Genomic DNA, 113,633 nt, shown 5'->3' on the forward strand with positions numbered 1-113,633 from the left:
CACACAGACCAAGGCTCGCAGTATACAAGCCGGGATTGGGCGGCGTTTCTGCGAGCCCACAACATCAAGCATTCGATGAGCAGGCGTGGAAATTGCCATGACAATGCGGTCGCGGAAAGCTTCTTCAATCTGATCAAACGTGAACGCATTCGCCGCCGCACCTACAAGACACGCGAACAAGCAAGACAAGACATCTTCGACTACATCGAAATGTTCTATAACCCGAAACGCAAACATGCCAGAAACGGGATGCTGTCGCCCGTCGACTTTGAAGACAGACAGCGAAATAACAACCAAGAAGGTGTCTAGGAAACTAGGGGCTATTCAGTTTGCCTGCAGGCGTTCGAGAACTCGCCGAAGTATACCTCGTCCAGATCGAAGATCTCAGTGCTCAGATTGCAGCGCTGGATCGAAAGATGAAAGGTGCCGCCAAAGAAGCTGAAGCGGCACGTCGCGCTCAAACTATGCCGGGCGTGGCCAATCACGGCTTTGGCCATAGAATCCTTTGCGCCTGACCTGAACTGCTTTCGCAGAGGTCGGGATTTTGCCGCATGGCTGGGTTTGGTTCCCAAGCAGACCTCGACGGGCGGCAGGCCTCGCCTTGGCAAGACATCAAAGATGGGCCAACGTGAAATTCGGCGGCTGCTAATATCGGGTGCAATGGCTGTTCTGCAGGCCGTTGAGCGCTTTGGAAAACCACATAACGGTTGGATAATCTCCTTGTTGGAACGCAAACCCCGTATGCTGGTCGCCGTTGCATTAGCAAATAAAATGGCGCGCGGCCTGTGGGCTATGGTGACGAAGCAAGAGGACTACCAAAACCCGGCAATGATGGCGTGAACGCAACGCGGCAGACATCAAAACCCGGGACTTGAGCGTGTGAGGAGAACGATGAACAGTAAGGGAAATTGATCGGAAAGATCCGGACCAGACAAAACAGTTTTACTGCAGGAGCCAATGAGCTCGATTTGTTGATCTGTCTTTGGTTCGCGCATCGCCATACCGGCCCGCGGCTGTATCAATCGCCGCAACGAGAGGCCTGATACATTACCGCATCCGATCACACACTCAGACCATTCAGAAATCTCTTGCACCAATGGGGGCATCCATACATGCAGTAAATGCTATCAAAAGAGCGGCATCTAACCGCGACAGGTCCAGCTTGATTAGCTGTTCAGTGTTTTCTGGTTTCCCGCCCGAAACGCAAACGTTTGCGGGGCTTCTGATTAACCAACTATTTCTTGTTCAGAAAGTCATGAAGATTAATGTACCCATCGCCACAAGGTTTTGCAGGGGATGAAGTCGCACATCCGATACCGCGGGCTTCTGTTGGAATATTTTTGTGCCTGCTAGGGGTAGTTTTTGGAGGCGTTGATACCGATTGCACCACATTTTTCTTGGGCTTCGTGACCGTGACAACCTGACCCATACCCAAACGTCTTTTAAGCAAAACGATCAGATCAAAATCAACAATGCCGTTAGGTAATATTTTCTCATGTGCTTGAAACGCACTTATTGCAGCCCGCATTTTCGGGCCGTTACCAGACTCATTGCTATTAGACAAATATCCTAACTGGACCAACATTTCTTGTGCTTGTTTGACTTGCCCACCAACCTGCTTTCGGGTGAACTTACGTTCTTTTCGGCCATTGGATTTGGCCGATGTTACAGGCTGGGCAAGGCAGGTCCAATATGGGACTCCGGAATGGCGCCCCAACAATTCAATCAGCCCCACCTCAATAAGGTTTCGAACGGCTTGACTTTGGCTTTCCACACGATTGATCTGAACCGAGAAACCCAGTGTCGCCAGATCAATTAGCCCGGTTGCAGAAGCCCCAAAACCTTGCCCCACCACGACCATTGAATTTGCAACTGACGCGCCTGCAATGACGCGACGTGAAGGAAATGCAACGAGATGCATGTCCACAGAAACCACCGACAATTTTCGATATGGTCCGAACTTTGACCCCGTCAGATTGCCGCTTGGAAAGCTACCGTCTACGGAGGCAGAATCGTTTGTAACATCCCGATCCAGCTGGCTGATCGAGCCCCTGATATAGTATTGCGGCGTAACTTCATCACCGTTCTGGACCTCAACATCAAGAAGGCCCCCAAACTTTATGAGTGCCTGATCGACGAAAATATAGGCTTGTGACCTGCGGTTCATTTGCGAAATCGCATTAATCAACATATCGTCCGCACCAACGTTAATAAGCTTGGTTTCGTCTGGAATGTCAGAGGATGAAATTAACGTTTGCCGCCGCCCGGCGCCGGCCAAGAGCCGATCCATACAGTCAAGTGCCGCGCTAAACGACGTGAAATTTCGAGCCGGTCGGGTGTCCGGCTCTGCAATAGAAGGCGCCAACAGCGGGTTGACTCCGACACAGCCCGAAAAAGCAGAGAAAACAGTCACGAGAATTGCATGCTTCAACATAAGATTTGGCAAGGACATAGGTCACCAATTAGTGAAATGAGGTCTCAAGCTATAGAAAGCAGCAATTAAAATGCCGTGAAGCAAACATGATTAACGATAGTAATTTAGCTCAAATTTTGCGGATTTTGGGTGATCTACGTAAGCAATAATTTACCGGATTATACAATAATGAAGCCACTGGCCCTTACACAGCTCAGGAGGTTCTTCGATGCTAAGCCCCATTAAATTTGTCATTCAAAGTTTTTTCTTGGCCGGTTTATTGGTAGCAAACCAAATCGGTCTTCCCGCGCATGCGCAGGGAAAAAATGCAGTTCATGAGCTGCCCGTTGGCGCGGATTATTGTGCAATTTTGCGAGCTTTTACGAACAATGTAGATCCAGCATGCCCAAAGTTAACAAACAGCTTTCTAACACGTAGCACCGGTTCGGCAGCCACAGATCAATTCCCCAAAACCGCAGCTCCACTTGCATCAGCAGAGGGTGATAAAGGGTATTACATTCGCTTCGCTTTTAACTCGGTAGAATTAACAGCGGAATACAAAGATCACTTAGATCGACTTTCGTCGGTGTTCAGATCGGCGGCTATGGAGGGTGTTTGCATAAAATTGATGGGGCATACAGATGTCCTTGGCACGCCAGAATATAACCGCAGATTGTCACTGGCACGTGCTCGTATCGTACAAGCTTATCTGGTTGGGCAATCAGCCATAGAATCCAGTCGCGTGGTCTCTGATGGCGCCGGAGAAACAAATCCTTTGTTAAATTTGCCAGGCGGACACCCCTTAAACCGTCGCGTCGAAATTCTAGCGCGTGCGCAAACAAATACGGGGTGTTCGTGAAATCCACCATTTCAGTTTTATTATTGCTACTTCACGTAGTTTCACTAATGGCTATTTCCACGGCTGGTATTGCGGAAACTCGATTAAACCGTGTGGCACTGATTATCGGAAACAGTAACTATTTATACTTTTCAAATCTACGGACACCAAACGCTGACAGCTCTGCGATTGCAGGCCATTTTCGAAAGCTGGGTTATCAAACGTTCCTTCTTCAGAATTTAACGAAGCAGCAACTTCTCATCGCATTGGCAGAACTCCAAATAAGGGCAGTGAGCTCTGATCAGGTGGTGGTGTATTATGCTGGCCATGGAATGCAGCAAAATGGGGAAAGTTATTTGATACCTACGGATGCACAAATTTCAGGCGGAAAAATCGCAGCCCAGCTGGTTCCGATGCGGGTTGTGATCCGTGCTATTTCAGACAAACCGCGCCAGAAAATTGTGTTCTTTGACGCCTGTCGGGACAGGGCAATTTCAAGTGAATTCCCGCCAAACAATAAGAATTCCAACAATTGGGCGCATGCAGGCCTGTTTATTTTCTACTCAACACAACCAGGGACAACAGCAAGTGACGGCGTGAATTTTCTAAGCCCTTTTGCTAACGCCATGACCCTAGCTTTGCAAAGAAATCCAGTACCCATCGAGGAATTCGCAAAACGTGTACGTTTAGATGTTATTCGAGAAACAAATGGCGCTCAGATTCCATGGTCCCAATCGTCGTTACTTCGTCCCGCATTTTTGTCAGCGGAGTAAACGATATTTGGTTAAAATATGCCTCACCAGATGATTTTGGGTTTGCAAGTCCCGCCCATTTTTGAATGGATGGATCTGCGGCCCAAATATTTGCAAACAACAGCCCAGGCGGGGCCGGCAAAGGGCCATCTGCCTTTGAGGTCTCAAACACTGACCGCCCATCTACATACCACCGAATCTTTTCAGGCAACCAGTCAAATGCATAATGATGCGGCTTCTCTGACGTGTTGAAACCAAGGTCGATGAACTTGTTTGTCAAAGCGCCGTTCACAAACCAGGCAATGTGAAGCTGGTTCATGTTTTTACCAAGGAATTCAATATCTATTTCATCATGTTGTGTACCATAAGCTGGCCCTGAATACGTAAAAAATCCAGCGATAGTTCCAGGATTTAAACTTGGCTGGATCCAACTTTCGTACCGCCCAAAGCCGGTTGGGATCAGTCGGCGGATGGACCCACCAATAAATCTGTTGTGAGTGGCAGACAACTCTACGGCCGGTGACAACTTAAGTAACAACCCATTTTGGGTCGACGAGGCTAACGTATCTCCAAAAACTGCCTGAGCTTTCCGCCAATCCGTGTCAAAATGCGGGTGTCCGAAATCATATTCAGCAACATGCCAGTCGGTTAACGAAACCGAACTAAAGCTTTCTACGAAACCTTTAGTAAGTTCTTCTGCATGCGTTGCCATTGCCCACCCGCTGAAAACAAAGATGCAAAAAACCACGCCTTTTGGGACGTTCGCCATCTGTAGCACCCCACTATCACAAGGAGTGCCCTGTGCATTTCCCCGAATTAAATATTGATTAATATTTAGTTAATGGGGCAACTGCACAAGTAATTTGGTTAAAAATGGTTAACGGCGTTCAGAACGCATGAAAATTGGGAAATTAACGTTCTCCCATGCGTCCTAGTTCATGAAATAAGTTACGTTTTATCATCAGCGAAAATAGCACACGAGTCAGACGCTATTTTATTTGCCAAAGTGGTCCCAGTGCCATGTAGTGGACCGACTCTAATACAACTGCATTTGTGTTGAGTGTGACAACGTCATTGACTGCTTTATCGGATTCGTAAATTCCAGCAGCCCAGCCGTTGTGTCGTTCCAGCCCGGTAAGGGATTCTCGCAAACTCTGTGTATACGCACGCCCATATAGGGCATCCCAAGCGAAAACAGCTTTGGTGCTTAGGCTACGCAGATTATTATAGAACGACCCATCTTCCGAAACCACGGCCCAGGGCTTGCCATTGCTATGCACCGAGGAATAAAGAAAATAAGGAGCTTGGTTAATGTGATCTTCTGATACCATCGTCGGAACATTCTGACGTTCAAACCGTGCCTCTTGGGCTAAATAAATTTGCGCTGCCATGTACGTTGCCTCACTATCTAACCCCAATTCCAAACCCTGCAAAAAATAAGGCTCACTTAACGTTGGAGTAATCGCGCGGAACGTACCATGGTTTCGTAAATCGACGGGCACTTGTACTCTTGATACAGTTTCCCAGCGAATTATCCGGTCTGCTGAAATCGCACGTATCACATCCAATCCCCAAAGTGCGGCAGCACGCGCGGCGTATTGTTCATATCCTATCCGCCCTTCTTGCGAATAGACTGTTGCACCACCCTCACGAGAGGCGCCGATCAGCTCTCCCTTCTGAACCATCGCGCCTAGTTGCCATTGTGATAGGATACCACGAATGTTTGGGCCAAATTCCGGATGTAACCGTTCCAAAACCCGAAACCCTGCCAGTAAACGTGCGACATCCAGTGCAGACCAGCCGACACCATCCTGAGAGGTAGCGTTTTTATAGTCCACCATTTGTAGTGTCCGAGTATTATAGGCCTTATTGGGTAAAATTCCTTCGTATAAAGGCAATTTTGCAAGGCTAGAAAGAAACCTTTCAACGCGAGACGTGAAATCCGCGTCATCAATCAAATCGAGCCGATGAGCTGCGGATAACGCAAATACGTAAGACCCCTGATCCCAAAGTGTCGCAGAAGGAAACCCGGCGACGGAATCCACCAAACCGGTCTCTGGCTGGGTATTGTATTCGAAGTATCGCCAAGCAACAGCTGCTGCAGACCTATCTGTTTCTCTTAATTCACGTGGCCCGACAGGAGACACTGTGGCCTCTGTCAGGTTCTGATGTTGTGATCTGTTTGCGCCTAAAATCAATCTGGTCCAGCCATCCGCTGAAATTGCAAAAATTGAGGCGGCAAGCAAACCTGCAATGAAAATCAGGCTCGACCGGTTTTTGCTGCTTTCAGTTGTTTCATATGGCTGCATTGGAAAGGCCTTTTCTGTGTTGGGAAATCAAACCTGACGACATCTGCGACTCTGACAGCCCGCTAGGCGGCGGCCGCCAACGTGTCAGGCGGACAACACGCATCAGCGACACAGCATTCCAAATTAACCAGAAAAGGTTAACGGTCAGAAAAGTTGCTGAAAACCCAGGAACATGAAGCAATGCGGCAATACATCCGTAGATCCCTGCGGCCCCCATTCCGCCTAACAAAATTAAATTTGGCAGCGCATATTTAAAGCTGGATTCACCAAAAATCGGAGTTTTAGGCGTGGCCGGAAATTTAGGCTTTTGCCCCCGTAACACATACCAAAAAGCCCGCAAGGTGATTGGTAAGCCGCCGATAGCCATGACGCGCCCAATGTTAACATTATAACCTTTGCACCCGACGATCATGGCCAATTCGCCAACGATCAAAACGGGCAGAATGCGCGCAAAAAATTCGACGGTGTAAGCCTCTACCGGCTTCCACCCTGTAAATAGGGACAAAGCTGGCGCTAACATCATAATTGGCGTCCATAGCACAGACAAATAAGACCAGAAAGTTGCCGCATAATGAAGCTTGATCCGCCACCACATGCCGCGCTGAAAGATCGGATTATCATGCAACATGATATCAAAGGTGCCGCCGGCATATTTAAGCTTTTGTGTTGCCCAAGCGTCCACACTCCACGGTGATAACATCCTGCTTTCGACCTGCGGGTGATAGACCGATCGCCAATTTTCAGTTCTGTCGCTGTGAAGTGCGATCGAGGTGTAAATATCTTCAGAGACGTGGAATTTAAAAGGCTGCAGCCGCGTTTGTGACAGCATTTTGTGCAAATTAAACCTTCTGGTCGTGGCATTTATTTGGCGGTTCATCTGACGCATAGCCCCTTGAAATAAGGCTTCACGACGGTGAATTGAACCTGCCCCGCAGCAAAAGGAGGCCCCATGTCGATTACGTCTTCTTTGAATCACGTCAAAAAATAGCACTGGTTCAGACATAAACGGATCCTGCCCGCTGTTTTCGCGACCGGAAAAACCCCGCAATATAGGCCCTAGCGTTTTTGACAAAAAAATCGCCAGCGCAGTAGGCAAGATACGATTGGAACGACTTTGTACCTTTTGCGCCCATGGTTCACCGAAAGGAACGTCGTAAAACCAATGGGGGGTCTGGACCCAAGCTACGTGCCTGTCCCTGAAGTACCCCAGTGTGTTTTCTAAAAAACTTGGAAAAACGCGCGTATCCGCATCGCATATAAGGATGAAATCACCTTGTGTTTGCAAAAGCGCATTTTTCAGGTTTCCGGCTTTAAACCCCAAATTATCTTCGCGGCTCAAATATCCAACATTTTGCAAACGCGCCATCGCAGAAAACTCGGGCCTGTTTCCATCATCCAAAAGCCATATATTTACTGTGATACCCCGGGGGGCACGCATTGATTTCGCAGCTAAAATTGAAGGAACCAACACGTTTAAATCTTCATCATAAGTGGTGATGTAGACATCAACACTTATGGTCGCATCAGAGCCATCACATCCTACATCTGACCTTTTCGTTGGGGGCGGCTTCGGTTTGGTGTCGCCCTCACTCCAGATATCGTAAAAGAACAAAATCGTGCCCAGAAAGAATAACGTTTCGGCCATAGCGACAACGCAAGAAAACACCAAGGCATCGAGGTTCAATGACGACGTCCACCGCCAAAACAGGTACCATGCCGAGAAGCCAATCGTTGCGCCGGCTAAAAACTGCCAGATAACAGTGCGCTTCCTCCCCAAAGGGCCGCGGACTGAGGGGTGACGGTGTTCAAAGTTCGTAAAATACGGTTTTGCGGTCACTTAACCCCCAATTCGTTAATCGCCCGAAGGCAGGATTAGCAAGGTATCTGATTACCTAAAACCATACCGATTAACGGTTAACGGGCCGTTAGGTTACCAAAGGTTTCACGCGATTTTCGCCGTATTTTCATGCATTTCGACCATTTCCAATTTGTGGGTTTGCGCGAAACCAAGCCCTTTGAGCGGGCTTTTATTCTGCAGCCGCCCATCGGCAAAGCTATGATTGATTGCCCAATTCGGACCCGCGATCATGTGATCAACAATTGCTCTTTTTTCCACCTGCGTATCTGGAAAAATCAGGCTGTTACTCACCAACGTTTTGGGCAGAATCCGGCAATTTGCGCCGATGAAACAATTTCCTTTAAGCATCACATCCCTGGCAACCCGCGCACCTGCGCCAATATAACTGCAGCCATCAACAGAAATCCCACGCCCGATTTGCGCTGTTGGTTCAACCCAAAAATCCTTCTCTTTTTGAACACTAGATATAACAAAGTTCTCAGGCATATTTTTCAGGACGGATTTATGTGCACTAAAATATTCAGCGCCGCTCCGGATCGGGAACCAGCGGTGTTTGGACACAAACATATGGACCCTCGCCCCGTGCTTCTGAAAAACTTCCAGAATGTCACCAGAACAATTGGGTGCATTAAGAATGTCTTTTGCCGCCCCCCCAAGAATCATCACCCCTGTTTTGGCATTGGTGTCCCCACACACCGCTATCGTCGCATCAGCTTGAACAGATTTATGAAAAGCCATCATTTCGCTTAAGTCGACGTCCGTTATGGCGTTACCTGAAAAGACGAATCTATCCTCTTCGAAAACGCAATGGTGCCGAGAGAGATGGGAGAGGCGTTTAATCGAGTCGATTGAACCTCGGGGGTTTAATTCCATATTGAAATCATCAACGTAGAATTTGGATAATCCCTCTTGCAGCCTTAGATGTGACCGGATTTGGTGGCCCAAATACCCGGTATTCACGATAAATTCAGTCACACCAAAGCCGCTTAAATGATCCACAATTCGTGTGACAATGGGTTTCCCTAGGAAATCCAGCATTGGCACTGGTGTCTCGTAAATCAGAGGCGCCATCCGAGTTGCTTTTGGCGCGCACAATAAAATGGCGCCAGATCCAGCTATTTTGAGCGGGCGAAACATTTTATCTTGCAGCGCAGCGGCGCGCGTCGGAAAAACAGGCAGTAACTCTAGCAACCCATGTCGGGCAAGGCGCATTTCAGACTGTGCAGACAATCCACAAAGCGCTGCAATCATGCCTTTTGAACCCGCGCTCCGCGCCCGCTCTAACATGGTGAACAGCTCGATCAACTTTCCAAGGTCGCTATAACTGGCTGTCCCCATATGGGAAAAATCAACAATAATCCCGGGCACTGCTTGATTTCGCAATCTTTCGATCACGGTGTCCAGCTTGGGTTTTCCCATTTGAACAAGGCCCGTTTTGCGCACATCCAAAAGCGCAATGTTCCCACAATGAGTGATTTCGACAACGTTCATTTCAAACCCTTCAAGCTGCAGCGCGTAGAATTGGTAAACGCGGTAGTGGCCCTAAGCCAATCGTCCATGCCAAGGGACGAAAACGCGCTAAGCACATCACCAGAACAGATGTAGCCGCCACGGCAAATACAATCTTGGTGATGACTTGTTCAATTGGTGAGAATGACCTGCCATTCAGCCAAATTTCGACGAGATCTAGGAAAATCGGGTGGCACAGGTAAATCCCGAAAGAATACGGCGCCAGCCAGCTGAATACTTGGGGCCATCGCTTGTGCCCTAGACACAAAGCCACCGCGAAAAGGACAACCGGCATTAAAAAATCAGCCCAATATCCCGCCGTGTAATTAAACGGCCACGCACCGGATTCAATGGTTTTCCATGTGGCCGCGAGCTTAACCAAGAACAGCAAACTTCCAAAAAACAGAAGTAAGGGCAGAAACTTCTCTCGCAATCCGGCACTGACCTGTTGCCACACCCCAAGAAAGGCACCGGCCATTAACCCATACCCGGCGTAGGTCGAAATTTTCACCAAGCGCACCACGTATGGCAGGCTTTCGGCGCCCCAAAACTCTGCAAAAACAAACTGGTCCAACTCTCTTTTAATAAGGAGACACACCAAGACCAAAGCCCCTAAAATTGGGAACCGCTGTGCCAATCGAAAGAGCGGATAGAGCAGCAACAAGCCAAACAATGTCGGGATGAAATGCATATGATATTTCACACTCCCGAGGGAAAAATATTCAATCCATTTCAATGGATTAAGCAAATCACTTGCAATTGTATCCGCGTAACCGAAAGCATTGCCTTTTATCAGGTTATAAAAGGCGTAAAATAATGTCCAAAAGGCAAACGGGACCAGCAAACGGCGGGCCTGTATACCCATGGTTTCTTTGTAAGTTTTTGGGCGTTTTTCCAAAGCCAGCAACAGCAGAAAGACTGAAATCATCAAAAACAACTCCGTTCGAGCCGTATAAATGACAGCCCTCAGAAGCATTGGCGCAATGCGTTGCCCCACATCAAACTGGGTGAAAGGTTGCCCAAGCGAATCCGCGGTTGCATGCAGCCCCACCATCGAAACACCCGCAGCGAGACGCAGGCTATCCAACCATATAAAGCGATCTTGGGTTTCTATTTTACTAGACAATTCGGTCACGTAATCCTCTTTTCGACTCAGAGGATCATGCGGTTAGAATCAGAATTATTCGTAAACAAAGCCGGAAATTAACCACAGAAATTGCCCTATTTTCTTCACCGTTTCTTAGGTTTTTAGCCCTAGAGAAGACGTAGGAGGTTCGCGCTCATGCGATTTTTTTCCCTTTTTTGTGCGGCCATCATTATTGCTGCTGTTCTACACTGCCCCCTGCCAGTCTTGGCACGGGGTGACGCCGCAATGCAGGTGTGCGCCGACATATTGGCCCAGTATGGAATCGCCCCCGAAGGCTGCGATCCAGAAGTGGATTCAAGGCGCGAAGCCGTTGAAGAACCGGTGCAAGAAACAAGCACTTCGCCTTCAAGGCTACCGCCCCTAGATCAGCAAGTTCTGGACGAAAACAATATCTTCTTTCAAAAGGGTGGCGATTCTCTTGATACCGAGGCGCTTAGAAAGCTGGATCTATTGGGTCGTGTCTTGAATACCCACTTATTAAGCACAGCCTGTATACGCCTTGTGGGGCATTCAGACGCCTCTGGCCCCGCTGCTCTTAATCGTGAAATGGGATACAAGCGGGCACAAGCCGTCGCGCAATACTTACGGCCCCGCCTTACAGAATCAGCCCGCATTTCAGAGGTTATGTCGGATGGGGAAGACAGTTTACTGCCATCCGTTCAGCCGGAAAATGCAATCAACCGTCGCGTAACAATTTACGCAAGGCGCTGCCAACAGCCTTAGCTTTGGTCAGGCGCGACAACGCCCATGCCATTCGGCAATTGACGCAAGGTGCCACCTAATTTCCGCCAACCGTCAGCCCGTAGCAAAAGCGTTAGATTTCATTCCTGCATGGCTTTCCCGCAGTCTTGATCATTCTGATCCGTGAATGGCAAAGCAGATTGCATAACCTGATGGAATGCAGCTATTGCTTTTGCTATCGGAACACCCGCAAAGAAAATTTCCGGGCTAAAACGGGGCACGCGAAATGAAACTTTCGGATAACATGCAGGGCGCGCTTTTAATGTCGGCTTCCATGGCTGGGTTCGCTCTGAATGATGCATCCTTAAAATTCGTCGGTGCGGACTTGGGCATATTCCAATCCATTTTTCTAAGGGGTATTTTCGCGGTCTTTCTGATCGGAAGTTTTACTTACTTCAGCGGCGCTTTTAAAACCCTACCCCCACGCCCCGATCTAGGACGCATTGGCCTGCGATCCCTCGCTGAAATCGGTGCCACTTTGGCCTTTTTAACTGCGCTCTACCATATGCCGCTGGCCAATATTACCGCAATCCTCCAGACCCTACCCCTGACCATTGCCCTCGCCGCAGCTGTTTTTTTCGGCGAACCTATGGGACGAAGACGTATCATAGCAATTACAGCAGGCTTTGTTGGTGTACTTATTATCATTCGCCCCGGCGCGGAAAGTTTCAATGTCTTCGCGCTCCTCGGCCTTGTGGCCGTTGCCTTTGTAACTGTACGAGATTTATCCGCACGCCGCCTCAGCCCAAATGTATCGTCACTTTTCGTGGCCTTCGTCGCAGCTTTTGCGATCATGATCACAGGGGGCATTGGCCTGCTACTGACACAAAACTGGACAACCCCAAGCCTTTTTGAACTTGGCATCCTCGCCATGGCAGGCTGCTTTCTGTTCGTCGGGTACTACTGCTCTGTCGCAACAATGCGCATCGGAGAGGTCGCAGTTGTCACCCCTTTCAGATATTCCATTATGCTTTGGGCGATGATGCTCGGCTGGTTGATTTTCGGCGACATTCCAGACAGTTGGACAATTATCGGCATGATGATTATTGTTGGATCCGGCATTTTTACCATGTGGCGGGAGCGGCAGCTTCGTCGCGCGGCCAAGCGCGCTAAATCATCCGCAGCGCCTTCCGAAACGCCTTTTGTCAATCACGACAAACCGCTCAACCGGCTCGGAATCCATTAGACAAAATTCCAAAGTGCTGTCTTTTAAAACCAGACAGTTTAACGGGACCATATTGTCAGGTCATATTTTCGCGAAACGATGATGTCCTGTCTCTGGCCTTTTAGGTGAAAACCGCGCAGATTAACCACAACACTTCCCCCAAAGACGGAGTTTCCCATGGCACAGAACATCACAAAACATGTCAAAGACATGATCGCCGACGCGAACGCCATCGTCACGACAATCCCCACGACCGAGGCCTTTGATTTGGTGAACAGTCCCGATCACGTCTTGGTCGACCTGCGCGATTTTCGCGAATTGAAACGGGCTGGCAAGATACCAGGCGCGTTTTCCTGCCCGCGCGGCATGTTGGAATTCTGGATCGACCCGGACAGCCCCTACCACAAAGAGGTTTTCAATCAGGACAAAACCTATGTGTTCTATTGCGCCAGCGCGTGGCGGTCCGCTTTAAGCGCCCGTGTTGCCCAAGAAATGGGGCTGAATCCCGTCGCCCATATCGAGGGCGGCTTTGGCGCTTGGGTCAAAGCGGGCGGACCGGTTGAAGAGGTCGAATAAACCTTAGCCCCGAAAATCAGGGCGGCTTTCCAGCTTGGCAAATTCGGACCCGCGGATATCCTCATAGGCCAGCGCAGCGCGGCACACATCTGCGTCGCGGTAGGTGTGGCCGACAATCTGGATACCCGTTGGAACCCCGCTTTTCGCCCGACCTGACGGAGCAGATACCACGGGACAGTGGTTCAACATGTTAAACGGCGGCGTCATGATCCATCCGGTAAGGGGATGCACTTTCTTACCGTTAATCCGCACCTCATCGCTGACCCCGTCACAATCCGCGGGAACGGATTCCAGTGCGGTTGTCGGGCAGATCAGCAGGCGGTATCTGGCGAAAATCTTGCTGATCTCGCCATACATTTTATTGGCAATTTCACCCGCCTGTAAGAACCGCGCCGCATTGGACGCGCGCCCGCCATCGACCAGCGCACGGGTGTAGGGCATGAAAATATCCGGATCACTGTCCACCAGTTCACGCAACGATCCGCCAAACAGATGCTCCAGATGGGCCAGTGCGCCGTCCAGAATATCGGCGCTCCATCCGATGTCCACTTCCTCGACAATCGCACCCGCAGAACGGAACACATCAAGCGCGGCTTCTGTATTGCGACGAACGTCTTCGCTGACCTCATAAAAACCGAGGTTCGGGGAATAGGCTATTTTCCAGCCTTTGATGGGTTGCACGTCAGTTGGAATACGCAGTTTCGGGCGCAGCGACACCATATCGTTTTTATGGGGTCCGCACATGACATTTTGCAACAATATCATATCTTTCGCGGTGCGTGCCAAAGCCCCATCCACCGCATATTGGTCCAGATTGAACGGTGAATCCGCAGGGTTGCGCCCGAAGGTTGGCTTTAACCCGTAAAGCCCGCAGGTCGAGGCGGGAATACGAATGGACCCCGCAATATCAGACCCCGTACACAGCGCCGAAGTCCCCGAAGCGAGCGAAGCCGCAGAACCGCCCGACGACCCGCCGGGGCTTAGGGACAGGTTCCACGGATTGCGCGTCACGCCCCAAAGTTTGCTATGGGTTGTGACCGTGCAGGAAAACTCCGGTGTGGCGGTGCGGCAGTGCATAATGCCCCCCGCCGCCAGTATTTGCGCATTCACGGGGGATGTTGTGTCCGCAACAAAATCCTTCATCGCAAGGGAACCGTTGGTTGTTGGCAATCCCTTGATAAAACTTTCGTCCTTGATCCCGATGGCCAGCCCTTCCAGCGCTCGGGTGCGTTTTGCGCTGGCGTATTTCGCCTCGGCTTTGGCGGCCTGCGCCAGCGCCTGATCAAAATAGGTGTTGGTCAGGGCGTTGACCTTTGGCTCCACCTCGGCGGCGCGGGCGACCATCGCCTGCATATGTTCCACAGGCGATAGTTTTTTGCGGCGAAACAAGTCCAGCGCTTCATGGGCGGACATATAGGCAAGCTCGGTATCAGCCATCAAAAACATCCTTATCCTGTTAACGCGCTGCGCGTGGGGTCAGGCCGTATAGGTGATCCGTCCTGCGCAAATTGTAACGGCGGCGCGGGCTTTGCCCAGTTGATCGGGCTCGATCGCTTCAAGGTCGGTATCCATAACCACCACATCCGCCATCATGCCTGCGCGCAGACGGCCTTTGCGGGATTCGTTGAATTCCACCCAAGCGTTATCCCGCGTGTAAGACGCCAGTGTTTCGCGCAGACCTTGGCGCTGATCGGGCCAGTGATCGGGCAAATCCACCCCCGCCACAGCGCCCTGAATTGTGGGCATCACGTCCACAGGCACAACCGGCCAGTCAGTGGAAAAGATCATCTTTGCCCCTGAATCGCGGATTTTTTTCCATGCGAAAGCGTTTTCGTACTGGGCGTCGTGCAGCAGAAACCCCTTTTCATAGGGTGGGAAAAATCCCCCACGGGGCGAATGCAGCGGCTGGATTGATGCAACTGCCCCAAGCGCTGCGATGCGCGGAATATCGTCCGGATGGATGGTTTCGATATGTTCGATCCGGTGACGGCTGTCGCGCACACCGTTGGCTTTTTGCGCGGCTTCATAGCCGTCCAACGTCTGGCGCACCGCTGCATCACCGATAGCATGGACTGCGATTTGCAGGCCCATTTTATCAGCACGGATACAAGCCTGTTTGAAATGTTCGTCTGAAAACAGGGGGGCGCTGGCACTGTCCGTGTTTGGATAGGGCTGCAACATGAATGCGGTGCGGCTGTCGATCACCCCGTCCATGAACATTTTGACCCGTGCAGACCAGACCATATCACTGTTATAAGCCGCGCGCATTTCAGCGGCCTCGGCCAGTCGTTCCAGTGAATCTGTGTGTTTCAGGTGCATCGGTACTTCGGTACGGCATTGCAGATCGCCATCGGCTTCCAATGCGGCCAGCAGTTCCAGTTGATAGACGTTGCCGTCCATATTGTGCAGGCCCGTGATCCCGTGGGATGCGCAATGGGCCAGCCCTTTGGCCATGATCGCCTTATCCGTCGCCCGCTCTTTCGCGGTTACCGCAGGCACAGGGTCAGCGCCCGTCATCAGGCCCAGCATTTCGCGCCCGCCCAGCGCTGTGCAATCCAGAACCGCCTTATAAGCGCCCGGTTCGCGCAGCTCGCCAGCCGCGGTGCCGTCAGCGGCCATCACCACTTCGGATCCTTCGTCCACCACAGCTCCGTGCAGCAGGCCTGCCATTTCCAGCGCCTTGGTATTGGCCCAGACCGTGTGATGATCGGATGCCATTGCCGCAAAGGCGCGGTCGGGCATGGCGGCATCCAGATCCTGACGGGTGATCGGACGGTCGCCCATGGCGTGATAGTCGATGGCGCTGGCAAACAGCAGCGGATCATTGGGGCGCGACGCCGCATAAGGGCGCACAGCGGCGGCGATACCATCGACGCCTTCAGCCCCGTAAAGGTTCAGGTAATCCAGTTCCGCCGCACCTTGAAACAGATGCACATGGCTGTCGATAAAGCCGGGCAGAACGGTTTTGCCCTGCGCGTCGATCACTTTGGCGGTGCCTGCGATCTCTTTGATCTCGGCAGTGGTGCCCACAGCGGTGATGATGCCGTCCTTGATCGCAAGCGCTTGGGCGTCCGGCCCGTCAAAGGTGATGACGCGGCCATTCAGAATTACCAGATCCATAATTTGGTCCTTTAATAGAAAAACGGCGCACCCCTAATGGATGCGCCGCAGGTCGGTTTTACTTTTGCAGTTCGGTCCAGATTTGGGTGTAAATCTTGGTGGATTCCGGTGGGCAAACTTTAGCGATATAAGCCGCGCCTTTCAGGTCGGCGGGGATGTTCACCTCTGGTGCGGCGGCCATGTCTTCGGGCATAAATGCCTCTGATCCGGTGATGCCGTTTGCATAGCGGGCGAATTCGGAAATCATCGCAGCATTTTCAGGTGCCATGATAAAGTTCATGAAGGTTTTCGCGTTATCAGGATTTTTGGCATCTGCCAGAATGGCAACGTTGTCCATCCAGACAGGGAAGCCTTCCTGTGGATATCCAAACACGATGTCTTCGTTTTGCAGACGCGCACGGAAGGACGCACCGTTCCAGTTCACACCCGCAGACAGGTCACCCTTGGCGTATTTTTCAATGGCACCATAGTCGATCGACAGCCATTTCGGCTTTGCTGCAACCAGCACATCGCGTACTTTTTTCAGCACCTCTTTGTCTGCGGTACATTGCTCGCCGCCGACGTATTTGATCGCCATGCCCATCACGTCGTTCATTTCAGGAACCACGTTGATCTTGCCGATCAGCTCCTCTGGCGGATCAAGAATAATCCCCGAGGTGTTCGGGTTGCCGCCATAAACGGCCGTGTTCACGGTCACACCAACGGTGCCCCATTGCCATGGCACAGTGTAGCTGCGGCCTGGATCAAATTCGACATCAACCCATTGCGGGTCCATGTTTTTGAAGTTTTCCATTTCATTCGGTTTGGATTCCAGCAGCAAGCCTTCGTTGATCCAGATCGGCACATAGGTGCCCGAAGGTACAACAATATCAAACCCGTGGCCGCCCGCCTTGACCTTTGCCAGCGCCGTGTCGTTGCTGTCATAATCGGTGATGGTCACCTTGATGCCGGTTTCTTCTTCGAATTTTTTGATCAGTTCAGGGCTGGTGTAGTTGCCCCAGTTATAGATGTTCAAATCGCCATCTGCAAAAGCGGGTGCGCTCAGTGCTGCGGCGATACCGATCGCTGTTACTATTGTTTTCATTTTCAACGTCTCCCTGTTGATTGATTGCCGCCCTTGGAAAGTAGATAGAACGCGATCACCAGAGCGACTGAGATCGCGAGCAAAGCTGTCGAAATTGCGTTTACCTCGGGTGTAATCACGCGGCGCATCTGTCCCAACATATAGGTGGGAAGGGTGTCTTGACCCGCGGATTTCACAAATTCGGTAATCACAACATCGTCCAGCGATATAACAAAAGCCAGCATACCGCCCGCCAGAACACCGGGCCACAATTGGGGCAGGGTCACGCGGCGAAACACCCGCCACGGGGTGCCGTATAGATCAGCCCCTGCCTGTTCCAGATTAAGATCCATCCCCTGCAAACGGGCGCGGATCGGCATATAGGCAAACGGAATACAAAAGGCCGAGTGGGCGATGATCAGATACATCAGCCCCGTATACCCCGTGGCCACTTTGATCATTGCGAAAAAGATCAGCAAGGCCACAGCGGTGACTATTTCAGGGATCATCAGCGGCTGGTTTATCATCGCAAACACAAGGGTATAGCCCTTGAAACCACGGGTTCGCGTGGTGGCCAGTGCCGCCATCACCGCCGCCGAGGTCGCGATAACCGATGCGCTTGCCGCGATGATCAGAGACAGGATCGTGGCGTCCTGTACTTTGTCGTTTTGCCACGCGCTGACGTACCATTGCAGGGAAAAGCCCTCCCAGATGGCAATGCTTTCGCCTGCGTTAAATGAATAAATCACCAGCAGGATGATCGGCAGGTACAGCAGCACAAAACAAGCCAACGCAATGGGTACAAACCCTGTTTGGCGGCGAATATCAAAGGCGCGGGATTTAGCCATGGGACATCTCCTCGCGTCCGGCAGAGCGCACGTAGAAGATCAGCGCGATCATCACAATCGCCAGCAAAGTGATCGACAGCGCCGCCCCCAAAGGCCAGTTGCGCCCTTGGCCGAACTGCAACTCAATCAGGTTGCCCAGCATCAGGTGTTTACCGCCCCCCAGAACCCGCGGCGTCACATAGGCGCCAAGCGAAGGCACAAACACCAGAATGGACCCTGCAATCACGCCGGGTTTCACAATCGGGAAAATCACCCGCCGCAACACCCGCCAGCGGGACGCGTAGAGGTCATAGGCCGCTTCGACCAAGGAAAAATCGAACCGCTCCATCGAGGCATAGATCGGCAGCACCATCAGCGGCAGATAGACATAGAACATGCCCAGCGTGATGGCGAATTCGGTGAACAGCATTTGGATCGGCTGGTCAATAATCCCCAGCCCGACCAGAACCGAGTTGACGACACCTTCGTTGCGGATAATTTCCATCACCGCAAAGGTGCGGATCAGCAGGTTGGTCCAGAACGGGATCATGATCAGCAACATCCAGATGTCGCGGCTGTTTTTGGGGCGGGTGGCGATGAAATAGGCCGTGGGGAAGCCAACAATAAACGCCACAAAGGTCGTCATCAAAGACAGTTTGACCGACCGCCAAAAGATCGACAGATGGGCATCGGAAAAGGACAAAGTGTCGTCAAAGAAATCTCGCTCGACCACCACATTGAACCAAGCATCGGTCGAAAAACTCCAGACAACCCCGCCGTAATCCCCCGCTGTCAGGAACGAGTAAATCACCACAATCAGCAACGGGCCAGAGGCCGCGAACAGCAGAATGAACATGGCTGGCGACAGCAGCAACCAGCGGCGACGGGTGGCTTGGGTTTCGGATTTATGTGCCATCAGTCCCTCAAGACCTGACCAACGCCCGCGTTGAACTGGACGCCAACCGTTTCACCAATGCTGAATGCTTCGGGGATGTTGGGCTGGTTTTGCTTGCGCACAACAAAGGCAGAGCCCCCGTGCAGCGTCACGTGGTAATGGGTGTCGGTGCCGAAATAGACGATGTTTTCCAGCACGCCGTCGATCAGCGCGCTGTCTTTGGTCAGGGTGGTATGTTCCGGCCGCACTGCCAGCGTCACTGCGCCGCTGGTTGCCCCGCCTTGCACGGCGCGTGCGGCAATCGTGTTGCCCGATCCCAGCTTTAGCAAAGCCGTGTCGCCCTCAACGGATTCAATGCGGGCATCCAGAAAGTTGGTGTCGCCGATAAAATCTGCCACAAACCGTTCGGCAGGGTGATCGTAAATGTCTTTCGGCCCGCCGATCTGCAAAATCCGCCCCGCGCTCATCACCGCGATGCGGTCTGACATGGTCAGGGCTTCTTCTTGGTCGTGGGTCACAAAAACAAAGGTAATGCCAGTTTCCGATTGCAGACGCTTCAGTTCGATCTGCATTTCCTTACGCAGTTTGAAATCAAGCGCGGACAGCGGTTCATCCAGCAACAGCACCTTGGGTTTGGGGGCCAGCGCACGGGCCAGCGCCACACGCTGTTGCTGCCCGCCGGAAATCTGGCTGGTCATCCGATCGGCCATGGCCGTCATCTGAACCAGCTCTAGCATATCATCGACTACGCTTTTGATTTCAGCCTTGGGACGATCCTGCATTTCCAGACCGAAGCCGATGTTTTCAGCCACAGTCATATGGGGAAACAGCGCGTAATTCTGAAACACCGTGTTTACAGGCCGCGCATAGGGCGGCAGGGCCAGAACGTCCTGACCCTCGATGGTCAGCGACCCGCTGGTGGGGTCAACGAACCCCGCAATAGAGCGCAGCAAAGTGGTTTTGCCACAGCCTGACGGACCCAATAAAGTGAAAAATTCGTTCTGCCGTATTTCAACATTGATGTCATCAAGCGCCAGAAATGCGGATGCGCCAGCGCCAAAGGTTTTCGTCAATCCCGAGATTTCGATCATACTGTGTCTGCTACCTAACTGTTGCGGTGTAGGGACGGCCTGTCACAGTTTTTGGCCCTCCAACGCCTTAACTAAGCGCTAACTGGCGGGAGAGAGTCAACGTAATATTTCGCCTTACATGCGCTAATAACAGGCAACCTCTGTCTGCTGCTTCAATAGGCGGCTAACAGAAAATTTTGTTTTATCTTGGCTACTTACAGGCCGTTTACCGGAACTTTTAGCATGGGATTACCATCATCATCGGTCGGCATTGTGCCTGCGCGCATATTCACCTGTAAGGACGGAATGATCAGTTTTGGCATGGCCAGTTGCGCATCCCGCTCGGTGCGGAATTTGATGAAATCCTCGCGGGTTTTCCCGCCGCCCACATGGATATTATGCGCCTTTTCGTCACCCACTGTAGTTTCCCACAGGATATCACGCCCATTGGGGCCATAGTCGTGGCAGATGAACAATCGCATGGCATCGGGCAGGGCCAGAACTTTCTGGATACTGTCATAAAGCGTACCCGCATCCCCGCCTGGAAAATCCGCACGGGCAGAGCCGCCGTCCGGCATAAACAGTGTATCGCCAGTAAAGGTCGCATCGCCCACCACATGCACCATACAGGCAGGCGTGTGGCCCGGCGTGTAGATGGCAAAGGCCTGCATCGAGCCGATCTGATAGGTGTCGCCGTCCTTGAACAGCGCATCGAACTGCGACCCGTCCCGCTGAAACGCGGTGCCTTCATTGAAAATCTTGCCAAAGACCTCTTGGACCTCGACTATTTTTTCACCGACCCCGATTTTCCCCCCCAGTTTTTGCTGGATATAGGGTGCCGCACTTAGGTGGTCAGCGTGCACGTGGGTTTCGATAATCCAGTCCAGCGTCAGCCCTTTCGCGGTAATTTCCGCGATCAGTAAATCTGCGTGGTCATAGGTGATACGCCCCGCCGCGTAATCAATATCCATCACGCTGTCGATAATCGCGCAGTGATTGCTGGACGGGTCGCGCACGATGTAACTGACCGTATTGGTCGCCTCGTCAAAATGGGCGGACACATCGGGCTTTACGTCCATATTCACAGGGTAGGTCATCAAATTTCCTCCGGTGTTAGCTGGGACAGGCGCGAGACAATCTTGCACAGGTCAGGCCTTCCTTGCAAAGAGAATTCGCGCCTAATCCAGCGCGCTTACTGCCACCGCTACACAGATACCGCCAAGGATAAACAGGGCCAGCCCCCGCCATTTAGACACGGATTGGCGGGGCTCCGGCGGCGCAGCCGTGCGCAGCAGCGCGTTTTCCACCAGTTGCGGCAGTTGCGGCCCGAACCGGGACAGGGTGCGCACTGTGCGGGTCAGATCGCGGATGATCGCCTTTGGCCCCAGATTATCGGTGATGTAGGTTTCCACCACGGGTTTGGCCACTTCCCAGATGTTCAGGGACGGGTCGAGCGAGCGGCCCACGCCCTCGACCACAACCATCGTGCGTTGCAGCAAAATCAGCTCGGTGCGGGTTTCCATGCCAAAGCGTTCGGTGACGTCAAACAGATGGGCCAACAGCCGCGCCATGGAAATTTTGGTGGCGTCCTGCCCGAAAATCGGCTCGCCCACAGACCGCAGCGCAAGGGCAAACGCCTCAACGTCCTGATGGGCGGGAACATAGCCCGCTTCGAAATGCACCTCGGCCACACGGCGGTAATCCTTGCGGATAAAGCCGATCAGAATTTCGGCGTAAACCCGACGTGTGTATTCGTCGATCTGCCCCATGATCCCGAAATCAAGCGCAATCAGATCACCGTTCGCCCCCGCTTTCAGATTGCCCTGATGCATATCCGCATGAAAAAAACCGTCCCGCAGCGCATGACCCAGAAACACCTGAACAATCCGCGCCCCAAGGGCTGGCAGATTATGCCCCGCCGCGCGCAGTGCATCCACATTGCTAAGGCCGATGCCTTCGACCCATTCCAGCGTCATCACGGATCGCGCCGAATGCTGCCAGATCACACGGGGTACGCTGAACCCCTCGTCCCCTTGGATATTGGCGTGAAACTGGTCCGCAGCGCTTGCCTCCATCCGCAGATCCAACTCACCTTTGACCACAGTTTCAAAATGGGTAATCACCTCGGTCGGATGCAATCGGCGGGCCGAGGGCGACAGCAGTTCAATCATCTGCGCAGAGAAATGAAACGCATCAATGTCACGGCGAAAGGCGCGATCAATGCCGGGGCGCAGAATTTTCACCGCAACCTCTTGGCCGCTGTCGCGCAGCCGTGCGTGATGCACCTGTGCAATAGAGGCCGCTGCCACGGGTTCGGAAAACTCGGAATAGATATCCTCAACAGGGGCGCCCAGCGCGTGTTCGATCTCGGCGCGGGCCTCTGCCATAGAAAACGGCGCGATCTTGTCCTGCAGAACCTGCAATTCCCTGGCCATTTCGGCCCCTACCACATCAGGGCGGGTGGACATCAACTGCCCGAATTTAATATAGGCAGGCCCCAGCGCGGTAATCGCGCGTAGCATGGGGGGCTGTGTCGGATCGCCTTTCAATCCCAGCCATTTGAACGGCCAGCCCAACACCCGCGCAGCAAAACGCACCGATGGGGGGGCGTCCAAAGCCTCGAGCGCGATTTTCATCGCACCTGTGCGTTCAAACGTGGCGCCTGTGCGGATCAACCGCCAGATATTATGGGGTCCGCGCATAGGTTAAACGTCCGCTACAGGGGTCAATTCAGGGTGGGGTAGAACAGGGCGCATCAGATTTTCCAGCCACTGTGCAGGGCGGCGATCCCCATAGTCATGTTGCGGTATTTGGCGTTTTCAAAGCCTGCGTCCTTGATCATCTGCAAAAACGTATCCTGATCTGGGAACTTGCGGATGGATTCCACCAGATATTGATAGCTTTCCGCGTCATTGGCGATGATTTTGCCCAACGGCGGGATCACATTGAACGAATACCGATCATAGGCCCATTGCAGCGCGGGGTTCGGAATTTGTGAAAACTCCAGCACCATCAAGCGCCCGCCCGGTTTCAACACACGGTAGGCCTCGGCCAGTGCATCTTGGGGGCGGGTGACGTTCCGGATGCCAAAAGAAATCGTGTAGACGTCGAAACTATTGTCTGCAAACGGCAGTGCCATCGCATCACCGCAGACCCAATCCAGATGGTCGGCCATATCCTCGGCCTCTGCCCGAAGGCGCCCCGCATCCAACATACCTTGCGTCATATCAAACACTGTGGCGTGGGCCTCGGGGGCGCGTTTCAGAAAGCGGAACGAGATATCCCCCGTACCACCCGCCACATCCAACAGCTTTTGTGGGCCGCGCGGAGCCAGCCAATCCATCATCGCATCCTTCCAGATCCGGTGGATGCCCATAGACATGGCGTCATTCATAATGTCGTATTTCGACGCTACATTCGAAAACACCCCATGCACCATGCCAGCTTTGGCGTCTTCGTCTACGGTTTGAAACCCGAAATGGGTGGTCTTTTGCGATTCGGTCATGGTTTGGCCCTCGGGTCTTGTCTTGGGGCTATATATAGGGTGTTTGTCACAGAGGAAATGCGGCATGGTTGTTTGTCGCAGATCGCCCCTATATCGGGGCCAAAAGCGGTAAACTAAAAGCGGAGTCCCTATGCCTGAACTTCCAGAGGTAGAAACAGTACGGCGCGGGTTGGAACCTGCCATGGTGGGCAAGCGGATCGCGGTGGCCGATGTGCGCCGCCCGAACCTGCGCTGGCCGTTTCCTGAAGGCATGGCCGATCGTCTGACAGGCGCGCGCATTGAACGGTTGCGCCGCCGCAGCAAGTATATACTGGCGGATCTGGACACAGGCGAAACCCTGTTGATCCATCTGGGCATGTCGGGCCGTATGCTGATTGCCCCGCCAAGGAACAATGGGGCGAAAGAGGCCGCCCGCGATATGCTGGGGGATTTCCACCACCTGCACCCCGCCCCCGAAAAACACGATCATGTGGTGCTGGATATGGCCGACGGCACGCGGATCACCTTTAATGATGCGCGCCGCTTTGGCGCGATGGATCTTTATGCCACTGAAATCGGGGAAACCCACAAGCTGCTGGCCCTGCTTGGACCTGAACCTTTGGGCAACAGCTTTGATGAAAGCTATTTCAAAGCGGCCCTGAAGGGTAAAAACACCCCGATCAAATCCGCCCTTCTGGACCAGCGGATCGTATCGGGCCTTGGCAATATCTATGTCTGCGAGGCTTTGTGGCGCACAGGCATTTCCCCCCTGCGCAAAGCGGGTGATCTAAGCGGCAAAAGAATCGCCAGTTTGGTGCCCGCGATTCGTCAGGTTTTGTCTGAAGCTATCGAATCAGGCGGGTCATCTTTGAAGGATTACCGCCAAACCGACGGCGAGCTGGGATATTTCCAACACAGTTTTGCGGTCTACGGGCGCGAAGGGGCCCCCTGCAAGACCCCGAATTGCGCGGGCGATATCAAACGGGTGGTCCAATCGGGCCGTTCGAGCTTCTATTGTAACACTTGTCAGCGCTAATCGGGTCAAACCTTGAAACCGGTGCTGGGCATGGTAAGGCTGGGCGCTTGAGAAACAGCAAATGAGTGCTTCTATGGGCTATGAAACCCTGATCGTGGACATCAACGACCATGTAGGTGTGATCACCTTGAACCGGCCAGAGGCATTGAATGCCCTGAACCAGCAATTGTTAAAAGAGCTGGCCGCCGCCCTCGGGGCGATGGGAGAGAACGATAAAGTGCGCTGCATCGTTCTGGCTGGCAGTGAAAAAGCATTCGCTGCAGGGGCCGACATCAAGGAAATGTCGGAACAGTCTTTCGTTGATATGTTCGCGTCCGATTTCTTTACCGCCGAAACCGAAGCAATCCTGCGCTGCCGCAAACCGATCATCGCTGCCGTTTCCGGTTATGCGCTGGGCGGTGGGTGTGAACTGGCGATGATGTGCGACTTTATCATCTGCTCGGACACAGCCAAATTCGGTCAGCCAGAAATCAACCTTGGCGTGATCGCCGGGATTGGTGGCTCCCAACGCCTGACGCGGTTTGTCGGGAAATCCAAATCCATGGAAATGCACCTTACCGGGCGCTTCATGGATGCAGAAGAGGCCGAACGTTCCGGTCTTGTCAGCCGAATCGTCCCCGTCAAAAAACTGATGGAAGACGCATTGGCCACCGCCGCCAAAGTTGCCGAGAAATCGACACTGGCGACTATGGCCGTTAAAGAGGCCGTAGACCGGTCTTACGAAACAACCCTGCGCGAAGGCATTTTGTTCGAACGTCGCTTGTTTCATTCACTTTTTGCCACTGAAGACCAATCCGAAGGCATGTCCGCCTTTATGGAAAAACGGTCACCAAAATTCAGGGGCAAATAACCCGCAAACTTTCGTGCCTCAGACCGTTGACTTATTGGCAAACTGGTCCTAGAAGCGCGTTTCATCTTTCGACTCCGTAAGATCAGGATATTTATTATGGCCAACTCGCCACAAGCGAAAAAACGCGCGCGTCAAATCGAACGCCGCACTGAAGTAAACAAAGCCCGCCGCTCGCGGATTCGTACGTTTCTGCGTAAAGTAGAAGAAGCGATCACTGGTGGCGATCAGGCTGTTGCCGTTGCTGCATTGAAGGCTGTACAGCCTGAAATGATGCGCGGTGTGACCAAAGGTGTTCTGCACAAGAACACTGCAAGCCGTAAAATTTCGCGCCTGTCCGCACGCGTGAAAGCAATGGCTGCTTAAGCCTCTTATCGGCTTTCTACAAAAAGACGCAGGGCCCTTTCGGCCCTGTTTTTTTGTGTCTAATCCCCCGCCAGACTGCGGGTATTTTAGTCACACCTCGGATCAATGCTATCCAGTTTTCCCGATGTTCTACTTTTAGTCCCGTTGCTGTAACGGGGCTGTTTAAATAGATTGGGTGAACTGCTTAGGCTTCTGCACCCAAAGCACTTCTTAGATTTGACAATCTGAAAAACACCCCAGAAATGCGGTGGAATTCCCCCTGTCTTGTCGAAATTAACCAATAAAATCAAAATGTTACATATGTGCAGATTCGCAAATCTAATTACGAGTCAACAGAGAAGAGTCATTGTTTGATCCGCTCTGCTGTTGCTATCAACACTGAGTGATTCACCGCCGAGCGGAGAATCGGAAAACAGAAAAGTCTTTGAATCGGGGCACGGACATCATGACAAATCAGGTTTCAGAAGTAGGACCTATGCTGGCTTGGGAACACCTGCGCGATAACAAAGATGCAGTGTTGGTGGATGTTCGCACACAGGCCGAATGGTCTTTTGTGGGGGTTCCCGACCTGACTGATATGGGCAAACAACCGCTGCTAATTCAATGGATGACCTTGCCTGCGATGCAACCGAACCCGGACTTTCTGGACGGGCTCGAAAACCAGCTGGACGGTGCTGCGCCGTCCAAGATTTACTTTTTGTGCCGTTCCGGTGCCCGCTCTATGGCTGCCGCACAACTCACTGCTCAGGCTTTTGCTGCGCAAGGCAAGACAGTGGAATGTGTGAATATTGCCGAAGGTTTTGAGGGTGATTTGAACGAAGACCGGCACAGAGGGCATCTCAACGGCTGGAAGGCAAGAGGATTAGCCTGGCGGCAATCTTGAAATATTTGGGGACAGAATGACAACTGATGTTTGGGGCTCAGTACAAGACCGTTTGCGTAATGATCTAGGGGCAGATGCATTTAAAAACTGGATAGAACCGTTGGTTTTTGAAGGTCTGGATGCAAAAGTCGCCCGTTTCAAAGCGCCGACCGGTTTTTTGGGAAATTGGGTATCGCGGAACTATTCCGACAAGATCCAAGGTCTCTTTGCAGAGCATGGTGCCGACGTGGCCCGTGTGGAATTTGCAACGAGTGTGGCAAAGAAAGCCGCACCGACCAAGACGCCGAAAATGGCGGAACCCGTTGCGCAATCCCGTGCAACCGGATCACCGGACCTGCCCGGCGCTCCGCTGGATGCACGGTTTACCTTTGACGCCTTCGTTGTGGGCAAACCCAACGAACTGGCCCATGCTGCTGCGCGCCGCGTGGCCGAGGGTGGCCCCGTGACGTTCAACCCGCTGTTCCTGTATGGCGGCGTAGGCTTGGGCAAAACCCACCTGATGCACGCCATCGCCTGGGAAGCCAGACGCCGCAATCCCGATGCACGGGTGCTGTATCTGTCGGCCGAACAGTTCATGTACCGTTTCGTTCAGGCGCTGCGGTTCAAGGACACCATGAGCTTTAAGGAATTGTTCCGCTCGGTTGATATTTTGATGGTGGATGACGTTCAGTTCATCGCCGGAAAAGACAGCACACAGGATGAATTCTTCCACACATTCAACGCTTTGGTGGATCAGAACAAACAGATTATCATTTCTGCTGATCGGGCGCCGGGTGAAATCGACGGTCTGGAAGAGCGCATCAAATCCCGTCTACAATGGGGGTTGGTCGTTGACCTGCACCCGACAGATTACGAATTGCGTCTGGGAATCCTGCAAACAAAATCCGAAGCGCAGGCCAAACACTACCCCGAAGTCAGCATCGCATCAGGCGTGTTGGAATTTCTGGCCCATCGTATTTCCACTAATGTTCGGGTGCTTGAAGGCGCTTTGACACGGCTTTACGCCTTTGCATCCCTTGTAGGGCGCGAAGTGACCTTGGATGTGGCGCAGGAATGTCTGGCCGATGTGCTGCGCGCCACCGATCGCAAGGTCACCATAGACGAGATCATTCGCAAGGTCGCGGATCACTATAATATCCGCATGACCGATATCCTAAGCCCGCGACGCGCCCGTGCCGTGGCCCGTCCCCGTCAGGTTGGCATGTTCCTTGCCAAAACCCTGACGTCAAAATCTTTGCCCGAAATCGGGCGGCGGTTTGGCGGGCGGGATCACACCACAGTGATTCACGCGGTCAAAAAGATCGAGGAATTACGCTCGGTCGATAGCCAGATCGCCGAAGACGTGGAACTGCTGCGGCGGATGTTAGAAGCTTAACGGTCTGACATTTTAAACTTAGCGAGCGGGCGGCATCAGTGCTGCCCGTTTTGCATTTCGATAGGGTTGGATTTGGATATTTGAACCAAAAAGAGTCGTTGGGCCCCTGCCCTATTCAGCGGGAGGGGCGTTTTTGATAACCGCTGCGATCCGTTGGCCGATGGCAGCGCTTCCTTTGCGGGACGGATGGATCATATCGACAGCATGAAAGCTGCGATCCCCGTTTGGAATCATATCTTTAAGCGACACAATAAAAACCCCGTCATCATGTTGGGCGTATTCGGTGACACGACGTTCCAGTTCATCCCCTTCATCCCGGCAATATTCAATCGGAGAGCCGCGCCCCGGACTGCGCAGATAGCCCACATAAGCAACACGGGCACCGGTTTTGCGAATCGAATGGATCAGCGCGGGTATTTTGCCTGAAGTGCCGTCTTTGGCTGCCAGTTTATCCAGCTTTCTTTTGCACGCGAGACAGCCACACCCCATCCACAAATCATTGCCGCCGCCATTCAACACCACCCAATCCCAGTCCCCTGCGCGGAATTGTTTACCGATGTTCATCCCCGCACTGCCCGAAATCGGCAGATGATAGATAATGCGCGCGCCGATTACCGAGCGATCAATTACTGCACGCCCCAATTCCCGTTCCAGAACATCCGCCACCCCGTTGTTGCTGGTGCCATGCACGGCCAGCATAGAATCACCCATCGCCAGAATATGCGCCGAAGAATCACGGGACACAGATTCGGTGCAGGCCGACAGGAACAGGCAGAATACAGAGAGAGAAAAGACAGAAAATTTTATACAGCAGGGCAATCCGTTAGATTTGGGAGGCAGAAAGACCACAGTGGTCGGGGCAATTTTTGTCGCAAATATGTGAAGAATTTGTGGCATCCCCCGATAATTTTCCAAGCCCGTTGCGTATAAAAACAGCACCCCCGGACGTGGCTTGTGGTTTCCCTGCTTACCCCAATGGTTTTTTGCCCCTGCGAATCGCCTTCCGCTTGACCCTTTGCGCCATCCCGTGCTTTGTGAAACAGAGCTTGAAATCCAAGCCATTTGACGTAAAGTTTGCGGCCCACGCAATCTGAGGAGCGGGACATGAAGGTCAGTATTGAACGCAGCGCTTTGTTAAAAGCGATGTCACAGGCGCAATCCGTTGTGGAGCGTCGCAATACGATCCCAATTCTGGCAAACGTGCTGATCGAGGCTGAGGGAAACACCGTCAGTTTCCGCGCCACCGATCTGGACATCGAGGTTGTAGACAAGGCGCCAGCCATGGTTGAACGCGCGGGGGCCACCACGGTCGGGGCACATACCTTGCATGAAATCGTGCGCAAATTGCCCGATGGTGCGATGGTTGATCTGCTGGATGATGGTGCATCCGGTCGACTAGAGGTTAGCGCAGGACGCTCCAACTTCTCGCTTGCGACATTGCCCAAGGAAGACTTTCCTGTGATGGCAACCTCTGACTATGATTGCAATTTTTCGGCCAATGCGGCCGTGTTGCGCCGCCTGTTCGACAAATCCAAATTCGCCATTTCGACTGAGGAAACCCGCTATTATCTGAACGGTGTCTATATGCATGCATCAGATCGGGACGGGGAAAAAGTATTGCGCTGTGTGGCCACTGACGGACACCGTTTGGCCCGTATCGACGCGCCGCTGCCTGAAAATGCAGAAACCTTGCCCGGTGTAATTGTGCCGCGCAAAACCGTTGGGGAATTGCGCAAACTGCTGGATGACGACGAAGCTGATATTGCTGTGTCTGTGTCCGAAACCAAAATCCGTTTTGCCACACCGCAAATCACCCTGACCTCCAAAGTCATCGACGGGTCTTTCCCCGATTACACACGGGTTATCCCCCAAGGCAACACCCGCCGCCTGGAAGTGGATGCGGCTGAATTTGCCAAGGCTGTGGACAGGGTGTCTACGGTATCATCCGAACGGTCCCGCGCTGTGAAACTGGCGTTGGATGAAGACCGTTTGATCCTGTCGGTCAACGCACCAGACAGCGGTGCCGCCGAGGAAGAACTGGCTGTTGCTTATGGCGACGAACGTCTGGAAATCGGTTTTAACGCGAAATATCTGTTGGAAATTGCCGGACAAGTAGACCGTGAAAATGCAGTCTTTATGTTCAATTCCAGCGGTGATCCGACCTTGATGCGCGAAGGCAACGATGAATCCGCGGTTTACGTGGTGATGCCGATGCGGGTGTAAGTTGCCCGCAGCCCCTACCCTCGCGCTGCAAAGCCTGACGCTATCCCATTTCCGATCCCATAAGATGACCCGTCTGGAAACAGACGGGCGTCCGATTGCGATTTATGGGGCCAACGGTGCGGGGAAAACCAACATCCTTGAAGCAATCTCCCTACTGTCCCCCGGTCGTGGTTTGCGCGGCGCAAAGGTCGATGAACTGGCCCGTGCGCCCGAAGCCGTGGGGTGGAAAATCTCGGGGGTGCTGCAAAGCCTGAACCAGATGCATGAAATCGAAACCGCGTTTGAAGGCAGCGGCTCTCGGACTGTGCGGATTGACGAAAAAACCACCTCTCAGGCGGCCCTTGGGCGGGTTGGGCGAGTGGTCTGGCTGGTGCCGGTGATGGATCGGCTTTGGGTAGAAGGGGCCGAAGGGCGGCGACGGTTCCTTGATCGCCTTGCGCTAAGCTTTCACCCGGGCCACGCAGAGGCCAGCCTGACTTATGAAAAAGCCATGCGCGAACGCAATCGGATGCTAAAAGATCAGGTGCGTGATCCCGCGTGGTACAGCGCGGTGGAATCCCAGATGGCCCGTGCAGGGGTGCGCATTCACGCCAATCGGCTAGAGGCTTTGTCCTTGCTGAAAGCGGCCCAAGACAAGGCAGATACCGCCTTTCCTGCGGCTGAGTGCACGCTGATCCATGCGGACGGATTTGACATGCCCATGGATGAACCTGATTTGGCCGCCGCATTTGCCCAAAACCGCAACCGGGATCTTATGGCAGGGCGCACGCTGATCGGCCCTCATCGTGCTGATCTTGAAGCGATTTATACCGCCAAGGGGATTGCAGCCCATAAGTGTTCTACGGGCGAACAGAAAGCTCTACTGGTGTCGCTTATTCTGGCCAACAGCCGTGCTTTGGCGCAAGAATTCGGCGCGCCCCCTATCCTGTTGCTGGACGAGGTCGCGGCCCATCTTGATGCCAGCCGCCGCGCAGCCCTTTATGACGAAATCTGCGCGCTTGGCGCACAGGCATGGATGACGGGAACCGGCCCCGAGTTATTCACCGATTTCGGCCCCCGCGCTATGCGCCTTGCAGTGCGCGAAGAAAACGGGCTTTCTGTGATCGAATCCCATTAGAAAGGCCCCAGTATGACCCCGCAACGTGTAACGATGATAACCCTTTCTGTTAGCGATCTTACCTTATCGCGGGCTTTTTACAGCGCTCTGGGGTGGGTTGAATCCGAAGGGGGCAACGAAAAAATCGCCTTTTTCAAGCTGCGCGGGCTGTTCCTGTCCCTGTACAGCCGTGAAGCCTTGGTTGATGACATCGGCATGCCAATCCCTGCCCGCACCACGGGGGGGATCACTTTGGCGACAAATTATGACAGCCCGGATCAAGTGGACAGCGCCTTTGCCGCCGCCCTTGCTGCGGGGGCTGTTGCAGTGACCAAGCCCGAAAAAACCTTTTGGGGGGGCTATTCCGGCAATATCGCCGATCCTGACGGACATCTTTGGGAATATGCCCATAATCCTTTCTGGTCCTTTGACGCAGACGGCTATGTTTCGGGGGATGCGTGACTGTTTCCGCCTTTGACCTGCTGTTATACGCAGGCGCAATTTTGCTGTTATTTGCCACGCCCGGCCCTGTTTGGGTCGCCTTGATCGCCCGCGCGGTGTCTGGCGGATTTCACAGCGCATGGCCTTTGGCCCTTGGCGTAGTGATCGGCGATGTGATCTGGCCTCTGGTGGCGATCTTTGGGGTCAGCTATCTGGTTTCTGTCTATGCAGATTTCATGTTGGTGCTGAAATACGTCGGCGTGGTGATGTTTCTGGCCATGGGCATCGGCCTGTTGCGCAAACCCGTTGAAAGCCTTGGACGCAGTGACAGCCGCCTGACCAGACCGGGGATGTGGGCCGGATTTCTGGCAGGGGTTCTGGTGATCCTAAGCAACCCAAAGGCCATCCTGTTCTATATGGGCGTGTTGCCGGGGTTCTTTGATTTTCGCACCATCACCGTTTGGGATATTCTGGCGATCTGCTCTATTTCGCTGGTGGTGCCTTTGCTGGGCAATCTGGCACTGGCCGCCATGGTGGACAGGATGCGACGGTTCCTGGCCTCGCCACAGGCGATACGTCGGCTGAATTTAGGTTCTGGAGTGGCGCTTATTCTGGTGGGGATTGTGATCGCGTTTACCTGACAGGGCACTGTCTGTTTGAGCAGTTTTTATTTGGATATTTTTAGAAAATGGACCTGCGGGTTGGGACGTTTTCAAAGAGGTGTCAGCTCTGGCTTGGCAGGCGGAAACCCACCACAAAATATTGTGTCTTTGACGTGACAATCCTTTGTAAAACCGCTATAAATTGGGAAAAATCCCAAAAGGCGTGTTTATGTCCGACGAGCAAATTACACCAGAAGAGTATGGTGCCGATTCTATCAAAGTTCTCAAAGGCTTAGAGGCGGTTCGCAAACGTCCAGGCATGTATATCGGGGATACCGATGACGGGTCGGGCCTGCATCATATGGTCTATGAAGTTGTGGACAACGGCATCGACGAGGCTTTGGCCAAACACGCCGACTTTGTTTCCGTCACAATCCATGCCGACGAAAGCGTTTCGGTCCGTGATAACGGGCGCGGCATTCCTGTGGGCATCCACGAAGAAGAAGGCGTTTCCGCAGCCGAAGTTATCATGACCCAGCTGCACGCTGGCGGTAAATTTGACAGCAATTCCTACAAGGTTTCAGGTGGTTTGCACGGGGTTGGTGTGTCAGTGGTGAACGCACTGTCCGACTGGCTGGAACTGCGCATCTGGCGCGACGGCAAGGAACACACGGCGCGGTTTGAACACGGCGATACGGCGCGGTCTTTGGCTGTGGTCGGCGATGCCAACGGCGAAACCGGCACCGAGGTGCGGTTCATGGCCTCTACCGATACATTTTCCAACCGTGATTATGTGTTCAAGACCCTTGAAAACCGCTTGCGGGAACTGGCCTTTCTGAACTCGGGCGTAAAAATCATCCTGCGTGATGAACGTCCGGCCGAACATCTGGAAAGCACGCTGGAATACGAAGGCGGCGTGAAGGAATTTGTGAAATTTATCGACCGGTCCAAAACCGGCCTGCTGCCCGAGCCGATTTATATCACAGGCGAAAAAGACGATATCGGCATCGAAGTCGCCATGTGGTGGAATGACAGCTACAACGAAATGGTGCTGCCGTTTACCAACAACATTCCCCAGCGGGATGGCGGCACCCATATGGCAGGGTTTCGCGGGGCGTTGACGCGGACCATCAACAATTACGCGCAGACCAGCGGCATCGCCAAGAAAGAGAAAGTCTCTTTCACGGGGGATGACGCGCGCGAAGGTCTGACCTGTGTTTTGTCGGTCAAAGTGCCTGACCCGAAATTTTCCAGCCAAACCAAAGACAAGCTGGTGTCATCCGAAGTCCGCCCAGCGGTTGAGGGTTTGATGAACGAAAAACTGGCCGAGTGGTTTGAAGAAAACCCCGCCGAAGCCAAAAACATCGTGTCCAAAATCGTCGAGGCCGCTTGGGCCCGCGAAGCCGCCCGCAAAGCGCGGGAATTGACACGGCGCAAGACCGCTTTTGGCGGCACCGGCCTGCCAGGGAAACTGGCGGACTGTCAGGAACGGGATCCTTCCAAATCCGAAGTCTTCATTGTGGAGGGGGACTCTGCGGGCGGGTCCGCCAAACAAGGGCGGTCCCGTGAAAATCAGGCTGTGCTGCCGTTGCGCGGTAAAATCTTGAACATCGAACGGGCGCGGTTTGACAAAATGCTGTCTTCCGAGCAGATCACGAACCTGATTACGGCCCTTGGTACAGGTATCGGGCGGGATGAATTCAACATCGCAAAACTGCGCTATCACAAGGTCATCATCATGACCGATGCTGACGTGGACGGCGCGCACATCCGAACCTTGCTGTTGACCTTTTTCTTCCGTCAGATGCCGGAATTGATCGAAGGCGGCTATTTGTATATTGCGCAGCCACCCCTGTATAAAGTGGCCCGTGGGCGATCCGAGGTGTATCTGAAAGACCAACAATCTTTGGAAGATTACCTTGTGAATCAAGGGGTTGATGGAAGTTCCCTGCGGCTTTCCGATGGGACTGTGATCACCGGCGCCGATCTGTCGCGGGTGGTGGAAGAATCCCGTAAGGTGAAATTCCTGCTGAACGCTTTCCCAACCCATTACAACCGCCATGTATTGGAACAGGCCGCGATTGCGGGCGGGTTGGTGCCCGGGCGTGTGGATGAAAACCCGCAAGGGGTTGCTGATGCCGTGGCCGCGCGCTTGAACAAAGTCTCGTTGGAATATGAACAAGGCTGGTCGGGTCGGATCACCCAAGACCACGGCCTGCGCTTTGCCCGCATTCTGCGCGGTGTTGAGGAAAGCCACACACTGGACGGCAAATGTCTGCGCTCGGGCGAGGCTCGCAAGTTGGGCGGGATGACCGAAAGCCTGCAGGAAATCTACGGCTCGCTGGCGACGTTTTCACGCAAAGACAAATCCCATCCCGTGTTCGGCGCAACCGATCTGTTGTCACTGGTGATGGAAGAAGGCGAAAAAGGTCTGTCGCTGCAACGCTACAAAGGTCTGGGCGAGATGAACCCCGGTCAGTTGTGGGAAACCACCCTAGATCCCGAAGCCCGCACGCTGTTGCAGGTTCGGGTAGAGGATTTGGCGGATGCTGACGATCTGTTCACCAAACTGATGGGCGATGTGGTCGAACCCCGACGCGAATTTATCCAACAGAATGCCCTGAGCGTAGAAAATCTGGACTTCTGATTTCAGGCGACCAGACCCGCGTGTCTGGGGCAGCAACATCAAATTCAACAGCGGCGTCCCTTGGGGCGCCGTTTTTGCATTCTGCCTCACGGGGACGTGAAAGTTGGCAGGGAACAATACTGCAAATCAATCGTTAGGTAGCGAAGGTCGCCGCTTTCGGCAAACCCGCCGTCTTGCGCCCCGACCAATCTAATAAAGAAGGCAACATCTGATGAAAATTTTAATGGTTCTGACATCCCACGATAAACTTGGTGAGACTGGCAAGAAAACGGGCTTCTGGCTCGAAGAATTTGCAGCGCCCTATTATGTGTTTAAGGACGCAGGTGCTGAGATTACCTTAGCCTCCCCCAAGGGTGGGCAACCGCCGCTGGACCCGACAAGCGACGCAGAGGACGCACAGACAGAAGCGACCAAACGGTTCAAAGCCGACGAAGCCGCGCAACAGGAATTGGCACAGACGACTGTGCTATCAACAGTGTCAGCAGAAGGGTTTGATGCAATCTTTTACCCTGGTGGTCACGGCCCATTGTGGGATCTGGCCGAAGACGCTGACAGCAAGGCGTTGATTGAAACCTTCGCGACCAGTGACCGCCCCATCGGTGCGGTGTGCCACGCGCCTGCGGTGTTTAAACATCCCAAAGGACCGGACGGGAAAGCGCTGGTAACAGGACGTAAGGTTACTGGCTTTACCAATACCGAAGAGGCGGCTGTCGGTCTGACGGATGTGGTGCCTTTTCTGGTTGAGGATATGTTAAAATCCAATGGTGGCGTATACGAAAAAGCCGCGGATTGGGCGTCTTTTGTGGTGACGGATGGAAAATTGGTTACAGGGCAGAATCCTGCATCATCCAATGAGGCTGCACGAAAACTGTTAAGCCTTCTCTAACACCCGTTACATTTTCCGCAGGCCGTAAGATCCGTATCCCTTTACGGCCTGTTGAAATCCAACACCTGCTTTTTCATCTCTGCACAAAAACTGCACATCCTTTGCGGCAGGACTGCGCAGGGGATGATGCATCTTATGGCCAGAACAGGTCACGGAGAGGCGATATGGCAGAGCAGGTTTTTCACGGGGTGCCACGGGCATTGGCACTGGATGGGTGGTGGTTAAATGCGGATGCGCAATATGATGCACCGCAATTTCACGGGCAGGATATTGACCGAAATCACCTACCCACAACATCATCCAACGCCACCTCTCGCAAACGGTTGATCTTGTTGCTGGCGCTGCTGGCACTGGCGGATATTTTGTTTTTCGGTCAAGCGGTTGGCCTCTCAATTGCGGTATTTACCGTTGCTGTATTCCTTGCAAATCTGATTGAACTGGGCACCCCACGCCGTATTACCGGCCCTGCATTCGTCCTTATTGCAGGCACCCTTCCTGTGATCGAATTCGTCCAAACCACCTCGGTCTTTTTTGCCTGCCTCGGCCTGATTATCGCCGTCGCGTGGAGCCGACTTGGCGTGCCCGACTCTGTCGAAAAACTGTCATATGCAACCCGCCGCTTGGTGATGTTGATTCCCGTTGCCGCGGTCAAATCCGGCATCAGCTGGTTTAAAAACACGCCCGTTCAATCAGATGTTAACAGTCTGCTGCACGGTTTCATTCGCAACTGGGCGATTCCCTTGGGGGGTGCTTTGTTGATCCTGTCCTTGCTGATCATAGCCAATCCGGTTCTGGAACAATGGCTGACAGACTTACTCGATGTGAATTTCGACGTTTCCAATCTTGTGACGCGCAGCTTTTTCTGGGGTGGCATGGCTTTGGTTCTGTGGCCGTTTTTGACGGCTTCACCTACGCAATTGTCCCCTGCTAAAACCGCCACGCAACTGCGCAAAACCCGCAGCTTTGGGTTAAACGCCCGCTCTGTGACCAATGCACTGGTGCTGTTTAACTGCCTTTTGGCGCTGCAACTGGTGCTGGACGGACAGGTATTCTGGGGCAGCGGCACATTACCTGCGGGGGTCAGCTATGCCACTTACGCCCATCGCGGCGCCTATCCTTTGCTGGCCACGGCACTGCTGGCGGGGGGATTTGCACTCGCCGCGCGCCCCTTTCTGGATGAGGGCCGTTGGCTAAAACCCCTGATGCTGGTCTGGCTGGGGTTGAATGTCATGTTAACCCTGTCATCGCTCTATCGCTTGGGCCTTTATATTGAAGCTTACGGCCTGACCTATCTGCGGATTCGCGCAGGCATCTGGATGGTTTTGGTGGCGCTGTGGCTGGGCATGATCGCATGGCAAATCCTGTGCGCCAAAGGCAACGGCTGGCTGTTGCTGCGCAGTTTTGTCTTGGGCGCGGCAACAGTATATCTGGGCTGCTTCATTAATTTTGCCCAAGCAATTGCAACCTACAACCTGAACCACCAGCGATCTGACGGGTACTATCTGTGCACCTTAAATCCAACCGCCAGCGGCGCGCTTTGGGGGAGGCTGGGGAACCTAATCTGCACAGAGAAAAAGCCAGAAATCGACGGCTGGCGCGATTGGGGGTTTCGGGATTGGCGTGTTGCCCGCTATATCGAAAGTCTAGAGTCACAGACAGCGACCCAAGGGGGGCATCATGAAAATTCTGGTCGTTGATGATGATCCACAAATCCGTGAAATCGTAACTATCGCCTTGGAACGGGCCGGATACAGCGTGATTACCGCGGCTGACGCCAAACTGGCGTTGATCCATGCGGGGCGGGAAAACCCCGATCTGATCGTACTAGACGTGGGCTTGCCGGAAATGGACGGGTTTGAAGTATGCCGCCGTTTGCGCGCCACATCACAGGTGCCGATCCTGTTTCTAACCGCGCTTGATGACGAAGTTGACCGCGTTGTCGGGCTGGAACTGGGCGCGGATGACTATGTGACCAAACCTTTCAGCCCGCGCGAACTGGTGGCGCGGATCAGGGCAATTCTGAAGCGGACCAATGGCCTGCAGCAAACACTCTTGCTGCGCCACGGCGGCATCAGCCTGGACGCTGACGCCCATCGCTGCACCGTTCAGGATCAGGATGTGCCCCTGACCAGCACCGAACACAAGATACTGACGCAGGTGATGCGCGGGGCGGGAAAGCCTGTGTCTCGGGTCGATCTGATCAACACGCTGTGGGGGGTGGGCAGTGATGTGTCGGACCGCACGCTTGACAGTCACCTGCGTAATTTGCGCGCCAAGCTGGCCGATGCGGGGGCCGTGGATGCGGTTCAAACCCTGCACGGTGTCGGCATCAGGATGGCCCCATGCGCCTAGCTGAAAAATGGCGCCCGTCTTTATGGCTCGTTTTGGGGGGCGCATTGGTCGCCACTTTGGGGCTGTCGCTGCTGGGTATGGTATTGCTGCGCTATCTGGGGCCTGAACTTGGATTTAAAAATGCGGCCTACCTGTTGGCCAGTGTCATTTGTGCAGTGACCGCTCTGATCTGGTGGTTGTTGCTGCGTTTGCTGCTGCGCCCGATCACAGCCCTGAAAGACTATGCCGAGCGGGTGGGCGCAGGGCAGGAAAACCCGCCCCCCAACCACTTTGGCACCGAAGAATTACACCGGATGGGGCGGCAAGTCATGGGCATGGCCACCACCCTGTCCAACCGCGAAAAAACTGTGCGCAATTTTACCGATCATGTGATCCACGAGGTCAAAACCCCCGTCACAACAGTGCAAGCCGCCACCGAACTGCTGCAAGACAGCACCGATCTGACTGATGCAGATCGCAAACTGGTCGGCCAGATCCGCAATGCGGGCAAACAGATGCAGGCGCAACTGGCGGCCCTGCGCGAAATGGTCATCGCCCGTGAAGCAAATTACCACGGCTCGGTGCAACTGGTGTCTTTGTTTGACAGGCTGCAACGGGACCACCCGCTGATCGACTTCCAAATCGACGGCGCGGCGGTGCCCCTGCCCATGTCAGGCGACGGAATTCTGCTGGTGCTGGGCCATTTGATCCGCAACTCTGCGTCACATGGTGCCACACAGGTGCAGCTGACCGCGACCCCCGCCACGTTAGAGCTGTCAGACAACGGCCCCGGAATCTCACCAGGAAACAGGGATCGGATCTTTGATCCCTTCTTCACCACGCGGCGCGACTCTGGCGGGACGGGGATGGGGCTTTACATCATTTCGAGTCTCTTGCAGGCTCATGGCGCGACGATAAATCTGCTGCCATCCGACAGTGGTGCCCGTTTCAGGATCGGTTTTGACCAAAACTGACCCGATTTGTGGGCTAAAAAGCACCGTCCCAGCATCTGTTCGCAGGATGCTGGCCTTTTCGCTTGATATTTTGCTGCTTTAGGATCATGTACCCCCGCATGAATGGCGACTGCTTTACCGGACGCCAAAACTGGAGAAAACATGGCTAAAGAAGAACTTCTCGAATTCGATGGTGTCGTTGTCGAGCTTCTGCCGAATGCGACATTTCGGGTAGAGCTGGAAAACGGCCATGAAATCATTGCTCATACTGCTGGCAAAATGCGTAAAAACCGCATTCGTGTCCTTGCAGGGGATAAGGTTCAGGTGGAAATGACCCCCTATGACCTGACCAAAGGGCGTATCAACTATCGCTATAAATAATCCGCCATGCGTTTGACCGCATGAGGCTGATTCTCGGATCTGCCAGCCCAAGGCGGCTGGACCTGCTGGCGCAGATATCAATTGTGCCGGCAGAAGTGCGCCCCGCTGATATCGACGAAACTCCATTCAAAGATGAAACACCCCGCGCCTATGTGCGCCGCTTGGCTGTGGCCAAAGCGCAGGCGATTACGCTGGGGGCGGATGATGTGGTGCTATGTGCCGATACCACAGTAGCGGTTGGGCGGCGAATCATGGAAAAACCCCAAGACCGCGCAGAGGCTGAAAAGTTTCTGACCCTGCTCTCAGGCCGCCGCCATCAGGTGATTACAGCCGTCGCCGTACGTTCAAACGACCGTCTGATCAGCCGCGATGTGATGACCCGCGTCGGGTTCAAACGAATTTCCAAGGCGGAAATGACCGCCTATCTGGACAGCGGTGAATGGCAGGGCAAGGCGGGGGGCTATGGCATTCAGGGTCTGGCCGCCGCGCTGATTCCCAGCATCAACGGCTCCTATTCAAACGTCGTCGGCCTGCCGCTGGCGGAAACCGCAGCAATGTTATCAGGATTTGGAATAAGATGAGAAAAGGTCGTTTGATTATTCTGGATCAGATCGACGGGCGCGATTGCGCCGCGCTGATCGACGATGGTGTTCTGACCGATCTGCTGGTCGACCCTTCTGATGATAAACGCCCCCGCCCCGGCGCAATCTACCGCGCCACCACGCAGCGCCCGATGAAAGGCCAAAGCGGCATCATGCTGGACCTTGGCAACGGCCAAGCCGGCTATTTGCGCCAAGCCAAAGGCATCCCGTCTGGCGAAACCCTGTTGGTTCAGATTTCCACCCACGCCGACGGCAGCAAAGCCGCGCCCGTATCCCCCAAGCTGCTATTCAAAAGCCGCTACGCCATTGTCACCCCCGATTCCCCCGGCCTGAACATCGCCCGCAAAATCCGCGACGAAGATGAGCGGGACCGCCTGCTAGAGATCGCCCATGACGCGCTGGACGGCGCAGATGAAACCCTCGGGCTGATCATTCGCTCTGTGGCTGACGGTGTGGATTCCGAGGCGATTTTTGACGACATCACCGCCATGCGCAGTGCAGCCGAAGCCGTCTTGGCACAGGCAAGCGGTGCGCCTGCACTGATTCTGCCCGCACAAAGCGCACACCACATTGCATGGCGCGACTGGGTTGACCCTGATCCCGACGATGTAATGCGCGAAAGCGGCGGTCTGGAACTGCTTGGCTTTCGCGACGCCGTGGATGATCTGCTTAGCCCGCCTGCCCGCCTGTCAGCCGGTGCATGGATGGCCATAGAGCCCACCAGCGCATTGGTCGCAGTGGATGTGAACACTGGCGCGGACACCTCCTTTGCAGCGGGCCTGAAGGCCAACCTTGCCGCCGCCAAGGACCTGCCCCGCCAGTTGCGCCTGCGCGGCCTTGGCGGCCAGATCGTCGTCGATTTCGCCCCTATGCCCCGCAAGGACCAACGGTTGGTCGAACAGGCCCTGCGCGCAGGATTCCGCGCAGATGGCATCGAAACCGCCCTTGTCGGCTGGACCGGTCTGGGCCATTTTGAACTGCAAAGAAAACGCGAACGCCTGCCGTTGAAAGAGGTTCTCTCCAAATGAGTGTCTGCCCGATCTGCGATAAAGAAACCGACCCGAAATACCGCCCCTTCTGCTCAAAACGCTGCGCAGATGTGGATTTGGGCAAATGGCTGTCGGGTTCTTATGCGATTCCGGGCGGAAATACCGACGAAGAAGACGGTTTTTCGTCAGATACCGCCGAAGTTGAACCAAAAATTCACTAGCACCAAAGAATCCTCTTGCCAGCCCATGCAGCCTATCCTAAAACGCCCCGACCCACGAACGGCAAAGCGCCCTTCGGAACCCGTGCCCGGGTAGCTCAGGGGTAGAGCAGTGGATTGAAAATCCTCGTGTCGGTGGTTCAATTCCGCCCCCGGGCACCATTTAAATTTAAAAAAATCAAACACTTGTGTGGCTTTTCTACGAATGAGCACCTGACCTAAATGTTCTCGGGTATCATTGGGGTATCAATGTCGGCATGCCGCTCACGGATCCTATCGAAGAAACACTCTGTGATGTTTGCCTGCGCGGAAGGTCAAAGAGCGAGCTAGTTTGAAGCGCGGCTGCACGACGATCCCCAAGTTCAATCAAGTGATCGAGAATCTCCAAGAACTGAACGTGGACATCAGGCTGCAATGGGGCGTCTCGTTCGGCAAAGGATTGAATTAGACCGGCGAGTTGCGCAGTTCTTCCCCCGGACCAAAACCCTCTAGACTGCCAAACTGCGGGCGCGATGCCTCCCAACCTCGAAGCGAGGAATTCGCTGCTGCGGTGATCGAATGACCTTTCAACATGGAGCAAGAATGCTTGCATGACCTGCGGTAGATGGCCAAATCTTTGGAGCATCCAATCAATCAATGGGTCAAGTAGCCTTGCATCAGACCAGTCATTGTTAGCGAAGCGGGTCGCCCCCATTGCTGGCCGATCCCAATTTGCCCCCATTGCGATACGAACCAATTTGTGAAGCTGATCAGGAAGACCATAGCCCTCCCGCCACTCCGGACGTTTCCAATCGGGATGATCTTCAACCGCTTCAAAGACATCAATGAAAACGTCGAAGATTCCCGATGGCACCTCCGGAGCATCCAAGAGTCGCATGCAAGAGTATGCATTCGCGAAGGTAGAGAGGACTTCGCTTTTCGGTTCGATAGGCAATAGAGACAACAGGGGTATGATCTCGGTGCGCACCTGTTCAGTTGGCAAATTTTTACAAAGCGACGCTAAGCCCCAGATACATGTGGAAAACTCTCGCCATAATCTTGAACCTGAGCGGCGTTCGGTCTCGTCAGCAATACTGATCGCTGCTGCGAGTTTCTCTACGAAGCCACGCAGGAGCGATAAAACGTCGTCTCGAAAGCCATCGTCATCAGTGAACCTGTCTTTTGGGATGATCGACAACATCGATGCGAAGTCTTTGACGCGCCATTGATCCAAGTGTTCCGCTTCGATTTCGGCATACGCCTCAGACAGCCCGTTCCAGTCGACGGACGCTAGACCTCGAATAGTCGCCTCAAACAGCCGTTGTTTTTCGAACGCCAGACTGTTTTCTCTCTCATCGCGTCGTCGGTACCAATCAGGTGAACCACGATCCAATTCAAGAGCCGTCAGCTTGAAAGCAAGCACCGTGCACTTGTCAGCGAAGTCCTTTTCCTCTCGCCAACATAACGCGGCGTTTGACAAGGCAGCCAACTGGACGCCCTTGTAGGGATGAAAGCACAACCGGACCAGTTCTTCCTGTGCTGAACTTCCTAATGCTCCGCCATTCTTGGCTATCGCCGCCAATCCCTTTGACGCAAATGTTTCGGGTCTGTCTTCGGCAGGAGCATCAGTGTGAAAAAACTCATTGCTTGCCGAAACAGTATTGGCTGAGCGGAAAGCAACGCCTTCGGCCCATTCCTGTTGATCCTTTGGAAGGTCGGCACCGAAACTTAGGATGGCTGCTGACACGGCTGCCACTCCGCCAGCGCGTCGGCTGCCGGGGTCTCCAGCATCGAAACCGGATGAATACAGTTGCTCGCTATCAACTTCGCGGGCAAGAGCTACGGTCTCATCTCGCACCTGATCATCAATAACACCGCTTTCGAACCAAGACTCACTTTGTTTCAGCAGCTGGAAGCCTTCGTTCCAATGGGCTAGCCGTTCACCTGCTTCTTCGGCTTGTTGCACCCGTTCGTCTGATGGCTGGAATGCGACGCCGACTCTCCCATCATCGGTCTCCACCTGAGCATAGTTCGTAAGGTCCGCAATACCGGCCCACTCCTCGGCTCGATGCAGAAAATATGCAACTAGCTCATCATCATCTTCTTGACCTTCGTGGGTGAAGGGTAGCTCATTCGGAAAGTTGGTAAGCTTTTCAACTACCATTACGCGTCGGTCGTTAGCTGTAAGTATGAACGCTGTCGCGAGCCACCTGATGTTCTTTTTCCGGGAAGGCCGCGAATTGAGGCGTTTCAGTGCTTCAAGATGAGTTGTCTCGTTAGACAAGCCGAAGCTCGCTCCGATTTCATTTGAGTGAAGGCCTTGGACATCGTGTTGCCAGCGGTACTCGTCCATGGCCCAGATGTGCTGGCAGCCTACGAGAGCGGCTGCCGCAGGTGACAGCGCGTCTTTGTCCAACAAGACTCCCAAGGCAATTCCCAGCGTGGCCACGCTTTCGTGTCCTGTAACAAGCTCCTTAACTATCTCATCAACGTCACGTCCGGCTTCGAGCTCGGAAAACGCCCAATTTTCTAGCGCCATGAGTGCCGATTCGAGGATGTCGCAAGAAAACAGGCCTCGATACCAACCATAAATCCTTTGATCGCCCCAAAACGTTTGAGTTCCCCAAGGGAAATCCACGCTGAATGGAACTGGAATTTCGCGGTTGCGATAGTCGTATTGGGGTAGCTCTCTCCACGCGACAACGGTACGGCTAAGCAGCTTGCGAATTAATCGCAGACCTTCTTGAGGCGCGTGCTCGAAGAGGGCTGCGAATGGTTGCTGAATAGGAGAGGCTGGATGGCAGTGGCGCGAATAGTCGCTAATGCCCGGAGAATCCCAATCATTCATATCGGGCGACCAACCAATCATCTGCCCCTGCGATCTCTTGGCTGACTCCGATGGTAGCGGGTCGATAAACGCTTGGAAGGAAAAGTTTGCTAGGGCTTCAGGGACAACACTGGCAAGGCGCACGCTCCATGCGAAGACGCTGGTTTGAACCTTGTCGTCAATCCGTTCGGTTGTCCACGCTTGAAGCCTACGACTTAGTAGGTCCGTGTTGGTGAGCGAGGACCTTAGGAAAGCCTGTCTAAGTTTGCCGCCGAAACCGTCCTTATGAAACCCCAGCGGAGTGGTTTTTTTGCTCCGGTCCCAATAGTCATAGGCATCCCACTCAGTCAGAATTTGGTCAATTCGTTCAGCAAAACGATCTTTGATCCTGTCGGGATAATCTTGAAACAGGTTAAGCCAGTCATCGAACGTGTCGATTATGTCCTCGATGGTTTCCTCATTCCAATCTAGAGAAAGCAGCCAGATCAGAAGTCGCCTCCAATTCCGAACGGGGCGGGGCCATGACAAAAAGTCAGCTATTCTGAATTTTTCGAATTTTGTTTTCTCGCCGAGTTCGAACGCGCCATGGACGACCAGAAGGTTTTCGATAGTCTTGTGTGCACGGAAAGAAGAAAGGAGCCGAATGAGCCGGTGGTCTTCGCTCAAAAAAACTGAAATCGCATCTTTGCGATCAAAGAACGCTGGCGAGGCAAATGGGGCAAGGAGCCAAACCCTGCTCCAATGACGCCATGCTTCCTGCTGCTCCAGTGCCAATTGGGTTTCAGTCCAAGTGTCTTCGGACTCGAATTCAAACTGTGATAGCAGCTCTACCACCCGGATAAGTCCGGGCCTGTCACCAGCAGTCGCGAGAGTGCCCGGCCAATCTGGACCATTTTGGCGACACAATCCGAACATTGCCCATTCAAGAAATATGTCGTGGGTAAAGGAATATCGTCCGCTACCCGCAACCTCAGCTATCGCTCTTTCTTTTACTAGTGCCGTTAGAGCCTGAACGGAAATACCTTCTATTGCGCCGCTTCTATTGGTTGCTTGAGCGCATCTCGCGGCTAGCTCACACATCGCTTGGCGGCGTTCAATCGGAGAGGCTTTTTCATGTAGACCGTTCGGTCCTTCCAACCAAACCTGCGCAAGCGAAATCTCGGAAAACTTGCCCGGCGCTCCATCAGTGCTCACTGAACGTTGTGCCAACACCTGAGCAAAGAAAGGGCGCCTTGCAAATTCCTTTTCTTGACCCTCGGCGAACAGGACTTCGTGCATCGCTGGAAACCGCTCAGCAAGGATGCCAGCCTCATTATCATCAAATCCATCGATCTCGACGATTTGTGCTTGGCCCTCCTCAATGAGTTGGGGAGGTAGCCATATCCTCAAGTCTTCGAGGTGTGACGAACGGGTAGATGCCACAACGCGCCAGTCCGCAAGCCTTGGGTCATCAAGAAGAATAGTTACGATGTCCAAGATTGTCTGACGGGTCTCATTTCCTAGGCGATCTATCCCGTCGATGAAGAGAGTTGGTTTTCCAAGTGTGGCTAGTTCAAAAAGGAGGTCAGCAAGTCGTTCCGTTTCTAGGCGCAAGTGCGAAGCCAGTGAGGGCCAGCCGGGGCCGACGAGACGCTTGTCGGTCAGAACAAGAGCGAAACCGTGCCGGGCGTGCTCTTCGGCCAGCGCGCGTAACACCGCCGACTTTCCCGAACCGGCCTCGCCCGCTAATTGGATAAATCGCTTGCCATCATCAATGTCGTTGACCTTATCGAGAATACTATTTCGCGGGATAATCAGCCCAGAGATATCCATTCGGATACCTTGAAGAGCGTGCCTTGTTTCTTCTGCTACTTTAACTAGATCGCTGCGCATGCTTGGAAGAGAAGAAAGATCAAACACTCCCGAAAGCTGTTCAACCAACGTTGCCCTTGAAAAGCTGCCTGCTGCGCCCGACGCGTGTCGTGATATCTGGGATAGTCGGACCCAAAGCTCTTCGGCACGATGACGCTCTCCAGTTGGTAGCGCATTCCGCAGACGTTCAATTGCCTCGAATGAACCTGACGCTCCTTCTGAAAGAGTGTCAAAGACGAGGATGACAAAATGCCTTAGAAACTGCCACGAATTTTCCTCACCTTGCGCCTCTGCTGGTAGCAGAGCTCGAACATCGCTCACGAACCTTCTTTGTGCGTCGCTTGCAAAATTCTCGGTATTGAGCCGTCTAAAAAAGTCGTCTGCCGACTTGGATGTACGAGCCCATTCAAGCGTAGAACGGGCTGCCCGGAGTGTGGACTGCGCGATATTGGCAGCAGCTAAGCCAACACGGTCCCGACCTATTCTGAAGCCATCTTTCTTGAATTCTCGCCAGCTAGCCGAAATGACGTCTCGAAAGTCGGCATTAGTTTCAGCAGAACTCAGCGTTGGGCTTTGCTTCACTTGCAGAGCCAATTTGGAAGATTGGCCGTATCGATCCGAAGCCTCCACGACTATATCGTCTAGTGGTTCACCAAGCGCCGCGCGTTGGAGAAAGACGCCGCCAGTAATCGCTTCAGAGATTCCCCGCGCACCGCCTTCAACAAGGAGGCTGGTCAAATATGACGCCACTACTGAATCTTCAAAGGTGTAGCCGACACCACCTGTTGCCTCGGGGCTCGCGGGCATTCTTTTTGTCCACCATGCTGCTCATTTCTCACATAGTAGTTTATTGAGAATTTGGCGCGCCTTCAACGTGCTTCAAGACTGCTTGGGGCCGCCGAGGTCGATCCTGTGAACTTGTCTACCCTACTTGCGAAGAGCTCTCAGGGCCTCCTTCTCGGCTGCTGACCCCTTCACCCATTGCCACGGGGTACGTGGCTTCCGAGTCTTCGCCAGTTCTGTATTTGCCTTGGCATCGCTGGCGGCAGCGCGCAGGCGTTCACGGGCCTCGCGTGGGTCGATCTTGAGTTCTTCGCAAAGGGCTTTAAGCGTGATGATGTCGGTCATGTTGATCTCCTAGGTTTCTGATGCAGATCGATAAGACGAGGTCAGCAGGCATGTCAGGGACAAACCCAGGAGTCACATTTAACGGTGTGTTCAACAGCGACGCATCCGATCCGTTTGTGTCCGTACACCTACCGGATGGTATCGACACTAAGCCGGAAGTCTTGCGCCCGTGCATCGCCTATGCCGAGCGGCGGTTGATTTGGGAGTTCGTCCGCGTCCATGGTCGGCTGCCCGCGCGCAACTCAGAGTGACCTGCAAATAACCCCGAGGGCAGAGAGCCTAAGGCGTGCGCGGCGGCGTTACATTGAGCCAGAGGGCCTAATGGCCGAGTTGGACGTCATGTTGCGACGAAAGCGCCGTTGAGGCCAGTGGTGGCCCCTGTGCGCTGCGCAGAGCGTCCAGAACGTCGGCTTTGAGTGTAGCGCCCCTTGGCTGTCCCCGGCATATCTCACCCTGTGGTCTCACCCCTCCGCGCGGGAATTACCCTGACGGGCGACGGTCCCCGATCTTATTGCGCTGGCATCGAAATCTGCCAGTGAGGAAATCGGCAATGACCATACGCGCGACATGGGCCTTCAACGGCCAGACGAAAACCATTTTGGGAATTTGGCACCGGCTCTGGTGCCTGCTGTTCGGCCCGCTCTACTACTTGTTCAAAGGGATGTGGCTATGGGCGATCTTGTCGCTGATAACAGCGAACGGCTTGTGGATTGGCTTCCCACTGTACAACCGCTCAATTGTGCTGCGGCATTTCCATCGCAAGGGCTGGGTGCAGGAATGATTGCAAGAGCGGCCAAACTGGCAGATTGCTACCCAAGTGGAACCCCAGACACCGGCATGATACTCGATGCAAGCACGGACTCTTTGAAAAGAATCAGCTATTTAACTCCGGCTCGCACCCGACAGACTGATACATAGTCCTCGTTTCACTTTGAAGTGCTCCACCCGACGCCAACCAAGGCGCTTTCCTAGACGACCACCAAGGGGATAGCGGGAGGCGTTTTTTTATCGCCGCGCGCTCTGCGGGCAGACAAGGGGTCACATCGATTGCCACGGTTTTTGGCCCCTAGCCGCTACGCAATCCAGTCTCGCGCTGGACTCCAGAAAGGCGAAAGACGGACCAAAGTCCGCCTCTCAATCGATATAAAAATTATTGTACACGAATTATTATAACGATTACTCCTCGGCGCTGGGCTGCCCGAGCTTCCAGCGGGTACTTTTTCCCTTGCCCACTTGCTCGATCTCGCCTGACTTCGCCATTTCAGCCCGTAGGGCGTTCAATGTACCGACTGATGCAAGGCTCCGGGCTGTCACAGCGCTTTCGACCTTCTCCCACCTGACCGGCTTTTCGGAAAGAAATTCGAGAATGAACTCTCGCGCGGCGTCGGTGGCTGATGCGGGCCTGCCGACGGAATTCGTTTCGACTCTGCAAACCTCAGCTTCATTCGCGTCTGAGAATTCCACCGGGTGCAGCACCGGTGTTCCGTCGCGGCCTCCACCGAAACGCTCGAAAATGATGGTCTTTCCGAGTTCGCTCGCATTGGCCTTGCCGTGCGCCAACGCGAAGCGAGAGCGGTCTGTTGGGTCTGTACCGTAAAAAAGAGCGGACCGAATGCTTGCGGCGAAGCCGATGGAGCCGACAATGCGGTACAGCGGGTGTTCTGCCGATTGCTTGTTCAGGTGGCCAATTGCCAGTACAGCACACCCGGCGTCCTCAGCAATCTCGGTCAGTCGACCCAGAAATTCCCCGACTTCGTTTTGCCGGTTCATATCCCGCCCACTGCCCATGTAGGCGGTCAGCGTGTCGATCACGACCAGCTTGGGCCGCTCTTGCTCTATGTAACGCGCCATCGCCTCAAGGTTCTCTGGCGACAAAATTTTGAAACGGTTCATCACGCGGATTTGGTTGATGTCCGCGTTGTTCTCTAGCAATCGCGGCAATGTCACCTTCTGCCAGTTGTCTTCAGCAGACAGCATGAGGACTTTGCCTTTCGGCGCACACTCGTCCGTGAGCGGCCAAGGCGTCCCTGTAGTCACCGCAGCGATCAGTTTGGTCACCAAAAGCGACTTACCCATACCGGGATTACCCGCAAGGAGAGTCACGCCGAAATATGGAATATAAGGATAATACAGGAACTCCATCGGCAAGGGTTCGGTTGTCTTTGGTGGGCCGAACAGGGCTGTGGTGTCCTCAACGTAGTTTCCACTACTTTGGATCACAGAACGCAGTTCACCCGGTGACAAGGGGGTTTCGGTGAATTCGTCATTCAGCGCTTCCAGCATGGCTTCAACCGCATCTTCGTCCTCGAACCGGCGGCGCAGGAAGCAGGAAGTACGGAAGAAGAAATCGTTGCGGGCTCCACTCTTGATGACGAGATCAGATGAACTCGATTGCGTCTGTTCATGTCGTCGCCCGGTCTTCTCGGGTTTTAGTCTGCTCAGGTTCTTTGGCACTCTGGCCGCGCGATCTGGTGCCCGCGCCGAGTGATTGTAACGTTTGCCGATGGGATGCATGCTGGGCGGCACCATCACCATCCGGCTGCCACCGGTCAAAACGTCGAGTTTTTCACCCTTGAAAGTACCATCGGCAAACTCGCCTTCGTAGTAGAGATGATAGCCGCGTCCGGTGAAGACTTTGACCGTATCGGGGAGGCCGAGGCTCTTAACTGCTTTTCGCCCTTCATCTCCATCGACATCGACGACGGTTAATCCCTTTAGGGCTATTGCGAGATTTGCATCCGGGTGCCGCCGCAGAGCTTTTTGAACCGCTTCGATATCATCGGTCGCGCTATGAACACCGTTTGGGAAAAACTTGGGCAAAGGGTGTTTGCCCGGAGACGCGCAGTCCTCGCGCTTGCATGAACAGCGCCCGTCCTCACGAACGCCATATGTTAAAATCACCTTCCGACCAGCCGCAATTTGCGCCTTAGCAGCGGATAGCGTCGTTTTGGAGCGCATCAATTTAGACACGCGATATTGTCGTCGCATGGAGTCACCTCAAGACATTCTGGGGGGAGTGAGAGGGGTCTGAATCCCTCTCGACATTTCAATATTTGGTCCAAAGCCAATCACCGCCTTCGACTTCCACCTCGGAAAAGGCATCGAACAACACTTCGGCCGTGAAAGGAGGAAGACCGGGGCGATGTATCAGTGAACCCGGCACATAGAGCAGCTCATCATTGGGGTTTTCGAGCCGGTGAGCGCGAGACAGGCCCGCGCAATCCAGCATCTCAACCATTTCCTGAAGTTCCATTGCGCGGGGCAATGGGGCGAGAAACTGATACGCCGAGGCCCCAATCCCCCAAAACATCGTTGGACATGGAAAGTAGTCGAACGGATGCTCGCCTACGATTGTTTTGTAGCCCAATCTGGTTCGATTTGAACGCATACCTCGTTTCCAAGGCACCGGGTCAAACATCACGTTGTGGTCAGTATAAGCTGCCAAATCAAGCAGCACATCTGCCATGGACATATCTTCAGCAGGGCTTAGAAAGTGCTCGGCTTCGATGTCGCCATGAGGTGAAACGGCACAAACTCGTACGCGGTTTCTGGGCGAACAATCACCTACTTTTTGCAGGAAGATTTCTGCCTCGACAGGCCACCCATTTAGTTCAGGATGCTGATGGTAGTAGTGTTGAAGCCATCCCGTGTGGATTGACTTTTTCCATCCGTATCCGTCAGTTTTGACTTTAAATTCAGTTTCGGAAAGCAGCACTGCAGGCTGCGTTGATCGCATAGTTTCCATCGGGAAACTCCTTTTAAAAATAGTTTTGAATTTCGGAAAACCGCTTGTCAGTACTCAGCGTAGTGCATCCGAGAACGCTCTTCGGAACGCTCTACGAACCACTGGTCGATCTCTGACATGAGCCACGCGACGGTGGTTCCACCTATCCTGATACGACGGGGGAAGCGCCCATTCAGCTCCCACCTGAGTAAGGTGGTTCGGCTAACGTTAATGCCCATACGCTGCAGGTCTTCGCGCGTGGCCAAGGTCTTCGTAAGTTTTTCGTCTGTCATCTTTTTCCCTTTCATGACTAAGGGAACCGGTTCCTGAGATGACATTGGCACAGAAGAAAAATATCATAAAATCAATTGCATGAACAGAAATGGGTCAAGTAGAGACGTTTTGTTCAATCGTGCGGGCTAAACTGTGAAACCGCTCTTTGGATTTGTCTGTCTAGGTTTTCGAACTTCTTGGGGGCTTTTATGAATTTTGAATAGTAGGCGGCTAGTAGCGGCCGTGCTGACGCCCTTACGAACTCGGGATACTCGCCATCTATTTTGCCTTCAGATGCGGAACGTTTCACATGCTCAAGGCCCCTAAAGTCGATGAAGACTTCGGTCATACCGTTGACAACTGCTTGCATCGTTTCTGTGTGACCGGTTGCCACTCCCGTTTCCTTCGGGTCGTTTCTGACAGCCCCAACTAGCTCGAGCAGGTTTGACACGGCGACTTCGGTTTCTTGTACCCGTTTCCGCATTTCCGATGCTGGTACGAACCGGGAGGACTGCCCTTTTTCAGGGCCGACTACCACAGAAGACAGCAGATCACCTGAGTCAGCCAAGCCTGTCCTCAAACGTCGGGACAAATCATCGATCTTTGCAGCCCAAGCATGTTTTTGTGCCGGTGTTGCGGCACCGCCCACGAAATCGAAAACGGACAGTAGGTATTCAGCGGTGGCTGCAAGTTGAAGTCGAAGCGAATCTAAGTCGGCAGGGGGCTGAAGGCGTATCGTATCTGCAATCGTGGACACTGCATCGGGGCTGTAGATTTCGGACCAAGGGTTAAGCCCAGAAGGGAAGTCTTTGCCGCTTTCACCAACCCAACGTTCAGGCGTGATTTCGCCTTTCAATTTGCTGAGCATTCTTGGGCGCTGTGATTTCTTCGATACGCTCATTCCACTTGTCCAATGCCTCGCGTTTCTCGTCCGCATATGAATAGACATTGTAGATCGCCGCAACGCCGGAGACTACTCCTGTCTTATGGTTTAGCAACGCCTCTGTAACGGGTTGAGGAACACCGAGTTGGGCCATGTTGGTCGACATCGTGCGGCGCAGATCATGGGGGGTCCAAGGTTCGCTATCCTTGGGAAGCGATTTGTCGAGACGCTTTTTCAACCGGCCAAACCCAGAAATCGGCGTGGTTCCTTTCGTAGTGAACACGAAATCCGAACCTAGAAATTTCGGCACCCTGCGCAGCACGTCCAGCATCGCGTCGGTGATTGGTATGGTGTGTTGCCTGCCGTTCTTGGCGCGCTGCGAAGGTAGGGTCCAAAGGCGATTTTCGAGGTCGAGTTCTGACCAGCGCATCTCGGCGACTTCGGCGCGCCTCTGGCCGCTTAGGATCAACAGCTTCATGCAATCCCCAAAAGGATAGCCTTCGTCGTCACAGGCCTCCCACAGCACGCCTAGCTCATCGTCCGATAGCACGCGCTCACGAGGCTTTTCTTTCGACGGAGGTTTCATTCCAGCAATGGGGGAAGCGTCGATAATGCCGCGCTCGACACTCCAGCTCATCAGATGCTTGAGATGGGCCAATGCACGGTTCACGCCGATTGGCGCGGATTTCTGAATTATGTCGCATGCTCTCACCACATCTGCGCGTTTGATCTCGTCGATCCGTTTTCCGTGCAGGTTTGTAAACTTAGCCAACTGAGCTTCTTTGCGCTCATGGTCGCGGTTGTGAACCTTGGCATGCTTCTCAATGTACTCTGGGATCACGTCGCCCAGCGTCGGTTTCGTTTCGATCGCTATGCCGGTGTTCTGTTCGAACTTACCTGTTTCCACTTCATAAAGGACTTGTCGCGCTCGTTCCCGGGCGTCGTTAAGGGAAAACGGCCCAAACTGACCGATGGTCAGTCGCTTCATTTTCCCGTTTATGCGCTTGTGAAAGCTGAATGTCTTGGTGCCGGATTTATTCACACGAAGGACCAAGCCGGGAACCACTGTGTCACGGTAATCTTCCCGCTTGGCTGGGTTTGGCTTTCTGGTCTCGATGAACTTAGTGGTGAGTTTCTGTATCATAGGTCCATGATAAGAGACCCGGAGATCCTTCGTCAGGGACAATCCTAGACAGCTTGAGTGGGGCTTGGACGGAAAATTCCCACCTCGGTCTTCCTACAACTCCGTTCAAAATTGCCACAGAGAAAAGTGTTTTTGTTTCGTCGAGTTCGCCGCATAGTGGTGCTGCGCGATATTAGCAACTGAAACGATTGATCACCCCATAGAGAGCCATAATATGCTGTATTATCCACACTACACTCCAAGCCAAGAACGACTGCGCTCCCTTTTGCTATTCACTGATACTGTTTCCTTGATCGTCCCAGCAATTGACCAGCACGGGGTGGAGCGCCGTCAGCATGTCGAAGAAGTCCTTTCACGAGACGATAGCTTAATCGAAATGAAGGACCCGACATATCGGTATTCGGGATGGATGGAAAAGGACGGTGTAGCTCAAGCGACTGAAAACCTAATCGCGAAATTGGCCGATGAGACCGAGCAAGAAGGCGATTTGACGCCTCTAAACTTCGATCAGTACGGGCACGTTAACCCGGGTCAAGATGAGGAGATCGCAGCGCGTTGGTCTCAGAAAGGGTGGAAGTACGTAGCTGAAGAGAAATTCCCTCCCAACTTCAGAGACCTCTTCTTCAGTGATGGAATGGCCTTGCGCGTTGGACACTTTCGCAACCCGCAGACAGGTGAAATTATCGAACACAATGGTGTGTTATGTCATCCTGTGCTCGCTGATTTCGTACTTGCGAGAATGGCTCGCGAAGCTTCCATAGTTGATGGAATTCCAAGCATTACTTTTGGTGGCCTTAACTATGTAAATCATCTCTTTGACGGTGATCAGACGCATCGTGCAGACCGTTTTAGGCTTTTACAGAGTGCGATGGACTTGTTTGTTCCGAACAATCTTGGAAGCAGTTGCATCCAAGAATTTCTCTCAATTCGACAAGAGTATGAAGGGCTACGGCGACTCGTTTGGCGATACCTTGAAGATATCTCGATGGAGATGAATCTGGACTTGGCGGTGCATGATCAAGAAGTACTTCTGGATCGACTGAAAGATGCAAGGCGTCGGATTGACGAGGAGCTAAGTAGCGTTAAGCGCCAAATTGGTCGAGAGCGTTTCACAGGTGGAACTCTATTTGCACTTGAAGCGGCTTCGACAATTGGTCTCGCCGCACTGGGGGCGGCATGGGGAGGACCACTTGCAGCAGCAGGAACCGCAGGACTGGGAATTGCGGTGGCAGGAGGAGCTCGGAAACTGAGTACACTTGGAGAGAAGCCGGATGGAACTGCAAAATCCATTGCGATGACGATTGCAAAAATCGAAAATCGAGGCGTCCCGAAGCGGCGAGCTGTTCCAAACTATTGGCTTTGACTGAAGAGGCGGCCCCGACCAACAATGAACAAAACCTATACATTTTCGGATCTTTCGCCGGCCCAACAACAACACCATGAAATCGCCCAGAGCTTCGACGACGAATTCTCAACCAGCGAGTTCAAAGAACGGTATCTAGAAAGGTTTCCAGACCGAAACCCGTCATCGATCTTGCCGAGTGATTTTAGCTTCAACAATGCGCAGAAGGATCGCAACAAATACCCGTCCTTCGTGATCACGGTCGCGCCATCGCGATATCGGTTTGTCGGTCTGGATTATAAACATCACGATACTGGTGAGCACATCGGCACACTGAGCCGAACCGACTTTGACTGTGCCTATGAAAACCTGAACAAGAACCTGCGTGCCTACAATGGGTCAGAGTTTGAAGATTTTCAAACGGGAGTGATCCACAGTTGGGAAAGCTACAAGGATGACATTCGCCGCATCGCGCTGGTGCGACTGAACAGTTCTGATTGGACGACGAATGACATTGGCACAGGGCGCATTCTGTCGGCTCTGATCCATGCCATCGAAATCCGCGAAAGCGCCGACATCCACAACAATCTTGTCGCTTGGGAGCCCCGTCCAAACCAGCCGAGCCTGACAATGCAACTGCGCCAAGACGTTGGCAGGGGTCAGAAAAGAAACCAGTTTGAACGCCTGCTGTTCGACCTTTTCAGCGGCAAGATTGACCACGAGCCCGCGCTGACTCGGCTCGTCGAGTTGATCGGTCGGCGTTACTCTGTGATCGCGTACATCTTCTTTCTGATCGACGACACCCGATACATGCCAATCGCGCCGCAAACCTTTGACAGAGCGTTTGCCGAACTGAGCATCGAACTGCGTATGAGCGGCAAGTGTTCTTGGGAGAACTATACTGCGTACAACGACGCGATCAGTTGGGTGCAAAACGCGCTGATCGACTGGAAGGGCTTTGCAGGCACCCGCCTTTTAGATGCGCACTCATGGATTTGGCTGATGGCAAGACTGCCGGGCAAGATCGAACAGCAGCGCAGGCAGGGCGTTTCGAAACCAGATGATATCAAGTTCAAGATGATCGAACTCGGACGGAACATCATAAGTAGGGCCGCCAATTCAAATGGGCAAACTGAGAAGACTGTGGTGAAGAACAAAGAGGTTTTCGGCTTTTCGTCAGACCAAGCCCTTCACAGCTTCTTGGAGCAGCTTTGGGAAAAACAAAAGGGGTTGTGCAATCTGACGGGGCTCCCAATGCAACTACGCGTCCCAAAAGGTGAGCCCAACCATATGATCGTATCGGTCGACCGGGTGGATAGCGACAGGCAATATTCACCTGACAACCTGCAACTGACATGCTGGTTTGCGAACCGGTGGAAAGGAACGACCCCGAACGAAGAATTCAGCGGCCTTATCTCACTTGTACGGCAAGGGTTCTCGGAAGATGCATGCGCTAGCTCAGAAGGGGATAGTGAGGCCGATTTCCGTTCTCTTCTGACCTTTGACGGAACATGATCGAAACCTCGAGAGCTTAGGTCGATTGTGGGGAATGTGGGGTATCACTGGGGTAGCAGGAGCGATGAGCTTGAACGCTCTGGCATGAGACAGTGCGAGACGATCTGCCATGGTCAAAGATCAAGGTTTTCAATCAGCTATGTTGCTGGTTGAGCGATCCTGAGACCACTTGCACGGATCACAAGGCTAATTGAAAATCCTCGTGTCGGTGGTTCAATTCCGCCCCCGGGCACCACTTAATTTACTGACATAGAATGCTGTTTAGTGCGGTGGCAATTGCCCATACGGACCCGCGGCCGATCCGGTTTTATATCAGCGGAGTTACCCGCACGCTATGTTGTTCACAGGTTCGCAATCTCACACCTATTGCGTGGTGGTCGGCGTTCGGTACGTCATAGCCCTACCCAAACACGCCAAAAACACATCCCTAGGGGGTCACAGGGCGGCGGTGTTCGCGGGCCATTAATCCGCAGACTACAATAATTGCAGCGCCGATTAATTCGCGTAGCGTAGGGATTTCGGCAAAGATCAGATAGCCGACGGCCAATGCAAAGAAAATCCGCATATAGGGGAAGGTCGCCAGCGCCGAAACCTCGCCGTAGCGGTAGGCTTCGACGGTGAACAACATTCCCAAAGTGGCCAATGTTCCTGCCGATGCCAACAGCAACCCGTCCATCAGACTAAGCCCCGTCCACCCGGCGACGGCACCCGGCAGCGTGCCGATGGTGGCGACCAGCCCGATCCAGAACATGATCGTTGCGGTATGTTCTGTTCGGGCCAACACCCTGTTTTGAAAGATCAAAATTGCAGCGGCGCAGGCAGATCCCAGCCCGAGCAAAACACCTGTTTCCACCGCGAACCCCGTGACTCCGCTGGCAAGGATGACCCCCAGAAAACCCACCGCAGTGGTAAGTTTTCGCAGCGTTCCAATCTTTTCGCCCAGCAAGACCGGTGCCAGCGCCACCACAAACAAGGATGTCGTAAAGGTCAGGGTTGAAGCCAGCGCGAGGTCCAGTTTCTGAAAGCTGGTGTAATACAGCCACCAGCAAATCAGACTGGTCAGACCGCGCACCAGCAATTTCGGCCAACCCTTGGAAAAATAGAGCGCGGGGCGTTTATAACCGATCCACAGCGCAACAATCAGCAACTGGCAGGCAGAGCGGAAAAAGATAATCTGCGCAAAAGGCACCTCGGGCGATAAGAACCGCAGTACCGTCACATCAGCAGTGTAAAGCCCCGCGGCTGCCACCAAAAGCACGGCACCGTATCGGTTGTTGATGGTTGCTTGCACAATGAATTATCCTGTTACTTGCCCAACTATTTACGGCGGTACGGGGCAAAATCAGCGGGGGATAGAGCTGCGATTTCCCGCAGGATTTGGACCCAAGCAGCCAGCCCTTCGGGGATCGACGACAGACGAAAGAACTCGTTCGGCGCGTGGAAATTTTCATCCGACAGTGCAAAGGAAAACATCACCGTATCCAGCCCTAAAACCCGCGCAACGATTTCTGTCAGCGGCAAGGATGCCCCGATGCGCACCTTCAACGGCGTTTGCCCCGTGGTCTGTTCCAACGCAGCCACCGCAGCGCCCAACAAGGGATGCTGCGCAGGCACCGCATAGGCCCCGCCCTGCCCGCGATGGCCTGAAAATTCCAAGGTGGCTTCGGGGGGTAACTGGGCTTGAAAGTGATCCATCACCGCCTGTTTCGCCCGCTGCGGGTCTTGGCCCGGAACCAACCGCATGGTCAGCTTGGCAAAGGCCTCGTTCGGGATCACGGTTTTGGACCCTGCGCCTGTATAACCGCCCCACATGCCGTTCACTTCAACCGTTGGGCGCATCCACAGCCGTTCCAGACTGGAATAGCCCGCTTCACCATAAGGTGATGCTCCAATTGCGGAAAATGTCTGATCTTGATCAAAAGGGATCGCTGCGATTTCGTCCCGTTCGGCCTGTGTCGGCTCGGTCACCCCATCATAGAACCCCGCGGCGGCGATATGGCCTTGGGCGTCATGCAGGCTTGCGATCAGGCCTGATAATACATGCAGCGGGTTGGCAACAATACCGCCATATCGACCGGAGTGCAGGTCTTGTGCGGCGGTTTGAACCCGCACCTCAAGCCCTGCATTGCCACGGGAACCGATATTCAGCGCCACCAGATCAGGCCGCCACCGCGCCCCGTCCGCAGATAAAACCGCATCGGCAGACAACAGGGCGCCGTGGGTTTCCAGTATCTTTGGCAAAGAAGGCGATCCGGTTTCCTCTTCGCCCTCGATCAGCAGTTTGACGTTGATCGGCAGCTTGCCGTCCACCGCAACAAACGCCGCAAGCGTGTCCAGTGCGATCAGCATCGGGGCTTTGTCATCCGAAATGCCACGGCCATACAGCCTGCCATTGCGTTCAACTGCTTCAAACGGCGGGCTGTCCCATTTTTCCAGCGGGTCAGAGGGCTGCACATCGTAATGGGCATAAACCAGAATGGTCGGCTTGCCCGGCGCATCCAGACGCTCGCCGTAGATCGCAGGCTCCCCACTGCCATCAACAGGCGTCAGGCGCTGGCAGTTCCGAAACCCCATGGCGGTCAGGCGGGATTCGACCAATTGGCGGGCGTCCTCCATGCCTTGGGCCATTGCGGGATCGGCCCCGACGGAGGGACAGGCAACAAGGGCTTTCAAAGCCGCGATCAGCCGGGGCTCTTGGCCCAGCGCATAAGTCAGGACGGGATCGGTTACAACAGGATCAGTCATCGGGTCTCTCTTCAGGTTATGCCGCCATCAACGCTTAGAATTTGGCCGCTGATCCATCCGGCTTCTGCCCCCGTCAGAAACGCGGCGGCGGCGGCGATGTCTTCGGCGGTGCCCAGCTTGCGGGTGTGAATACGGTTGATCAACTGCGCCTGTCCTTCGGGGCCGTAAGCATCCCATTGGCGCTGGGTGGCTGGATTTGACAGAATAAATCCGGGGGCAATAGAATTCACCGTGATCCCGTGCTGGCCCAGCTCAAGGCTAAGCTGTTTGGTCAGCCCCACCAGCGCGTGTTTGGCCGCCGTATAGGCGTGAATACCCGTCAGGCTGGGGCGCAATCCCGCGCCGGAGCTGATGGTCACAATTCGCCCCCAACCCGTGGTTTTCATTGCAGGAACAAGAGCTTGTGAAAGGTACAGACTGGCATCCACATTCACGGCAAAAATGCGGTGCCATGCGTCAGCATCCACCTGTTCTAGCGGGGTGCCAACCTGATTGCACACGCCCCCTGCGGCATTCACCAGAATATCCGGCGCGCCGTGATCTGTGGTGATTTGTTGCACCATCTGGTGCACAGACGCAGGATCACCCAGATCCGCCGCAACGGCTGAAAGCCCCAAACGATCCGCTGCGCTATCAAGCGCCGCCCCCGCCAGATCGCTGACAATGACTTTCGCGCCATCACGGGCCAAACGGGCAGCAATCGCCGCGCCAATGCCGCCGACAACCCCTGTGACCAAGGCGATGCGGGCGGTCATGCCAGCACCTTGGTCAACTCATGAAACGTGTCTTGCGACATCTCACGGCGACCGTCTTCGATATCGTGGATCAGCTCTACCAGACGCCGCAGCAGGGGCGTGTCGATGCCATGGCCCGCCGCGATATCCACCACGGCGCCCACTTGCGGGTCCACCTCGGTTTTGCGTTTGCGCACGGCCAGATCGCGGTAGATGCCTGTGTGGGTTTTGGCAGTTTTCGAATTGAACTCCGCCAGATCGGCAAGGCTTTGTAACGCTGCCCCGTCGCCCGCATCGGGCATAAAGGCCGCAGGATCAAATCCGTTGAACGGTTTGGAATCAACCCCTTCGGCCAGCGCGGTTTGCATCACCTCGCGGGCCAGCCCCATCAGGGCGGGGCCACGCGCGGGATCAGCGAAATTGGCGGTCATACTGTCAGGGGTCAGCGCCGTTGCAAACAGCATGGCCCCGTACCCCAGTTTGCCCCAAATATAGGCCCAAATGTCTTGGGTCAGGACGGCATCAGGTTCAAAGATTTGCAGCAGCTTGAAGATGTCTTCGGTGCGCGGGCGCAAGCTGTTGTCAATTTCTCCAACCACAACAGCACCGCGATTGCCAAACAAAATACGCCCCGCGCCAACCCAATCAGCCCCGTAATTCACAAAGGCCCCCATGGTACGCTCGGCCCCGACGTGCTGTGCAATCACATGTTCGTTCAGCCCGTTCTGCGCCGATAGAACATAACCATCGGCTGCCAGATGCGGCTTTAGCTGGGCCAGTGCAGATTCAGTTGCCTGTGCCTTTACAGCCAGAACAATACGGCTGTAGGTGCCAGTCAACTGGTCTGGCGTAACGCAGGGCACCACTTGTGTGAAGGTTTCAACCGGCCCTTCGATGGTCAGCCCCGTGGTGGCGCAGGCCGTGACGTGATCCGGCACAATATCCACCATCAGAACCGGCACACCGGCCCTTGCCCAATAAGCGCCCAGAATACCACCAATGGCCCCCGCACCCCAAATCAGAATCGGCTCAGCCATGACTGTTCTCTGCCCAAGGGCCCTCTAGGGCAGCGCGGGTTTCGGCCACGCCAATATCCCAAATCGCTTGCATTTCATCATCGGGCCGCTGCCAACGCCCGCCAAACGACCCATCCCCGAGCATTTCGCGCACCTGTGCGGGAGCAGAGGCTTTCATCAACGCCATATCCACAGGGGGCTTTTCGCCTTCGGGTGCGGCGGCATGTTCAAGCCGCGTCCAAGGGAAATTCTCCATCCAGTTCGCGTGCGATCCAGATGTATCCGTGGCCTGAATTTTCGCCCATGTTTCAGGGGCGTTCCACCAATTGTGGAATTTGATCGACATATCACCGTATTCCGCCAGCAATTCCTGCGCCAGCGCCCCGACAGGGTTGTTGCCGCCATGCCCGTTCACGATCAGGATTTGACGAAAGCCGGCACGCCGCAACGAGGCCACAATATCGCGCACAACTGCCATCAGGGTTTCCACCCGCAGGCAGATCGTACCGGGGTAAGCGTTGAAATAGGGTGCCAGACCGTAGGGCATGACGGGAAAGACAGGGATATTCAGCGGCGCAGCGGCATCAGTGGCAACTTTTTCCGCCAGAATCATATCAACGCAAAGCGACAGTTGAGCATGTTGCTCGGTCGAGCCGATGGGCAGGATACAACGGGGGTCTCTGGCGGCGGCCGCCTCTACATCACGCCAGTTCATATCGGCCACATTCATTGCGTCTCTCCTTTGGTATTCATCACCAGATCCAATTTAGGGTCTAAAGTTGCGGTTTGGGGCAGATCGCCTGCCCAGTCTTCTGCCCCAAGTACAACTTTGGACATCAATTCGAATAAAATCTGCCGCTCGCCATCCGACAGCGGCGTCAGCATTTGTTTTTCCAAGGCTTCAAACGCGGGAACCGATTCATTGAACAGCTTCCAGCCTTTTTCCGACAGATGCAGCGCCTGCCTGCGCCCGCCACCCGGCGCCTTGGTGCGCTGTTCGATCAGCCCCATCAGTTCAAGCCGTTTCACCGCGCGGCTAAGCGTATTTTTGGGAAAACCAGAGGTCCGCGATACATCCCGCGCGCTACCACCATCAGCCAGTCCTAGCGAATAAATCACAACATATTCGTGGCGCTTCAACCCGTAGGTGTCCTGCACCCAAGCATAAAGCGGCGTATTATACAGCAGCGCGAGGTAGTTGATCCGAAAGGTAAACGGGCAGGGATTCTGCCATAATTTGGCGTCCAGCATGTTCGGCAGGATGTCTGGATCTTGTGCCGTTTCGGGACTGCCAAATTTTTGATCAGAAGTGGCCTGTGGACCTGACATAATTTAACCAATCCCTTCTTGCACCCAAATAAGTTCCAAAATGAACTTGACTACCTTATTATCTCACCACATTGTGAGAAGGCAAGTTCCAAATGGAACACTGTTTCAAATAATAACAACGGATGGGGGTTGCTGCCCTGTCCTTCAACGGGAAGGGAAAATCATGAAATACCAGAAGTTCCTTGCACCTCTTGCGGTCACGCTAGGCCTGACTGTGGCTGCCGCCGCATCAGCGCAAACGCTGACCATGGGTGTGCGCGGCGGACCTGAATCAATGGATCCGCATTTCTCCGCGCTTGGGTCGCACGCCGAGGCGGCCAAGCATATCTTTGACACTTTGGTTTGGTCGGGCGACGATCTGCAAATCGAACCGGGTCTTGCCACCAGCTGGACCCCCGTGGACGAAGACACATGGGAATTCAAACTGCGCGAAGGCGTGAAATTCCATGATGGTTCGGATTTTGATGCCGAAGACGTCAAGTTTTCCATCGAACGCATTCCGGTTGTAACCGGCCCGACAACAACGGCGATCTATGTGCGCCGTGTTGCGGATGTGGAAATCATCGACCCCCACACCATTCACATCCACACAGACGGTCAGGCGGCAACTTTGCCAAATGATTTCATCCGTCTGTTCATTGTGTCATCTGACGCAGCTGCGGATTATTCCACACCCGAAACTGCCGCCAGCGGCTTTAATTCCGGTGCGGCCACCATCGGGACCGGCCCTTACAAATTTGTAAGCTGGGAACCCAAGGGTGATCTGGTTCTGGAACGCAACGACGATTACTGGCGCGGTGAAGGCGCTTGGAAAACCGTGATCCGCAAGGAAATCCCCAATGACAGTTCGCGTCTGGCGGCCCTGAAATCGGGTCAGGTTGACGTGATCAACTATGTGTCCTCGGTGGATTATCTGGCACTGGAACGGGATTCCAGCGTCGATGCGATCAAAGGTGACAGCGTTTATGTGATGAACCTGCAACTGGACCAACGGGAAAAAACACCCATGGTGCGGGCCGCTGACGGGTCTGATCTGGCGGAAAACCCGCTGCGTGACCTAAAGGTACGTCAGGCCATCGACTTTGCCATCGACCGTGAAACCATGGTTGATATCGTTCTCGAAGGTTTGGGCAAACCCGCCAACCAAATGATGCCTCCGGGGTTCTTTGGGTCCAGCGAAAAAATCCCGATGCCAGTCTATAACCCCGCAAAGGCCAAAGAACTGCTGACGGATGCAGGCTATCCCAACGGTTTTGAAATCGACCTTTACTGCACAGGCGACCGTCTGCCGGGTGATGCTGCGATCTGTCAGGGTTTGGGCCAGATGTTGACCCAAGTCGGCATCAAAACCAACGTCAACGCCATTTCAAAAACCGTGTATTTCCCTGCACAGGCCCGTCTGGAATACTCCATGTTCATGAACGGCTGGGGCACGCTGACAGGCGAAGCATCCTACACGCTGGGTGGTTTGGCACACTCCAACGACCCTGACGTGAAACTGGGCGCTTTTAACCGCATTGAATACAAAAACGACGATGTGGATCGCTTGTTGGAAACTGGTGCGACGATGATGGACGAAGCTGAACGTCGCGCAACCTACGAAGAAGCAATGGAAAAGGTCATGGCCGACAAAGCCTATATCTCTTTGGTGCAACTTCAGTCGGTTTGGGGGGCCAAAGCTGGCTCGGTTGAATTCACCCCGCGCTTTGACGAAGACACGCTCGCGTTCTTTATCAAACCTGCGTCCTAATTCCGTGATATAATACAAGGCCGGGCAGCAGAGATGCCGCCCGGCCTTTGCTTTGCTCAGAGGGGCGCAAATGCTCGGCTTCATCATCCAACGTTTTTTACAGGCCGTCATGGTGATGGCTGTTATGTCGGTCATCGTCTTTTGCGGTGTTTATGCCATCGGCAATCCCATCGACATCGTGATCCCGCCAGAGGCCACACAGGAAATCCGCGAAGCGGTGATCCAGCGCCTTGGTCTCGACCTGCCTTTGTACAAACAATATTTCATCTTTATGGGGAACCTGCTGCAAGGCGATCTGGGCCGTTCCTTTGTGTATAATGTTCCCGTGCTTGAACTGATTGGCGGGCGCCTGCCTGCCACATTGGAACTGGTGCTGATTTCAGTGGTTTCGGCCACGGTGTTCGGTGTCAGCCTTGGGATTTATGCGGGATACCGCCCTGACAGCTGGATTTCCAAAACCATCATGGCTGTTTCTGTGCTGGGGTTTTCAGTGCCGTCTTTCTGGGTCGGGCTGATCCTGATCCTGTTTTTCGCCGTCAACCTTGGCTGGCTTCCCGCAGGCGGGCGCGGTGAAACCGTTGAAATCTGGGGCGTTGCGTGGTCCTTTCCAACGCTGAACGGCCTGTCTCACATTGTGCTGCCCGCCATCAATCTGGCGCTGTTCAAACTGGCGATGATGATCCGGCTGGCCCGCGCGGGCACCCGTGAAATCATGCTGACCGACACCATAAAATTCGCCCGTGCCGCTGGCCTGTCTGAATCGACAATCCTGCGCCGCCACCTGCTGAAACTGATCTCTATTCCCATCATCACGGTGTTTGGTCTGGAACTAGGGTCAACACTGGCCTTTGCGGTTGTGACCGAAACCATCTTTTCATGGCCCGGTGTGGGCAAGCTGATCATTGACAGTATCGGCGTGCTCGACCGCCCTGTGATGGTGGCGTACCTGATCCTTGTGGCCTTTTTGTTTGTAACCATCAATTTCGTGATTGATCTGGTCTTTGCCCTGATTGATCCACGCGTGCGCCAAGGGGTCACATCATGAAGAACGCCAGTTCGCCCTTAGGCCGTTTCTGGGCAGAGTTCCGCGAAAACAAAGTCGCGGTTCTGGCCCTGATCGTAGTGATCCTGATGATCCTGCTGGCGCTGTTCGCCGCCGTGGTATCGCCCCAAAACCCCTATGATCTAGCGAATCTGTCCCTGATGGACAGCCGACGCCCGCCCGGATTTGTCGGCTCTGGCGGCTATACCCACATTCTTGGCACCGACCCCCAAGGCCGGGACCTGTTATCCGCCATCTTTTATGGCCTGCGCATTTCCATTCAGATCGGCCTTGCCGCTGGGCTGGTGTCCCTAAGTGTCGGCACGGCGCTGGGTATTCTTGCGGCCTATGTGGGTGGACGGGTTGAATCGCTGATCATGCGGCTGGTGGATCTGCAACTCTCGTTCCCCGCAATCCTGCTGGCACTGGTGATTGTCGCCCTGCTCGGCCAAGGCAAGGCCCAGTTGATCGGCGCCTTGGTGGCGGCGCAATACGCCTATTTCGCCCGCACAGCTTATGGGGCGGCCAAGGCCGAACGGGGCAAGGATTACATCGAGGCCGCCCTTGCGACCCCGCTGAGCGGGCGGCTTGTGGTGCTGCGTCACCTGCTGCCCAACTGCACCCCGCCCCTGATCGTTGTCGCCACGGTGCAAATCGCAAACTCGATTTCACTTGAAGCAACCCTCAGCTTTCTGGGGCTGGGCTTGCCCGTCACCGAACCCTCGCTCGGTATGCTGATTTCAAACGGCTTCCCCTATATGATGAGCGGCCGTTACTGGATTTCAGTCTACCCCGGCATCGCGCTGATCATTCTGATTGTGGCCATCAACCTTGTCGGGGATCAGGTCCGCGATCAATTCAACCCAAGGCTTCGCAAATGACCGAACCTGTCCTCAGCGTTAAAGACCTGAAAACCCATTTCTTCACCCGCGCAGGCGTGGTGAAGGCCGTGGACGGCATTTCCTTTGATCTGGCCGAAGGCGAAATTATGGGCCTTGTCGGGGAAAGTGGTTCGGGCAAAACCGTCACCGGATTTTCCCTGCTGGGCCTTGTGGATGCACCGGGGCGGATTGTCGAAGGGTCGGTGAAACTGAACGGAACCGAACTGACAACCCTGCCGCCCAAAGACTTGCGCAGCCGCCGTGGCCGCGAAATTTCCATGATCTTTCAAGACCCTATCGCCACATTGAACCCGATGCTGACCATTGGCCAGCAAATGCGCATGGCGATTGATGCTCATGAACGGCTCAGCAGTCGGGCCGCAGAAACCCGCGCGGCAGAACTGTTGACCCAAGTGGGCATACCATCTGCCAAGGCGCGTTTGCGGGCCTACCCCCATGAATTCTCAGGCGGCATGCGCCAGCGCGTCGCCATTGCAATTGCCCTGCTGCACCGTCCTGCGGTGATTGTGGCCGATGAACCCACTACTGCGCTTGATGTGTCTATTCAGGCGCAGATCCTGTTCCAGATGCGCGATCTGGCCCGTGAAACCGGCACCGCGATGGTCTGGATCAGCCATGATCTGGCTGTTGTCTCCAGCCTCGCCAGCAAACTGGCGGTGATGTATGCGGGCCGTATCGTGGAACAGGGGCCGACCGCCACCCTGCTGCGCGATCCGCGCCACCCTTATACGGCGGGGCTGATTGCATCCCTGCCCGCCATGGCCAACCCCGGCACCCCGCTGACCCAGATCCCCGGTGCAACACCTTCGCTGTTGTCCCTGCCAAAAGGCTGCCCGTTCGCGCCGCGCTGTGATTTTTCCACCGCGGCCTGTCAGGCTGATCCGCACATGACCCAACAGGACGCCCGCGGGTGGCGATGTTTCCATCCCGTTGGACAAAAAGCAGAGGCCTCGGCATGAGCGCATTTCTAAACATCGACGATGTCTCCCGCTTGTTTGGCCCTAACCTGAGCACGGGCCAAAAGATCGCGGCGAAACTGGGCGGCAAGGTCGAAACCCGTTCGGTGCGCGCGGTATCCGACGTCACCCTGTCGATCCGCAAAGGAGAAACCTTGGGGCTGGTCGGTGAATCGGGTTGCGGAAAATCCACCTTGGGCCGTCTGATCGCAGGCATCCTGCCGCCAACCACAGGCAGCGTCACAATCGACGGAAACCCCGTGATGGTGAATGGCACCAAGGTCACAACCCGCGTGCAAACCGTGTTCCAAGACCCGTTTGCCAGCCTTGATCCGCGCATGAAAGTTGGCGATACCGTCGCCGAAGGCCCCATCGCCCACGGGCTGACATCGAAATCCGACGCACGCCAGTATGTGGCCGAATGGTTTGAACGGGTCGGGCTTGATCCGGTCTGGGTGGATCGCTATCCGCACCAGTTTTCCGGTGGCCAAAGACAACGCATCGCCATTGCCCGTGCCTTGGCCATGCAGCCTGACGTGCTGATTTGTGACGAACCTGTTGCCTCGCTGGATGTGTCGATTCAGGCCCAGATCATCAACCTGTTTCTGGAACTGACCCATGATCTGGACCTGACCTGCGTGTTCATCAGCCACGATCTGTCGGTGGTGCAGCACGTCAGCGACCGCGTGGCGGTGATGTATTTGGGGCGGATTGTTGAACTCGGTCCGGTGTCGCAAGTTTTTGGCACGCCCGCCCACCCCTATACCGCCGCGTTGTTTGGCAGCGTGCCCAAACTGGTGCTGGATGCGGACGAACTGGTGCATTTTGAAACCATCGACGGCGAGGTCCCCTCCCCGCTATCGCCGCCAACGGGCTGCTATTACCACCCGCGCTGCCCCCTTGCGAGCCCACTTTGCAGCGCGACCCAACCGGAAACACACCGCGTTTCAGATTTACGCGCCGTGGCCTGCCACCACTTCAAAGACCAACTTGCAAAGCAAGCGTCCTGAACCGAAAGCCCGACCCATGAAACAGCCCGATTTTTCCACTGCCGACCTTTACGATGACCACCACGCCGCCCTGCAAGTCTGCGAATTGCAGTTCCAATCCTACGGGCAACACATGTGCTTTTCAGGCCCCTGCGTGACCCTGACAACATTTGAAGATCACACCTCGGTTCTTAAAATACTGGAAACATCGGGCGCAGGCAGGGTCTTAGTGGTTGATGGTCAGGGTTCCTTGCGTGTGGGTGTTATGGGGGACAGACTGGCCGAAATCGGTGCGAAAAACGGTTGGGTCGGTGTGGTTATCAACGGGGTAATCCGTGACAGCACGGGCATTGACGCGCTGGAAATCGGGGTAAAGGCGCTGGGGGCCACGGCGCGGCGCGGCTGGACCCCTGCCCCGTCCACCACAGACGCGACCCTATCCATTGGCGGCGTCACCATCCAGTCGGGCGACTGGATTTATGCGGATCGCGATTGTGTTCTGGTGGCCCCCCATGCGCTGGAATCCGACGCTGCAAAGGGCTGACAGGCGGTTTTTCAAGTATACAACAGTTAACACCGCCCTGTAAGAACTGCCTTATTTTAACTCGTTTCCCTAAAAACAGCCCATCAAGCCCCTATTCACTGCTGAAAACTTACGCGCAGCTTGATGAACTGCCCCCAAATTAAGCAGAAACAAAGATTCCATCCCGACTTCTTGGCAACCATTTGCTAACAGAGAATAACTCCCTACAGTCAAGGGAATGAAATCGCAAAACAACTACTTTGATGAACTTCGCGGCGCTGATGGCGCGCGTAGCCCATACGGCTTTTATGACACTTGGTTTGCCGGACAGAACAACGACCGGCTGACCCAAAAATCCGCCGAGGCCGAAGCCTTTTTCAGGCGCACGGGCATTACATTCAACGTCTATGGCCAAACCGACGCCGAAGAACGGCTGATCCCCTTTGATCTGGTGCCCCGCATTCTGTCCAATAAGGAATGGAGCAAACTGTCCAAAGGGATCGAGCAACGGGTCTACGCCATCAACGCCTTCCTGCACGATATTTACAATCGTCAGGAAATTCTGCGGGCGGGCATTGTGCCGATTGAACTGATCGCCCAGAACGATGCCTTTCTGCCACAGATGATGGACTTCAGCCCGCCGGGGGATGTCTATACCCATATCGTCGGCACCGATATCGTGCGCACTGGCGAGGATGATTTCTTCGTCCTTGAAGACAACGCCCGAACTCCTTCGGGGGTCAGCTATATGCTGGAAAACCGTGAAACCATGTTGCAGATGTTCCCCGAACTGTTCAGCACTATCAAGGTTCAGCCGGTCAGTGACTATCCGAAAAACCTGCGCCGATCGCTCGAAGCATCGGCACCGAAATCCTGCGAGGGGCGGCCTTGTGTGGTGGTTCTGACGCCCGGCATTCACAATTCGGCTTATTACGAACACAGCTTTTTGGCGGATCAGATGGGCGTGGAACTGGTCGAAGGCCATGATCTGCGGGTGGTGGACGGCCATATCGCCATGCGCACCACCAAAGGCTATAAAACCATCGACGTGATCTATCGGCGTGTGGACGACGAATACCTTGATCCGCTTACCTTTAATCCCAATTCCATGCTGGGCGTTCCAGGCATTATGGATGTCTATCGCGCGGGCAATATTTCTATTGCCAATGCACCGGGGACAGGTGTGGCGGACGACAAGGCAATTTACAGCTATATGCCTGATATTGTTGAATTTTACACAGGGGAACGCGCGTTACTTAAGAACGTGTTAACCCACCGCTGTTCCGAGCCTGATACATTGCAATATGTGCTCGATAACCTTGCCGATCTTGTTGTGAAAGAGGTTCACGGCTCTGGCGGCTATGGTATGTTGGTTGGCCCCGCTGCCAGTAAAAAAGAACTGTCTGATTTTGCCGCCAAACTAAAAGCCAGACCAGCAAATTACATCGCGCAGCCCACTTTGGCGCTATCCACCGTGCCGATCTTTACCGACGCGGGCCTATCGCCCCGCCACGTGGATTTGCGCCCCTTCGCGCTGGTGTCGCCAAGGGGCATCAACATTACGCCGGGCGGTTTGACGCGGGTCGCGCTGCAAGAAGGCTCGCTTGTGGTGAATTCGTCACAGGGCGGTGGCACAAAAGACACTTGGGTATTGGAAGACTGACATGCTTGGAAAAACCGCAGGGGGTCTCTATTGGATGTTCCGCTTTCTTGAGCGGGCAGAAAACACCGCACGTTTGATCGAAGCAGGGTTTCGCATTGCGCTGACCCGATCCAATGACGCCGAGGCCGAGTGGAAATCGGTCATCATCACATCCGCCAGTCAGGACGCCTATGAACAGCGGCACCAAGGATATGACAGCACGCAGGTTGTCGATTTTCTGCTGCGCGATGTGGATAATCCCAGCTCGGTTCTGTCCGGCATCAAAGCGGCGCGGGATAACGCCCGACTGGTGCGCACGGCCCTGACGGCAGAGGTCTGGTATGCGGTGAATGACACATGGATGCTGCTGACCAAACTGCTGCGCAATCCGATCCCTGAAACCGAATTGCCCGCTGTTCTGGCCACCATCCGCCAACAATCGGCACTGGTGCGCGGCGCGTTACATGGCACCATGTTGCGCAATGACGTTTACGATTTTTGCAGCCTTGGGATTGCCATTGAACGGATCGACAGCACGGCGCGTATTATCGACGTGAAATATTATTCCCTGCTGCCCGCCCCGTCTTTTGTGGGCAGTCGCATGGACAATGTGCAGTGGGAAACCATCCTGCGATCAGTTTCGGCCCATCGGTCTTTTCGCTGGGCCGTTGAAGACGATTTCGCTGCCCCTGCCATTGCAAAATTCCTGATACTCGATCGCCGTATGCCCAGATCCTTGCTGTTCTGCGCCGAGCAAATCGCCGCCAACCTGACCCTTTTGGCCGAGGAATACGGCAGTCATCTGCCGTCCCACGATATGGCCGATGCCCTGCTGGCACGGCTGAAAAACCGCGATATCTCGTCAATCTTTGACGAGGGGCTGCATCCGTTTGTCGGGCAAGTGATCACCGACACCAACACACTTGCGATCCAGATAGAGCAAGACTACAGGTTTATCGGATAATGCAGCTATATATTCATCACCGCACAGAATACGCCTACAGCGCACCCGTCGGATATGCGCTGCAAAAGCTGCGTTTGCGGCCTGTGACCTCGGTCTTGCAAGAGGTTCAACACTGGCAGGTTGCCCTGAACGGGGGTAAATTTGAAACAGCCTACACCGATCACTACGGCAATCAGGTGGATCTGGTCAGCATCACGCCCGGTGCGGATAAAATTCTGATAGAGGCAAAAGGCACCATCGTTACCCCGCCAAATAACGGCGTATTCGGCAAGACCTATGGCTGCGCGCCCCTGTGGCATTTCAAGCATCCCACCCAGCAAACACTGCCCGGCCCTGCCATCCGTGAAATAGCGGGCGTGATTGGGCAAAGCGCTGATACGCTGGACGGGCTGCACGCATTATCCGCCGCAATCCTAAAGGCCGCGCCCTATCAGATTGGCGCGACCCATTCCAACACCACCGCCGAAGACGCGCTGGTGGGGGGCTTGGGCGTCTGTCAGGATCATGCGCAAATCTTTGTGGCCGCCGCCCGCGCCGCCAATGTTCCGGCGCGCTATGTCAGTGGCTATCTGATGATGAATGACACCGTTAATCAGGATGCCAGCCACGCTTGGGCCGAAGCCCATATCGACAGCCTTGGCTGGGTCGGATTTGACGTGTCCAACGGCTATTCCCCCGATGAACGCTACGCCCGCATCGCCATTGGCCGCGATGCGCGGGATGCCTCGCCAGTTGAAGGCCTTAGAATCGGACCCGCAGATGAGACTTTAATTGTATCTTTGCAAGTGCAGCAGTAAGAAGACTGCGTAGACTCCCTACTGGTAGAAAAGATGACTTATTGCATTGGCATGCGGCTTAATTGTGGGCTGGTTTTCATGTCGGACACCCGCACCAGCGCAGGTGTGGATAATTTCGCTGTCAGCAAGAAAATGTTCACTTGGAACATTCCCGATCACCTGTCGATTACGATCATGACGGCGGGCAATCTGGCCACAACGCAATCTGTGATCAGCCTGCTCGAAGAACGCTCCCGCTCTAGCGAGGATCGTGACCCTAGCATCCTCAAGCAAGAATCCATGTTTCAGGTGGCCCGCCTTGTGGGCGCGACCCTGAAAGAAGTGATCATCGACAGCTCCCCGACGGGGCAAACTTCCGAAGACCAGTTCGGTGCCTCGATCATTGTGGGCGGTCAGATCAAAGGCGGCAAACCGACGATTTTCCTGATCTATGCCGCAGGTAACTTCATTGAAATCACTGATGACACCCCGTTTTTCCAGATCGGCGAAACCAAATACGGCAAGCCGATACTGGTCCGCGCCTATGACCCCAAGATGAGCTTTCAGGACGCGGTGAAACTGTTGTTGGTGTCGTTTGATTCCACCATCAAGTCAAACCTTTCCGTGGGCCTGCCGTTTGATTTACAGGTCTATGCAGCAGAGTCGTTTGACAGCAGCCGTGAAAAACGGATCGACAAGGATGATCCAGTCTATCAGGCGATTTCAAACGGCTGGGGCGATGCGTTGCGCGATGCGTTTCAATTGTTGCCCAGCTACAAGGTGTAACGCACTAGCTGTTTACGCTGAATTCCCGCGCGTCTTTGACCACTTCCATCACGGCGAATGAATTGGACTGGCGGATGCCGGGCAACTTGCTGATCTGCTCGCCCAGAACCTCGCGGAAATGAATTATATCGCGGGTGCGCACCACCAGAACATAATCAAACGAGCCGGCAATCATCAGGCAGGATTCGATCTCTTTGATGGATTGCACGGCTGCGTTAAAATCTTGCAGATGATTGTCTGCGGTGGTGGCCAGTGAAACCTGCACCACTGACAAATGACTGTAGCCCAGCAATGCCGGATCAACGACCGCCCCGTATTTCTTAATCAGACCCGACTTTTCCAACCGCTTTACCCGCTCTGAACAGGGGGTGTTTGTCAGGTTCACCCGAGACGCCAACTCCACAATAGACAGCCGCCCGTCGGCCTGTAATTCGTCAAGGATTCGCCGGTCTATTTTGTCTAATTCTCTACGCATCCAGTGATTTTGACTACAAATCCCTGCATATTCAATGAAGTTATCCAAAATTTTAACAAAAATGTAGCCACTTCCTAGTGATTATACCTACTATGGGTAGTGAGGGGGACAGCAATCAACCTGAAGCATTCACGAACCCTCACAAATTTCGGACGCCATATTTTAGGCGCGTGCTTCGGGACAACAGGAGAACGAAATGCCGACAAAAATATTGATTGGTTTGGACGGTGCAGGGTCTGGCACCCGTGCATTAAGCCACGCAAAACGTTTAGCCACACTTATCGGGGACTGTGAACTTGTGGTCGCTTATGTGATCGAATGGTCCCCCTTTTCCTTTCAGACAGCCGAAGAAAACGCCAAACGGCACCAACGCCGCGAAGAGGAATTGCAGCTTGCAACCAGTCGCATCGTTGACCCTGCGGTCAAACAATTGATCGACGAAGGGTATGTGGCCACGGGAGCGGTGCGCCATGGCGATGTTGCTGAAACCCTGAACGCGTTAGCCGAAGAAAAAGGTGCCGAGCAGATTGTGGTCTGTCGTGCATCCGAAGGTGGATTTGCAAAACGACTGTTTGGCAGCTCTACGGGCAATCTGGTGATGAACGCCAGCATGCCTGTCACAGTCGTCGGATAAGGAGAAAGCTATGACATATTCAACAAAACTCTGGCTGGGGGCTGCGCTGGCAGCGCCACTGGCCAATCCAGCACTAGCCCAAGAAACCATGAGCCTTGATGAAAAGGTGAATCAGGCTTTTGCCGCCTTCACAGGCCCGTTTGTCAGCCTGATTTTCGCCCCCTTCCCCGGCACATCCTTCCCGTGGATCGTGATGTGGCTGGTGGTCGCAGCCACGATTTTCACCCTGTATTTCGGCTTTGTGCAGTTCCGTTTTTTCAAACACGCGATCCAGTTGGTGAAAGGGGATTATTCCGATCCCAATGACGCAGGCGAGGTCAGTCACTTTCAGGCGCTTGCCACTGCATTGTCGGGCACAGTCGGTCTGGGCAATATCGCGGGCGTTGCGGTTGCTGTGGGCATCGGCGGACCGGGGGCCACGTTCTGGATGATCCTTGCGGGTCTTTTGGGCATGGCATCCAAGTTCACAGAATGTACGCTCGGCGTGAAATACCGCAACGAATACCCTGACGGCACCGTGTCTGGTGGCCCGATGTATTACATTTCCAAAGGATTTAGCGAATTAGGCCTGCCCGGCGGTAAATTCCTGGCGGTGCTGTTTTCCGTGTTCTGTATCCTTGGTGCCTTGGGCGGCGGCAATATGTTCCAAGCCAATCAGGCCCACGCCCAGATCGCAGGCATTGTCGGTGATTATCCCGGCTGGATCACAGGTATCATCTTTGCAGGCGTGGTCTTTGCAGTGATCGTTGGCGGCATCAAATCCATCGCCAATGTAACCGAAAAAGTGGTTCCGTTTATGGGCATCCTTTATGTGGGCGCGGCCTTGATCATCCTGATCGTCAACTACGATAAAATAGGCTGGGCTTTTGGCCAGATCTTTGGCGGTGCGTTTACCGGTCTAGGCGTTGCAGGCGGCATGGTCGGCGCGTTGATCCAAGGCTTTAAACGGGCGGCCTTTTCTAACGAGGCAGGCGTAGGTTCTGCTGCGATTGCCCACTCTGCGGTGCGCACCAAAGAACCGATCACCGAAGGCTTCGTTTCCCTGTTGGAACCCCTGATCGACACGGTTGTGATCTGTACGATGACCGCTTTGGTGATCACCATTTCCCAACAAATGATCATTGATCCGGCCACTGGTAACTATGTGCTGAACGAGGCAGGAACATCGGTTGCCACCATCAACGACGTATCGGGCGTGGCGCTAACCTCTGCGGCATTTGCATCGGGTATCAGCTGGTTCCCCTATGTCTTGGCCATCGCGGTGATCCTGTTTGCCTTTTCCACCATGATTTCCTGGTCCTACTACGGGCTGAAGGCATGGACCTATCTGTTTGGCGAAGGCAAAACATCCGAACTGGTGTTCAAAGTGATCTTCTGTATCTTTATTATTATCGGTGCGGCCGCCAGCCTTGGCCCTGTCATCGACTTCTCGGATGCGGCGATCTTTGCCATGGCTGTGGTGAATATCTTTGCCCTGTATTTCCTGATGAAACTGGTGAAACGAGAGCTCGGTTCTTATGCAGCGCGTCTGCAATCCGGTGAAATCCGCAAGTTCAAACATTAAGTGAAGAGTCGGGGCGGGCCTGCAAGCCTGCCCCGACTAAAACGGCTTTCTTTAATTGACTTATTCAGTCAGGTAATAATATACGGGGCCTAACAGCCAGCGTATCCCTGCCAGCAATTTCCCCGAATCCAACTCTTGGTGGTGGTTATGCTGGAAAATCTCATTACTCACGCGCGGTCGAATGTGTCGGCTGGCCTTGGCTTTCTGGTTGAAGGCGGCCCGTCGATCTGGGCGATTGCCGCTTTGTCCGTTCTTGGGCTGACGGTTGTGCTGTGGAAAACATGGCGTTTGGCCCTTGTGGGCGCGTGGAGCGCGCGGGGCGTTGGCCCTGCTTTGAATGCGCTGCGCAATGGCCAGTCCCAACAGGCGATGGCCCTCAGCGGCGCGCGGCGCGGCATGCGCAGCCGGTTCCTGAATGCCGCCATCCGCGCCAAAACCACCCTTCCCGTGAATGACGCCAAGGACGAAACCACCCGCGTGGCCAAACTGCATCTTGCAAACGCCAATGCGGGGCTGCGGGTGTTGGAACTGATCGCCACCATCGCGCCTTTGCTGGGGTTGCTGGGCACGGTTCTGGGCATGATCGCCGCCTTTCAAGCCCTGCAAGACAGCGGCAGCCGCGCCGATCCCGCCATTCTGGCAGGCGGCATCTGGGAGGCGCTTTTGACCACCGCCGCGGGCATGGCGGTGGCAATCCCCGCCTCTTTCGCGCTGACGTGGTTTGAAAGCGTAGTGGACAGTTTACGCCGCGATCTCGAAGATATTGCAACGCAGGTTTTTGTAATCCAACCCCGCGGTACACTGGCAGAAACATCTGCGCTGGCAGCGGAATAATGCAGTTCGCCGCCCCAGCCCCCAAACGGCGCAAACCCAGCCTGACGCCGATGATCGACGTGGTCTTCCTGTTGCTGGTGTTCTTTATGCTGGCGTCGCAATTCGGACTGGATCAGGTGATTAAACTGCCATTGGCCGCAGGCACCAACAGCGACGGCTATTCCGGCCCGCCCCGTTTGGTCACCCTCACATCGGACGCCATTTTGCTGAACGGCACGCCGATTGCCCTGTCAAACCTGCCTACTGCCCTACAAAACCTGTCTGAAAAACCAGACGATCCCGTGGTTTTACGCGGTCAGGAGGAGGCACACTCCCAACAGGTGATTGACGTTTTGGCAGCCCTGCAACAGGCCGGCTTCACCGCTGTGGTCTTGGTTGAGTAAGCCGATGGATTTCACCCCGCCCCAAAAACGCAAAGCCGAAGAATCCATTGTCCCGATGATCAATGTGGTCTTCTTGCTGCTGATCTTTTTCCTGATGACATCCCAAATCACCCCGCCCGAGCCGTTTGAGGTGACTTTGCCTGTTAGCGAAACCCTCGGCGATGCTGAATCCGAACTGACGCTGCACCTGTCCAAAGACGGCGATGTCCAGTTTGAAGACTTCACAGGTGAAACCGCTTGGATGCGTCTTGGCGGGCGGATTGACCCGCAAACCGTGGTGAAACTGCGGGTGGATGCGGCCCTGCCCGCGCCCAAACTGGCGCAAGTGATGCAACGCCTGTCCCCCACAGGGGCCGCCAGCGTTGAAATCGTGGCGGTGCAGAAATGAAGGTCTATGCCGAAATGCTGGTCTTTGGGGCCATCGCCGTTTCCGTCCATGCCGCTGGATTTGTGGCATCCCCCGAAACAGGCGAAGAAGGCGGCGGCGCGCAGGGCGAATATCTGGTGTCCATCCAAGGTGTAACGCCACAGATGGAAAGCCTGATCGCCGAATGGACCGCAGAGCCAGAACTGCAATCCGTCGATCCAACCCCGCCTATCGCGCAACCCGCCGCAGATCAGCCGATTGCCCAGCCCCAAGCCCTAGCCCTGCGAGAGGCCCAACATGCGCCCGTGCAATTGCAGGCTTTGACGACCCCAAACATTGCAGATCAATCGGCCGATGTGCGCCCTGTAATTGACACGACGCCAAGCCAGCCAAAACCTGAAGCAGCGCCTATGCCAAAGGTAAAACCAAAGCTGCGTCCGGAACCTAAACCTGCGCCCAAACCCAAGGCGGTAGAAAAACCAAAACCAAAAGCCAAGAAGACGGAACCCACAAAAACCGCCAAGAAACCCAAACCCGCGCAGGCTGGCCAAGCCCAGCAAAAAGCAGCGGGTGCAGGTCAGACCAAAACCGCAGGCACAGCCGGTGCGGCGCAAGTGAAATCCGGCAATGCGAAATCTGCTGCCAAGGCGCTGGATGTCTGGGGTGCCCAAATCCGCCGCGCCATTGAACGGCGCAAACGCGCTGTGCGCGGATTAAAACGCCGCGCCACTGTGGTGGTTCAGGTCACCGTTGCGGCCAACGGCCAACTGCTCAGCTACCGCGTTGTTAAGGGCTCGGGTAATGGCAAGGCGGATAGTGCCGCGCTACAAGCGGTAAAGGGCGTGCGTGCCCCGAAAGCAGTAAAGGGTGTGGCTGTTTCCAAACACAGCTTCCGGATTCCAATGATTTTCAATCCCTAGCCCATTCAATACTTGACAAAAATACTAAGAAAACAAATACACAGCAGAAAGTAGCCACCCGACTCGCGTTAGGAAGCGAAAAGCAAACAAAGCGAGAGGGAATGGGTTATGAAATCCAATAGGTTTATCCTAGCGGTGGTCGCTGCGATCACGGCTCAAGGTGCATATGCACAACAATCTACCGAAGTAGATCCAATTGTAATCAACGCCGGCCAAAGCAAGGTCGCATCCGATGTGCCCCAGTCTGTGACTGTGGTGAATCAGGAAAAGCTGGACGAAACACAGGCCGCCACCATCGGTGATATTCTGGATACGGTTCCAGGTGTGTCTGGCGTTGGTTCCAGCAGCCCGCTGGGGCAATCGTTCAACATTCGCGGCGTTGGCGCGGGTCTGGATGCGGCGGAATCCTCCATCATTACCTTGGTTGACGGCGAAGAACTGTATTACGAAAGCTACCGCCAAGGTTCGCTTTTTGTGGAACCTGAACTGTTAAAACGGGTCGAGGTTCTGCGCGGCCCTGGGTCATCCACCCTTTATGGATCAGGCGCCATGGGCGGCGTGATCCTGATGGAAACCAAAGACGCCAGCGACTTTCTAAAAGACGGTGACACCTTTGCCGTGCGCCAGAAACTGACCTTTGAATCCAACGAAGACAAATTCCAATCCACCACCATCATGGCCTTTGCCCCGAACAACAAGTTCGACGCATTGTTTGCCGTATCCTATTCCGACATCGGCGAAAGTCAGGACGGTGACGGCAACACATTGATCCGCACCAACGCCCAAATCGGCAACTTCCTTGGCAAAGCCAATTACACCGAAGGCGCGCATACCATCGGGTTTTCCTATCAGCATCTGTATGCAGACGGCGAAAATCAGGATTTCAACCAGTTAGACGGCCCGCAAGTGGGCCGGTTTCCGGGCTTTGCGGGCTGGGGTGTGGGCGACATCACAACTGAATCCCAAGTGGCAAAACTGGAATATAACTTTGCCCCCGAAGACAACCCGTTCTGGGATTTGACCGCCACATTATCCTACACCAACTCCTCCAAAGAGGTCCAACAAGGCACCGTTGCCGCTGAACCTATTTCCGCGTCCTTGCTTGGGGAACGGTCTTACGAGCTGTGGAAACTGAAAGTTGAAAACGTAGCAAACCTGTCCAACGACGCGTTTGAACATTACCTGACCTTTGGCGTCGCCACATCCCGCAAGGACCGCTCTGCCAACCCGTCGTCAACTTCCCACGCCGAAGCGATCACCGAATCCTACGAGATTTACGCCCAAAGCGAGATGACCTTTAACGACCGTCTGACCGTCACCGCAGGCCTGCGGATGGATCACCAAAAGATCGCGCCGAAATCTACTTTTGCGGCCTCTTCTGCCACTGTGTCGGAAACCGCAGTTGAACCGCAACTCGCGGCGATCTATCGGTTGAACGACAATTGGAACGTCTTTGGCTCTGTCGCCCGCGTAAACCGCTTGCCCACAGATGACGAAATCTTTGATGCCTTCAGCGGCGGTCTACCCAACCTGAACCTGCGCTCTGAAAAGGGTATGAACTACGAAGTTGGCGTTTCTTACACCGGTCAAAGCCTGTTCCGTGCAGATGATGCGGTCGATTTCAAAGTCACAGCTTTTTACAATGATATCAAAGACAAGATCATCCGCACCGGCGGCGGTGCTGGTGTTATCGGCTTTGACAACATTGATTCTGCCATCATCAAAGGGCTAGAGGCCGAAGGGCGCTACATCAGTGGCCGCTTCTCTGCATCAGCGGGTATTACCCTGATTGACGGCGAAGGTCCGAACGGCGCGAAACTGGACACAATCGCCAATAACTCGATCAAACTGGGTCTGGGCTATCAAATCCTGCCGGAACTGAAAATCGGCGTGAACAGTGTCTTTGCTGCCGATCGCACCCAATCCCGTGGCAATTTTGACGCCTACAATGTGCACAACATCTATGCCACCTACCGCCCCGATCACGGGCCGCTTGATGGCCTGGAAGTGCGCTTTGGCGTCGATAACGTACTGGACGAGACCTATCAGCCTGCCACCTACCTGTCGCAAGCTGCCAAAGGCCGTAACGTCAAACTTTCCCTCGCGAAAACCTTCTAAACTGGAGACTGCAATGCTGGACCATTCTGTAACGGACACCTTTGAAAGATTTCAAACCCTTGTTCAGGAAAAGGGCGCTCTGCGCGCGGTTGATGCGGCCAAGGAACTGGGCATCAGCGAAGCAGAACTCGTAGAAGCGAAACAAGTCTCGGGCGCAGCCAAACGGTTGCGCCGGGACGACACATTCGGCTTCAAGGGCCTGTTGGAAGGCATGGTTGGCGTGGGTGAGGTCATGTGCCTGACCCGCAACGCCCATGCAGTCCACGAACGCTACGGCGAATTTGACAACGTCAATATCGGCAAGATCATGGGGCTGGTCCTGAACCGCACCATTGATCTGCGGATTTTCATGAACCGCTGGGCCTTTGGCTATGTGATCGAAGAAGAATTGAATTCCGGCCTGCGGATTTCCCTGCAATTCTTTGATAAATCAGGCGTGGCGGTTCATAAAATCTATCCCACCGAAGACACTGACCGCGCCAAGTTCGATGCGCTGGTGGCTGAATGGGTCAACGACAGCCCTGAAAAAATCATTCCCCAAGCCGCAGACCCGATTGCCCAAGACGGCCCTGATTCTGATGTGGATGCCGCCGCTTTGCGCAAAGATTGGGATGCCATGACCGATGTGCACCAGTTCTTTGGTATGCTGAAAAAGCACAACGTCGGACGGATGCAAGCCTTGCGTTTGGTGGGCGAAGACATGGCGTGGCAGGTGCCAACAGATGCGGTGACCTGGGCGCTGGAACGGGCCGCCGAAGCCAAACTGCCGATCATGGTTTTCATCGGCAACCCCGGCTGCATCCAGATTCACACAGGCGAAGTTGAAAACATCAAGGCCATGGGGCCGTGGATCAACGTGATGGACAAAAAATTCCACATGCACCTGCGCCAAGACCACGTGGCCCACGCTTGGGTGGTTCGCAAACCTTCCAAAGACGGCATGGTCACCTCGCTAGAGGCGTTCGACGAAGACGGTCAAAGCTTTTTCCTGATGTTTGGCGAACGGGGCGAAGGCAATCCGGAACTGGATGGCTGGCGCACAATTCTTGACGGTTTGGGCCGGTTGTAAAATGCTGCGCTTAACCTCTATCGCGGTTGCCCTGTGCCTGACCACGGCCAGCGCAACCCTCGCGCAGACCTACAACCGCATCGCGGTTGCAGGCGGCGACATCACTGAAATCGTCTACGCCCTTGGCGCAGGCGACAAGATCATCGCAGTGGACAGCACGTCGGGCTTTCCGCAAGACACCCAAAACAAAGAACAGATCGGCTATGTCCGCGCCCTGTCTGCCGAGGGTGTATTATCCCTGTCACCAGACCTGTTGATCGGCGCGGATGACGCAGGCCCTGCCAATGTAATCGACACCCTCAAAGCAGCCGGTCTGCCCATCGCCTTGGCCCCACTGGGCCACGGCGCAGATCGCGTCCCCACCAAGATCCATTTTGTGGGGGAAACCTTGGGCCTGACCGCGCAAGCCGATCAACTGATTGCGCAATACAATACAGACATGGCAGCGATCAAAGCCAAGGTTGACGGATACGATCACCGCCCCAAAGTCATTTTTATCCTCTCGGTCCGAGAAGGTGCACCCGTCGTTGGCGGTAGGGAAACCTCCGCCAACGACATCATCGAACTGGCAGGCGGCGAAAACGCGGCTGGTGCCTTTTCAGGGTGGAAACCGATGAACGCCGAAGCCCTGATCGCGGCAAACCCTGATTTTATCGTGATGTCAGGCGCACATGCCGAAAACATCGGCGGGGATGATGCTGTTATGAAACGCCCTGACGTGCAACAAACCACGGCTGGAAAACAGGGCAATCTGGTGAAAATGGACGCGATGATGTTGCTGGGTTTTGGCCCGCGCACCCCTGCCGCTGTGGCGGAATTGATGGGCCATTTACACGCGACAGGCCATTAACCCGTGGCCCTCGCGGAAACATCCCAACACCGTTCACGACTGTGGACCAAAAAACAGGCCATCTTTTGTGGCCTGTTTTTCGCCGTTGTGGCCATCGCGCTGGCCGAGGTCGCAATCGGCCCTGTGCCGCTGTCCCTATCGCAGATTTACCAAACCCTAATGGGCCAAGCCGACCCGATGCCCACAGCTATTATCACCCAAATCCGCGCCCCCCGCATGGTTCTGGGCCTTGGCATCGGCCTGTCACTGGCCATCTGCGGCGCGGTTTTGCAGGGCTTGCTACGCAATCCGCTAGCCGATCCGGGATTGATCGGCATTTCAGGCGGGGCTTCTGCGGCTGTAGTTGTGGTGATTGTGCTGGGTGACCTGTTTCTTGGCGATATTCCAGCCACGCTGCGCCCCTATATCCTGCCCATTGCCGCTTTTTGCGGGGCCTTGCTGGTCACAGCCCTGATCCTTGGCCTTTCGCAAAAAGACGGGGAAATGTCTGTGGGTCGATTGATCCTTGTGGGCGTTGCAATCAATTCCATCGCAGGTGCGGGCATCGGATTTCTGACCTATATTTCAACCGATACCCAACTGCGCGACCTGACGTTCTGGTCCATGGGCAGCCTTGCCAAATCCGGCTGGCTGGCGGTGGTGATCAGCGTGGCGATCATGACGCTCAGCAGCCTCGCCCTGCTGCGGTTCACCCGCGCGCTGGACCTGTTCCAACTGGGCGAGCGGGCTGCCTTTCATTCCGGCCTGAACGTCACAAAGATCAAATTCACCGCCTGTGGTATCTGCGCGATGGCGGTCGGCGCGGGCGTTTCCATCGCTGGGCCTATCGGGTTTATCGGCCTCGTGGCGCCCCACATCGCCCGCATGTTAGTGGGCGGATCCCACCGTTTTCTGATCCCCGCAGCCGCATTGGTTGGCGGAGTCTTGCTGCTGGGCGCAGACCTGATCGTGCGCAACATTGCCCCCCCCCAAGAACTGCCCATCGGCTTGGCCACCTCCCTAATTGGCGGGCCATTCTTCCTGTTCCTATTGCTGCGGAGCCGTAAAATATGATCACAGGACGCAATATTCAGGTCAGTTTCGGCAAAAAACCCGTGTTGCGCGGCGTAGATGTGGATGTGCCTTTCGGGCAGGTTCTTGCCCTGTGCGGCCCCAACGGCGCAGGTAAATCCACGCTGCTGTCAGCCCTCGTGGGCGATCTGCCAAATTCGGACGGTACGGTGACCTACGGCAGCCGCAATCTGGCGGACCTTAGCGCGACAGAACTGTCACGCCGACGGGCCGTTCTAGAACAAACCCCAAGCCTATCCGCCGCTTTCACCGTGTCAGAGGTGGTCCGCCTGTCGATCCCGATTGAACTGCCGCCCTCTGACACAGACAGATTGATCGCCTCCGTGATCCTACAGCTTGGCCTGACCGAATTTGCCCATACCCCCGTGCCAAACCTGTCAGGCGGACAACGCCACCGTGCCCATCTTGCCCGCGTATTGGCACAGCTAAAGGCCAACCGCAGTCTTTTCGGACCCGGCTATCTGTTTCTGGACGAACCCACTGCAAGTCTGGATATCTTGCACCAGATCGCGGTGATGAAAACCGCCAAAGCCATGGCGAAACAGGGGGCTGGCGTGCTGGTAGTATTGCATGACCTGAACCTTGCTGCGGCTTTTGCGGATGCCATCTGCCTGATGCGGGACGGGCAAGTCGCCAAGGCGGGCACCGTGGGCGAAGTGTTTCGTGCCAGTGTCCTATCAGATGTCTACGCCACCCCGATTGCCGTTGAAAAAATGAGCAATGGGCCTTTGCTGATCCATCCAGATTACCAAAACGTGGCCTGAAAGCCGGCTTGCCGCAGCTTTATTAGACGAGTAAATAAGTCGGAATTGACAATCCCGACTTATTTAGTAAGTATTGAGCCATCAAATAGATTTGCGAGTCCCCTCGCAAGATGCACGCCAAAGACGGAAACGACAGCCAGATGACCAGCAAAGCGACGCCCCTTCACGTAACAGAGTTTCGTCACGCCGACGAAATTCTGCCGGTTTTTGACGCGCGCCAGATGCTGGGCGATAGCACCACAGCGCATATCCTGTTGGACGGCCAGACCTATATTCTGCGCCTGACCCGTCAGGGAAAACTGATCCTCACCAAGTAAGCCAGCGTTCTGTTTGCGCCAAACGCGCCAGAAGCCCAGCAAAATTCAGGTGTTAAAATGCCAAAAACCCCTTCGCCCTGCATAGACGTATGCAAGTTCAAACGCGCCGGACACTGCATCGGGTGTTCGATGACCAAGACGCAGAAATCACTGTATAAGGGGCTGAAAAAGCCAAAACACCAGCATGCCTTTGTGGAAATGCTGGTGTCGCAGCAGGGGCAGTTGGGCAAGTACAGCCATTGGGCTGACGCCTATTCTGCCAAATGTCGCAAAAAGGGTCTTAAAAACCCGTTAAGCGAGATGTGAGCGCAGGAACCACGCGAATTTTTCGTGGGTCTGGCCACGGGCAATACACAGGTCTTCGGTCAATGTGTCACCCGCTTCGGCGGCAATAGCGCCTGCGCCTGCAACCGTCGCCGCAAGAGTTTCTTGCGCATCCAACATGGCCGCGATCATTTCTTTATCGGTGGCTGTGCCTTCGTGCTCTGCGATTTTTGACCGTTTGATCATGCCGGCAAGCGTACCTTCGGCATGGGCGTTCAGGGCTTTAACCCGTTCCGCAAGATCATCTTGGGCGATGAAATGGTCTTCGTAGATTTTCTGGAACAGGTCATGCAGCGGGCCAAAAGCCATGCCAGTAACGTTCCAGTGGAAATTTTGCGCCAGCATTGTTGTCACTGCGGTTTCCGCAACGCTTTGATTCAGCGCTTGTGCAATGGCTTCTTTGGCGGTGGGGGTCAGATCTGCTGCGGTCTGTGTCATGGGATGTCCTTCGTCAATTTTGCGACGGGTGGCTGGCATGTGGCTGGCTTCCCTATAGCTAGGATAAGCATAAACCAAAAAGACTGCAATAGTTTTAGAACGGTTCTAAGTTATTTTTTAAATTTGCCCACCGAGCCGAAAATAAGGAACCGGATAGAGCGCCACATCCGCCTATCGATTCGGCTGCGGATCAAAAATTCAACCGAGGCAAAATCGTCAGACTCAGCCGCCCCAAGCACCTGTAGCAGCCATTTTTCGTCGAAACTTTCTTCGCTTGAACCGACAGAATAGAATTTCGGTTTGCGTTGCAGCCCCTGACGCAGGGTGCGCAGCAAAGCCTCTTCGAAATGGGTTTCAGCAAGTGTTTCGTTCACATTCAACAGCTTACACGCCTCAAACACATCGACCTGTGTGCTGGCGCGACATCGCATTGCCGTCAAACGCAGCTTGTTCAGCTTGTATAACTGGCTTTGTGATCTGGTCTGAGGGATTAAAGGCGCTTCGGCCCAATCGACGCTGACTCTATTTGGCTTCATCTGAATTCGCGTACCGTTGCTTCCATTGCCGAGTAATTTAATCGGAATAGAAAAAAGATCAACCGCGCAGACCGACGCACCCGACTTTTTTGCCCACAGGCAAATTTCAGCCGACCCTAATGCCTGCGCTTCCCCGTAAAACTGGGCACAGACTCAGCCGTTAAGACTCACCATAAGTTGCTGGAATTTTTCGCCCTGCACCGCCACATGCGCGCGCAAAGCACGGGCTGCGGCTTCTCCGTCGCCTGTTTGCAGGGCCTCTACGATCAACAGATGTTCGGACATGGATTGTGAAACCCGCCCTCGAAATCGCAATTGTGTGCGGCGATAGGGTTTCAGACGGTTTTGCAGGCGCAGCGCCTCTTTTTCCAAAAAACCGTTGGCCGTGCCGCGATAAATAGTCTGATGGAACACCTCATTTTCTGCGTAATACCCTTCAAGGTCCTGTTTTTCCACGGCGGTCTGGCAGCGCAGATTGGTCGCGCGCAGCAGGTCCAACCCCTGATCAGTGATTCGTGATGCAGCCAGACGGCCACATGCGGATTCAATTTCGGCCATGGTTTCAAACATTTCCATCAAATCCACCGGCCCCGGCAAGCGCACAAAAACGCCGCGGCGGGGGATTTGTTCTGCGAATCCCGACAGAACCAAACGCTGCAAGGCTTCGCGGATCGGGGTACGGGACACGTTAAAACTCTCGGCCAGTTTTATTTCGTCCAGACGATCGCCGTCTTTATATTGCCCACTGAAAACAAGCTGTTCCAATGTCTCGGCGATCTTTTCAGCGCGTGTGATTTCTATTTCCAATGGTCCACCGCCTCGGGGATTGAGTGCCAACTGTCCATTCTTGTATACAAAAATCTTGACCGTGGATGCAATACCTGTGAAAAACGTCGACAGCGACGGGAAACCGCCAGCTTTGGCGTTTCGATGTGCATTCGGAACACCGCAACACGAAACGGGAGGAATATTATGAAAGCGAATTTTTTAACGACCGCCGCTGCTGTGGCAGCAGTCTGTCTGGGCGGAATGGCAAGCGCGAAAGAACTGCGTTTGTCCCATCAGTGGTCCAACAACGACGTGCGCCACAAAGTTGCGCAAATGGTTGCGGATGATGTTGCAGCGGCGAATGTTGATCTGGAAATCAAGATTTTCGGCTCAAAATCCCTGTTCAAACCGCGTGAACAATACCGCCCCCTTAGCCGTGGCCAACTGGATATGACAGTTTTCCCGCTAAGCTATGCTGGCGGTCAGCAACCTGCATTCAACCTGACCCTGATGCCGGGTCTAGTGAAAAACCACGATCACGCCGCCCGTCTTAGCGCCTCTCCTTTTATGAAGGCGCTTGAGGAAAAGATGGCCGAAGATGACGTGATGGTTTTGGTCCACGGTTATCTTGCAGGTGGTTTTGCTGGCAAAGACAAATGCATCACCAAACCCGAAGACGTGCAAGGCGCACAAACCCGTGCGGCGGGTAAGGCCTTTGAACAAATGCTGGCAGGGGCTGGTGCATCCATCGCGTCTATGGCTTCGTCCGAAATCTATAACGCCATGCAAACAGGTGTTTTGAACGCAGCGAATACATCGTCTTCGTCTTTTGTGTCTTACCGGATTTACGAACAAACCAAATGTTACACCCCAGCGGGTGATGTGGCCCTGTGGTTTATGTATCAACCGATGCTGATGAACAAAACTGCCTTTGACGGCCTGAATGCAGACCAGCAAAAAGCATTGCTGGATGCCTCTGCCAAAGCGCAGGCGTTTTATCTGGAAGAAGCCAAAAAAGAGGACGCCGAATCCGAAAAGGTCTTTGCAGATGCAGGTGTTGAAATCGCCCATATGACACAGGCCGACTTTGACGCATGGCGTGCGATTGCCACAGAAACATCCTACAAAAGCTTCATCGCGGATGTGCCTGACGGACAAAAACTTTTGGATCTGGCGCTGGCTGTTCAATAAGCCCGCCCCGTTAACAGGCAGCGGTAAACCTGCTGCCTGACCCCTGTCATTCCAAATACCAAAAGGACATCCCTATGGCTGGCCAAACCCCAACCGCAGCGGTATCGCATACGGGCAACAACGTCTTTTTGCGCGCTGTTGCCGCCCTTTCCACAGTATCTGGATGGTGCTCGGCTGCGATGATTGTTGCGGCTGTTGCAATCACCTGCCAGATGATCGTGATCCGCTTTGTGCTGAACGGTTCTACCGTGTGGCAGACAGAGGCGGTGATTTATCTGGCCATCAGTTCAACCCTGATCGGCCTGCCCTATGTGCAGCGGTTGCGCGGGCATGTGAATGTGGATCTGGTCCCGCTCGCCCTGCCAAAAACCGCGCGGTATTACCTGTGCCTGTGCACGCTAAGCCTGACTATCGCCATGGTCTGCATCATGCTGTGGTACGGGTTTGAATTCTGGCATCTGGCCTTTGAACGCAACTGGAAATCCGACACCATATGGGGGGTGCGCCTGTGGATTCCCTACCTGGCCCTGCCCGTAGGCTTTGCCCTGTTCCTGCTGCAACTGATCGCTGATCTTGTGGCTGTTATTCTGAAAATCGACCAACCTTTTGGCCTGGAGGACACATAGTGGACCCGCTTATTCTGGGCGCTATTGTCGCCATTTCAACCATCCTGATCCTGTTTTCCGGCGTGTCCGTCGCCATCGGCCTGCTGCTGGTTTCCACTGCATTTCTGATGATTTTTGACGGAATGCGGTCGCTAGAGCTGCTGCCGGAAATCCTGTTTGGCAAGCTGGATAACTTTGCCCTGCTGTCGATCCCGATGTTCATTATCATGGGGTCGTCAATTGCCTCAACCCGTGCAGGCGCAGACCTGTATGAAGCCTTGGAACGTTGGTTGACACGGGTTCCGGGCGGGCTGGTGATTTCCAACCTCGGCGCTTGTGCGCTGTTCGCTGCTATGTCGGGGTCAAGTCCTGCAACCTGCGCGGCTATCGGTAAAATGGGCATCCCCGAAATGCGCAAACGCGGCTATCCTGACGGGGTGGCGGCAGGGTCTATTGCAGCGGGTGGTACGCTCGGCATCCTGATCCCGCCCTCTGTGACGATGATCGTCTACGGTATCGCCACGGAATCCTCTATCGGACGGCTGTTTCTGGCAGGCGTTCTGCCAGGCATCCTGCTGGTGGGCCTGTTTATGGTCTGGTCACTGTATTCCACATGGTCTTCGGGCAACAAAGCCCTGCTGACCGCGCGCAGCTACAGCTGGAAGGAACGCTTTGAAATCCTGCCCCGCGTCCTGCCATTTCTGGCAATCATTCTGGGCGTGCTCTACGCCATGTACGGCGGCGTCGCCACGCCATCCGAAACCGCCGCAGTCGGGGCTTTGCTGTGCCTGATCATCGCCATGGTGATCTACAAATTGTGGAACCCCAAAGACCTGTGGGTGGTCCTGCGCGACAGCACCAAAGAAAGCGTGATGATCCTGTTTATCATCGCCGCAGCGGGTGTGTTTTCCTACATGCTGTCCAGCCTGTTCATCACCCAAGCCATCGCCGAATGGATCGGCACGCTGGATGTAAACCGCTGGGTTCTGATGATTGCGGTGAACATCTTCCTGCTGATCGCGGGGTTCTTTTTGCCCCCTGTTGCCGTGATCCTGATGGCTGCACCAATCCTGTTGCCCATTATCACCGCCGCAGGGTTTGACCCGATCTGGTTTGCCGTGGTGCTGACAATCAACATGGAAATCGGTTTGATTTCACCGCCTGTCGGTCTAAACCTTTATGTTATCAATGGCATCGCACCGGAAATTTCGCTGAAAACCATCCTGATGGGATCGTTGCCCTACGTGGGCTGCATGGTGCTGGCGATCTTGCTGCTGTGCGTATTTCCGGGCATTGCCACATGGCTGCCCGACACCGTCATGGGGGTCGCAAGATGAGCTTTTTCAGTGAAATGGTCTCAACCGTTTTTGAACGCCGCTACCGTCGTGGGCTGCTGAAAGACGCTGAAGGTCGCTCGATAACTGATCTGTCTGAATCCCTGCTCAGCAGTCACGGCGAAGTTTCAGGCGTGGCGCTGGCCCGCAGCATTCTGGACCGCTACGCACAGATGGACATCGAAGAAAAACGCGGGTTTTTCGAATTTATGGCCGAGGGGTTGGAAATCGACCCCGATACTGTGGTGTCTACCTTGCAGGCCTATAAAGACGCCCCCGGTAAATCCACCTACCGCGCCTTTGCCAATGCGTGTGAACCGCGCCGTCAGGAACTGGCGCGACGGCTGAACCAAGTGCCCGGTGCCACAGGACAACTGGTGGCCATGCGCAAAGACCTGTTGGGCCTGATGCGCAAAAATCCTGCGCTTGAACCGGTGGACGTGGATTTCAAACACCTGTTTGCCTCATGGTTCAATCGTGGTTTTCTGGTGCTGCGCCCGATCAGCTGGAGCACACCCGCCGATATTCTGGAAAAGATCATCGCCTATGAAGCGGTCCACGCCATCGACAGCTGGGAGGACTTGCGCCGCCGCCTGAAACCGTCAGATCGCAGATGTTTCGGCTTTTTCCACCCTGCTATGGCCGAAGAACCGCTAATTTTTGTCGAGGTCGCCCTGACCCGCGGCGTGCCAGATTCCATCCAAGACCTGTTGGCCGACGGGCGCGAAACCATTGACGCCGAAGACGCCGACACCGCTGTCTTTTACTCCATCTCAAACTGCCAAACGGGGCTTGCAGGGATTTCTTTTGGCAACTCGCTCATCAAACAAGTGGTGTCCGATCTGTCCCACGAACTGCCGGGGCTTTCTACCTTTGTGACGCTCTCGCCCATTCCGGGCCTCAACCGCTGGCGTGCCAGCCAAGACGGCAAAACATCCCCAGACGACAACCCCGCCGCCAGTGCCGCCCGCTACCTACTGGATGCAAAACGCGAGGACGGCATGCCGTTTGACCCCGTCGCCCGCTTCCATCTGGGCAACGGCGCGATGGTGCATAAAGTGCACGCGGGGGCTGATACCTCTGAAAACGGGTTGAAACAATCCAATGGAACAATGGTTAATTACCTTTACGATGTTCAGAAAATCTCGCAAAACCACGAACAGTTTGTCGGGCAAAAAACCGTCGTTGCCTCGGCCGAGGTGCGCCAGTTAAGCGCCACCAAAGCATCCACAAAGACAGGAGACTGATCATGACCAACCCGCTGTATGACACCCTTTTTGGCAAACATCAGGGCAAAACCACGCCGTTTCTGCGTCTGGCGGACGGGTCAGTCATCACCCATGACGGCTTTTTGCAAACCGCCGCGCAATACGCCAATTTACTGACCGACCTTGGCGTGACTGCTGGCGATCGGATTGCGGTCCAGATTGCAAAATCCCCACAGGCTTTGGCGGTTTACGCCGCTTGCGTTCAGGCGGGCATCATCTTTTTGCCCCTGAATACCGCCTATACTGCCGATGAAGTGTCTTATTTCGTCGAAAACAGCGGCGCGCGGGTGTTGCTGTGTGATGAAAGCCGCGCCGCGGATTTGGCCCCTGTGGCACAGGCAGCTAAAGCGGTGATCGAAACCCTGAACGAGGACGGCAGCGGCTCTTTTTCCACCAAAGCCGTCGCCCACCCCACATCTTTTGCCACGATTGCCCGCAGTGCTGATGATTTGGCTGCGTTTTTATACACCTCTGGCACCACAGGGCGGTCCAAAGGCGCGATGCTGACCCAAGCCAACCTGCTGTCCAACGCCAAAACATTGGCCGAGGCGTGGAAATTCACCGACACCGATGTGCTGCTGCACGCGCTGCCGATCTTTCACACCCACGGCCTGTTTGTCGCCACCAATATCACGCTTTATGCGGGCGGGCAGATGATCTTCCTGCCGAAATTCGATCTGGATTCGGTGATCGCCAACCTGCCCAAAGCCACGACAATGATGGGCGTTCCCACATTCTATACACGCCTGCTGGACGATGGGCGGTTTACCAAGGACCTCGCCCAACATATGCGCCTGTTTGTGTCTGGATCAGCCCCGCTGCTGTCAGAAACCCATGTGTCTTTTGAAACCCGCACCGGCCACCGCATTCTGGAACGCTATGGCATGACGGAAACCAATATGAACACCTCAAACCCCTATGACGGGGAACGGCGCGCGGGCACCGTCGGCTTTGCGCTTGAAGGCACCGAGGTGAAGATCACCGATGCGGCCACGGGTGAAACCCTGCCCCAAGGCGATATCGGCCAGATCGAAGTGCGCGGCCCCAATGTGTTCAAAGGCTATTGGCAGATGCCCGAAAAAACCGCCGAAGAACTGCGCGACGACGGGTTTTTCATCACTGGCGATCTGGGGCAATTTGACAAAGACGGCTATCTGCAAATCGTCGGGCGCAACAAGGATCTGATCATTTCGGGTGGCTATAACATCTACCCCAAAGAGGTGGAACTGTTGCTGGACGAAGAAGACGGCGTGCTGGAAAGCGCTGTGATTGGCGTGCCTCATCCCGATTTCGGCGAAACAGTGGTTGGCGTCTTGGTGGCGCAGGCAGGGGCAACCCCCGATCTGAACGCTATCAAAGCCAACATGGGCAAATCCCTTGCGCGGTTCAAACTGCCCCAAAAGCTGGTGATCCTGCCCGAACTGCCCCGCAACACGATGGGTAAAGTGCAGAAAAAAGCCCTGCGCGAACAGTTCGCCGATCTGTTCACAGGCTAAAAAATTCAGGGGTGGTGCCGTTTGTGCGGCACCTCTGAAACGGGTTGGGCTTACAGGGAAAAACTGTCGGGCGTGATGTTGTAATCTCCGCAAAACGCCACCAGCCGTTGCAAGTCAACCTGCCGCCAAGCGCGTTTATGGGGTGTTGAATTATCAAACCGTACCGTCGCGATCACGCTTAGCAAAAACTTCCCCGCAACCGACATCACATAATCCCGTCGGCATTCAGCCAGCGGATAATCCGTCACGCCTTGCGCGCGCAACGCCGCGCAATATTCAGCAATCAAACGGTCCTGCGCACCCCGCCGCACATCAGGATCAAGCGAGCTGATCAGAAAATACCCCAGATCAAATGCGCCTTTGCCCTGCCCCATAAACTGCCAATCCAACAAGATCGGCCCCTGCTCTGCAAACAGCACATTATCCACCTGCAAATCCCGATGCAGACAGGTGCGCGGGCCATTGTTCAACAGATGTTCAAAAACCTCTGCTCCGTTTTGGGCAAGAAAGTCTCCAACTGCGCGAAACCGATCTGGTAACGGCGTATCGGGCTGAATTTGCGCAAGGCTTTCCGCATAAACCGCCCAAGCAGAGGGGAAATCAAACTCTGCAAACAGCGACGGGCCCTCTAGATGATCCAGATCGGACGCCTGCCAATAGGTGCCATGAATTTCAGCCATTGCACGCACCACGGTTCCTGCGTCAGACGCCGAACAGCCTTTGGTGAAAGACACCGAACGGGCCGCAGGAAAATCTTCCACCACAGTCACGCTCGTCCCGCTGTTTGCATCAAAATCAGCGTAATAACACCGGGGAACCGGCAGGCTGTTGCGCGCTGGCAAACTTTTGTAAAACCCGACCTCCCGCTGGTTGGCACGGGCCAAACTGGCCCGCAAGGCTGGCCTTTTGGGGGAAAGTTTCACCACGTAGCTGGCTGGCCCCGCGCCTGTTTCATACGCCACAGACAGACGCAGCAGGCTGCCCCCCGTAAAACTTTCATTCTGCCCGATCCGCTGCACACAACAGGTGGCAACCCGACGGCCCAGCGCCGCGCCCAGCCATTCGGGCGTTATCGCATCCGCGCTTTCGGGAATTGGCAGGGGCATCAAAGATCCAATGGCAGTGACGGGAACATCCAGCAGAAAACTAGGCATTCGGGCCATATATTACCACAGGCGCGTCGCCGCACCGCGATACCATTTGACGATCTTGGCCCGTTCTTCGGGCTGGATAAACGTGCGGTTACCCGGCGGCATGGCGTGGGTTAGCCCTGCCTGCAAATAAATGTCCCGTGCCCGCAAAGCGATCTGCGCTTCGGTTTCCAGCTTAACGCCTTTTGGGGCCCAGACCACACCTTCATAAAACGGTTCTTCCGAATGGCACATGGAACAGCGACCCAACACGATATCATGCACCGCATCAAACCCGTCAGCCTGCGCAAAGCGGGTGGCGGTTGGGGTCATCGCCTCAGCCGTAACAGCGTCGTCGCGCCCCAAGGTGCTGACCCACATGATGGCCACAAACAGAACTGCCGTCGCACCCCATGTCCAATGAGGATTGCCGGATCGCGCGTGCAGTGAATTGAAATAATGCCGGATCGTCACCCCCATCAGAAACACCAGCGAGGCGATGATCCAATTGTATTCCACCGCAAAAGCCAGCGGGTAATGGGTGCTGAGCATCAGAAAAATAACCGGCAAGGTCAGATAGTTGTTATGGGTGCTGCGTTGTTTCGCGATCTTGCCGTATTTCGGATCAGGCTTGCGCCCCGCCTTTAGGTCGGCCACCACCACACGCTGGTTTGGCATGATGATAAAGAACACATTGCCCGACATAATTGTCGCCGTAATCGCCCCCAGATGCAGCATGGTCGCGCGCCCCGAAAACACCTGCGTATAGCCATAGGCCAGCAGCACCAGCAGCACATAAAGCGCGATCATCAGGCGGGTATTGTCATCACCAAAACGGGATTTGCACAGCACATCATAGGCGATCCAGACCAGCGCAAGCGAGCCGATGGAAATCAAAATGGCCTGCCACGCCGCCAGATTGGCCACGGTCGGGTCAATCAGGAACATATCCGCGCCCAGATAATAGACCACGCACATCATCGCAAAGCCAGACAGCCACGTGGCATAGCTTTCCCATTTGAACCACGTCAGGTGTTCAGGCATCGCATCAGGTGCCACCAGATATTTCTGGATATGGTAAAAACCACCACCGTGAACCTGCCACTCTTCGCCATCTGCGGGGCCGGGAATGTTGCGGTTCAGCCCCAAATCCAGCGCGATGAAGTAGAAGGATGACCCTATCCAAGCGATGGCCGTAATCACATGCACCCAGCGCACTGCGAAATACAGCCAGTCGCTGACCACCGCCAATTCAAACATGCCGAACCTCCTGTTTTCAGCTGACTGTGCAGCAATCAGGCGATCTTGTAAATTTGCTTAAGGCCTAAGCTGTGCAAAAACAGTCCGTTAAAGGTGGCGCAGGTGGGACCTGCGAAGTTATCCTAGTGACTGTGTGAATGGCTCTGTGAATGACTGTGCGCGACATCTGCTTTTTGCGCCACAGAATGCCCGATTTCTGGCGCATCTGCGCAGGCGTGTCTGGCACACTCCAGCTCCAACGTACTGTGTGTAATTCCGAAATCTGTGCCCAACACCTCTTTAACGGTTGCCTTTATCTTATCCGCTGAGGCCCATTGACCAGCTTCGATCACCACATGGGCGTCTAGTGCGGTTTCATGTTCCTGCACCCGCCACAAATGCAGGTGGTGGATATCAGCCACCCCTTTAACAGCACCAACAGCGCCGACTACGGCCGTGCAATCCACATCTGCCGGACTGCCCAGCATCAAGACACGGATCACTGGCCCTATTTCGGCAAAGGATTGCCACAGAATATAGCCCGCAATCAGCAGCGTCACCAACGGGTCGATCAGCCGCCAATCATACAGAATGATCAACGTCCCCGCGAAAATCACTGCAATCGAGCCGAGCGCATCCGCCACGTTATGCAAAAACGCCGCGCGCATGTTCATGCTTTGCTTGGATAAAGCAAAGGTCAGCAAAGCAGTCACCGCATCAACCGCCAGCGCCACAGCCGCGATGATGACCACAAGCCAACCATCTACACCTGCGGGGTTAAAGAACCGTAAAACCGCCTCATAGACCAGATAAATGCCGATCACGATGAGCGTGGTATAGTTGATCAGCGCGGCCACCACCTCGGCGCGGCCATAGCCAAAGGTCATATCCCCATCCGCAGGGCGCCGTGCGATCTTGCGGGCGAAAAACGCGATAATCAGCGCGACGGCATCAGACAGGTTGTGGATCGCATCCGCAATCAGCGCCAGACTGCCCGAAAGTATCCCCCCGACAATCTGCACAACGGTCAGGCCCAGATTAACCAATATTGCCAGAAATACCCGCATATCTCCGGCATCGGGATCTACGTGATGGTGATGATGGTGGCCGCCCATAGCTGCACCTCGCTTGTTTAATTTCAATCTATTACCTATATAATTCCTCTAGGAACTAGAGCTTCAAGGGGTTTTTTCATGTATTCCATCGGTGATTTGTCAAAACGCACAGGGGTTAAGATTCCGACCATTCGTTACTACGAACAAATGGGGTTGATTGCGGCGGCGGATCGGTCCAGCGGCAACCAGCGGCGTTACACCAAAGACGGGCTGGCGCGGCTGTCGTTCATCCGCCACGCCCGTGATCTGGGCCTGTCACTGGCCGATATCCACGAGTTGGTAGACCTGTCCCACGCCCCCGACCGCCCCTGCGCCGAGGCCCATAGCATCACCGCGCGGCATCTTGAAACGATCAATGCCAAACTGCAAAGACTGCGGAATTTACAGCGGGAATTAAAGCGGATTGCAGCCCTGCCTGATGACGGAACCGTCGGGGCTTGCAGCGTCATTCAGGCGCTGGCGGATCATGCGTTATGCGAAACGGATCATAAGCCAATACAGGCTTAAACCCCTACGTTATCAAATAAAATTCATTAGACGACTCAACTGGAACATTGTATATCTTCCCTTAGTCCAAACGCTTTTCCCCTGGCCCGAAATGCCCGCCAAAAGCGCATCGGACGGATCGTTAGAACACATTACAGGTTCTAACCCTCTTATTCCAAATCTGACCCGACGCCTGCTGCATTGCGGCGATTGGGATAACCCGCAAACGCCGCGCCGTTCAGGCCGACGCTTTTATGAAAGTGTAAGAAAATGAGCAAAGGTGATCATCGTAAGGGCAACAAGGAAGTGAAAAAGCCCAAAAAGGACAAGTCGAAAATTTCACTTGCAGAGCCATTGGGTCCGATGACCAAATCACAGCCCTTGATTGGTGGCAAACGGATTAAATGACCTATCAAAGCCCGGCTTGCCCCGCCGGGCTTTGTGCTTTTCGCGGCCCTTAAACCGATCCTGCCTCAACCATAAAGTTGCTGGCGGTACACATGGCCGCATCATCCGACGCCAGAAACACCGCCATCCGCGCCACGTAAACCGGATCAATCAGATCTGGCAAACACTGGTTCTGGCGGTGTTTTTCCAGCGATTCAGGTGTTGCCCACAGTTTCTTTTGCCGATCCGTCATAATCCACCCCGGAACGATGGTGTTCACCCTGATCCGGTGCTGGCCCAAATCCCGCGCCATGGTACGGGTCAGCCCGTGCACGGCAGCTTTGGCGGTGGCATAGGCGGGGAAATTGCCCACGGCCTCCCACCATGAATTTGACCCCATATTAATGATCGAGCCGCCCCCCGCCGCAATCATCCCGTCTGCCACCGCTTGCATGGTGAAAAACATATGGCGCAGGTTCACGTTCATCCGTTCGTCCCAATACCCCGGCGTCACATCGCGCCAATCGTGGCGGTCATCCCGTGCGGCATTGTTCACCAACACGCTAAAATTCCCGACACGGGCGGCCAGAGCCTTAATCGCGGTTTGGGTATGGCCAATGTCACGCAGATCGCACAGCTCGTGCTCTACCTTAAAGCGGGCGGCTACGGCGGCGCTGGCGGACTCGTCCTTGTCCAGAAACGCAACTTTCGCGCCTTGCCCAGCAAAAGCCTCGACCATTTGTTCGCCAATGCCCGACGCACCGCCCGTTATCAGAACAGTTTTATCTTTGAGGCTGGGATAAAGAGCGAATTTTGTCATGGCGCGGGCCTGTCTGTTAAGGGGTCCCGCAACACCTAGCGCGCCACCCCTGACAGTTCAACGCCCCAAGCCCTAGCTGCCGCGATAGGTGGAATATCCAAACGGGCTTAGCAAAAGCGGCACGTGATAATGGGCGTCGGCGTCATTCATGCCAAAGCGGATCGGGATTTCATCCAGAAACAGCACATCCCCCGTCACCCCACAGGCCCGCAGATAATCGCCTGCGTAAAACACCAGTTCATATGTTCCGGTGCGGAACATTTCGGGCGGCAAAATAGGCGCATCGGTGCGGCCATCGTCGTTGGTGGCCATTTCCACCACCAAATCCCGCGCATCCCCCGTTATCCGATACAGTGCGATCCTGATCCCCTGCGCCGGAATACCCCGTGCCGTGTCCAGAACATGTGTCGATAACCAACCAGCCATTTCAATCCCTTTCCTACGGACAAACCCTGCCTGTACGTTTCCCCATATTGAACCACCTTGCGCGCGCAGGCGCAAAGGCATTTCTGACAGCAATCACAACAGCACTTTCAATGTTTTTTTGATAAAATTCCACGCGGCTTTCCTGTACCCTTAAAGCCAAACACCGAAAGAAGTTTGAACATGACCCGATATCCACGCAATATGCAGGGCTACGGCCCTAATCCGCCCGCTGCCAACTGGCCCAACAACGCCAAAATCGCGGTGCAATTTGTTATGAACTACGAAGAAGGCGGAGAGAATTGCCTGCTGCACGGGGATGCCGCATCCGAGGCGTTTTTGTCCGAGGTTGTCGGCGCCCAGCCTTGGGTCGGCCAGCGGCATTGGAACATGGAAAGCATGTATGAATACGGCGCGCGGGCGGGTTTCTGGCGACTGCACCGTCTGTTCACCGGCGCGGATATTCCTGTGACGGTATACGGTGTGGCGACGGCCTTGGCCCGTTCCCCCCATCAGGTGGCCGCCATGCAATCCGCCGATTGGGAGATCGCGTCCCACGGGTTAAAATGGATCGAATATAAAGATTACTCCAAAGCCGATGAAGCCGCCGATCTGGCAGAGGCCGTCCGCCTGCACACCGAAGTCACAGGCGAGCGGCCACGGGGTTGGTACACAGGCCGCTGTTCGGCGCATACTGTTGATATCGTGTCCGAAGAAGGCGGTTTTGACTATTGTTCAGACACTTATGATGACGACCTGCCCTATTGGCGCGCGTATCAGGGGCGGGATCAGTTAATCATTCCTTATACGCTGGATGCCAATGACATGCGCTTTGCTTCGGCGCAGGGGTTCAATTCTGGTGACCAGTTTTTCACCTATCTGAAAGACAGCTTTGATGCGCTTTATGCCGAAGGGGTTGAGGGCGCGCCCAAGATGATGACCATCGGCTTGCATTGCCGCCTGATCGGTCGTCCGGGGCGGATTCAATCGCTGAAACGTTTTGTGGATTATGTAAAAGCCCAATCCGATGTCTGGTTTGCACGGCGCATCGACATTGCCGAACACTGGCAGGAAAACCACCCGCCCCAGCATCAGGCGGTCACGCCAACGGATCTGGACAAAGACACATTTGTTGCCACCTACGGCAGTATTTTTGAACACTCGCCGTGGATTGCCGAAGGCGCTTACGGGCTGGAACTGGGGCCGGCCCATAACACCGCCATTGGCCTGCATTCCGCCCTGTGCCGCGTGTTCCGCACCGCAAGCGACGATCAACGGCTGGGGGTGTTGCAAGCCCACCCCGATCTGGCGGGAAAACTGGCGGCAGCCAAACAACTGACAGCGGAAAGCACCTCCGAACAGGCCTCCGCCGGACTGGATGCGCTGACGGACGGAGAACGGGAAACCTTTCAGGCGCTGAACACCCAATATACCAGCACCTTCGGCTTTCCCTTTATCATCGCGGTGAAAGGGCTAAGCAAAGACGATATTCTGACCGCGTTTCAGACCCGTATCCACAACAGCCGCGCCGACGAACTGGCCACTGCCTGCAAACAGGTGGAACGCATCGCGCTTCTACGGCTCACTGATATTTTGCCATAAAAGACTCCTCGGCGCTGTGACCCAGCGCCGAGGGAGCCCCTTTAAGACTGGGTTTTCAGATAGGCCGCCAATTGCTTCTTGGCCTTTGCCCAATCCACCAAAGCCGCTTTCTTACTGCCCTCTTTAATGTGGGTATCCGCCGGATCAGGGATCGAGTGGGTGATCTTGTTATCCCCCAATTGCATGGAATAAATCGTGTTCTTCTTATGCTGGCCATCACCATTTTTTGTACTGATGATGTCCCCATAACGCGCTTTTAGTTGCGCCAGTTCTTTCAAGGCTTTGCTGACCGCGGCCCCGTTGGCTTTGGTGGGCGCTTCCAGCTTGGTCGCCGTTGGCGCGGCGATCAGACAGCGGGGTTTCAGCGCCAGCGCGGTGCCATCCACCTTGAACTTTATGGTGTGTTTCCCAACAACCCCAGGCCCTGGTTCCGGTTTCAACCCGTTCTTAATGGCCGAGGTTTCAGACTTCCACTCTGCCGATTTCAACGCATTGGCGATGGCTTTGGCCTTGGTGGACGCCACCAGCGCCGACTGGATTTCATCCAGCAGGTTCACACCGTAATTAACGCCGAATCCTTTTGGCAGATTGTTGCTGACCTCTGGCCCGTACAGGGGCAGTTGTTTTGCTTTTAGACTTATAGTGATTTCCATAATAATAATCCTCCGGTTTGAATTGAATACTTTCAACCATTCCGAGAATCCTGCCGAAATCAACAAAAATAAAGCGACCAGAGGTGACCTAGATCACGTATTCCAAAGAAACAGTGATCGCGTGCAGGAATGACCCCGCCATCGAACTCGGCCCCATCAGAACAAAACGATCCTCGCCGGTACGGATCACCAAAGCGCCCATATGCTCCATGGTTGTGCGTTCAGCGCGATCCATCACAAAACTATCCGGATGCAGGTTCAACGCGCAAAGCCGCTCTAATGCTGCACGCGCCAAAGGCCCGTCCAGTTCCAGCGTGACCCAATTGTTGGTCTGCTCTACATAATAGCCCACCGCGCCATGTTCCGTGCCCAGTTTCTGTTCGATCGCCGCCACACCGGAATGGGGCGCATGATCAAACAGCACCATCATCTGATCGGGCGCAAAGCCCACAATGCGGCTGCCATCTTTGGACAGGTAACTTTGCCCAACAGCGGGAATATCACCCCCAAAGGCGGTTTTCATCGCTTGGGCCAGCGCATTCGCGCCATCCATTGGCACCGATACGGCCACCGCCGCCAGATCCACCAATTCGCGCAGCCGCGTTCCGTTATAATCCTGATCAAATCCGCCCAGAACGGGCAATGCTGTTAATGTAAACTTACCCACGCAACCGCTCTCCTTCAGGATCGAGGAAATGGGCCGAAACCACCTCTACCTCGGTGTCTTTGCCCCGCACGCCATCCCATGCGCGGATAATATCGCCCTTACGACTGTGGCCAGCTTTCACAAAACCCAGCCCGATGTAATGCCCCATCGACGGTGAATAGGCGACCGAGGTCATCCACCCCAGATCATTGTCCATATTCGGCGTTTCCCCTTTGTTCAGGAAATGTGCCCCGCCTTCCAATTTGGCAGTCTTGTCAACGGGTTGTAGCCCCATCAGCGTCCAGCCGTCCGTTCGGTTCAGATAGTCCCGCTCGGACAGAACATTGCCGATACAATCCTTGGCCTTTGACACCATCCGCCCCATCCCAAGGTTCAGCGCAGTGGTTTCGCCCGTTAACTCGTTCGCCACGGCATGACCCTTTTCGATCCGCATAACAGACAGCGCCTCTAGCCCGTAGGGGCAAACGTCGAATTCTTCACCCGCTGCCATTAATGCCCGGATCATACTGTCGCCGTAGCGACTGGGCACAGCAATTTCATAGGCCAGCTCGCCCGAGAACGAAATCCGGAACAACCGCGCAGGCAGACCGCCACAAACGGTGATGTCAGCGCAGGCCATGAACGGAAAGGCATCATTGGTGATGTCATGTTCCGCGTCCACCAGCTTGCGCAGCAGATCGCGGGATTTTGGCCCCGCCACCGCAAATTGCGCCCAACTGTCGGTGACAGAAATAATATGCACATCCAGATCAGGAAACAGGCACTGGCGCACGAAATCAAGGTGACGGTACACGCTGACCGCATTGGCCGTGGTGGTGGTCATCACATAGTGATTTTCCCCCAGCCGCGCGGTGGTGCCATCATCCATCACGATCCCGTCTTCGCGCAGCATCAACCCGTAGCGCACCTTGCCCACGGCCAGTTTGGCAAAGCCGTTTGAATAGACGTAATTCAGAAACTGCGCCGCATCACGGCCCTGAATGTCGATCTTGCCCAGCGTTGTCACATCGGCCACGCCGACAGATTTACGAGTGGCGATGACCTCGCGGTCCACAGAGTCCCGCCAAAACGTTTCGCCGTCTTTGGGATACCATTCCGCCCGCAGCCACGGACCCGTTTCGGTGAAAGAGGCACCCACTTCGGTGGCCCAAACATGCGATGGCGTCAGGCGATAGGGGCGGAAGTCCTTTTCGCGGGACCGCCCTGCCAGCGCCCCGAAGGCCACGGGCGAATAGGGCGGGCGAAAAATTGTGGTGCCGGTTTCAGGGATCGTCTTGCCCCGCGCCTCGGCCATCAGGGCTAGACCCAACACGTTGGCGGTTTTGCCCTGATCTGTGGCCATACCAAGGGTAGTATAGCGTTTCAGATGCTCAACCGAACGAAAGCCCTCTTGCTCGGCCTGTTTGACGTCCTTACTGGTCACATCGTTTTGCAAATCAACCCAAGCGCGGTTGGTGCTTTCACCCACATGCCAGAACGGGGTGATCGCTGCGGGTTCATCCTCGGCTTTATCGGCCATTTTGCGCGACGGGGTAAAGCCCAGCGCCTTAACTGCGGCATTGGCCAATGTGCGCCCCTCGGCCAGACACGCGCCTGTGCCGTAGGTGCCATTGGCCGATCCCGCGACCTCCATCCCGGGGGGCAGATCGCCGCCCGGTACAAAGGCTGCAATATCGTCGCGCCACGTGGGGCGGCCCCGTTGGTGACAGGTCAAATGCACGTTAGGCGACCAGCCGCCCGCAACGGCCAGACAATCCACATCCAGCGTTTGCCCGTTGGTCAGGGTGATCCCTTTCAAGGCTTTGCGCCCCGCCGTATCCATCACAGCTGCGCCCATGGTCACAGACACACCGTCCAATTGCATCAACGGATCAACGCTGCGGGTATCAACCACGGCGGCTACATTTCCGCCAGCCGCCAGCAAATCCTGTGCGGTGCGCCAGCCGTCGTCATTGTTGGTTAACACGGCAATCTGCTTGCCCGTAGCCACACCCCAGCGGTTGGCATAAGCCCGAACCGACCCTGCCAGCATCACGCCCGGTCTGTCGTTGTTGCCGAATGCAATAGACCGCTCTGTCGCGCCCGCACACAAGATCGCCCGCTTGGAATAAATCTTCCAAGACACCTGACGCGGCTTGTCTTGGCTGCTGCGCAGATGGTCCGTCTTGCGTTCCAACGCGCCGTAAATCCCATGATCAAAGGCACCATATACCGTGGTCCGGTTCATCAACCGCACGTTTGGCATGCCCTGCAATTCCGTCACAGCCGCCAGCGCCCAATCCGCGCCAACCATGCCGCCAACTTCAAAAGTTTCGGCATTCAGACGCCCACCAAAGGCGCTGTCTTCGTCACACAACAGAACCTGCGCACCAGATCGCCCTGCCGCCAAAGCCGCGGACAAACCCGCAGGCCCCGCGCCGATGATCAAGACATCGCAATGCAAAAAACCTTTGTCATACAGATCAGGATCCGCTTCGCCAGACAGCGCGCCCAAACCAGCCGCAGACCGGATGAAAGGTTCATAAATCTTTTCCCAAAACGCTTTGGGCCACATGAAGGTTTTGTAATAAAACCCTGCACTTAGAAACGGCGACAACAGATCATTCATCGCCAGAAGATCGTATTGAAGCGAGCCTTTGTGGTTCTGGCTTGTGGCCTCTAGGCCCTCAAACAACTCGGCCACAGTGGCCCGTGTGTTGGGTTCCTGAAACGCGCCTTTGCGCAGTTGCACCAGCGCATTGGGCTCTTCGGACCCCGCGCTGAAAATCCCGCGCGGACGGTGGTATTTGAACGACCGCCCGACCAATTTCACGTTATTCGCCAACAAAGCCGAGGCCAGCGTATCCCCCTGATACCCCTGCAACGTCTTGCCATTCCACGAAAACGCCAGCGTTTGGCTGCGATCAATCTGACCGCCCTCTAGTCTCATCTCTTGGGTCATTGGCTGCGGCCCCTTGTGCGCGCTTCATCCCGCGCCAGTTTTACATCGGTGATTTCATGGGTCAGGGTGCTGCGGGTCACAACCAGCCAGCTTCGATCGCCCTGTTCGTGATACCACAATTCGCGGTATTCGCCTGCGGGGTTGTCCCGTAAGTACACGTATTCATAGAATTTCTGCGCCGCATCAGGGTCTTCGCGATTGGGGCGGTCGATCAACGTGGCATCGCCCAGATGATAGAATTCCGAACTGTCGCGCGGGCCAAGCAGGGGGTGGTTGATAATCATGGGTCCGGCTCCTTAATGCTGGTTCGGCTGGGCGCCGACACCTTTTTCGTCGATGATCTGACCGCGCATAAAGCGATCCAGCCGGAAGTCTTTGGCCAGCGGATGCGGTTCGTCTTTGGCCAGCAAATGCGCGTAGCAATCGCCTGATGCGGGGGTCGCCTTGAACCCGCCATAACACCAGCCGCCGTTGAAATAGAGCCCGTCAATATGGGTCTTGTCGATAAAGGGCGACCCGTCCATGGACATATCCATCACCCCGCCCCACATCCGCAGCAGCCGCGCACGCCCCAGCATGGGCAGGAAAGCCATCATATCTTCGGAACAGTGCTCGATCACCGGCAGGTTCCCCCGCTGGGCATAGGTGTTGTATTTGTCGATGTCCCCGCCAAACACCAAGCCACCTTTATCGGACTGGCTGATATAAAGATGCCCCGCGCCAAAGGTCACAACGCCGGGAATGGTCAGCTTCAAACCCTCGGACACAAAGGCCTGCAACACATGGCTTTCAATCGGCAGGCGCATCCCCGCCTTTTCCATCACACGGCTGGAAGCCCCCGCCACACAGACGCCAACCTTCTTGGCCTTGATCACACCTTTGGTGCTTTCAACACCGGTACACACGCCATTTTCCATCACAAAACCAGTGACTTCGCAGTTCTGGATAATATCCACACCGTTCTGATCCGCACCCCGCGCATAGCCCCAAGCCACCGCATCATGGCGCGCGGTGCCCGCACGGGGTTGCCACAACCCGCAGGTGATCGGAAACCGTTCAGAGTCGAAATTCAGGAAAGGCACCAGTTTGCGCACGCCTTCGCGGTCCAGCAGAACCGCATCCGCACCTGACAAATGCATGGCATTGCCGCGCCGCGCAAAGGCATCGCGCTGGCTGTCAGAATGGCCCAGATTCAAAATCCCCCGCTGGGACATCATCGCATTATAGTTCAGTTCCTGTTCCAGACCTTCCCACAACTTCATCGAATGTTCATAGAACGGGTTGTTTTCCGGCAGCATATAATTGGACCGCACAATCGTCGTATTCCGCCCGATATTGCCCGACCCGAGCCAACCCTTTTCCAGCACCGCCACATTCTTTTGGCCGTATTTTTTCGCCAGATAATAAGCCGTCGCTAGGCCGTGACCACCGCCACCTACAACGATGATATCGTATTCTTTCTTCGGCTCTGGCGTGCGCCAATGCGGCGTCCAGCCTTTGTTGCCAGTCAAGCCTTCGGTCAGGATTTTAAGTGCGGAAAAGCGCATATGGTTGGCCCCGTTTGATTCCCCGACCAGTTTTACAGATCGATTCAACTGGCGCATTCAATAAAACGACAGTAACTTTTGATTTATGGCCAAAAGCAAAGCCCCTTTTCATGTTGGACTTGTTCCCATCAACGGTTTTGCCTTGATGTCCTATGCTGCGACAGTTGAACCTTTGCGTGCGGCTAACCTGTTGAACGGCCATCCCCTGTATGAAACCACCAATATACAAATTGGCGAAACCCCTGCCCAAAGTTCCGGCATGGGTCTGGTACCCCCGCAAATACTGCTGAAAGACGCACCCGATTTTGATCTGGTTCTGCTGGTCGCTGGCAGCAATGCCGTTGGCTATAAAAACCCGCATTTGGCCAGTTGGCTGCGGCGGATCGCGCGATCTGGCACGCTGATCGGTGGGGTTTCGGCTGGGCCAGTGTTTCTGGCACAAAACGGGTTATTGCTGAACCGCCGCATGACAGTTCACTGGGAACACGCTGATTTTATGCAAGAAAACATCCCGGACGCGCTGCTGGAAAAATCACTTTACGTGATTGATCGGGATCGGATGACCTGCGGCGGTGGCACCGCTCCGATGGATCTGATGCTGGCGCTTATAGCAAATCAACACGGGCAAAAGCTGGCGCAGCAAGTGGGGGATTGGTTTTTGCACACTGCCATCCGCCCCGCAACAGGGCCGCAGCGCGCAGGGCTGGCGCAACGCTATGACACCACCAGCACACCAGTTCTGGCGGCGATCAAAGCCATCGAAACCCATATTGCCAATCCGCTGACCCTGCCCCAACTGGCAAAAATAGCCGGGGCCAGCCCGCGCCAACTGTCGCGCCTGTTTACGACAGCGGTGGGCGAAACCCCGATGGCTTTTGGACGTCAGATACGGTTGGAAAAGGCACGCAGCTTGTTGGCGAATGCACCCTTATCCGTGTCCGAGGTCGCCTTGATGACCGGATTTTCGTCAGCTGCGCATTTTTCTACAGCCTATTCAAAGCAATACGGCGCGCCGCCATCCGCTGCACGCCGATAATTCTGAAAGACCTGCACGCCTAAGCGGGATGGTCTTTATTCGCCAGCTTTGACGTGAACCGCGGGTTGATCACGATCTTTTTGATCAATGTGCGCGCCTCAATCCCGATATAATCCTGAAATGGCACAAAGGGGATGTGGCTTTCAATCAGGATCGTGCTTTCACCAATGATAAGGTTCGGGAAAATCTCAACCGGAATCTCTTCGTCCAGCTTCAGATTGGGATGCATGCCTGTGGCCGTGCTCCAAGCGATTTCGAAACCGTTCAAGGTCCGGTCGATCCCAGAAATCCGCATGTAGGTGTCGTTGGTATCGGCCCCCATAATTGACGCGAACAGAGTGTTCATATCGGTGATGTAATCGTCGTCGACCTCTGTCTGGCGCGAAATAATATCGGCCACCGTATAGGTTGCTTTGACCGAACGGGTCCAAGTGCTATAGGCGTCAAAAAAGGTAAAGGTGCCCGCAAACCAAAAGGCGATCAGTGGCATCACGAACAAAAACTCGACCATGGTCGCGCCCGATTCATCGCGCGCCTGTGCCTTTAGAAACTGGGAAATACGCTTGATCATCCGCATCACTCCGGCTCGTTCACAAAGGCGGTGTTGGCGACCAGCGAAATGCCCGCAGAAGAAGCGCCAGGGAACATGGCAATGCCGTTTGGCATCAAGGGATCAATGACAATACACGCCCGCAGGTACACGATTTCATTCCGTTTACCGGGCTGCCAGGTGGTCACTGGGGCGATGTCATTTTCTTTGTCATAGCATTTGTAATTCTTTGCATAGCCCACCGACGGATCGAATTTTTCCATTTCCAGGAAAAGAGTATTGTTGCAATCGCTGAACACCAAGGCCAAGTCGCAAATCTCGGCCTTAATATAATCATGGGTGTACAAGGGACTGTCATACAGGCGCAAATCCCGCACCGTAATGTCCAATGCCCGTTCCAACATCATTTGTTTTGTCATGATCAGACCCGTTTCAAACACCCAGAAAAATCCGGTTAGAAACGTGGTGGCCACAATCACGAACTCAACAGTGGAGGACCCGCGCTCATCATCGCGGAACCTCCGTAGTTTTTTGAATAACTTAAACATGACCTGCTCGCTCTTTTGTTATGATTATTGTGTCAGTTTTAGTTTCTGGATCGACGCCGCAATTGAAGCGAACACCGTGGTGATATCTGTGCCTGCTGCCGGGTAGTAATGGCTTTCAGTGCTGGCACAATCCTTCAGTTTCTTCGACGTGGTGCTGTTGGTTTCATAGCCGATAGTGTAGACGATGATCCCTGCATTTTCTGCCGCAGTACAAGAGGTAGAGAAAACCGCATCCGCTTCGCTTGTCTGACGGCTGGAAACGTTCACCAGATCGTTCAACGAATTGCTTCCAGTGATGTCGTCATAATACTCAGCCGGCATTTTACCCCAGGCTTCGTCCCAAGGCAGGCGACGGTAGGACTGTGTGCCCAGCGCTACTTTCAACAGATTAAACACTGTAGAAGTCAGCCAACTACGGTCGGTGATATCATAGAACTGGCCGTTAGACGGTTTGTTCAGGAAGAAATTAACCACCTCTACAGGATCACCGTAGTAGCAGGTGATACCGTACTGACCGCAATACCGCTCATAAGAACTGCCGGTGTAAGTGCGGCCGTAATAGGTCAGATGGGTAAAGGCACCTGGCTCTTCCTCAACAATTTCCCACAGGTCCGAATATTGGGTGCGGTAGTCGTCTTTGAAGCGGAATTCGTAAGTGTTCGCCCCATCGCCCATCAGGATCACAACTTTCAGGGTTTCATGATCGTCATATTCCGCAGGGATACCTGCAAGACCGGCGCTGATTTCACCGTCAGCGATCATACCAGTGGCAACCGACTGGAATGAAGGATCAAGCAAGGCAAGACCCCATTTCATCCCCAAATGCGCCGCGGTCCAACCTGTGGTCGAAAGATTATCAATCTTGGCGTGCAGCTTGGATTCATTGCTGCCATAAGGCAGAATTTCAAACTTCTCACCACCGACGCAGGTTTCATACCCGTTGTCGAAATCCTGAAAAGATCCATAAAGCGCTGTATACACACCCTGTTTTTGCTTCACTGTCGGGTCGACTTTCACATCCCCAAAGCTGGCATCCGAAAAGTCGAGACAGTTTGATAAGGTTTGTGTTTGGTCGATGTTCAAACGGCTAAAGATCGAATCCGAAGGTGCCACGTTTTGGTTAAACGGAACAACCGAAATGGTCACACTGTCCGGATCAACGCCGGTCATCATAGTGGTCACAAACTCTTTCGCCGCCGTTTTCAGGTTGCTTAGCTTGGACCCGCTCATGGAACCGGATACGTCAAGCACCAGAGAGATTTCAAGGTTTGGAATACGTTCGGACGCAGCGCTTCTGGCTGTGATGGGCATTTCATTGATGCCCGCCATCGACAGAAACCATGTGTCCAGATTTGCCGTCGCCGTTGCCGAAACTGTCCGCGCATTGGTCGCCACAATCGAGTTAACGTCTACCGAAAACGCCTCAATGGTAACCACTTTGGACATGTAGTCCTTAACAACAGTGTCCGGGTCCTGCACCTGTTTCAGGGATGCCGCTGCCAGAACAGCCCGATCAAGGTTGTACTGCATGGCAGAACGCAAATTTTCGTGGCGGGCCAAATCAACAGCCGTCCCCCCGACCAGGAACATGGCGGAAAACACAACAAGTACAAATACGATGATGGAACCCTTCTCATCCCGTATAAACCCGTGATCTATCAGTCTCTTTTTAAATGACGCCAACATGTGACACCCCTTTCTCTGATACTCGCTCAGATGGTCTTTAGGACTCGTCCCAAGCCCAAGATACTATTTACTCCCGAGTAATATGCCCGACAGGAAGGGCGAAATTGCGGCGGATAAGCGGTGTTTTGGAAACAGTAATATGCGATTTGCAGACAATTCTAAGAAAATCTGTCGGCGGGAAATTGCCGAAAATACACCTGCAAGCATATGAATTTGAACCATAAAAATATTCTTAACAAAAAAACATAAAATGACGCTCAAACGCAATTGAGGCAAATTTGTCAGTATTTTTGGAAACACCCAAGCCCCAAACCGACACATTCTGGCCATATTCAACCCACCCCCCGAGTCACCAGAATCCCCCGAGTCTCAGGCTTAAAACGCCCTCTGAAACGGCCAATAATCACATAATTTTCTGGTTCAGACTTGCCTCCGCCCCAGACTTATGGCTTCAAGACCACGGCGGTCCCGTGGCTCAACTGGATAGAGCAGCCCCCTCCTAAGGGGCAGGTTAGTGGTTCGAATCCACTCGGGATCACCACATGCACCCCCGCGAATGGCTTGCTTAACGCTGAAAAACCCGCCACGGTAAGTACACCATTAAAGGAACCGGACCATGGGTATCACAAGCATTATCATTCTTTTGATTGTCGGCGCTGTTGCAGGGTGGCTGGCTGGACAAATCGTTAAGGGCTATGGGTTTGGCCTGATCGGGAACATCGTTGTTGGCATCATCGGCGCGTTTATTGCGACCCTGATTTTACCAGCCATCGGCCTGACAATCGGCGGCGGGTTGCTGGGTGCAATTGTGAACGCCACCATTGGTGCGGTGATCCTTTTGTTCCTGCTGCGCCTGATCCGACGCGCAGGTTAACCTTAACGCCCGAAGGTCATAGAGGCCCAGAAGCTTTCGTAAAACGGAGTTTCCCCCTCTGGCGTGCGGGCGATGTGGACTGAATTCATCATCATGATACCTGTGTCGGGAAAGGTCACATCGACAAACCCCTCTGCATCAGTTTGAACCCGCGTCTGCGTAATTTCGCGGCCTTTGGTGAACACGTTGATCGGATAATCGGGCATCGGCTTGCCCTGCCACAACAGCTGTAATCGCACTTGATCGGTATCGGGCGCATAAGGCGAGCCTTGAACCACCAGTTCAAACGGCAGACCCAGCGCCTGATCGACGCCGCCGGAATAATCGCCCACCTGAACCAGCGCCTTGGCATTGCGGGTGTAATCCTCGGTGATGCCGACCTCTGGCAAGCCCGCAGCGCGGTGGGCTTCCAACACCCTGTCCAGACCTTCTGCCTTTAGATATTTCTCTAGCAAAGCCGGATCACGATAAGACAAGCGGTTGGGTTTGGAATGATAGGCCAGAATGTTCAAACCCGCCTCTGGCTCTGTAACCTGTAAGGCAGGGCTGTCCCCGACCTGCCCGATGTAATCCGCAGTCTTACCGTCATGGGTGATGGTAAAAGACTGAAATTGTGGCGGAATATAGGGAAATGTGGAGCCTTTAAAATCCGAGCCTACCTTCAAAAACGCCATCATCCGCGCATTTGTCGCGACGGTAAAATCCAGCGGCTCGATCCAATATTCGTGCGCTCCCGATGGACCCGCCATCAAAAATGCCATAGATATGCCGCAAGCCTTTAACCAACTCATAACAGAAAACTCCTCATGATCTTCACCAGACAATATAGCGCGCAGTTTTTCTTTGCCATCTTTGCTGTGCTTTTTATCGCCGCCGCCCCAATTCAGGCCCATGAAAGCACCCCGTCGATCATCGATATGACACTGGACGGCTCCTCGGCAACAATTTCGATCAACACCAATCTAGAGGCATTGATCGCAGGAATTGCTGATGAAACGAACACCGAAAATGCCGAAGACGGTGAGGATGAATATCTGCGTCTTCGGGACGCCTCCTCCACTGATCTGGACGCAGCCTTCAGCCGCTTTCGCAGCAGTTTTGATCCGACCCTTTCGCTTGCACTGAACGGCCAGGCAATCCCGCTTACCTACGAAAGCCACTCCATCCCCGAGGTCGGAGACACCGCAGTCGCCCGAAGCTCTACGTTAACCTATTCTGCCACCCTGCCCGCCTTGTCCGGCACCCTGACATGGCAATTCCCCGCAGATTACGGCGACAGCGTGCTGCGCCTGCTGACGCCCGACGCGGTTGACCCGATACTTGCGGATTACGTGGCCAGCGGTGCCACTGCCACAATTAACCTTGATGACATCGCCCCCCAAACCCTGACCGAGGTGGTGCTGGACTACATCGTCGCAGGCTTTGACCACATCATCCCCAAAGGTCTCGACCATATCCTGTTCGTGATCGGCCTGTTCCTGTTATCCGCCCACCTGCGCCCGCTTTTGATGCAGGTCACCATGTTCACTCTGGCCCATACCATCACACTGGCCTTGGGCGCGACCGGCTGGGTTTCTGTCCCCGGTAGTATCGTGGAACCCTTGATCGCTGCCTCTATCGTCTTTGTGGCTGTGGAAAACATCTTCACCGAAAAACTCTCGCCGTGGCGGCCGTTCCTGATCTTCGGATTCGGCCTGCTGCACGGGCTTGGATTTGCCTCGGTGCTCGGTGATTTCGGCCTGCCAACGGCCCAGTTCATCCCTGCCCTGATCGCGTTTAACATCGGTGTCGAAATCGGCCAATTGACCGTCATCGCCATCTGCTTTCTGGCTGTCGGCATCTGGTTCCGCAACAAGCCGTGGTATCACAGCCGCATCGTGGTGCCCGCCTCAGCAGCCATCGCTATCATGGCAGGCTATTGGGTGCTAGAACGGGTCGGGCTGATCGCCTAACCGTTTCTTTTGAGCAGAAATACCTCGGGGGTGCGGGGGCAGCGCCCCCGAATTCCCAAACACTTTAGCAATCAATTATCCGAATAGGGGTCCAGTGAATCCCGCAGCCCGTCGCCCAGAAAGTTGAACGCCAGAACCACAATAATCACCGGTAACATCGGGATCGCCGTCCAGGGGTAAATCTCGATCGAGGCGAGGTTCTGCGCGTCGTTCAACATCACACCCCAACTGACCGCAGGGGCACGCAGCCCCAGCCCCAGAAACGACAGTGCTGTTTCCCCAAGGATCATCGCAGGAATTGACAGCATGGCGCTGGCGATCAGGTGGCTGGCGAAATTGGGCAGCAAATGTTTGCGGATCACACGGTCGGGCTTGGCCCCCATCATTTCCGCAGCACGGACAAATTCTTCTTCCCGCAGGGCCAGAAACTTGGACCGCACGGCACGGGCCAGACCCGGCCAATCCAGCAGCCCCAAAATGATTGAGATGATGAAAAACACCGCCACAGGCCCCCAATGGCTTGGCACTGCCGCAGACAGGGCCAGCCACAAGGGCAGTTCCGGCAAAGACCGCAGTATTTCAATCACCCGCTGCACGCACCAGTCGGTGCGCCCGCCAAAATACCCTGCAATCCCGCCAATACTGATCCCCAGCAGGAAGGACACGGTGATCCCGATCAGCCCTACCGTCAGGGACAGTTGCGCCCCGTAAAATATCCGCGAGAATATATCCCGACCCAACCGATCCGCCCCCCACAGAAAGACTGTCGCGCCTTCGGGGGCGCAGAACAAATGGGTCTCGGCGCGGAAGAGGCCAATAAAATTGTAATCATCCCCTTTGCAGAAATACTGCAATTTGGCCGGATTTTCGCGGTCTTGCGTGTAATTCCAGCGGAAATTTTCTAAATCCGCTTGGGCCGTAATTGGGTATACAAAGGGGCCAATGAACGATCCCTCATGAAACAGCCGCACCATTTGGGGGCCCGCATACAGATGATCCGCATTGCGTTCATTCGGGGTGTAAGGCACCAGAAACCCGACAAACGGCAGGCTGAGATAGGCCACTAGCAGGAACACGCCGGACCACAGGCCCAGCTTGTGCCGCCGGAACTTACGCCAGATCAGCAGCCAGCTTGGGGCGTCCAGATCGGGGCGGTCCAGTGTCTTGATATCCTCATTCGGATCATAAGGCGCATCATCGACAAAGTGGTTGTTGGGCAGGTCGGTCATTTACCGCGCCCCCCAAAGCGAATGCGTGGATCAAGCAGCACCAGCAGAACATCCGATATCATCGTCCCCACCAGCGTCAGTGCCGCCACAAACAACAGGATAAACCCTGCCAGAAACTGGTCTTGCGATTTCAACGCCGTCAACAGCGCAGGGCCAATGGTTTGCAACCCCAAAACCACCGAAACCAGCACAGAACCAGACACCAATGACGGCAGCAGATTACCGATATCCGCCACAAAAGGGTTAAGTGACACACGAAACGGGTATTTTAGAATACTACGCACAGGCGGCACCCCTTTGGCCCGCGCCGTATCTACATAGGGCTTTGACAGTTCGTCCAACAGGTTGGCCCGCAACCGCTGCATCATCGCGGCGGCCCCCGATGTGCCAATCACAAAGGTCGGAATTATCAGGTGCAACAACACCGATTTGATCTTGGCGGGGGACATCGGCTCGCCTTCAAATTCAGGGGCCATCAAGCCGCCGATGGGCAGGTTCAGATATTTGTGTCCGTAATAAAACAGAATCAGCGCCAGCAGAAAGTTTGGCGTGGCCAAGCCCAGATAACCGATGAAAGAGGATGTATAATCCACCCAGGTTTTCGACTTGGCCGCCGCCAGAACCCCCAAAGGCAAGGCCACCAGATAGACAAACAGCACCGCTGCCACATTGACCAGAACCGTCAACCACAAAGCCCCGCCAACGATTTCAGACACCGGGCGATCAAATTCGAACGACCAGCCGAAATCCCCTTGTATCATGCCGGAAAACCCGTGCGGGCCGGGCCAGAAACCCATCCAGATCAGGTATTGCTTCCACAATGGCTGATCGAGCGAGTATTCCACCCGCAAAAATTCCACCTTGGAAATCCCCTCGGCCTGCCCCGTGGCGCGCAATTCGGCGATCAGGTTTGACAGGTAATCGCCGGGCGGCAGGTTCATGATGAAAAACACCAGTGC

At 54.6% G+C, this 113,633-nt stretch carries 112 protein-coding genes and 2 tRNA genes (1 of these 114 running past the window's edge); 64 read left to right on the forward strand and 50 right to left on the reverse strand.

The window, feature by feature from the left end; all coding sequences use genetic code 11:
* The coding region (locus GGE09_RS00005) for an IS3 family transposase (protein WP_309742574.1) at positions 1-309 on the forward strand (309 nt) is incomplete at its 5' end.
* A gap of 11 nt (positions 310-320) precedes the next feature.
* Here GGE09_RS00005 and GGE09_RS23420 read toward each other — a convergent pair.
* The gene (locus tag GGE09_RS23420) at positions 321-497 is read right to left on the reverse strand and encodes a hypothetical protein (RefSeq protein ID WP_405048536.1); all 177 of its coding nucleotides are present in this window, start codon (positions 495-497) and stop codon (positions 321-323) included.
* Between GGE09_RS23420 and GGE09_RS00010 the strand changes: the two genes are divergently transcribed.
* Entirely contained in the window at positions 424-840 is a 417-nt protein-coding gene (locus GGE09_RS00010) for a transposase (RefSeq protein ID WP_405048516.1), read from the forward strand. The two genes, GGE09_RS23420 and GGE09_RS00010, sit on opposite strands and share 74 nt — an antisense overlap.
* 394 nt (positions 841-1,234) lie before the next feature.
* On the opposite strand, the gene GGE09_RS00015 is transcribed toward GGE09_RS00010, so the two are convergent.
* Positions 1,235-2,413 (reverse strand): peptidoglycan-binding domain-containing protein, encoded by a 1,179-nt coding sequence (locus GGE09_RS00015; RefSeq protein ID WP_309742576.1) that lies wholly within the window; start codon positions 2,411-2,413, stop codon positions 1,235-1,237.
* Between the two features lie 229 nt (positions 2,414-2,642).
* Here GGE09_RS00015 and GGE09_RS00020 point away from each other — a divergent pair, with 229 nt between their 5' ends.
* A complete protein-coding gene (locus GGE09_RS00020) occupies positions 2,643-3,272 on the forward strand; it encodes an OmpA family protein (protein ID WP_309742578.1) in 630 nt (209 codons plus the stop codon).
* The gene (locus tag GGE09_RS00025; protein ID WP_309742581.1) at positions 3,269-4,024 is read left to right on the forward strand and encodes a caspase family protein; all 756 of its coding nucleotides are present in this window, start codon (positions 3,269-3,271) and stop codon (positions 4,022-4,024) included. The genes GGE09_RS00020 and GGE09_RS00025 overlap by 4 nt, the downstream gene beginning before the upstream one ends.
* On the opposite strand, the gene GGE09_RS00030 is transcribed toward GGE09_RS00025, so the two are convergent.
* The 5 genes from GGE09_RS00030 to GGE09_RS00050 form a co-directional block, all read right to left on the reverse strand.
* Positions 3,945-4,772, reverse strand: coding sequence for a family 16 glycosylhydrolase (locus GGE09_RS00030; protein ID WP_309742582.1), 828 nt, complete (start codon positions 4,770-4,772; stop codon positions 3,945-3,947). The two genes, GGE09_RS00025 and GGE09_RS00030, sit on opposite strands and share 80 nt — an antisense overlap.
* Positions 4,773-4,992: 220 nt before the next feature.
* Complete coding sequence (locus GGE09_RS00035) at positions 4,993-6,312, reverse strand: DUF3131 domain-containing protein (RefSeq protein ID WP_309742585.1); 1,320 nt, start codon at positions 6,310-6,312, stop codon at positions 4,993-4,995.
* On the reverse strand, positions 6,299-7,996 hold the full coding sequence (locus GGE09_RS00040) for a glycosyltransferase (protein WP_309742587.1): 1,698 nt from the start codon (positions 7,994-7,996) through the stop codon (positions 6,299-6,301). The genes GGE09_RS00035 and GGE09_RS00040 overlap by 14 nt, the downstream gene beginning before the upstream one ends.
* Positions 7,997-8,254: 258 nt before the next feature.
* Complete coding sequence (locus GGE09_RS00045; protein WP_309742589.1) at positions 8,255-9,661, reverse strand: sugar phosphate nucleotidyltransferase; 1,407 nt, start codon at positions 9,659-9,661, stop codon at positions 8,255-8,257.
* 10 nt (positions 9,662-9,671) lie between these two features.
* The gene (locus tag GGE09_RS00050) at positions 9,672-10,814 is read right to left on the reverse strand and encodes an acyltransferase (RefSeq protein ID WP_309742591.1); all 1,143 of its coding nucleotides are present in this window, start codon (positions 10,812-10,814) and stop codon (positions 9,672-9,674) included.
* Positions 10,815-10,961: 147 nt separating this feature from the next.
* Between GGE09_RS00050 and GGE09_RS00055 the strand changes: the two genes are divergently transcribed.
* The 3 genes from GGE09_RS00055 to GGE09_RS00065 all read left to right on the forward strand — a co-directional run bounded on the left by GGE09_RS00055 (position 10,962) and on the right by GGE09_RS00065 (position 13,308).
* Positions 10,962-11,549 carry an OmpA family protein gene (locus GGE09_RS00055; RefSeq protein ID WP_309742593.1) on the forward strand — a complete coding sequence of 196 codons (588 nt, stop codon included), beginning with the start codon at positions 10,962-10,964 and terminating at the stop codon, positions 11,547-11,549.
* Positions 11,550-11,793: 244 nt separating this feature from the next.
* Complete coding sequence (locus GGE09_RS00060) at positions 11,794-12,753, forward strand: DMT family transporter (protein ID WP_309742595.1); 960 nt, start codon at positions 11,794-11,796, stop codon at positions 12,751-12,753.
* A 156-nt stretch (positions 12,754-12,909) separates the two neighbouring features.
* Positions 12,910-13,308, forward strand: coding sequence for a rhodanese-like domain-containing protein (locus GGE09_RS00065; RefSeq protein WP_309742597.1), 399 nt, complete (start codon positions 12,910-12,912; stop codon positions 13,306-13,308).
* A gap of 3 nt (positions 13,309-13,311) precedes the next feature.
* Here the strand turns inward: GGE09_RS00065 and GGE09_RS00070 are convergent, their stop codons facing one another.
* The 9 genes from GGE09_RS00070 to ubiE form a co-directional block, all read right to left on the reverse strand.
* Entirely contained in the window at positions 13,312-14,745 is a 1,434-nt protein-coding gene (locus GGE09_RS00070; protein WP_309742598.1) for an amidase, read from the reverse strand.
* A gap of 39 nt (positions 14,746-14,784) precedes the next feature.
* Positions 14,785-16,428: an amidohydrolase gene (locus GGE09_RS00075; RefSeq protein WP_309742600.1), complete on the reverse strand. Its 1,644-nt coding sequence runs from the start codon at positions 16,426-16,428 to the stop codon at positions 14,785-14,787.
* A gap of 58 nt (positions 16,429-16,486) precedes the next feature.
* The gene (locus tag GGE09_RS00080; protein WP_309742602.1) at positions 16,487-17,512 is read right to left on the reverse strand and encodes an extracellular solute-binding protein; all 1,026 of its coding nucleotides are present in this window, start codon (positions 17,510-17,512) and stop codon (positions 16,487-16,489) included.
* A gap of 2 nt (positions 17,513-17,514) precedes the next feature.
* Positions 17,515-18,339, reverse strand: coding sequence for an ABC transporter permease (locus tag GGE09_RS00085; RefSeq protein WP_309742604.1), 825 nt, complete (start codon positions 18,337-18,339; stop codon positions 17,515-17,517).
* Positions 18,332-19,234 carry an ABC transporter permease gene (locus tag GGE09_RS00090; protein WP_309742606.1) on the reverse strand — a complete coding sequence of 301 codons (903 nt, stop codon included), beginning with the start codon at positions 19,232-19,234 and terminating at the stop codon, positions 18,332-18,334. The genes GGE09_RS00085 and GGE09_RS00090 overlap by 8 nt, the downstream gene beginning before the upstream one ends.
* Positions 19,234-20,304: an ABC transporter ATP-binding protein gene (locus tag GGE09_RS00095; RefSeq protein WP_309742609.1), complete on the reverse strand. Its 1,071-nt coding sequence runs from the start codon at positions 20,302-20,304 to the stop codon at positions 19,234-19,236. The genes GGE09_RS00090 and GGE09_RS00095 overlap by 1 nt, the downstream gene beginning before the upstream one ends.
* Before the next feature lie 194 nt (positions 20,305-20,498).
* Positions 20,499-21,380: an MBL fold metallo-hydrolase gene (locus GGE09_RS00100; protein WP_309742611.1), complete on the reverse strand. Its 882-nt coding sequence runs from the start codon at positions 21,378-21,380 to the stop codon at positions 20,499-20,501.
* Between the two features lie 81 nt (positions 21,381-21,461).
* Positions 21,462-22,985, reverse strand: a complete 1,524-nt coding sequence (gene ubiB / locus GGE09_RS00105; RefSeq protein WP_309742613.1) for a 2-polyprenylphenol 6-hydroxylase — start codon at positions 22,983-22,985, stop codon at positions 21,462-21,464.
* 53 nt (positions 22,986-23,038) lie between these two features.
* The gene (gene ubiE / locus GGE09_RS00110; protein WP_309742616.1) at positions 23,039-23,788 is read right to left on the reverse strand and encodes a bifunctional demethylmenaquinone methyltransferase/2-methoxy-6-polyprenyl-1,4-benzoquinol methylase UbiE; all 750 of its coding nucleotides are present in this window, start codon (positions 23,786-23,788) and stop codon (positions 23,039-23,041) included.
* A gap of 130 nt (positions 23,789-23,918) precedes the next feature.
* Here ubiE and mutM point away from each other — a divergent pair, with 130 nt between their 5' ends.
* The 5 genes from mutM (at position 23,919) to dnaA (ending at position 28,274) form a co-directional block, all read left to right on the forward strand.
* Positions 23,919-24,803: a bifunctional DNA-formamidopyrimidine glycosylase/DNA-(apurinic or apyrimidinic site) lyase gene (gene mutM, locus GGE09_RS00115; protein WP_309742618.1), complete on the forward strand. Its 885-nt coding sequence runs from the start codon at positions 23,919-23,921 to the stop codon at positions 24,801-24,803.
* 73 nt (positions 24,804-24,876) lie between these two features.
* Positions 24,877-25,653: an enoyl-CoA hydratase gene (locus GGE09_RS00120; RefSeq protein ID WP_309744791.1), complete on the forward strand. Its 777-nt coding sequence runs from the start codon at positions 24,877-24,879 to the stop codon at positions 25,651-25,653.
* A 96-nt stretch (positions 25,654-25,749) separates the two neighbouring features.
* Positions 25,750-26,016 (forward strand): 30S ribosomal protein S20, encoded by a 267-nt coding sequence (gene rpsT, locus GGE09_RS00125; RefSeq protein WP_309742620.1) that lies wholly within the window; start codon positions 25,750-25,752, stop codon positions 26,014-26,016.
* A gap of 445 nt (positions 26,017-26,461) precedes the next feature.
* On the forward strand, positions 26,462-26,899 hold the full coding sequence (locus tag GGE09_RS00130; RefSeq protein WP_309742621.1) for a rhodanese-like domain-containing protein: 438 nt from the start codon (positions 26,462-26,464) through the stop codon (positions 26,897-26,899).
* Positions 26,900-26,915: 16 nt separating this feature from the next.
* Positions 26,916-28,274 (forward strand): chromosomal replication initiator protein DnaA, encoded by a 1,359-nt coding sequence (gene dnaA, locus GGE09_RS00135; RefSeq protein ID WP_309742623.1) that lies wholly within the window; start codon positions 26,916-26,918, stop codon positions 28,272-28,274.
* A gap of 111 nt (positions 28,275-28,385) precedes the next feature.
* Here dnaA and GGE09_RS00140 read toward each other — a convergent pair whose 3' ends face one another.
* Positions 28,386-29,018: an SGNH/GDSL hydrolase family protein gene (locus GGE09_RS00140; RefSeq protein ID WP_309742625.1), complete on the reverse strand. Its 633-nt coding sequence runs from the start codon at positions 29,016-29,018 to the stop codon at positions 28,386-28,388.
* A 360-nt stretch (positions 29,019-29,378) separates the two neighbouring features.
* On the opposite strand from GGE09_RS00140, the gene dnaN reads away from it, so the two are divergent.
* The 14 genes from dnaN to GGE09_RS00210 all read left to right on the forward strand — a co-directional run bounded on the left by dnaN (position 29,379) and on the right by GGE09_RS00210 (position 41,805).
* Entirely contained in the window at positions 29,379-30,497 is a 1,119-nt protein-coding gene (gene dnaN / locus GGE09_RS00145; RefSeq protein ID WP_309742627.1) for a DNA polymerase III subunit beta, read from the forward strand.
* A gap of 1 nt (position 30,498) precedes the next feature.
* A complete protein-coding gene (recF, locus tag GGE09_RS00150; protein WP_309742629.1) occupies positions 30,499-31,614 on the forward strand; it encodes a DNA replication/repair protein RecF in 1,116 nt (371 codons plus the stop codon).
* Positions 31,615-31,626: 12 nt separating this feature from the next.
* Positions 31,627-32,055, forward strand: a complete 429-nt coding sequence (locus GGE09_RS00155; RefSeq protein ID WP_309742631.1) for a VOC family protein — start codon at positions 31,627-31,629, stop codon at positions 32,053-32,055.
* Positions 32,052-32,675 carry a LysE family translocator gene (locus GGE09_RS00160; protein WP_309742633.1) on the forward strand — a complete coding sequence of 208 codons (624 nt, stop codon included), beginning with the start codon at positions 32,052-32,054 and terminating at the stop codon, positions 32,673-32,675. The genes GGE09_RS00155 and GGE09_RS00160 overlap by 4 nt, the downstream gene beginning before the upstream one ends.
* A 190-nt stretch (positions 32,676-32,865) precedes the next feature.
* Entirely contained in the window at positions 32,866-35,283 is a 2,418-nt protein-coding gene (gene gyrB / locus GGE09_RS00165) for a DNA topoisomerase (ATP-hydrolyzing) subunit B (protein WP_309742635.1), read from the forward strand.
* Positions 35,284-35,494: 211 nt separating this feature from the next.
* Complete coding sequence (locus GGE09_RS00170; RefSeq protein WP_309742637.1) at positions 35,495-36,169, forward strand: type 1 glutamine amidotransferase domain-containing protein; 675 nt, start codon at positions 35,495-35,497, stop codon at positions 36,167-36,169.
* A 164-nt stretch (positions 36,170-36,333) separates the two neighbouring features.
* Positions 36,334-37,866 (forward strand): DUF4173 domain-containing protein, encoded by a 1,533-nt coding sequence (locus GGE09_RS00175; protein WP_309742639.1) that lies wholly within the window; start codon positions 36,334-36,336, stop codon positions 37,864-37,866.
* Positions 37,847-38,521, forward strand: a complete 675-nt coding sequence (locus tag GGE09_RS00180) for a response regulator transcription factor (RefSeq protein WP_309742641.1) — start codon at positions 37,847-37,849, stop codon at positions 38,519-38,521. Before GGE09_RS00175 ends, GGE09_RS00180 begins: the two co-directional genes overlap by 20 nt.
* On the forward strand, positions 38,512-39,474 hold the full coding sequence (locus GGE09_RS00185) for a HAMP domain-containing sensor histidine kinase (protein WP_309742643.1): 963 nt from the start codon (positions 38,512-38,514) through the stop codon (positions 39,472-39,474). The genes GGE09_RS00180 and GGE09_RS00185 overlap by 10 nt, the downstream gene beginning before the upstream one ends.
* 141 nt (positions 39,475-39,615) lie before the next feature.
* Positions 39,616-39,834, forward strand: a complete 219-nt coding sequence (gene infA, locus GGE09_RS00190) for a translation initiation factor IF-1 (RefSeq protein ID WP_069301276.1) — start codon at positions 39,616-39,618, stop codon at positions 39,832-39,834.
* Positions 39,835-39,854: 20 nt separating this feature from the next.
* Positions 39,855-40,415, forward strand: a complete 561-nt coding sequence (locus GGE09_RS00195; RefSeq protein ID WP_309742647.1) for a Maf family protein — start codon at positions 39,855-39,857, stop codon at positions 40,413-40,415.
* On the forward strand, positions 40,412-41,464 hold the full coding sequence (locus tag GGE09_RS00200; protein WP_309742649.1) for a ribonuclease E/G: 1,053 nt from the start codon (positions 40,412-40,414) through the stop codon (positions 41,462-41,464). Before GGE09_RS00195 ends, GGE09_RS00200 begins: the two co-directional genes overlap by 4 nt.
* Positions 41,461-41,646 carry a DNA gyrase inhibitor YacG gene (locus tag GGE09_RS00205; RefSeq protein WP_309742651.1) on the forward strand — a complete coding sequence of 62 codons (186 nt, stop codon included), beginning with the start codon at positions 41,461-41,463 and terminating at the stop codon, positions 41,644-41,646. Before GGE09_RS00200 ends, GGE09_RS00205 begins: the two co-directional genes overlap by 4 nt.
* Before the next feature lie 84 nt (positions 41,647-41,730).
* Positions 41,731-41,805, forward strand: a tRNA-Phe gene (locus GGE09_RS00210).
* Between the two features lie 73 nt (positions 41,806-41,878).
* Here GGE09_RS00210 and GGE09_RS00215 read toward each other — a convergent pair.
* Both GGE09_RS00215 and GGE09_RS00220 read right to left on the reverse strand, forming a co-directional pair.
* Entirely contained in the window at positions 41,879-47,107 is a 5,229-nt protein-coding gene (locus tag GGE09_RS00215; protein WP_309742653.1) for an NACHT domain-containing protein, read from the reverse strand.
* Between the two features lie 120 nt (positions 47,108-47,227).
* The gene (locus GGE09_RS00220; protein WP_309742655.1) at positions 47,228-47,428 is read right to left on the reverse strand and encodes a hypothetical protein; all 201 of its coding nucleotides are present in this window, start codon (positions 47,426-47,428) and stop codon (positions 47,228-47,230) included.
* A gap of 550 nt (positions 47,429-47,978) precedes the next feature.
* Here GGE09_RS00220 and GGE09_RS00225 point away from each other — a divergent pair.
* Positions 47,979-48,209: a hypothetical protein gene (locus tag GGE09_RS00225; protein ID WP_309742657.1), complete on the forward strand. Its 231-nt coding sequence runs from the start codon at positions 47,979-47,981 to the stop codon at positions 48,207-48,209.
* Positions 48,210-48,604: 395 nt separating this feature from the next.
* On the opposite strand, the gene GGE09_RS00230 is transcribed toward GGE09_RS00225, so the two are convergent.
* The 5 genes from GGE09_RS00230 to GGE09_RS00250 all read right to left on the reverse strand — a co-directional run bounded on the left by GGE09_RS00230 (position 48,605) and on the right by GGE09_RS00250 (position 53,452).
* Positions 48,605-50,416, reverse strand: coding sequence for an AAA family ATPase (locus GGE09_RS00230; RefSeq protein WP_309742659.1), 1,812 nt, complete (start codon positions 50,414-50,416; stop codon positions 48,605-48,607).
* Positions 50,417-50,474: 58 nt separating this feature from the next.
* Positions 50,475-51,173 carry a hypothetical protein gene (locus GGE09_RS00235; RefSeq protein ID WP_309742661.1) on the reverse strand — a complete coding sequence of 233 codons (699 nt, stop codon included), beginning with the start codon at positions 51,171-51,173 and terminating at the stop codon, positions 50,475-50,477.
* A 47-nt stretch (positions 51,174-51,220) separates the two neighbouring features.
* The gene (locus tag GGE09_RS00240; protein WP_309742663.1) at positions 51,221-51,490 is read right to left on the reverse strand and encodes an AlpA family phage regulatory protein; all 270 of its coding nucleotides are present in this window, start codon (positions 51,488-51,490) and stop codon (positions 51,221-51,223) included.
* Positions 51,491-51,558: 68 nt separating this feature from the next.
* Positions 51,559-52,326 carry a hypothetical protein gene (locus GGE09_RS00245; RefSeq protein ID WP_309742665.1) on the reverse strand — a complete coding sequence of 256 codons (768 nt, stop codon included), beginning with the start codon at positions 52,324-52,326 and terminating at the stop codon, positions 51,559-51,561.
* Positions 52,259-53,452, reverse strand: coding sequence for a tyrosine-type recombinase/integrase (locus GGE09_RS00250; protein ID WP_309742668.1), 1,194 nt, complete (start codon positions 53,450-53,452; stop codon positions 52,259-52,261). Before GGE09_RS00250 ends, GGE09_RS00245 begins: the two co-directional genes overlap by 68 nt.
* Positions 53,453-53,666: 214 nt before the next feature.
* Between GGE09_RS00250 and GGE09_RS00255 the strand changes: the two genes are divergently transcribed.
* Both GGE09_RS00255 and GGE09_RS00260 read left to right on the forward strand, forming a co-directional pair.
* The gene (locus tag GGE09_RS00255; RefSeq protein ID WP_309742670.1) at positions 53,667-54,815 is read left to right on the forward strand and encodes a hypothetical protein; all 1,149 of its coding nucleotides are present in this window, start codon (positions 53,667-53,669) and stop codon (positions 54,813-54,815) included.
* 24 nt (positions 54,816-54,839) lie between these two features.
* The gene (locus GGE09_RS00260) at positions 54,840-56,309 is read left to right on the forward strand and encodes a hypothetical protein (RefSeq protein ID WP_309742671.1); all 1,470 of its coding nucleotides are present in this window, start codon (positions 54,840-54,842) and stop codon (positions 56,307-56,309) included.
* Between the two features lie 427 nt (positions 56,310-56,736).
* Here GGE09_RS00260 and GGE09_RS00265 read toward each other — a convergent pair whose 3' ends face one another.
* From GGE09_RS00265 to GGE09_RS00290, 6 genes are read right to left on the reverse strand one after another with little or no spacing between them, the layout of a single operon-like run.
* Positions 56,737-57,600, reverse strand: coding sequence for a DMT family transporter (locus tag GGE09_RS00265; protein ID WP_309742673.1), 864 nt, complete (start codon positions 57,598-57,600; stop codon positions 56,737-56,739).
* A gap of 26 nt (positions 57,601-57,626) precedes the next feature.
* A complete protein-coding gene (locus GGE09_RS00270) occupies positions 57,627-59,054 on the reverse strand; it encodes a M20/M25/M40 family metallo-hydrolase (protein WP_309742675.1) in 1,428 nt (475 codons plus the stop codon).
* Positions 59,055-59,065: 11 nt separating this feature from the next.
* Positions 59,066-59,809, reverse strand: a complete 744-nt coding sequence (locus GGE09_RS00275) for an SDR family oxidoreductase (RefSeq protein ID WP_309742677.1) — start codon at positions 59,807-59,809, stop codon at positions 59,066-59,068.
* Complete coding sequence (locus GGE09_RS00280; protein WP_309742679.1) at positions 59,806-60,825, reverse strand: 2-dehydropantoate 2-reductase N-terminal domain-containing protein; 1,020 nt, start codon at positions 60,823-60,825, stop codon at positions 59,806-59,808. Before GGE09_RS00280 ends, GGE09_RS00275 begins: the two co-directional genes overlap by 4 nt.
* Positions 60,818-61,534 carry a creatininase family protein gene (locus GGE09_RS00285; protein WP_309742681.1) on the reverse strand — a complete coding sequence of 239 codons (717 nt, stop codon included), beginning with the start codon at positions 61,532-61,534 and terminating at the stop codon, positions 60,818-60,820. The genes GGE09_RS00280 and GGE09_RS00285 overlap by 8 nt, the downstream gene beginning before the upstream one ends.
* Positions 61,531-62,133: a MarR family winged helix-turn-helix transcriptional regulator gene (locus GGE09_RS00290; protein ID WP_309742682.1), complete on the reverse strand. Its 603-nt coding sequence runs from the start codon at positions 62,131-62,133 to the stop codon at positions 61,531-61,533. Before GGE09_RS00290 ends, GGE09_RS00285 begins: the two co-directional genes overlap by 4 nt.
* 163 nt (positions 62,134-62,296) lie before the next feature.
* Between GGE09_RS00290 and GGE09_RS00295 the strand changes: the two genes are divergently transcribed.
* From GGE09_RS00295 to GGE09_RS00340, 10 genes are all read left to right on the forward strand, one after another.
* Positions 62,297-63,883, forward strand: coding sequence for an ABC transporter substrate-binding protein (locus GGE09_RS00295; RefSeq protein ID WP_309742684.1), 1,587 nt, complete (start codon positions 62,297-62,299; stop codon positions 63,881-63,883).
* 70 nt (positions 63,884-63,953) lie between these two features.
* A complete protein-coding gene (locus tag GGE09_RS00300; protein WP_309742686.1) occupies positions 63,954-64,928 on the forward strand; it encodes an ABC transporter permease in 975 nt (324 codons plus the stop codon).
* Positions 64,925-65,806 carry an ABC transporter permease gene (locus GGE09_RS00305; protein WP_309742688.1) on the forward strand — a complete coding sequence of 294 codons (882 nt, stop codon included), beginning with the start codon at positions 64,925-64,927 and terminating at the stop codon, positions 65,804-65,806. Before GGE09_RS00300 ends, GGE09_RS00305 begins: the two co-directional genes overlap by 4 nt.
* Positions 65,803-66,786 (forward strand): ABC transporter ATP-binding protein, encoded by a 984-nt coding sequence (locus GGE09_RS00310; RefSeq protein WP_309742690.1) that lies wholly within the window; start codon positions 65,803-65,805, stop codon positions 66,784-66,786. Before GGE09_RS00305 ends, GGE09_RS00310 begins: the two co-directional genes overlap by 4 nt.
* A complete protein-coding gene (locus tag GGE09_RS00315) occupies positions 66,783-67,793 on the forward strand; it encodes an oligopeptide/dipeptide ABC transporter ATP-binding protein (protein ID WP_309742692.1) in 1,011 nt (336 codons plus the stop codon). The genes GGE09_RS00310 and GGE09_RS00315 overlap by 4 nt, the downstream gene beginning before the upstream one ends.
* Positions 67,794-67,809: 16 nt before the next feature.
* Positions 67,810-68,316 (forward strand): ribonuclease E activity regulator RraA, encoded by a 507-nt coding sequence (rraA, locus tag GGE09_RS00320; RefSeq protein WP_309742694.1) that lies wholly within the window; start codon positions 67,810-67,812, stop codon positions 68,314-68,316.
* A 217-nt stretch (positions 68,317-68,533) separates the two neighbouring features.
* Complete coding sequence (locus tag GGE09_RS00325) at positions 68,534-69,958, forward strand: circularly permuted type 2 ATP-grasp protein (RefSeq protein WP_309742696.1); 1,425 nt, start codon at positions 68,534-68,536, stop codon at positions 69,956-69,958.
* Position 69,959: 1 nt separating this feature from the next.
* Positions 69,960-70,901: an alpha-E domain-containing protein gene (locus GGE09_RS00330; RefSeq protein ID WP_309742698.1), complete on the forward strand. Its 942-nt coding sequence runs from the start codon at positions 69,960-69,962 to the stop codon at positions 70,899-70,901.
* Positions 70,901-71,698 (forward strand): transglutaminase family protein, encoded by a 798-nt coding sequence (locus GGE09_RS00335; protein WP_309742700.1) that lies wholly within the window; start codon positions 70,901-70,903, stop codon positions 71,696-71,698. Before GGE09_RS00330 ends, GGE09_RS00335 begins: the two co-directional genes overlap by 1 nt.
* A 33-nt stretch (positions 71,699-71,731) precedes the next feature.
* Positions 71,732-72,463: a peptidase gene (locus GGE09_RS00340; protein WP_309742702.1), complete on the forward strand. Its 732-nt coding sequence runs from the start codon at positions 71,732-71,734 to the stop codon at positions 72,461-72,463.
* A gap of 4 nt (positions 72,464-72,467) precedes the next feature.
* Here GGE09_RS00340 and GGE09_RS00345 read toward each other — a convergent pair whose 3' ends face one another.
* The gene (locus GGE09_RS00345) at positions 72,468-72,938 is read right to left on the reverse strand and encodes a winged helix-turn-helix transcriptional regulator (protein WP_309742704.1); all 471 of its coding nucleotides are present in this window, start codon (positions 72,936-72,938) and stop codon (positions 72,468-72,470) included.
* Between the two features lie 196 nt (positions 72,939-73,134).
* On the opposite strand from GGE09_RS00345, the gene GGE09_RS00350 reads away from it, so the two are divergent.
* From GGE09_RS00350 to GGE09_RS00410, 13 genes are all read left to right on the forward strand, one after another.
* Positions 73,135-73,572, forward strand: coding sequence for a universal stress protein (locus tag GGE09_RS00350; RefSeq protein WP_309742706.1), 438 nt, complete (start codon positions 73,135-73,137; stop codon positions 73,570-73,572).
* A 10-nt stretch (positions 73,573-73,582) separates the two neighbouring features.
* On the forward strand, positions 73,583-75,136 hold the full coding sequence (locus GGE09_RS00355; RefSeq protein ID WP_309742707.1) for an alanine/glycine:cation symporter family protein: 1,554 nt from the start codon (positions 73,583-73,585) through the stop codon (positions 75,134-75,136).
* A 147-nt stretch (positions 75,137-75,283) separates the two neighbouring features.
* Entirely contained in the window at positions 75,284-75,970 is a 687-nt protein-coding gene (locus GGE09_RS00360; protein WP_309742709.1) for a MotA/TolQ/ExbB proton channel family protein, read from the forward strand.
* A complete protein-coding gene (locus GGE09_RS00365) occupies positions 75,970-76,353 on the forward strand; it encodes a biopolymer transporter ExbD (RefSeq protein WP_309742711.1) in 384 nt (127 codons plus the stop codon). The genes GGE09_RS00360 and GGE09_RS00365 overlap by 1 nt, the downstream gene beginning before the upstream one ends.
* A 4-nt stretch (positions 76,354-76,357) precedes the next feature.
* Positions 76,358-76,741 (forward strand): biopolymer transporter ExbD, encoded by a 384-nt coding sequence (locus GGE09_RS00370; RefSeq protein ID WP_309742713.1) that lies wholly within the window; start codon positions 76,358-76,360, stop codon positions 76,739-76,741.
* Positions 76,738-77,640: a TonB family protein gene (locus tag GGE09_RS00375; RefSeq protein ID WP_309742715.1), complete on the forward strand. Its 903-nt coding sequence runs from the start codon at positions 76,738-76,740 to the stop codon at positions 77,638-77,640. The genes GGE09_RS00370 and GGE09_RS00375 overlap by 4 nt, the downstream gene beginning before the upstream one ends.
* A gap of 108 nt (positions 77,641-77,748) precedes the next feature.
* Positions 77,749-79,758: a TonB-dependent receptor domain-containing protein gene (locus GGE09_RS00380; protein WP_309742717.1), complete on the forward strand. Its 2,010-nt coding sequence runs from the start codon at positions 77,749-77,751 to the stop codon at positions 79,756-79,758.
* A 13-nt stretch (positions 79,759-79,771) separates the two neighbouring features.
* The gene (locus GGE09_RS00385) at positions 79,772-80,827 is read left to right on the forward strand and encodes a ChuX/HutX family heme-like substrate-binding protein (protein ID WP_309742718.1); all 1,056 of its coding nucleotides are present in this window, start codon (positions 79,772-79,774) and stop codon (positions 80,825-80,827) included.
* A 1-nt stretch (position 80,828) separates the two neighbouring features.
* Entirely contained in the window at positions 80,829-81,677 is an 849-nt protein-coding gene (locus GGE09_RS00390; protein WP_309742720.1) for an ABC transporter substrate-binding protein, read from the forward strand.
* Positions 81,678-81,680: 3 nt separating this feature from the next.
* Positions 81,681-82,730: an iron ABC transporter permease gene (locus GGE09_RS00395; protein ID WP_309742722.1), complete on the forward strand. Its 1,050-nt coding sequence runs from the start codon at positions 81,681-81,683 to the stop codon at positions 82,728-82,730.
* Positions 82,727-83,512 (forward strand): heme ABC transporter ATP-binding protein, encoded by a 786-nt coding sequence (locus GGE09_RS00400; protein ID WP_309742724.1) that lies wholly within the window; start codon positions 82,727-82,729, stop codon positions 83,510-83,512. Before GGE09_RS00395 ends, GGE09_RS00400 begins: the two co-directional genes overlap by 4 nt.
* Positions 83,513-83,652: 140 nt before the next feature.
* Complete coding sequence (hemP, locus tag GGE09_RS00405; RefSeq protein WP_309742726.1) at positions 83,653-83,829, forward strand: hemin uptake protein HemP; 177 nt, start codon at positions 83,653-83,655, stop codon at positions 83,827-83,829.
* 57 nt (positions 83,830-83,886) lie between these two features.
* Positions 83,887-84,135, forward strand: coding sequence for a DUF1289 domain-containing protein (locus GGE09_RS00410; protein WP_309742728.1), 249 nt, complete (start codon positions 83,887-83,889; stop codon positions 84,133-84,135).
* Here GGE09_RS00410 and GGE09_RS00415 read toward each other — a convergent pair.
* The 3 genes from GGE09_RS00415 to GGE09_RS00425 form a co-directional block, all read right to left on the reverse strand.
* Positions 84,121-84,591, reverse strand: a complete 471-nt coding sequence (locus GGE09_RS00415) for a DNA starvation/stationary phase protection protein (protein WP_309742730.1) — start codon at positions 84,589-84,591, stop codon at positions 84,121-84,123. The two genes, GGE09_RS00410 and GGE09_RS00415, sit on opposite strands and share 15 nt — an antisense overlap.
* Before the next feature lie 110 nt (positions 84,592-84,701).
* Positions 84,702-85,127: a hypothetical protein gene (locus tag GGE09_RS00420; RefSeq protein ID WP_309742732.1), complete on the reverse strand. Its 426-nt coding sequence runs from the start codon at positions 85,125-85,127 to the stop codon at positions 84,702-84,704.
* A 153-nt stretch (positions 85,128-85,280) separates the two neighbouring features.
* The gene (locus GGE09_RS00425; RefSeq protein ID WP_309744793.1) at positions 85,281-85,928 is read right to left on the reverse strand and encodes a GntR family transcriptional regulator; all 648 of its coding nucleotides are present in this window, start codon (positions 85,926-85,928) and stop codon (positions 85,281-85,283) included.
* A gap of 171 nt (positions 85,929-86,099) precedes the next feature.
* Here GGE09_RS00425 and dctP point away from each other — a divergent pair, with 171 nt between their 5' ends.
* The 5 genes from dctP (at position 86,100) to GGE09_RS00450 (ending at position 91,789) form a co-directional block, all read left to right on the forward strand.
* A complete protein-coding gene (gene dctP, locus GGE09_RS00430) occupies positions 86,100-87,086 on the forward strand; it encodes a TRAP transporter substrate-binding protein DctP (RefSeq protein ID WP_309742734.1) in 987 nt (328 codons plus the stop codon).
* Between the two features lie 74 nt (positions 87,087-87,160).
* Positions 87,161-87,712, forward strand: a complete 552-nt coding sequence (locus GGE09_RS00435) for a TRAP transporter small permease (RefSeq protein WP_309742736.1) — start codon at positions 87,161-87,163, stop codon at positions 87,710-87,712.
* Entirely contained in the window at positions 87,712-89,028 is a 1,317-nt protein-coding gene (locus GGE09_RS00440; RefSeq protein WP_309742738.1) for a TRAP transporter large permease, read from the forward strand. Before GGE09_RS00435 ends, GGE09_RS00440 begins: the two co-directional genes overlap by 1 nt.
* Complete coding sequence (locus GGE09_RS00445) at positions 89,025-90,272, forward strand: malonyl-CoA decarboxylase (protein ID WP_309742740.1); 1,248 nt, start codon at positions 89,025-89,027, stop codon at positions 90,270-90,272. The genes GGE09_RS00440 and GGE09_RS00445 overlap by 4 nt, the downstream gene beginning before the upstream one ends.
* Positions 90,273-90,274: 2 nt before the next feature.
* A complete protein-coding gene (locus GGE09_RS00450; RefSeq protein WP_309742742.1) occupies positions 90,275-91,789 on the forward strand; it encodes a malonyl-CoA synthase in 1,515 nt (504 codons plus the stop codon).
* A gap of 50 nt (positions 91,790-91,839) precedes the next feature.
* On the opposite strand, the gene GGE09_RS00455 is transcribed toward GGE09_RS00450, so the two are convergent.
* From GGE09_RS00455 to GGE09_RS00465, 3 genes are all read right to left on the reverse strand, one after another.
* Positions 91,840-92,943 carry a phosphotransferase gene (locus tag GGE09_RS00455; protein ID WP_309742744.1) on the reverse strand — a complete coding sequence of 368 codons (1,104 nt, stop codon included), beginning with the start codon at positions 92,941-92,943 and terminating at the stop codon, positions 91,840-91,842.
* A gap of 12 nt (positions 92,944-92,955) precedes the next feature.
* Positions 92,956-94,179 carry a urate hydroxylase PuuD gene (locus tag GGE09_RS00460; protein ID WP_309742745.1) on the reverse strand — a complete coding sequence of 408 codons (1,224 nt, stop codon included), beginning with the start codon at positions 94,177-94,179 and terminating at the stop codon, positions 92,956-92,958.
* Between the two features lie 122 nt (positions 94,180-94,301).
* Entirely contained in the window at positions 94,302-95,273 is a 972-nt protein-coding gene (locus GGE09_RS00465) for a cation diffusion facilitator family transporter (protein WP_309742747.1), read from the reverse strand.
* 78 nt (positions 95,274-95,351) lie between these two features.
* On the opposite strand from GGE09_RS00465, the gene GGE09_RS00470 reads away from it, so the two are divergent.
* Complete coding sequence (locus tag GGE09_RS00470; protein ID WP_309742749.1) at positions 95,352-95,780, forward strand: helix-turn-helix domain-containing protein; 429 nt, start codon at positions 95,352-95,354, stop codon at positions 95,778-95,780.
* Between the two features lie 249 nt (positions 95,781-96,029).
* Entirely contained in the window at positions 96,030-96,167 is a 138-nt protein-coding gene (locus GGE09_RS00475) for a hypothetical protein (RefSeq protein WP_309742751.1), read from the forward strand.
* A 49-nt stretch (positions 96,168-96,216) separates the two neighbouring features.
* Here GGE09_RS00475 and GGE09_RS00480 read toward each other — a convergent pair whose 3' ends face one another.
* Positions 96,217-96,966 (reverse strand): SDR family oxidoreductase, encoded by a 750-nt coding sequence (locus tag GGE09_RS00480; RefSeq protein WP_309742753.1) that lies wholly within the window; start codon positions 96,964-96,966, stop codon positions 96,217-96,219.
* Between the two features lie 72 nt (positions 96,967-97,038).
* Positions 97,039-97,392 carry a hydroxyisourate hydrolase gene (uraH, locus tag GGE09_RS00485; protein WP_309742755.1) on the reverse strand — a complete coding sequence of 118 codons (354 nt, stop codon included), beginning with the start codon at positions 97,390-97,392 and terminating at the stop codon, positions 97,039-97,041.
* Positions 97,393-97,572: 180 nt separating this feature from the next.
* Between uraH and puuE the strand changes: the two genes are divergently transcribed.
* Positions 97,573-98,991, forward strand: a complete 1,419-nt coding sequence (gene puuE, locus GGE09_RS00490; RefSeq protein ID WP_309742757.1) for an allantoinase PuuE — start codon at positions 97,573-97,575, stop codon at positions 98,989-98,991.
* A 41-nt stretch (positions 98,992-99,032) separates the two neighbouring features.
* On the opposite strand, the gene GGE09_RS00495 is transcribed toward puuE, so the two are convergent.
* The 5 genes from GGE09_RS00495 to GGE09_RS00515 form a co-directional block, all read right to left on the reverse strand.
* Positions 99,033-99,644 (reverse strand): hypothetical protein, encoded by a 612-nt coding sequence (locus GGE09_RS00495; protein ID WP_309742759.1) that lies wholly within the window; start codon positions 99,642-99,644, stop codon positions 99,033-99,035.
* Positions 99,645-99,732: 88 nt separating this feature from the next.
* The gene (locus GGE09_RS00500) at positions 99,733-100,311 is read right to left on the reverse strand and encodes a sarcosine oxidase subunit gamma family protein (RefSeq protein WP_309742761.1); all 579 of its coding nucleotides are present in this window, start codon (positions 100,309-100,311) and stop codon (positions 99,733-99,735) included.
* Positions 100,304-103,252, reverse strand: a complete 2,949-nt coding sequence (locus GGE09_RS00505) for a sarcosine oxidase subunit alpha family protein (protein WP_309742763.1) — start codon at positions 103,250-103,252, stop codon at positions 100,304-100,306. Before GGE09_RS00505 ends, GGE09_RS00500 begins: the two co-directional genes overlap by 8 nt.
* Positions 103,249-103,536 (reverse strand): sarcosine oxidase subunit delta, encoded by a 288-nt coding sequence (locus tag GGE09_RS00510; protein ID WP_309742765.1) that lies wholly within the window; start codon positions 103,534-103,536, stop codon positions 103,249-103,251. The genes GGE09_RS00505 and GGE09_RS00510 overlap by 4 nt, the downstream gene beginning before the upstream one ends.
* Before the next feature lie 12 nt (positions 103,537-103,548).
* Positions 103,549-104,799 carry a sarcosine oxidase subunit beta family protein gene (locus GGE09_RS00515; RefSeq protein ID WP_309742768.1) on the reverse strand — a complete coding sequence of 417 codons (1,251 nt, stop codon included), beginning with the start codon at positions 104,797-104,799 and terminating at the stop codon, positions 103,549-103,551.
* Positions 104,800-104,944: 145 nt separating this feature from the next.
* On the opposite strand from GGE09_RS00515, the gene GGE09_RS00520 reads away from it, so the two are divergent.
* On the forward strand, positions 104,945-105,835 hold the full coding sequence (locus tag GGE09_RS00520) for a GlxA family transcriptional regulator (protein WP_309742770.1): 891 nt from the start codon (positions 104,945-104,947) through the stop codon (positions 105,833-105,835).
* A 19-nt stretch (positions 105,836-105,854) separates the two neighbouring features.
* Here GGE09_RS00520 and GGE09_RS00525 read toward each other — a convergent pair whose 3' ends face one another.
* From GGE09_RS00525 to GGE09_RS00535, 3 genes are read right to left on the reverse strand one after another with little or no spacing between them, the layout of a single operon-like run.
* Positions 105,855-106,406, reverse strand: a complete 552-nt coding sequence (locus GGE09_RS00525; RefSeq protein WP_309742772.1) for a hypothetical protein — start codon at positions 106,404-106,406, stop codon at positions 105,855-105,857.
* Positions 106,407-106,411: 5 nt separating this feature from the next.
* On the reverse strand, positions 106,412-106,933 hold the full coding sequence (locus GGE09_RS00530; protein ID WP_309742774.1) for a TadE/TadG family type IV pilus assembly protein: 522 nt from the start codon (positions 106,931-106,933) through the stop codon (positions 106,412-106,414).
* A 24-nt stretch (positions 106,934-106,957) separates the two neighbouring features.
* Positions 106,958-108,619, reverse strand: a complete 1,662-nt coding sequence (locus GGE09_RS00535; protein ID WP_309742776.1) for a pilus assembly protein TadG-related protein — start codon at positions 108,617-108,619, stop codon at positions 106,958-106,960.
* A gap of 464 nt (positions 108,620-109,083) precedes the next feature.
* On the opposite strand from GGE09_RS00535, the gene GGE09_RS00540 reads away from it, so the two are divergent.
* A tRNA-Arg gene (locus GGE09_RS00540) sits at positions 109,084-109,160 on the forward strand.
* A gap of 75 nt (positions 109,161-109,235) precedes the next feature.
* The gene (locus GGE09_RS00545; RefSeq protein ID WP_309742778.1) at positions 109,236-109,493 is read left to right on the forward strand and encodes a GlsB/YeaQ/YmgE family stress response membrane protein; all 258 of its coding nucleotides are present in this window, start codon (positions 109,236-109,238) and stop codon (positions 109,491-109,493) included.
* 2 nt (positions 109,494-109,495) lie between these two features.
* Here the strand turns inward: GGE09_RS00545 and GGE09_RS00550 are convergent, their stop codons facing one another.
* A complete protein-coding gene (locus tag GGE09_RS00550) occupies positions 109,496-110,284 on the reverse strand; it encodes a DUF4198 domain-containing protein (protein WP_309742780.1) in 789 nt (262 codons plus the stop codon).
* Positions 110,285-110,299: 15 nt separating this feature from the next.
* Here GGE09_RS00550 and GGE09_RS00555 point away from each other — a divergent pair, with 15 nt between their 5' ends.
* Entirely contained in the window at positions 110,300-111,445 is a 1,146-nt protein-coding gene (locus GGE09_RS00555; RefSeq protein ID WP_309742782.1) for a HupE/UreJ family protein, read from the forward strand.
* Between the two features lie 71 nt (positions 111,446-111,516).
* Here GGE09_RS00555 and GGE09_RS00560 read toward each other — a convergent pair whose 3' ends face one another.
* Both GGE09_RS00560 and GGE09_RS00565 read right to left on the reverse strand, forming a co-directional pair.
* The gene (locus GGE09_RS00560) at positions 111,517-112,674 is read right to left on the reverse strand and encodes an ABC transporter permease (protein ID WP_309742783.1); all 1,158 of its coding nucleotides are present in this window, start codon (positions 112,672-112,674) and stop codon (positions 111,517-111,519) included.
* On the reverse strand, positions 112,671-113,633 hold the 3' portion of the coding sequence (locus GGE09_RS00565; RefSeq protein WP_309742784.1) for an ABC transporter permease. Its footprint extends 66 nt past the window's final position; 963 of the gene's 1,029 nt are visible here — the last part of the coding sequence; its start codon lies beyond the right edge, outside the window — the gene reads right to left on this strand; its stop codon occupies positions 112,671-112,673. The genes GGE09_RS00560 and GGE09_RS00565 overlap by 4 nt, the downstream gene beginning before the upstream one ends.

Source organism: Roseobacter sp. N2S, from assembly GCF_031454055.1.
GTDB lineage: Bacteria > Pseudomonadota > Alphaproteobacteria > Rhodobacterales > Rhodobacteraceae > Amylibacter.

What these genes read in the sequence shown, in the direction of transcription:
- GGE09_RS23420 (WP_405048536.1), bottom strand. Translation starts at nt 497, where the DNA reads ATGGCCAAAGCCGTGATTGGCCACGCCCGGCATAGTTTGAGCGCGACG.
- GGE09_RS00020 (WP_309742578.1), top strand. Translation starts at nt 2,643, where the DNA reads ATGCTAAGCCCCATTAAATTTGTCATTCAAAGTTTTTTCTTGGCCGGT.
- GGE09_RS00030 (WP_309742582.1), bottom strand. Translation starts at nt 4,772, where the DNA reads ATGGCGAACGTCCCAAAAGGCGTGGTTTTTTGCATCTTTGTTTTCAGC.
- GGE09_RS00035 (WP_309742585.1), bottom strand. Translation starts at nt 6,312, where the DNA reads ATGCAGCCATATGAAACAACTGAAAGCAGCAAAAACCGGTCGAGCCTG.
- GGE09_RS00045 (WP_309742589.1), bottom strand. Translation starts at nt 9,661, where the DNA reads ATGAACGTTGTCGAAATCACTCATTGTGGGAACATTGCGCTTTTGGAT.
- GGE09_RS00055 (WP_309742593.1), top strand. Translation starts at nt 10,962, where the DNA reads ATGCGATTTTTTTCCCTTTTTTGTGCGGCCATCATTATTGCTGCTGTT.
- GGE09_RS00060 (WP_309742595.1), top strand. Translation starts at nt 11,794, where the DNA reads ATGAAACTTTCGGATAACATGCAGGGCGCGCTTTTAATGTCGGCTTCC.
- GGE09_RS00065 (WP_309742597.1), top strand. Translation starts at nt 12,910, where the DNA reads ATGGCACAGAACATCACAAAACATGTCAAAGACATGATCGCCGACGCG.
- GGE09_RS00070 (WP_309742598.1), bottom strand. Translation starts at nt 14,745, where the DNA reads ATGGCTGATACCGAGCTTGCCTATATGTCCGCCCATGAAGCGCTGGAC.
- GGE09_RS00075 (WP_309742600.1), bottom strand. Translation starts at nt 16,428, where the DNA reads ATGGATCTGGTAATTCTGAATGGCCGCGTCATCACCTTTGACGGGCCG.
- GGE09_RS00080 (WP_309742602.1), bottom strand. Translation starts at nt 17,512, where the DNA reads ATGAAAACAATAGTAACAGCGATCGGTATCGCCGCAGCACTGAGCGCA.
- GGE09_RS00085 (WP_309742604.1), bottom strand. Translation starts at nt 18,339, where the DNA reads ATGGCTAAATCCCGCGCCTTTGATATTCGCCGCCAAACAGGGTTTGTA.
- GGE09_RS00090 (WP_309742606.1), bottom strand. Translation starts at nt 19,234, where the DNA reads ATGGCACATAAATCCGAAACCCAAGCCACCCGTCGCCGCTGGTTGCTG.
- GGE09_RS00095 (WP_309742609.1), bottom strand. Translation starts at nt 20,304, where the DNA reads ATGATCGAAATCTCGGGATTGACGAAAACCTTTGGCGCTGGCGCATCC.
- GGE09_RS00100 (WP_309742611.1), bottom strand. Translation starts at nt 21,380, where the DNA reads ATGACCTACCCTGTGAATATGGACGTAAAGCCCGATGTGTCCGCCCAT.
- ubiB (WP_309742613.1), bottom strand. Translation starts at nt 22,985, where the DNA reads ATGCGCGGACCCCATAATATCTGGCGGTTGATCCGCACAGGCGCCACG.
- ubiE (WP_309742616.1), bottom strand. Translation starts at nt 23,788, where the DNA reads ATGACCGAATCGCAAAAGACCACCCATTTCGGGTTTCAAACCGTAGAC.
- mutM (WP_309742618.1), top strand. Translation starts at nt 23,919, where the DNA reads ATGCCTGAACTTCCAGAGGTAGAAACAGTACGGCGCGGGTTGGAACCT.
- GGE09_RS00120 (WP_309744791.1), top strand. Translation starts at nt 24,877, where the DNA reads ATGGGCTATGAAACCCTGATCGTGGACATCAACGACCATGTAGGTGTG.
- rpsT (WP_309742620.1), top strand. Translation starts at nt 25,750, where the DNA reads ATGGCCAACTCGCCACAAGCGAAAAAACGCGCGCGTCAAATCGAACGC.
- GGE09_RS00130 (WP_309742621.1), top strand. Translation starts at nt 26,462, where the DNA reads ATGACAAATCAGGTTTCAGAAGTAGGACCTATGCTGGCTTGGGAACAC.
- dnaA (WP_309742623.1), top strand. Translation starts at nt 26,916, where the DNA reads ATGACAACTGATGTTTGGGGCTCAGTACAAGACCGTTTGCGTAATGAT.
- dnaN (WP_309742627.1), top strand. Translation starts at nt 29,379, where the DNA reads ATGAAGGTCAGTATTGAACGCAGCGCTTTGTTAAAAGCGATGTCACAG.
- GGE09_RS00155 (WP_309742631.1), top strand. Translation starts at nt 31,627, where the DNA reads ATGACCCCGCAACGTGTAACGATGATAACCCTTTCTGTTAGCGATCTT.
- gyrB (WP_309742635.1), top strand. Translation starts at nt 32,866, where the DNA reads ATGTCCGACGAGCAAATTACACCAGAAGAGTATGGTGCCGATTCTATC.
- GGE09_RS00170 (WP_309742637.1), top strand. Translation starts at nt 35,495, where the DNA reads ATGAAAATTTTAATGGTTCTGACATCCCACGATAAACTTGGTGAGACT.
- GGE09_RS00175 (WP_309742639.1), top strand. Translation starts at nt 36,334, where the DNA reads ATGGCAGAGCAGGTTTTTCACGGGGTGCCACGGGCATTGGCACTGGAT.
- GGE09_RS00180 (WP_309742641.1), top strand. Translation starts at nt 37,847, where the DNA reads ATGAAAATTCTGGTCGTTGATGATGATCCACAAATCCGTGAAATCGTA.
- GGE09_RS00185 (WP_309742643.1), top strand. Translation starts at nt 38,512, where the DNA reads ATGCGCCTAGCTGAAAAATGGCGCCCGTCTTTATGGCTCGTTTTGGGG.
- infA (WP_069301276.1), top strand. Translation starts at nt 39,616, where the DNA reads ATGGCTAAAGAAGAACTTCTCGAATTCGATGGTGTCGTTGTCGAGCTT.
- GGE09_RS00195 (WP_309742647.1), top strand. Translation starts at nt 39,855, where the DNA reads ATGAGGCTGATTCTCGGATCTGCCAGCCCAAGGCGGCTGGACCTGCTG.
- GGE09_RS00200 (WP_309742649.1), top strand. Translation starts at nt 40,412, where the DNA reads ATGAGAAAAGGTCGTTTGATTATTCTGGATCAGATCGACGGGCGCGAT.
- GGE09_RS00205 (WP_309742651.1), top strand. Translation starts at nt 41,461, where the DNA reads ATGAGTGTCTGCCCGATCTGCGATAAAGAAACCGACCCGAAATACCGC.
- GGE09_RS00215 (WP_309742653.1), bottom strand. Translation starts at nt 47,107, where the DNA reads ATGCCCGCGAGCCCCGAGGCAACAGGTGGTGTCGGCTACACCTTTGAA.
- GGE09_RS00220 (WP_309742655.1), bottom strand. Translation starts at nt 47,428, where the DNA reads ATGACCGACATCATCACGCTTAAAGCCCTTTGCGAAGAACTCAAGATC.
- GGE09_RS00225 (WP_309742657.1), top strand. Translation starts at nt 47,979, where the DNA reads ATGACCATACGCGCGACATGGGCCTTCAACGGCCAGACGAAAACCATT.
- GGE09_RS00230 (WP_309742659.1), bottom strand. Translation starts at nt 50,416, where the DNA reads ATGCGACGACAATATCGCGTGTCTAAATTGATGCGCTCCAAAACGACG.
- GGE09_RS00235 (WP_309742661.1), bottom strand. Translation starts at nt 51,173, where the DNA reads ATGGAAACTATGCGATCAACGCAGCCTGCAGTGCTGCTTTCCGAAACT.
- GGE09_RS00240 (WP_309742663.1), bottom strand. Translation starts at nt 51,490, where the DNA reads ATGTCATCTCAGGAACCGGTTCCCTTAGTCATGAAAGGGAAAAAGATG.
- GGE09_RS00245 (WP_309742665.1), bottom strand. Translation starts at nt 52,326, where the DNA reads ATGAGCGTATCGAAGAAATCACAGCGCCCAAGAATGCTCAGCAAATTG.
- GGE09_RS00250 (WP_309742668.1), bottom strand. Translation starts at nt 53,452, where the DNA reads ATGATACAGAAACTCACCACTAAGTTCATCGAGACCAGAAAGCCAAAC.
- GGE09_RS00255 (WP_309742670.1), top strand. Translation starts at nt 53,667, where the DNA reads ATGCTGTATTATCCACACTACACTCCAAGCCAAGAACGACTGCGCTCC.
- GGE09_RS00260 (WP_309742671.1), top strand. Translation starts at nt 54,840, where the DNA reads ATGAACAAAACCTATACATTTTCGGATCTTTCGCCGGCCCAACAACAA.
- GGE09_RS00270 (WP_309742675.1), bottom strand. Translation starts at nt 59,054, where the DNA reads ATGACTGATCCTGTTGTAACCGATCCCGTCCTGACTTATGCGCTGGGC.
- GGE09_RS00275 (WP_309742677.1), bottom strand. Translation starts at nt 59,809, where the DNA reads ATGACCGCCCGCATCGCCTTGGTCACAGGGGTTGTCGGCGGCATTGGC.
- GGE09_RS00280 (WP_309742679.1), bottom strand. Translation starts at nt 60,825, where the DNA reads ATGGCTGAGCCGATTCTGATTTGGGGTGCGGGGGCCATTGGTGGTATT.
- GGE09_RS00285 (WP_309742681.1), bottom strand. Translation starts at nt 61,534, where the DNA reads ATGAATGTGGCCGATATGAACTGGCGTGATGTAGAGGCGGCCGCCGCC.
- GGE09_RS00290 (WP_309742682.1), bottom strand. Translation starts at nt 62,133, where the DNA reads ATGTCAGGTCCACAGGCCACTTCTGATCAAAAATTTGGCAGTCCCGAA.
- GGE09_RS00295 (WP_309742684.1), top strand. Translation starts at nt 62,297, where the DNA reads ATGAAATACCAGAAGTTCCTTGCACCTCTTGCGGTCACGCTAGGCCTG.
- GGE09_RS00300 (WP_309742686.1), top strand. Translation starts at nt 63,954, where the DNA reads ATGCTCGGCTTCATCATCCAACGTTTTTTACAGGCCGTCATGGTGATG.
- GGE09_RS00305 (WP_309742688.1), top strand. Translation starts at nt 64,925, where the DNA reads ATGAAGAACGCCAGTTCGCCCTTAGGCCGTTTCTGGGCAGAGTTCCGC.
- GGE09_RS00310 (WP_309742690.1), top strand. Translation starts at nt 65,803, where the DNA reads ATGACCGAACCTGTCCTCAGCGTTAAAGACCTGAAAACCCATTTCTTC.
- GGE09_RS00315 (WP_309742692.1), top strand. Translation starts at nt 66,783, where the DNA reads ATGAGCGCATTTCTAAACATCGACGATGTCTCCCGCTTGTTTGGCCCT.
- rraA (WP_309742694.1), top strand. Translation starts at nt 67,810, where the DNA reads ATGAAACAGCCCGATTTTTCCACTGCCGACCTTTACGATGACCACCAC.
- GGE09_RS00325 (WP_309742696.1), top strand. Translation starts at nt 68,534, where the DNA reads ATGAAATCGCAAAACAACTACTTTGATGAACTTCGCGGCGCTGATGGC.
- GGE09_RS00330 (WP_309742698.1), top strand. Translation starts at nt 69,960, where the DNA reads ATGCTTGGAAAAACCGCAGGGGGTCTCTATTGGATGTTCCGCTTTCTT.
- GGE09_RS00335 (WP_309742700.1), top strand. Translation starts at nt 70,901, where the DNA reads ATGCAGCTATATATTCATCACCGCACAGAATACGCCTACAGCGCACCC.
- GGE09_RS00340 (WP_309742702.1), top strand. Translation starts at nt 71,732, where the DNA reads ATGACTTATTGCATTGGCATGCGGCTTAATTGTGGGCTGGTTTTCATG.
- GGE09_RS00345 (WP_309742704.1), bottom strand. Translation starts at nt 72,938, where the DNA reads ATGCGTAGAGAATTAGACAAAATAGACCGGCGAATCCTTGACGAATTA.
- GGE09_RS00350 (WP_309742706.1), top strand. Translation starts at nt 73,135, where the DNA reads ATGCCGACAAAAATATTGATTGGTTTGGACGGTGCAGGGTCTGGCACC.
- GGE09_RS00355 (WP_309742707.1), top strand. Translation starts at nt 73,583, where the DNA reads ATGACATATTCAACAAAACTCTGGCTGGGGGCTGCGCTGGCAGCGCCA.
- GGE09_RS00360 (WP_309742709.1), top strand. Translation starts at nt 75,284, where the DNA reads ATGCTGGAAAATCTCATTACTCACGCGCGGTCGAATGTGTCGGCTGGC.
- GGE09_RS00365 (WP_309742711.1), top strand. Translation starts at nt 75,970, where the DNA reads ATGCAGTTCGCCGCCCCAGCCCCCAAACGGCGCAAACCCAGCCTGACG.
- GGE09_RS00370 (WP_309742713.1), top strand. Translation starts at nt 76,358, where the DNA reads ATGGATTTCACCCCGCCCCAAAAACGCAAAGCCGAAGAATCCATTGTC.
- GGE09_RS00375 (WP_309742715.1), top strand. Translation starts at nt 76,738, where the DNA reads ATGAAGGTCTATGCCGAAATGCTGGTCTTTGGGGCCATCGCCGTTTCC.
- GGE09_RS00380 (WP_309742717.1), top strand. Translation starts at nt 77,749, where the DNA reads ATGAAATCCAATAGGTTTATCCTAGCGGTGGTCGCTGCGATCACGGCT.
- GGE09_RS00385 (WP_309742718.1), top strand. Translation starts at nt 79,772, where the DNA reads ATGCTGGACCATTCTGTAACGGACACCTTTGAAAGATTTCAAACCCTT.
- GGE09_RS00390 (WP_309742720.1), top strand. Translation starts at nt 80,829, where the DNA reads ATGCTGCGCTTAACCTCTATCGCGGTTGCCCTGTGCCTGACCACGGCC.
- GGE09_RS00400 (WP_309742724.1), top strand. Translation starts at nt 82,727, where the DNA reads ATGATCACAGGACGCAATATTCAGGTCAGTTTCGGCAAAAAACCCGTG.
- hemP (WP_309742726.1), top strand. Translation starts at nt 83,653, where the DNA reads ATGACCAGCAAAGCGACGCCCCTTCACGTAACAGAGTTTCGTCACGCC.
- GGE09_RS00410 (WP_309742728.1), top strand. Translation starts at nt 83,887, where the DNA reads ATGCCAAAAACCCCTTCGCCCTGCATAGACGTATGCAAGTTCAAACGC.
- GGE09_RS00415 (WP_309742730.1), bottom strand. Translation starts at nt 84,591, where the DNA reads ATGACACAGACCGCAGCAGATCTGACCCCCACCGCCAAAGAAGCCATT.
- GGE09_RS00420 (WP_309742732.1), bottom strand. Translation starts at nt 85,127, where the DNA reads ATGAAGCCAAATAGAGTCAGCGTCGATTGGGCCGAAGCGCCTTTAATC.
- dctP (WP_309742734.1), top strand. Translation starts at nt 86,100, where the DNA reads ATGAAAGCGAATTTTTTAACGACCGCCGCTGCTGTGGCAGCAGTCTGT.
- GGE09_RS00435 (WP_309742736.1), top strand. Translation starts at nt 87,161, where the DNA reads ATGGCTGGCCAAACCCCAACCGCAGCGGTATCGCATACGGGCAACAAC.
- GGE09_RS00445 (WP_309742740.1), top strand. Translation starts at nt 89,025, where the DNA reads ATGAGCTTTTTCAGTGAAATGGTCTCAACCGTTTTTGAACGCCGCTAC.
- GGE09_RS00450 (WP_309742742.1), top strand. Translation starts at nt 90,275, where the DNA reads ATGACCAACCCGCTGTATGACACCCTTTTTGGCAAACATCAGGGCAAA.
- GGE09_RS00455 (WP_309742744.1), bottom strand. Translation starts at nt 92,943, where the DNA reads ATGCCTAGTTTTCTGCTGGATGTTCCCGTCACTGCCATTGGATCTTTG.
- GGE09_RS00460 (WP_309742745.1), bottom strand. Translation starts at nt 94,179, where the DNA reads ATGTTTGAATTGGCGGTGGTCAGCGACTGGCTGTATTTCGCAGTGCGC.
- GGE09_RS00465 (WP_309742747.1), bottom strand. Translation starts at nt 95,273, where the DNA reads ATGGGCGGCCACCATCATCACCATCACGTAGATCCCGATGCCGGAGAT.
- GGE09_RS00470 (WP_309742749.1), top strand. Translation starts at nt 95,352, where the DNA reads ATGTATTCCATCGGTGATTTGTCAAAACGCACAGGGGTTAAGATTCCG.
- GGE09_RS00475 (WP_309742751.1), top strand. Translation starts at nt 96,030, where the DNA reads ATGAGCAAAGGTGATCATCGTAAGGGCAACAAGGAAGTGAAAAAGCCC.
- GGE09_RS00480 (WP_309742753.1), bottom strand. Translation starts at nt 96,966, where the DNA reads ATGACAAAATTCGCTCTTTATCCCAGCCTCAAAGATAAAACTGTTCTG.
- uraH (WP_309742755.1), bottom strand. Translation starts at nt 97,392, where the DNA reads ATGGCTGGTTGGTTATCGACACATGTTCTGGACACGGCACGGGGTATT.
- puuE (WP_309742757.1), top strand. Translation starts at nt 97,573, where the DNA reads ATGACCCGATATCCACGCAATATGCAGGGCTACGGCCCTAATCCGCCC.
- GGE09_RS00495 (WP_309742759.1), bottom strand. Translation starts at nt 99,644, where the DNA reads ATGGAAATCACTATAAGTCTAAAAGCAAAACAACTGCCCCTGTACGGG.
- GGE09_RS00505 (WP_309742763.1), bottom strand. Translation starts at nt 103,252, where the DNA reads ATGACCCAAGAGATGAGACTAGAGGGCGGTCAGATTGATCGCAGCCAA.
- GGE09_RS00510 (WP_309742765.1), bottom strand. Translation starts at nt 103,536, where the DNA reads ATGATTATCAACCACCCCCTGCTTGGCCCGCGCGACAGTTCGGAATTC.
- GGE09_RS00515 (WP_309742768.1), bottom strand. Translation starts at nt 104,799, where the DNA reads ATGCGCTTTTCCGCACTTAAAATCCTGACCGAAGGCTTGACTGGCAAC.
- GGE09_RS00520 (WP_309742770.1), top strand. Translation starts at nt 104,945, where the DNA reads ATGTCCTATGCTGCGACAGTTGAACCTTTGCGTGCGGCTAACCTGTTG.
- GGE09_RS00525 (WP_309742772.1), bottom strand. Translation starts at nt 106,406, where the DNA reads ATGATCAAGCGTATTTCCCAGTTTCTAAAGGCACAGGCGCGCGATGAA.
- GGE09_RS00530 (WP_309742774.1), bottom strand. Translation starts at nt 106,933, where the DNA reads ATGTTTAAGTTATTCAAAAAACTACGGAGGTTCCGCGATGATGAGCGC.
- GGE09_RS00535 (WP_309742776.1), bottom strand. Translation starts at nt 108,619, where the DNA reads ATGTTGGCGTCATTTAAAAAGAGACTGATAGATCACGGGTTTATACGG.
- GGE09_RS00545 (WP_309742778.1), top strand. Translation starts at nt 109,236, where the DNA reads ATGGGTATCACAAGCATTATCATTCTTTTGATTGTCGGCGCTGTTGCA.
- GGE09_RS00550 (WP_309742780.1), bottom strand. Translation starts at nt 110,284, where the DNA reads ATGAGTTGGTTAAAGGCTTGCGGCATATCTATGGCATTTTTGATGGCG.
- GGE09_RS00555 (WP_309742782.1), top strand. Translation starts at nt 110,300, where the DNA reads ATGATCTTCACCAGACAATATAGCGCGCAGTTTTTCTTTGCCATCTTT.
- GGE09_RS00560 (WP_309742783.1), bottom strand. Translation starts at nt 112,674, where the DNA reads ATGACCGACCTGCCCAACAACCACTTTGTCGATGATGCGCCTTATGAT.